The 109,975-nt window shown below is 70.0% G+C and carries 115 protein-coding genes and 1 pseudogene (1 of these 116 cut by a window edge); 57 read left to right on the forward strand and 59 right to left on the reverse strand.

Going from position 1 to position 109,975, the window contains the following annotated elements; all coding sequences use genetic code 11:
* Positions 1–91 precede the first annotated feature (91 nt).
* Entirely contained in the window at positions 92–1,630 is a 1,539-nt protein-coding gene (locus ABZ470_RS20040) for an MFS transporter (RefSeq protein WP_362912783.1), read from the reverse strand.
* Positions 1,631–1,712: 82 nt separating this feature from the next.
* On the opposite strand from ABZ470_RS20040, the gene ABZ470_RS20045 reads away from it, so the two are divergent.
* Positions 1,713–2,270, forward strand: a complete 558-nt coding sequence (locus tag ABZ470_RS20045) for a TetR/AcrR family transcriptional regulator (protein WP_362912785.1) — start codon at positions 1,713–1,715, stop codon at positions 2,268–2,270.
* Positions 2,271–2,676: 406 nt separating this feature from the next.
* Here the strand turns inward: ABZ470_RS20045 and ABZ470_RS20050 are convergent, their stop codons facing one another.
* Together ABZ470_RS20050 and ABZ470_RS20055 are read right to left on the reverse strand one after the other, a co-directional pair.
* Positions 2,677–4,272 carry an alpha/beta hydrolase gene (locus ABZ470_RS20050; protein WP_362912787.1) on the reverse strand — a complete coding sequence of 532 codons (1,596 nt, stop codon included), beginning with the start codon at positions 4,270–4,272 and terminating at the stop codon, positions 2,677–2,679.
* Positions 4,273–4,512: 240 nt separating this feature from the next.
* Positions 4,513–4,767: a hypothetical protein gene (locus ABZ470_RS20055; protein WP_362912789.1), complete on the reverse strand. Its 255-nt coding sequence runs from the start codon at positions 4,765–4,767 to the stop codon at positions 4,513–4,515.
* Positions 4,768–4,878: 111 nt separating this feature from the next.
* Here ABZ470_RS20055 and ABZ470_RS20060 point away from each other — a divergent pair, with 111 nt between their 5' ends.
* Positions 4,879–6,126, forward strand: a complete 1,248-nt coding sequence (locus tag ABZ470_RS20060) for a sensor domain-containing protein (protein ID WP_362912791.1) — start codon at positions 4,879–4,881, stop codon at positions 6,124–6,126.
* Positions 6,114–6,752, forward strand: a complete 639-nt coding sequence (locus ABZ470_RS20065; protein WP_362912793.1) for a response regulator transcription factor — start codon at positions 6,114–6,116, stop codon at positions 6,750–6,752. Before ABZ470_RS20060 ends, ABZ470_RS20065 begins: the two co-directional genes overlap by 13 nt.
* A gap of 24 nt (positions 6,753–6,776) precedes the next feature.
* Here ABZ470_RS20065 and ABZ470_RS20070 read toward each other — a convergent pair whose 3' ends face one another.
* Both ABZ470_RS20070 and ABZ470_RS20075 read right to left on the reverse strand, forming a co-directional pair.
* A complete protein-coding gene (locus ABZ470_RS20070; protein ID WP_362912795.1) occupies positions 6,777–7,778 on the reverse strand; it encodes a hypothetical protein in 1,002 nt (333 codons plus the stop codon).
* Positions 7,775–8,107 carry a helix-turn-helix transcriptional regulator gene (locus ABZ470_RS20075; protein ID WP_352012121.1) on the reverse strand — a complete coding sequence of 111 codons (333 nt, stop codon included), beginning with the start codon at positions 8,105–8,107 and terminating at the stop codon, positions 7,775–7,777. The genes ABZ470_RS20070 and ABZ470_RS20075 overlap by 4 nt, the downstream gene beginning before the upstream one ends.
* A 214-nt stretch (positions 8,108–8,321) precedes the next feature.
* Between ABZ470_RS20075 and ABZ470_RS20080 the strand changes: the two genes are divergently transcribed.
* On the forward strand, positions 8,322–9,245 hold the full coding sequence (locus ABZ470_RS20080; RefSeq protein WP_362912797.1) for an NAD(P)-dependent oxidoreductase: 924 nt from the start codon (positions 8,322–8,324) through the stop codon (positions 9,243–9,245).
* Positions 9,246–9,277: 32 nt separating this feature from the next.
* Here the strand turns inward: ABZ470_RS20080 and rph are convergent, their stop codons facing one another.
* Positions 9,278–11,914: a rifamycin-inactivating phosphotransferase gene (gene rph, locus ABZ470_RS20085; protein WP_362912799.1), complete on the reverse strand. Its 2,637-nt coding sequence runs from the start codon at positions 11,912–11,914 to the stop codon at positions 9,278–9,280.
* 86 nt (positions 11,915–12,000) lie between these two features.
* Here rph and ABZ470_RS20090 point away from each other — a divergent pair, with 86 nt between their 5' ends.
* The 6 genes from ABZ470_RS20090 (at position 12,001) to ABZ470_RS20115 (ending at position 16,055) form a co-directional block, all read left to right on the forward strand.
* Entirely contained in the window at positions 12,001–12,810 is an 810-nt protein-coding gene (locus ABZ470_RS20090; RefSeq protein WP_362912801.1) for an oxidoreductase, read from the forward strand.
* A 55-nt stretch (positions 12,811–12,865) separates the two neighbouring features.
* On the forward strand, positions 12,866–13,423 hold the full coding sequence (locus ABZ470_RS20095) for a TetR/AcrR family transcriptional regulator (protein WP_362785393.1): 558 nt from the start codon (positions 12,866–12,868) through the stop codon (positions 13,421–13,423).
* A gap of 83 nt (positions 13,424–13,506) precedes the next feature.
* Entirely contained in the window at positions 13,507–13,914 is a 408-nt protein-coding gene (locus ABZ470_RS20100) for a hypothetical protein (RefSeq protein WP_362912803.1), read from the forward strand.
* Between the two features lie 141 nt (positions 13,915–14,055).
* Positions 14,056–14,940 carry an RNA polymerase sigma factor SigJ gene (gene sigJ / locus ABZ470_RS20105; protein WP_352012127.1) on the forward strand — a complete coding sequence of 295 codons (885 nt, stop codon included), beginning with the start codon at positions 14,056–14,058 and terminating at the stop codon, positions 14,938–14,940.
* Positions 14,941–14,959: 19 nt separating this feature from the next.
* Complete coding sequence (locus ABZ470_RS20110; protein ID WP_362912805.1) at positions 14,960–15,508, forward strand: hypothetical protein; 549 nt, start codon at positions 14,960–14,962, stop codon at positions 15,506–15,508.
* A 193-nt stretch (positions 15,509–15,701) separates the two neighbouring features.
* Positions 15,702–16,055, forward strand: coding sequence for a hypothetical protein (locus ABZ470_RS20115; RefSeq protein ID WP_362912807.1), 354 nt, complete (start codon positions 15,702–15,704; stop codon positions 16,053–16,055).
* 78 nt (positions 16,056–16,133) lie between these two features.
* Here the strand turns inward: ABZ470_RS20115 and ABZ470_RS20120 are convergent, their stop codons facing one another.
* Entirely contained in the window at positions 16,134–17,729 is a 1,596-nt protein-coding gene (locus ABZ470_RS20120) for a hypothetical protein (protein ID WP_362912809.1), read from the reverse strand.
* A gap of 500 nt (positions 17,730–18,229) precedes the next feature.
* Here ABZ470_RS20120 and ABZ470_RS20125 point away from each other — a divergent pair, with 500 nt between their 5' ends.
* Positions 18,230–19,369: an NAD(P)/FAD-dependent oxidoreductase gene (locus ABZ470_RS20125; protein WP_362912811.1), complete on the forward strand. Its 1,140-nt coding sequence runs from the start codon at positions 18,230–18,232 to the stop codon at positions 19,367–19,369.
* A gap of 166 nt (positions 19,370–19,535) precedes the next feature.
* On the opposite strand, the gene aceE is transcribed toward ABZ470_RS20125, so the two are convergent.
* A complete protein-coding gene (aceE, locus tag ABZ470_RS20130) occupies positions 19,536–21,995 on the reverse strand; it encodes a pyruvate dehydrogenase (acetyl-transferring), homodimeric type (RefSeq protein WP_362912813.1) in 2,460 nt (819 codons plus the stop codon).
* Positions 21,996–22,066: 71 nt separating this feature from the next.
* On the opposite strand from aceE, the gene ABZ470_RS20135 reads away from it, so the two are divergent.
* Positions 22,067–22,666 (forward strand): GntR family transcriptional regulator, encoded by a 600-nt coding sequence (locus tag ABZ470_RS20135; protein ID WP_352012133.1) that lies wholly within the window; start codon positions 22,067–22,069, stop codon positions 22,664–22,666.
* Here the strand turns inward: ABZ470_RS20135 and ABZ470_RS20140 are convergent.
* A complete protein-coding gene (locus ABZ470_RS20140) occupies positions 22,648–22,860 on the reverse strand; it encodes a hypothetical protein (protein ID WP_362912815.1) in 213 nt (70 codons plus the stop codon). The two genes, ABZ470_RS20135 and ABZ470_RS20140, sit on opposite strands and share 19 nt — an antisense overlap.
* A gap of 7 nt (positions 22,861–22,867) precedes the next feature.
* Between ABZ470_RS20140 and ABZ470_RS20145 the strand changes: the two are divergent.
* The 3 genes and pseudogenes from ABZ470_RS20145 to ABZ470_RS20155 form a co-directional block, all read left to right on the forward strand.
* Positions 22,868–23,128 (forward strand): annotated as a pseudogene (locus ABZ470_RS20145) (DUF4158 domain-containing protein); the annotation flags it as partial.
* Between the two features lie 70 nt (positions 23,129–23,198).
* Positions 23,199–23,669: a hypothetical protein gene (locus ABZ470_RS20150; protein WP_362913396.1), complete on the forward strand. Its 471-nt coding sequence runs from the start codon at positions 23,199–23,201 to the stop codon at positions 23,667–23,669.
* Positions 23,670–23,708: 39 nt separating this feature from the next.
* Positions 23,709–24,509: a Tn3 family transposase gene (locus tag ABZ470_RS20155; RefSeq protein ID WP_362912817.1), complete on the forward strand. Its 801-nt coding sequence runs from the start codon at positions 23,709–23,711 to the stop codon at positions 24,507–24,509.
* 22 nt (positions 24,510–24,531) lie between these two features.
* Here ABZ470_RS20155 and ABZ470_RS20160 read toward each other — a convergent pair whose 3' ends face one another.
* The 10 genes from ABZ470_RS20160 to ABZ470_RS20205 all read right to left on the reverse strand — a co-directional run bounded on the left by ABZ470_RS20160 (position 24,532) and on the right by ABZ470_RS20205 (position 32,136).
* Complete coding sequence (locus tag ABZ470_RS20160; protein ID WP_362912819.1) at positions 24,532–24,882, reverse strand: DUF3703 domain-containing protein; 351 nt, start codon at positions 24,880–24,882, stop codon at positions 24,532–24,534.
* Complete coding sequence (locus ABZ470_RS20165) at positions 24,879–25,625, reverse strand: cation transporter (RefSeq protein WP_362912821.1); 747 nt, start codon at positions 25,623–25,625, stop codon at positions 24,879–24,881. The genes ABZ470_RS20160 and ABZ470_RS20165 overlap by 4 nt, the downstream gene beginning before the upstream one ends.
* On the reverse strand, positions 25,622–26,035 hold the full coding sequence (locus ABZ470_RS20170; protein WP_362912823.1) for a metalloregulator ArsR/SmtB family transcription factor: 414 nt from the start codon (positions 26,033–26,035) through the stop codon (positions 25,622–25,624). The genes ABZ470_RS20165 and ABZ470_RS20170 overlap by 4 nt, the downstream gene beginning before the upstream one ends.
* Before the next feature lie 689 nt (positions 26,036–26,724).
* Entirely contained in the window at positions 26,725–28,518 is a 1,794-nt protein-coding gene (locus tag ABZ470_RS20175) for a hemopexin repeat-containing protein (RefSeq protein WP_362912825.1), read from the reverse strand.
* A gap of 422 nt (positions 28,519–28,940) precedes the next feature.
* A complete protein-coding gene (locus tag ABZ470_RS20180; protein WP_362912827.1) occupies positions 28,941–29,273 on the reverse strand; it encodes a YnfA family protein in 333 nt (110 codons plus the stop codon).
* 271 nt (positions 29,274–29,544) lie between these two features.
* Positions 29,545–29,991 carry a MerR family transcriptional regulator gene (locus tag ABZ470_RS20185; protein ID WP_362912829.1) on the reverse strand — a complete coding sequence of 149 codons (447 nt, stop codon included), beginning with the start codon at positions 29,989–29,991 and terminating at the stop codon, positions 29,545–29,547.
* Positions 29,988–30,347 (reverse strand): hypothetical protein, encoded by a 360-nt coding sequence (locus ABZ470_RS20190; protein WP_362912831.1) that lies wholly within the window; start codon positions 30,345–30,347, stop codon positions 29,988–29,990. Before ABZ470_RS20190 ends, ABZ470_RS20185 begins: the two co-directional genes overlap by 4 nt.
* Before the next feature lie 410 nt (positions 30,348–30,757).
* The gene (locus ABZ470_RS20195) at positions 30,758–31,144 is read right to left on the reverse strand and encodes a nuclear transport factor 2 family protein (RefSeq protein WP_362912833.1); all 387 of its coding nucleotides are present in this window, start codon (positions 31,142–31,144) and stop codon (positions 30,758–30,760) included.
* Positions 31,137–31,697, reverse strand: coding sequence for a YceI family protein (locus tag ABZ470_RS20200; protein WP_362912835.1), 561 nt, complete (start codon positions 31,695–31,697; stop codon positions 31,137–31,139). Before ABZ470_RS20200 ends, ABZ470_RS20195 begins: the two co-directional genes overlap by 8 nt.
* 1 nt (position 31,698) lies before the next feature.
* The gene (locus ABZ470_RS20205) at positions 31,699–32,136 is read right to left on the reverse strand and encodes a nuclear transport factor 2 family protein (protein WP_362912837.1); all 438 of its coding nucleotides are present in this window, start codon (positions 32,134–32,136) and stop codon (positions 31,699–31,701) included.
* A gap of 111 nt (positions 32,137–32,247) precedes the next feature.
* On the opposite strand from ABZ470_RS20205, the gene ABZ470_RS20210 reads away from it, so the two are divergent.
* Positions 32,248–32,637, forward strand: a complete 390-nt coding sequence (locus ABZ470_RS20210; protein WP_352012138.1) for a helix-turn-helix domain-containing protein — start codon at positions 32,248–32,250, stop codon at positions 32,635–32,637.
* 219 nt (positions 32,638–32,856) lie between these two features.
* Here the strand turns inward: ABZ470_RS20210 and ABZ470_RS20215 are convergent, their stop codons facing one another.
* Positions 32,857–33,825 carry an Lrp/AsnC family transcriptional regulator gene (locus tag ABZ470_RS20215; RefSeq protein WP_362912839.1) on the reverse strand — a complete coding sequence of 323 codons (969 nt, stop codon included), beginning with the start codon at positions 33,823–33,825 and terminating at the stop codon, positions 32,857–32,859.
* Positions 33,826–33,938: 113 nt separating this feature from the next.
* On the opposite strand from ABZ470_RS20215, the gene ABZ470_RS20220 reads away from it, so the two are divergent.
* Together ABZ470_RS20220 and ABZ470_RS20225 are read left to right on the forward strand one after the other, a co-directional pair.
* Positions 33,939–34,724 carry an inositol monophosphatase gene (locus ABZ470_RS20220; protein WP_362912841.1) on the forward strand — a complete coding sequence of 262 codons (786 nt, stop codon included), beginning with the start codon at positions 33,939–33,941 and terminating at the stop codon, positions 34,722–34,724.
* Between the two features lie 299 nt (positions 34,725–35,023).
* A complete protein-coding gene (locus ABZ470_RS20225) occupies positions 35,024–35,497 on the forward strand; it encodes a hypothetical protein (RefSeq protein ID WP_362912843.1) in 474 nt (157 codons plus the stop codon).
* Between the two features lie 154 nt (positions 35,498–35,651).
* Here the strand turns inward: ABZ470_RS20225 and ABZ470_RS20230 are convergent, their stop codons facing one another.
* Both ABZ470_RS20230 and ABZ470_RS20235 read right to left on the reverse strand, forming a co-directional pair.
* On the reverse strand, positions 35,652–36,905 hold the full coding sequence (locus ABZ470_RS20230) for a DUF418 domain-containing protein (protein WP_362912845.1): 1,254 nt from the start codon (positions 36,903–36,905) through the stop codon (positions 35,652–35,654).
* Positions 36,902–37,336 (reverse strand): polysaccharide deacetylase family protein, encoded by a 435-nt coding sequence (locus ABZ470_RS20235; protein WP_362912847.1) that lies wholly within the window; start codon positions 37,334–37,336, stop codon positions 36,902–36,904. The genes ABZ470_RS20230 and ABZ470_RS20235 overlap by 4 nt, the downstream gene beginning before the upstream one ends.
* 109 nt (positions 37,337–37,445) lie before the next feature.
* On the opposite strand from ABZ470_RS20235, the gene ABZ470_RS20240 reads away from it, so the two are divergent.
* From ABZ470_RS20240 to ABZ470_RS20250, 3 genes are read left to right on the forward strand one after another with little or no spacing between them, the layout of a single operon-like run.
* Complete coding sequence (locus ABZ470_RS20240; protein ID WP_352012144.1) at positions 37,446–38,042, forward strand: hypothetical protein; 597 nt, start codon at positions 37,446–37,448, stop codon at positions 38,040–38,042.
* 31 nt (positions 38,043–38,073) lie between these two features.
* Positions 38,074–38,781: a two-component system response regulator CseB gene (gene cseB, locus ABZ470_RS20245; protein ID WP_352012145.1), complete on the forward strand. Its 708-nt coding sequence runs from the start codon at positions 38,074–38,076 to the stop codon at positions 38,779–38,781.
* A gap of 41 nt (positions 38,782–38,822) precedes the next feature.
* Positions 38,823–40,043: an ATP-binding protein gene (locus tag ABZ470_RS20250; protein ID WP_352012146.1), complete on the forward strand. Its 1,221-nt coding sequence runs from the start codon at positions 38,823–38,825 to the stop codon at positions 40,041–40,043.
* Between the two features lie 135 nt (positions 40,044–40,178).
* Here the strand turns inward: ABZ470_RS20250 and ABZ470_RS20255 are convergent, their stop codons facing one another.
* Entirely contained in the window at positions 40,179–40,985 is an 807-nt protein-coding gene (locus ABZ470_RS20255; protein ID WP_362912850.1) for an alpha/beta fold hydrolase, read from the reverse strand.
* 78 nt (positions 40,986–41,063) lie between these two features.
* Positions 41,064–43,739, reverse strand: a complete 2,676-nt coding sequence (locus ABZ470_RS20260) for an AAA family ATPase (RefSeq protein WP_362912852.1) — start codon at positions 43,737–43,739, stop codon at positions 41,064–41,066.
* A 213-nt stretch (positions 43,740–43,952) separates the two neighbouring features.
* Here ABZ470_RS20260 and ABZ470_RS20265 point away from each other — a divergent pair, with 213 nt between their 5' ends.
* Both ABZ470_RS20265 and rox read left to right on the forward strand, forming a co-directional pair.
* Positions 43,953–44,810: a phosphotransferase gene (locus ABZ470_RS20265; RefSeq protein ID WP_362912854.1), complete on the forward strand. Its 858-nt coding sequence runs from the start codon at positions 43,953–43,955 to the stop codon at positions 44,808–44,810.
* A gap of 451 nt (positions 44,811–45,261) precedes the next feature.
* Positions 45,262–46,686 carry a rifampin monooxygenase gene (rox, locus tag ABZ470_RS20270; RefSeq protein ID WP_362913388.1) on the forward strand — a complete coding sequence of 475 codons (1,425 nt, stop codon included), beginning with the start codon at positions 45,262–45,264 and terminating at the stop codon, positions 46,684–46,686.
* A 36-nt stretch (positions 46,687–46,722) separates the two neighbouring features.
* On the opposite strand, the gene ABZ470_RS20275 is transcribed toward rox, so the two are convergent.
* The gene (locus ABZ470_RS20275; RefSeq protein ID WP_362912856.1) at positions 46,723–47,214 is read right to left on the reverse strand and encodes a TetR family transcriptional regulator; all 492 of its coding nucleotides are present in this window, start codon (positions 47,212–47,214) and stop codon (positions 46,723–46,725) included.
* A gap of 85 nt (positions 47,215–47,299) precedes the next feature.
* On the opposite strand from ABZ470_RS20275, the gene ABZ470_RS20280 reads away from it, so the two are divergent.
* A complete protein-coding gene (locus ABZ470_RS20280; protein WP_362912858.1) occupies positions 47,300–48,373 on the forward strand; it encodes an FAD-dependent monooxygenase in 1,074 nt (357 codons plus the stop codon).
* 26 nt (positions 48,374–48,399) lie between these two features.
* On the opposite strand, the gene ABZ470_RS20285 is transcribed toward ABZ470_RS20280, so the two are convergent.
* A complete protein-coding gene (locus ABZ470_RS20285) occupies positions 48,400–49,002 on the reverse strand; it encodes a TetR family transcriptional regulator (RefSeq protein WP_362912860.1) in 603 nt (200 codons plus the stop codon).
* Between the two features lie 103 nt (positions 49,003–49,105).
* On the opposite strand from ABZ470_RS20285, the gene ABZ470_RS20290 reads away from it, so the two are divergent.
* A complete protein-coding gene (locus tag ABZ470_RS20290; protein ID WP_362912862.1) occupies positions 49,106–50,293 on the forward strand; it encodes an NAD(P)/FAD-dependent oxidoreductase in 1,188 nt (395 codons plus the stop codon).
* A complete protein-coding gene (locus tag ABZ470_RS20295; protein WP_362912864.1) occupies positions 50,290–50,940 on the forward strand; it encodes a DUF3159 domain-containing protein in 651 nt (216 codons plus the stop codon). Before ABZ470_RS20290 ends, ABZ470_RS20295 begins: the two co-directional genes overlap by 4 nt.
* Positions 50,941–51,028: 88 nt before the next feature.
* Here the strand turns inward: ABZ470_RS20295 and ABZ470_RS20300 are convergent, their stop codons facing one another.
* The gene (locus ABZ470_RS20300; RefSeq protein WP_362785251.1) at positions 51,029–51,682 is read right to left on the reverse strand and encodes a TetR/AcrR family transcriptional regulator; all 654 of its coding nucleotides are present in this window, start codon (positions 51,680–51,682) and stop codon (positions 51,029–51,031) included.
* Between the two features lie 108 nt (positions 51,683–51,790).
* Between ABZ470_RS20300 and ABZ470_RS20305 the strand changes: the two genes are divergently transcribed.
* Positions 51,791–52,753: an alpha/beta hydrolase gene (locus ABZ470_RS20305; protein WP_362912866.1), complete on the forward strand. Its 963-nt coding sequence runs from the start codon at positions 51,791–51,793 to the stop codon at positions 52,751–52,753.
* A 22-nt stretch (positions 52,754–52,775) separates the two neighbouring features.
* Here ABZ470_RS20305 and ABZ470_RS20310 read toward each other — a convergent pair whose 3' ends face one another.
* The 4 genes from ABZ470_RS20310 to ABZ470_RS20325 form a co-directional block, all read right to left on the reverse strand.
* The gene (locus ABZ470_RS20310; protein WP_362912868.1) at positions 52,776–53,129 is read right to left on the reverse strand and encodes an FAD-dependent oxidoreductase; all 354 of its coding nucleotides are present in this window, start codon (positions 53,127–53,129) and stop codon (positions 52,776–52,778) included.
* 93 nt (positions 53,130–53,222) lie between these two features.
* On the reverse strand, positions 53,223–53,495 hold the full coding sequence (locus ABZ470_RS20315) for a helix-turn-helix domain-containing protein (RefSeq protein WP_362912870.1): 273 nt from the start codon (positions 53,493–53,495) through the stop codon (positions 53,223–53,225).
* Between the two features lie 75 nt (positions 53,496–53,570).
* Positions 53,571–54,857, reverse strand: coding sequence for a ferric iron reductase (locus tag ABZ470_RS20320; RefSeq protein ID WP_352012160.1), 1,287 nt, complete (start codon positions 54,855–54,857; stop codon positions 53,571–53,573).
* Positions 54,854–56,002 (reverse strand): alanine racemase, encoded by a 1,149-nt coding sequence (locus ABZ470_RS20325; RefSeq protein WP_362912872.1) that lies wholly within the window; start codon positions 56,000–56,002, stop codon positions 54,854–54,856. The genes ABZ470_RS20320 and ABZ470_RS20325 overlap by 4 nt, the downstream gene beginning before the upstream one ends.
* A 406-nt stretch (positions 56,003–56,408) precedes the next feature.
* Between ABZ470_RS20325 and ABZ470_RS20330 the strand changes: the two genes are divergently transcribed.
* On the forward strand, positions 56,409–56,621 hold the full coding sequence (locus ABZ470_RS20330) for a hypothetical protein (protein ID WP_362912874.1): 213 nt from the start codon (positions 56,409–56,411) through the stop codon (positions 56,619–56,621).
* Between the two features lie 84 nt (positions 56,622–56,705).
* Here ABZ470_RS20330 and ABZ470_RS20335 read toward each other — a convergent pair whose 3' ends face one another.
* The gene (locus ABZ470_RS20335; RefSeq protein WP_362912876.1) at positions 56,706–56,945 is read right to left on the reverse strand and encodes a hypothetical protein; all 240 of its coding nucleotides are present in this window, start codon (positions 56,943–56,945) and stop codon (positions 56,706–56,708) included.
* Between ABZ470_RS20335 and ABZ470_RS20340 the strand changes: the two genes are divergently transcribed.
* Positions 56,923–57,507 (forward strand): RICIN domain-containing protein, encoded by a 585-nt coding sequence (locus ABZ470_RS20340; protein ID WP_362912878.1) that lies wholly within the window; start codon positions 56,923–56,925, stop codon positions 57,505–57,507. The genes ABZ470_RS20335 and ABZ470_RS20340 overlap by 23 nt on opposite strands.
* A gap of 475 nt (positions 57,508–57,982) precedes the next feature.
* Complete coding sequence (locus tag ABZ470_RS20345; protein WP_362785272.1) at positions 57,983–58,867, forward strand: esterase-like activity of phytase family protein; 885 nt, start codon at positions 57,983–57,985, stop codon at positions 58,865–58,867.
* A 119-nt stretch (positions 58,868–58,986) separates the two neighbouring features.
* Here the strand turns inward: ABZ470_RS20345 and ABZ470_RS20350 are convergent, their stop codons facing one another.
* From ABZ470_RS20350 to ABZ470_RS20365, 4 genes are read right to left on the reverse strand one after another with little or no spacing between them, the layout of a single operon-like run.
* Positions 58,987–60,279 carry an FAD-dependent monooxygenase gene (locus ABZ470_RS20350; protein ID WP_362912880.1) on the reverse strand — a complete coding sequence of 431 codons (1,293 nt, stop codon included), beginning with the start codon at positions 60,277–60,279 and terminating at the stop codon, positions 58,987–58,989.
* Positions 60,270–60,917, reverse strand: a complete 648-nt coding sequence (locus tag ABZ470_RS20355) for a maleylpyruvate isomerase family mycothiol-dependent enzyme (RefSeq protein ID WP_362912882.1) — start codon at positions 60,915–60,917, stop codon at positions 60,270–60,272. The genes ABZ470_RS20350 and ABZ470_RS20355 overlap by 10 nt, the downstream gene beginning before the upstream one ends.
* Complete coding sequence (locus ABZ470_RS20360; protein ID WP_362912884.1) at positions 60,917–61,750, reverse strand: fumarylacetoacetate hydrolase family protein; 834 nt, start codon at positions 61,748–61,750, stop codon at positions 60,917–60,919. Before ABZ470_RS20360 ends, ABZ470_RS20355 begins: the two co-directional genes overlap by 1 nt.
* Positions 61,747–62,901 carry a cupin domain-containing protein gene (locus ABZ470_RS20365; RefSeq protein WP_352012169.1) on the reverse strand — a complete coding sequence of 385 codons (1,155 nt, stop codon included), beginning with the start codon at positions 62,899–62,901 and terminating at the stop codon, positions 61,747–61,749. Before ABZ470_RS20365 ends, ABZ470_RS20360 begins: the two co-directional genes overlap by 4 nt.
* A gap of 91 nt (positions 62,902–62,992) precedes the next feature.
* Between ABZ470_RS20365 and ABZ470_RS20370 the strand changes: the two genes are divergently transcribed.
* Positions 62,993–63,745, forward strand: coding sequence for an IclR family transcriptional regulator (locus ABZ470_RS20370; RefSeq protein WP_362912886.1), 753 nt, complete (start codon positions 62,993–62,995; stop codon positions 63,743–63,745).
* Between the two features lie 3 nt (positions 63,746–63,748).
* Here ABZ470_RS20370 and ABZ470_RS20375 read toward each other — a convergent pair whose 3' ends face one another.
* Entirely contained in the window at positions 63,749–64,399 is a 651-nt protein-coding gene (locus ABZ470_RS20375) for a TetR/AcrR family transcriptional regulator (RefSeq protein ID WP_352012171.1), read from the reverse strand.
* Between the two features lie 138 nt (positions 64,400–64,537).
* On the opposite strand from ABZ470_RS20375, the gene ABZ470_RS20380 reads away from it, so the two are divergent.
* The 3 genes from ABZ470_RS20380 to ABZ470_RS20390 all read left to right on the forward strand — a co-directional run bounded on the left by ABZ470_RS20380 (position 64,538) and on the right by ABZ470_RS20390 (position 67,936).
* Positions 64,538–66,097 (forward strand): bifunctional 3-(3-hydroxy-phenyl)propionate/3-hydroxycinnamic acid hydroxylase, encoded by a 1,560-nt coding sequence (locus ABZ470_RS20380; RefSeq protein ID WP_362912888.1) that lies wholly within the window; start codon positions 64,538–64,540, stop codon positions 66,095–66,097.
* 61 nt (positions 66,098–66,158) lie between these two features.
* On the forward strand, positions 66,159–67,091 hold the full coding sequence (locus tag ABZ470_RS20385) for a VOC family protein (protein ID WP_362785286.1): 933 nt from the start codon (positions 66,159–66,161) through the stop codon (positions 67,089–67,091).
* Positions 67,091–67,936 carry an alpha/beta hydrolase gene (locus ABZ470_RS20390; RefSeq protein ID WP_352012174.1) on the forward strand — a complete coding sequence of 282 codons (846 nt, stop codon included), beginning with the start codon at positions 67,091–67,093 and terminating at the stop codon, positions 67,934–67,936. Before ABZ470_RS20385 ends, ABZ470_RS20390 begins: the two co-directional genes overlap by 1 nt.
* Positions 67,937–68,047: 111 nt before the next feature.
* Here ABZ470_RS20390 and ABZ470_RS20395 read toward each other — a convergent pair whose 3' ends face one another.
* Together ABZ470_RS20395 and ABZ470_RS20400 are read right to left on the reverse strand one after the other, a co-directional pair.
* Positions 68,048–68,332, reverse strand: coding sequence for a pyridoxamine 5'-phosphate oxidase family protein (locus ABZ470_RS20395; RefSeq protein ID WP_362912890.1), 285 nt, complete (start codon positions 68,330–68,332; stop codon positions 68,048–68,050).
* Between the two features lie 159 nt (positions 68,333–68,491).
* Positions 68,492–69,268: an HAD family hydrolase gene (locus ABZ470_RS20400; protein ID WP_362912892.1), complete on the reverse strand. Its 777-nt coding sequence runs from the start codon at positions 69,266–69,268 to the stop codon at positions 68,492–68,494.
* Between the two features lie 340 nt (positions 69,269–69,608).
* Between ABZ470_RS20400 and ABZ470_RS20405 the strand changes: the two genes are divergently transcribed.
* Positions 69,609–70,148 (forward strand): DUF1062 domain-containing protein, encoded by a 540-nt coding sequence (locus ABZ470_RS20405; RefSeq protein WP_362912894.1) that lies wholly within the window; start codon positions 69,609–69,611, stop codon positions 70,146–70,148.
* A 44-nt stretch (positions 70,149–70,192) separates the two neighbouring features.
* On the opposite strand, the gene ABZ470_RS20410 is transcribed toward ABZ470_RS20405, so the two are convergent.
* From ABZ470_RS20410 to ABZ470_RS20420, 3 genes are read right to left on the reverse strand one after another with little or no spacing between them, the layout of a single operon-like run.
* Entirely contained in the window at positions 70,193–70,858 is a 666-nt protein-coding gene (locus ABZ470_RS20410) for a response regulator transcription factor (RefSeq protein ID WP_362912896.1), read from the reverse strand.
* Complete coding sequence (locus ABZ470_RS20415) at positions 70,855–72,003, reverse strand: sensor histidine kinase (RefSeq protein ID WP_362912898.1); 1,149 nt, start codon at positions 72,001–72,003, stop codon at positions 70,855–70,857. The genes ABZ470_RS20410 and ABZ470_RS20415 overlap by 4 nt, the downstream gene beginning before the upstream one ends.
* Before the next feature lie 19 nt (positions 72,004–72,022).
* Positions 72,023–72,445: a hypothetical protein gene (locus ABZ470_RS20420; protein WP_362912900.1), complete on the reverse strand. Its 423-nt coding sequence runs from the start codon at positions 72,443–72,445 to the stop codon at positions 72,023–72,025.
* Between the two features lie 301 nt (positions 72,446–72,746).
* On the opposite strand from ABZ470_RS20420, the gene ABZ470_RS20425 reads away from it, so the two are divergent.
* On the forward strand, positions 72,747–73,871 hold the full coding sequence (locus ABZ470_RS20425) for a lipase (RefSeq protein WP_362912902.1): 1,125 nt from the start codon (positions 72,747–72,749) through the stop codon (positions 73,869–73,871).
* On the opposite strand, the gene ABZ470_RS20430 is transcribed toward ABZ470_RS20425, so the two are convergent.
* Both ABZ470_RS20430 and ABZ470_RS20435 read right to left on the reverse strand, forming a co-directional pair.
* Positions 73,836–74,552 (reverse strand): response regulator transcription factor, encoded by a 717-nt coding sequence (locus ABZ470_RS20430; RefSeq protein ID WP_362912904.1) that lies wholly within the window; start codon positions 74,550–74,552, stop codon positions 73,836–73,838. The genes ABZ470_RS20425 and ABZ470_RS20430 overlap by 36 nt on opposite strands.
* A complete protein-coding gene (locus ABZ470_RS20435) occupies positions 74,549–75,697 on the reverse strand; it encodes a histidine kinase (RefSeq protein ID WP_362912906.1) in 1,149 nt (382 codons plus the stop codon). Before ABZ470_RS20435 ends, ABZ470_RS20430 begins: the two co-directional genes overlap by 4 nt.
* Before the next feature lie 185 nt (positions 75,698–75,882).
* On the opposite strand from ABZ470_RS20435, the gene ABZ470_RS20440 reads away from it, so the two are divergent.
* The gene (locus ABZ470_RS20440; RefSeq protein ID WP_362912909.1) at positions 75,883–76,395 is read left to right on the forward strand and encodes a GtrA family protein; all 513 of its coding nucleotides are present in this window, start codon (positions 75,883–75,885) and stop codon (positions 76,393–76,395) included.
* A gap of 347 nt (positions 76,396–76,742) precedes the next feature.
* On the opposite strand, the gene ABZ470_RS20445 is transcribed toward ABZ470_RS20440, so the two are convergent.
* From ABZ470_RS20445 to ABZ470_RS20455, 3 genes are all read right to left on the reverse strand, one after another.
* Entirely contained in the window at positions 76,743–77,168 is a 426-nt protein-coding gene (locus tag ABZ470_RS20445) for a nuclear transport factor 2 family protein (RefSeq protein ID WP_362912911.1), read from the reverse strand.
* Between the two features lie 445 nt (positions 77,169–77,613).
* Entirely contained in the window at positions 77,614–78,957 is a 1,344-nt protein-coding gene (locus ABZ470_RS20450; RefSeq protein WP_362912913.1) for an MFS transporter, read from the reverse strand.
* A 333-nt stretch (positions 78,958–79,290) separates the two neighbouring features.
* The gene (locus ABZ470_RS20455; RefSeq protein WP_362912915.1) at positions 79,291–80,040 is read right to left on the reverse strand and encodes a TetR/AcrR family transcriptional regulator C-terminal domain-containing protein; all 750 of its coding nucleotides are present in this window, start codon (positions 80,038–80,040) and stop codon (positions 79,291–79,293) included.
* A gap of 324 nt (positions 80,041–80,364) precedes the next feature.
* Between ABZ470_RS20455 and ABZ470_RS20460 the strand changes: the two genes are divergently transcribed.
* The 6 genes from ABZ470_RS20460 to ABZ470_RS20485 all read left to right on the forward strand — a co-directional run bounded on the left by ABZ470_RS20460 (position 80,365) and on the right by ABZ470_RS20485 (position 86,995).
* On the forward strand, positions 80,365–81,963 hold the full coding sequence (locus ABZ470_RS20460) for an MFS transporter (protein WP_362912917.1): 1,599 nt from the start codon (positions 80,365–80,367) through the stop codon (positions 81,961–81,963).
* A gap of 303 nt (positions 81,964–82,266) precedes the next feature.
* Positions 82,267–82,662, forward strand: coding sequence for a hypothetical protein (locus ABZ470_RS20465; protein ID WP_362912919.1), 396 nt, complete (start codon positions 82,267–82,269; stop codon positions 82,660–82,662).
* A 122-nt stretch (positions 82,663–82,784) separates the two neighbouring features.
* Positions 82,785–83,399 (forward strand): TetR/AcrR family transcriptional regulator, encoded by a 615-nt coding sequence (locus tag ABZ470_RS20470; RefSeq protein ID WP_362912921.1) that lies wholly within the window; start codon positions 82,785–82,787, stop codon positions 83,397–83,399.
* 160 nt (positions 83,400–83,559) lie between these two features.
* A complete protein-coding gene (locus tag ABZ470_RS20475; RefSeq protein ID WP_362912923.1) occupies positions 83,560–84,423 on the forward strand; it encodes an alpha/beta hydrolase in 864 nt (287 codons plus the stop codon).
* 455 nt (positions 84,424–84,878) lie between these two features.
* Positions 84,879–85,514, forward strand: a complete 636-nt coding sequence (locus tag ABZ470_RS20480) for a PadR family transcriptional regulator (protein ID WP_362784937.1) — start codon at positions 84,879–84,881, stop codon at positions 85,512–85,514.
* Positions 85,511–86,995 (forward strand): FAD-dependent monooxygenase, encoded by a 1,485-nt coding sequence (locus tag ABZ470_RS20485; RefSeq protein WP_362912925.1) that lies wholly within the window; start codon positions 85,511–85,513, stop codon positions 86,993–86,995. The genes ABZ470_RS20480 and ABZ470_RS20485 overlap by 4 nt, the downstream gene beginning before the upstream one ends.
* Before the next feature lie 186 nt (positions 86,996–87,181).
* On the opposite strand, the gene ABZ470_RS20490 is transcribed toward ABZ470_RS20485, so the two are convergent.
* Positions 87,182–87,622, reverse strand: a complete 441-nt coding sequence (locus ABZ470_RS20490) for a nitroreductase family deazaflavin-dependent oxidoreductase (RefSeq protein WP_352012194.1) — start codon at positions 87,620–87,622, stop codon at positions 87,182–87,184.
* A gap of 262 nt (positions 87,623–87,884) precedes the next feature.
* Here ABZ470_RS20490 and ABZ470_RS20495 point away from each other — a divergent pair, with 262 nt between their 5' ends.
* Both ABZ470_RS20495 and ABZ470_RS20500 read left to right on the forward strand, forming a co-directional pair.
* Positions 87,885–88,151: a DUF4158 domain-containing protein gene (locus ABZ470_RS20495; RefSeq protein WP_362912926.1), complete on the forward strand. Its 267-nt coding sequence runs from the start codon at positions 87,885–87,887 to the stop codon at positions 88,149–88,151.
* Positions 88,148–88,432 carry a DUF4158 domain-containing protein gene (locus ABZ470_RS20500; RefSeq protein WP_362912927.1) on the forward strand — a complete coding sequence of 95 codons (285 nt, stop codon included), beginning with the start codon at positions 88,148–88,150 and terminating at the stop codon, positions 88,430–88,432. The genes ABZ470_RS20495 and ABZ470_RS20500 overlap by 4 nt, the downstream gene beginning before the upstream one ends.
* A gap of 80 nt (positions 88,433–88,512) precedes the next feature.
* Here the strand turns inward: ABZ470_RS20500 and ABZ470_RS20505 are convergent, their stop codons facing one another.
* Entirely contained in the window at positions 88,513–88,956 is a 444-nt protein-coding gene (locus ABZ470_RS20505) for a MarR family transcriptional regulator (protein WP_362912929.1), read from the reverse strand.
* 89 nt (positions 88,957–89,045) lie between these two features.
* Between ABZ470_RS20505 and ABZ470_RS20510 the strand changes: the two genes are divergently transcribed.
* Positions 89,046–90,077 carry an NADP-dependent oxidoreductase gene (locus ABZ470_RS20510; RefSeq protein ID WP_362912931.1) on the forward strand — a complete coding sequence of 344 codons (1,032 nt, stop codon included), beginning with the start codon at positions 89,046–89,048 and terminating at the stop codon, positions 90,075–90,077.
* Entirely contained in the window at positions 90,074–90,928 is an 855-nt protein-coding gene (locus ABZ470_RS20515) for an NAD-dependent epimerase/dehydratase family protein (protein ID WP_362912933.1), read from the forward strand. Before ABZ470_RS20510 ends, ABZ470_RS20515 begins: the two co-directional genes overlap by 4 nt.
* Positions 90,929–91,045: 117 nt before the next feature.
* On the opposite strand, the gene ABZ470_RS20520 is transcribed toward ABZ470_RS20515, so the two are convergent.
* Entirely contained in the window at positions 91,046–92,002 is a 957-nt protein-coding gene (locus tag ABZ470_RS20520) for an oxidoreductase (protein ID WP_362912935.1), read from the reverse strand.
* A gap of 100 nt (positions 92,003–92,102) precedes the next feature.
* On the opposite strand from ABZ470_RS20520, the gene ABZ470_RS20525 reads away from it, so the two are divergent.
* From ABZ470_RS20525 to ABZ470_RS20550, 6 genes are all read left to right on the forward strand, one after another.
* On the forward strand, positions 92,103–92,732 hold the full coding sequence (locus ABZ470_RS20525) for a TetR/AcrR family transcriptional regulator (protein WP_362912937.1): 630 nt from the start codon (positions 92,103–92,105) through the stop codon (positions 92,730–92,732).
* Between the two features lie 237 nt (positions 92,733–92,969).
* Entirely contained in the window at positions 92,970–93,218 is a 249-nt protein-coding gene (locus ABZ470_RS20530; protein WP_362912939.1) for a hypothetical protein, read from the forward strand.
* A gap of 262 nt (positions 93,219–93,480) precedes the next feature.
* The gene (locus ABZ470_RS20535) at positions 93,481–93,810 is read left to right on the forward strand and encodes a PadR family transcriptional regulator (RefSeq protein ID WP_352012203.1); all 330 of its coding nucleotides are present in this window, start codon (positions 93,481–93,483) and stop codon (positions 93,808–93,810) included.
* Positions 93,807–94,163, forward strand: coding sequence for a DUF1048 domain-containing protein (locus ABZ470_RS20540; protein WP_362912941.1), 357 nt, complete (start codon positions 93,807–93,809; stop codon positions 94,161–94,163). The genes ABZ470_RS20535 and ABZ470_RS20540 overlap by 4 nt, the downstream gene beginning before the upstream one ends.
* 1 nt (position 94,164) lies before the next feature.
* On the forward strand, positions 94,165–94,491 hold the full coding sequence (locus ABZ470_RS20545; RefSeq protein WP_352012205.1) for a DUF1048 domain-containing protein: 327 nt from the start codon (positions 94,165–94,167) through the stop codon (positions 94,489–94,491).
* A gap of 595 nt (positions 94,492–95,086) precedes the next feature.
* Positions 95,087–95,302, forward strand: a complete 216-nt coding sequence (locus tag ABZ470_RS20550; RefSeq protein ID WP_362912943.1) for a hypothetical protein — start codon at positions 95,087–95,089, stop codon at positions 95,300–95,302.
* 346 nt (positions 95,303–95,648) lie between these two features.
* On the opposite strand, the gene ABZ470_RS20555 is transcribed toward ABZ470_RS20550, so the two are convergent.
* Entirely contained in the window at positions 95,649–96,866 is a 1,218-nt protein-coding gene (locus ABZ470_RS20555; RefSeq protein ID WP_362912945.1) for an MFS transporter, read from the reverse strand.
* 99 nt (positions 96,867–96,965) lie between these two features.
* Between ABZ470_RS20555 and ABZ470_RS20560 the strand changes: the two genes are divergently transcribed.
* Positions 96,966–98,051 carry a helix-turn-helix domain-containing protein gene (locus tag ABZ470_RS20560; RefSeq protein ID WP_362912947.1) on the forward strand — a complete coding sequence of 362 codons (1,086 nt, stop codon included), beginning with the start codon at positions 96,966–96,968 and terminating at the stop codon, positions 98,049–98,051.
* 97 nt (positions 98,052–98,148) lie between these two features.
* On the opposite strand, the gene ABZ470_RS20565 is transcribed toward ABZ470_RS20560, so the two are convergent.
* The 3 genes from ABZ470_RS20565 to ABZ470_RS20575 form a co-directional block, all read right to left on the reverse strand.
* Entirely contained in the window at positions 98,149–99,006 is an 858-nt protein-coding gene (locus ABZ470_RS20565) for an aminoglycoside phosphotransferase family protein (protein ID WP_362912949.1), read from the reverse strand.
* Between the two features lie 1,147 nt (positions 99,007–100,153).
* Positions 100,154–100,654, reverse strand: coding sequence for a hypothetical protein (locus ABZ470_RS20570; protein WP_362912951.1), 501 nt, complete (start codon positions 100,652–100,654; stop codon positions 100,154–100,156).
* Between the two features lie 58 nt (positions 100,655–100,712).
* Positions 100,713–101,573, reverse strand: coding sequence for a hypothetical protein (locus ABZ470_RS20575; RefSeq protein ID WP_362912953.1), 861 nt, complete (start codon positions 101,571–101,573; stop codon positions 100,713–100,715).
* Between the two features lie 298 nt (positions 101,574–101,871).
* Here ABZ470_RS20575 and ABZ470_RS20580 point away from each other — a divergent pair, with 298 nt between their 5' ends.
* Complete coding sequence (locus tag ABZ470_RS20580) at positions 101,872–102,081, forward strand: hypothetical protein (RefSeq protein WP_362912955.1); 210 nt, start codon at positions 101,872–101,874, stop codon at positions 102,079–102,081.
* Complete coding sequence (locus tag ABZ470_RS20585) at positions 102,078–103,430, forward strand: serine hydrolase domain-containing protein (RefSeq protein ID WP_362912957.1); 1,353 nt, start codon at positions 102,078–102,080, stop codon at positions 103,428–103,430. Before ABZ470_RS20580 ends, ABZ470_RS20585 begins: the two co-directional genes overlap by 4 nt.
* Before the next feature lie 65 nt (positions 103,431–103,495).
* Here the strand turns inward: ABZ470_RS20585 and ABZ470_RS20590 are convergent, their stop codons facing one another.
* The 3 genes from ABZ470_RS20590 to ABZ470_RS20600 all read right to left on the reverse strand — a co-directional run bounded on the left by ABZ470_RS20590 (position 103,496) and on the right by ABZ470_RS20600 (position 106,927).
* Entirely contained in the window at positions 103,496–104,914 is a 1,419-nt protein-coding gene (locus ABZ470_RS20590; RefSeq protein WP_362912959.1) for an amidase, read from the reverse strand.
* A gap of 434 nt (positions 104,915–105,348) precedes the next feature.
* The gene (locus tag ABZ470_RS20595; protein ID WP_362912961.1) at positions 105,349–105,981 is read right to left on the reverse strand and encodes a LysE family translocator; all 633 of its coding nucleotides are present in this window, start codon (positions 105,979–105,981) and stop codon (positions 105,349–105,351) included.
* Positions 105,982–106,348: 367 nt separating this feature from the next.
* A complete protein-coding gene (locus ABZ470_RS20600; protein ID WP_362912963.1) occupies positions 106,349–106,927 on the reverse strand; it encodes a TetR family transcriptional regulator in 579 nt (192 codons plus the stop codon).
* A 95-nt stretch (positions 106,928–107,022) separates the two neighbouring features.
* Between ABZ470_RS20600 and ABZ470_RS20605 the strand changes: the two genes are divergently transcribed.
* The gene (locus ABZ470_RS20605; RefSeq protein ID WP_362912965.1) at positions 107,023–107,985 is read left to right on the forward strand and encodes a VOC family protein; all 963 of its coding nucleotides are present in this window, start codon (positions 107,023–107,025) and stop codon (positions 107,983–107,985) included.
* A gap of 23 nt (positions 107,986–108,008) precedes the next feature.
* Here the strand turns inward: ABZ470_RS20605 and ABZ470_RS20610 are convergent, their stop codons facing one another.
* Complete coding sequence (locus ABZ470_RS20610) at positions 108,009–109,058, reverse strand: AI-2E family transporter (protein ID WP_352012217.1); 1,050 nt, start codon at positions 109,056–109,058, stop codon at positions 108,009–108,011.
* A 112-nt stretch (positions 109,059–109,170) separates the two neighbouring features.
* Positions 109,171–109,975 carry the 3' portion of an acyl-CoA thioester hydrolase/BAAT C-terminal domain-containing protein gene (locus ABZ470_RS20615; RefSeq protein ID WP_362912968.1) on the reverse strand. Its footprint extends 59 nt past the window's final position, so the window shows 805 of its 864 coding nt (coding positions 60–864); its start codon lies off the right edge, out of view; the stop codon is at positions 109,171–109,173.

Consider the following 109,975-nt stretch of genomic DNA (forward strand, 5'->3'; position numbering starts at 1 on the left):
TCTCAGGGAACTACAGGTGCTGCTGGCCGTCTGGGCAGGCCAGTGCCCGACCTGCCACCAGCGACCGCCCTAACCACCTAACAAAGCACTACTAGTGGTCCGCCTTCACCAGGTCGGCCTGTGCGGAGACTCCGCGCAGCATGATGGCTGCGAAGATCGCCACCCCGGTCAGGATCAGGGCCGCGAGGCCGCCTGTCCACGCGAGTGCCTGGGTGAATGACGTCACCGCGGCGTCGGCGAGCGCCTGTCCGAGCGCACCGGGCAGTTCGGCGGTGAAGGCGAGGGCTGCGGCGAGCGTCTCCTCAGCCGCTGAGAGCACAGTGCCGGGCAGGCCGATGGGCGCATGGGAGGCCAGGCCGGTCCGGTAGAACCCGAGCAGGATGGAGCCGAGAACGGCTGTGCCGAGTGCTGTGCCCACTTCGTAGGCGGTCTCGCTCACGGCTGCGGCTTGCCCGGCGTGCTCCGGGCGCACCGAGCTCATGATGATGTCGTTGGTCAGCGTCAGGCCGACCCCGGCGCCGAGCCCGACCAGGCACAGCGAGATCGCGATCACGAACGGCGGGGTCTGGGGTGTGAGGAACAGCAGCATCCCGAATCCTGCCGCGGTGATGACGCCTCCCGCCGACACGAGGATCGACGCGGGGATCCTCTTGACGAGTGCGGCGGCGAGGAACCCCGCGATCGCGGAGACCGCGGCTTGCGGCAGCATCCAGAGGGCGGACTGAACGGTGGAGAGCCCTGCGATGAGCTGCAGGTGCTGCGTCAGCGCGAAGAGTGCGCCGACCAGGGCGAACACCGACAGCAGGTCGACCACGACCGCGCCGGTGAAGGAGCGGACACGAAACAGCCGGACGTTGATCATCGGGTTCGGGATGCGCAGCTGGCGCACCACGAACAGCACCAGAAGCACGGCGCCGGAGACGAACGTGACGAGCGCCGCCAGTGGCTGCTCTCCCTCGGCGAGGGTCTTGACTCCGTAGACGAGCGTCACCATTCCGGTGAGGGAGAGCGCGATGCTGGGGACGTCGATGCGTCCCGGCATCGGGTTGGCGCTCTCGGGCACGAAGATCGGGGCGAGTGCCAGCAGGATGATCATGACCGGGATGTTCATCAGGAAAGCGGCATGCCAGCTGAAGGCTTCGATGACCCAGCCTCCGACGATCGGGCCCGCCGCGGCGCCCGCGGAACCCATCGCGGCCCACACCGCCATTGCCGTGCGGCGCTGGTTTCGATCGAGGAACATGTTGCGGATGATCGACAACGTCGAGGGCATGATGGTCGCGCCGGCGACCCCGAGCAGCGCTCGGGCGAGGATCAGCATCCACGGCGCACTCGCCAGCGCTCCCAGCACGGACGCCGCCGCGAATCCCACCGCTCCGATCAGCAGGAGCCGACGGCGGCCGATCCGGTCGCCGAGGGACGACATCGTGATCAGGAGGCCCGCGAGCATCAGCGAGTAGATGTCGAGGATCCACAGTTGCTCGGTGCCCGAGGGCTGGAGATCCGTGGTGATCGCGGGCAGCGCGAAGACCAGCACCATGCCGTCGATGGCGATCAGCAGCATCGGCAGTACGAGCACCGCCAGTCCGATCCAGGTGCGAGCTGTCGCCCGCTGTGCGTTCTCGGTCATCTTTCCCTCCCGAGCCAGTTACTTCACCAAACGGTATACTACACCAAGTGGTATACTAACTCTGCGGAGGTGGGGAAGAGACATGGCACGACCGAATGCGCGACCGGCGATGATCGAGGCGGCCCTGCGCGTCGTCGAGGAGCGCGGCATCACCGCGCTCACCCTGGACGCGGTCGCGGCCGAAGCCGGGGTGACCAAGCGCGGGCTGATCTACCACTTCCCGACGAAACACGCGCTGCTCGCCGGGATTCACGAGTTCCTCGCCGACCGCGTCGAGCGGGGGCTGCGCGAGGCGACCGGCAAGGAACCGGAGGAGGCGACGCTCGCCGAACGCACGAGGGGATACGTGCTGGCATGCACCGGAGCCTCCACGCGTCTGGAGACGCGTCTCATCGCCGAGGCGGGCAACGAGCCCGACTGGATGGCTCCCTGGCAGCGGGTCTACGACCGCTGGTTCCCCGGTGACGCGGCGCCGATCGACGAGAGCGACGACGAGGCGATGCGGTGCCTCATGGCGCGCATGGCCGCCGACGGGTTCTGGGGATACGAGAACGCCCTCGGCGCCTCCTTGCCCACCGGGGTCAGGGAGCGGCTTGTCGACGAGATTCTTGCCCTCATTCCTGAGCCGCCAGCGCCCTGAGCGGGTCTGCCCACCGCCTGGGCTCACCTTATGAGCGGTACCGCAACTCGATCTGCCCGGCCTCCTCGCCGACCACCGGCGACGGCCCTGTCCGCCAAGCTCTCGCCGTCGGGCAGGTCATCCGCCGCGGCCAGGGCCACTCGCTGCGCCCGTCGGCCCGTTCACCCTTCACCGCGCCGTGTTGGAGCAAGACGTCAGCCTCATCGAGGGCACCGAACCGCGTCATCAGTGGCAGGCGGTACCGCGGACGACGCCCGCCGCTGACAAGAACTCGACGTCGGCTCCTCGGCGACCCGGCGCCCAGCAGTGGCTTCCGCTCGCATCCTGCTTTGAGGGCCTCGGGAACGATTGACAAGCTGACCTGGCATCAGCCGGTCCGCGACGAGGCATCGGGCCGGTTGCGTCGTCACCCTGCCGTAGTGGCGTCCTTGACGCAGGTGACGTCGCCACCGGGCAGGACGCCGTCGATCAGGTAGCGCTCGACGGTGGTGTTGACGCAGGAGTTGCCGGCGCCGAGGTAGGTGGCGTGGCGATAGGCGCCGCGCAGGGTGACCATGCGGGAGCCGGTAAGCGCCCGGTGCATGGCCTGCTGGCCGAGGTAGGGGGATCCTGGGTCGCCGTCGTTGCCGACGACCAGCACCGGGACACCGTTGCGGACCTTGGTTGGCGCCTCCACCGGAGCGGCGGGCCAGAAGGCGCACGGGGTGATGTTGCGGATCAACGGCCCGTACAGCGGTTCGTCGGCGCGGTGGGCCTGGATGTCGCGGAAGTAGGTCTCCGGGTCGCGGGAGGCGGCCCGGTCGGCGCAGATGATCGGGGCCTGGGCGTCGAGCGCGCCCGTCCCGGTGAACAGGCTGTCGAGGGACGCCTTCAGCGACGGCGGGGCGGTGACCACGGTGCCGCGGGTGGCGTCGGCCAGCGCCCGCACCTGGGTGGCGAAGTCGGCGTAGGCCTTTTCACCGTCCTCGTAGAGAGGCCCGAAGAGCAGGTAGGGGATGTGGTGAGAGTCGACCCGGTACCCACCGATCCGCAGCGGACGCCGGGCGGCGGCCCGGTTGACGTGGTTGACGGTGGCCAGGACCTCGGTGGTGGTGTCGCCCAGGCCGTGCTCCTTGTCGTGCGCGGCGGCCCAGGCGGCCCAGTTTCTCAGCGCGGCGGTGATGGCCGGCCCGTTCCCCGACAGCAGGCCGGGGCCGTAGGTGTCGGGGTTGACCGCGCTGTCCAGCACGATCCGGTCGGCTCTCGCACCGAACATCTGCGTGTAGACCGCCCCCAGGTAGGTGCCGTAGGAGTATCCGAGATAGGACAGTTTCGGCTCACCGAGGGCGGCGCGGATCACGTCCATGTCGCGGGCGGTGTTCCGGGTGGAGGCGTACGGCAGCACGTCGCGGTTGCCCCGGGCACACTTGGCCGCCAGTTCCTTCATCAGGGCCGCGCTCTCGTTGAAGGTGCGGCGGTTCGGACCGGCCGAACGCAGGAAGACGTCGGTCTTCCATCCGCAGCGGATCGGTGTGCTGCGGCCCGTGAAGCGCGGGTCCATTCCGATCAGGTCGTAGCGGGAGGTGAGGGCGGGTGACCACTGCGCGAGGGACGCCACCAGGTCCAGTCCGGGTCCTCCGGGGCCGCCAGGGTTGGTCAGCAGAACGCCGCGCCGTCCGGCGGGGTCGGTGGCCTTGATCCGGGAGATCGCCACCGAGATGGTCCGCCCGCCGGGCCTGCGGTAGTCCAGTGGGACGGTGACCTCGGTGCACTGAGCGCCCGCCGCGTCCAGGCTCGCGCCGGCCCTGTCATCCGGTCCTGTCTTACAACCATGCCAGTCGAGCCTTTGATGGTGGAAGCGGATCGGCCTGTCGGTTCCCGCGGGGGTTTCCGCGACCGCCGGGGCGGCGGCCAGGCCGAGGGCGCCCAGTGCGACGGCGGCCGCGGTGGCCAAGGCCGGCAGGCCGTGCCTCCTGGCAGGACCGGACGTGACCGGCGGGGATGGAACGGTGGAGTGCGACATGGATCTGTCTCCCTGCTTGATGACCGGTTTGCGGTGTTATCGAGCATGGTGCCGAGATGATCCGTGATCGACCCTGCTGAATGGATTCGTGAAGGTATGGCCAGCCCTACCGTCACGCCGCAGGAAACTCGCCGAGAACCCGTGACGGTGACGAGCCGACCGGCACGGGAAGGCGAACGAGGTCTCGTCGGGCGACCGGGTCACCGTACTTCTCGGAGACGCCGCCGAAGGTGACACCGCTCATGAACGGCGCCGGGCGTAGTGGTGGACGATCAAGGCCGCGATGGAGCCGCCGGAGATGATCCCGGCGACCAGGCCGACGCCCTCGCCGACGCCGCCGATGCTGTTGCCGACGCTGTTGACGACGGCGCACACGGTGAAACCGGTCCACAGGAGCACGCGGAGCACGGTGCCGTCGCGCGGTGGCTCGGGCCGGCGGAAGGGGGCGGACGGCCGAGGCCGGTCGGCAGGTGTGACGCGGCAGGGGTCATTCATACTGATCACCCTAGAAATTGGCTCTGCCTGGGGAAATGCCGTAATCTGCCAGGCCGATGGTAGTGCAGGGTGGAATGAAACGGTCCTCCGCCTCAGCTTAGGGTGGGGGAGATGAGCAGGGACGCCTTCGAGGCTTTGGAGCGCCTGGCGGGAGGTCTCGGCACCGCGATCCTCGCCTTCCTGGTCCTCGTGTCCTGGATCATGGTCGCCGCGGCCTGCCTCGTGGGGGTGGGTCTGCTGATGATCCCGCCGATGCTGGCACTGACCAGGGCGGTGGCCGAACGGGAACGCGGCCGGCTCAACCGCTGGGGGCTGGAGGTCGTCACCCCCTATCCGCAGCAGGACACCGCGACGGGCTGGACGGCCAGGATCCGCGCCGCCCGCCGCGACCCGGCGACCTTCCGCGATCTGGGCTGGGTGGCCGCGCATGCCACGCTGGGGCTGGCGCTCGGCCTTGTCGCCGTCCTGATGCCGACGATGACCTTGCGGGATGCGACGTCCCCGTTCTGGTGGGGCCTGATGCCGCCGGAGGGCCGGATCACCAGCTACGAGCTGCCGATCACCACGTTTCCGGCCGCGCTGGCAGCCGCGCTGGCGGCCGTGGTCGTCCAGGTGATCGCCGTCATGCTCGCCCCGCGGATGGCCAGGTTGCAGGCGTTGCCCGGGGTGCGGCTCCTGCGCCCGCATCCGTCGATCGACCTGTCGCGGCAGGTCGCCCGGCTCACCGCGACGCGCGCGGGCGCCCTGCGGGCACATGCGGCCGAACTGCGCAGGATCGAGCGGGCGCTGCACGACGGCGCGCAGAACCGGCTGGTCGCCGTCGTGGTGACGGTCGCCGTGGCCAAGCGGGCGCTGGCCAGGGAGGCGGCTCGGACAGGCCTGGCACTCGACGGGCCGCGGGAGGCGCTCGATGAGGCGCAAAGTGCCGCCGAGCAGGCCGTGGCCGAACTGCGCGGGGTCGTCCGCGGCATCCTGCCCCCTGTCCTGGAGGACAGGGGGCTGTCCGGGGCGCTGAGCGCCCTGGCGGCGGGCAGCGCGATCCCGTGCGCCTTGACCGCCGACGACCTGGGGCGGCTGCCGCTGTCGGTGGAGACCACCGCCTACTTCGTCGTCGCCGAAGCGCTGACCAACGTGGCGAAACACAGCGGCGCGCGGAGAGCCCTGGTCGAGGTGCGCCGTGACGGCGGCCTGCTACGCGTGGTGGTGAGCGACGACGGCAAGGGCGGAGCCTCTGAGGCCGACGGCACCGGGCTGGAGGGTATCCGCCGCCGGGTCGAGGCACACGACGGAACCATCATGCTGACCAGCCCGCGGGGCGGGCCGACAACCATCGAAGTGGAGCTGCCGTGCGGATCGTGATCGCCGAGGATGACGCGCTGCTGCGCCGGGGCCTGGTGCTGCTGCTGACCGGCGAGGGATTCGAGGTGGTGGCCGCGGCCTCCGAACCTGAGGGGTTCCTGGCCGCGGTGGCCGAGCACCGGCCCGATGTGGCAGTGGTGGACGTGCGCATGCCGCCCACCCACACCGACGAGGGGATCAGGGCCGCCGTCGAGGCCCGGCGGCTGAACCCCGGCCTGGCGGTGCTGGTCCTGTCGGCCTACGTCGAGCAGGCCTTCGCCACGAACCTGCTGGCCGAGGGGACCCGCGGGGTGGGATACCTCCTCAAGGAGCGCGTGGGCAAGGTGGAGGAGTTCCTGGACGCCCTGCACCGGGTGGCCGCGGGCGGGACGGCGATGGACCCCGAGGTGATCGCCCAGCTGTTCACCCGCCGCCGCGACCCGATGGAACGGCTGACCGCACGCGAACGCGAGGTGCTGGCCCTCATGGCCGAAGGGCTGGGCAACACCGCCATCGCCCAGCGTCTGGTGGTGACCGACGGCGGCGTGCAGAAACACATCCGCAGCATCTTCGCCAAGCTCGACCTCGCCCCGACCGACCAGGTCGACCGCAGGGTCGCCGCGGTCCTGCGCTATCTGGAAAGCTGAACGCCACCCGGCTTCTCCGGGACGTCAGGGCCGTCTTGGCTTGTTCAGGTCATCGTTCGGCGGCTCTCCGGCTGACTCGTCCCGCCGTTTCACCTCTATGCCCCAGCGCTTGCGGAGCCACTCCACCCCGGCGTAGAAGCCGGCGACACCCGGCAGGGTGAACAGGGCGGAGCCCCACCCCTGGGAGAGATGCACGTTGATCACGCCGAAGGCCAGCGGCGGGCCGAGCAGGCTCCAGGTGAGCCAGTCCGAGGCGAGCACCCAGCACGCGATCCGGCGTAGCCGATGGAACCGTGGCCGGTCCGGCCTCAGGAGGGCCTCGCGGAGTTGCCACACGCGGCCGAACTGCCGGAGGGCGTAGACGACCTGCACGGTCCTGGTGGACTTCAGCTCTGCCAGGTCGTACAGCTCGGCGTTGAACTCCTCGGCGTAGCGGTCCCGGCGTACGGCCGGGAGCAACTTCATCATGAGGCTCACCATGTGTTCCGCCGACCGGGATATGGGGACGGCCTTCTTCTCCGCCACGACCGGCTCCGCCGGCGACGCCTGCGCACTGAGCCTTTCGAGGTGCTCGGAGATCTCCACGGCCCTCTGCCCCATGGCGTCCAGGTGGTCGGCGAGGATCCGGGCGCGAGCGCGGGTGCGGGCGTAGTCGAGGTCGAGCTCGTAGGTGGGGATGCGGTCGAGGTCGAAGCCGAGGGCGTGGGTGCGTTCGAGCGCGTGGTGAAGGGCGTGGGCGAGGTCGCGGGCCTGGTGGGAGCCGCGCTGGAAGTCCAGCGTGTAGGTACGGACGAAGGTGAGGGTGTGGTCCAGCCTGCGAGCGAGGGTCAGGGCGCGGTCCAGGTCGATGACGTTGGTGCGGCTGAAGCTTCGATCTTCGAAGGAGTGGAGGTAAACGGGGCCGGAAGCGAGGAGCTGGGCCTGGTCGAGGGCGTGGACGAGAGCCCGGTCGAGGGCGAGGGCGAGGTGGCGCTCGATGACGAACCTGCTGGGGTTGGCGATGGAACCCTGGGGGAGGTCGCTCAACTTCCGCCGCCCAGCCGTGGGCTCAGGCCACGCAGCGTGCCGATCCTGGTGTGCGCCTGGGCGAGCGCGAGGCGGGCGTTCTCGGCGCCGTCGGGGGTGAGCCGGTAGTAGCGGCGGCGAGGCCGGGCCGCCTCGTGGGGGTTGACGTCCTCGAAGCGTGACTCCAGCCAGCCGATGCCCTCGAAGCGGGCGAGGATGGGATGGATGGTGCCGCTGGCCAGGCCGGAGGCGGCGCAGACCTCCAGTCCGTACATCTCCCGCGTGGGGTCGTCGAGGAAGGCGCGTAGCACGAGCTGGGTCGGGATGGTCATCCTGGGAGGCTTACCCATGCTCTAACTCTAGCTAGGGTGCGGGCGAAGAGGTAGTGGTGGTGATCCACGCCGTGAACCTGTCTGTCACAACGGCGCCGACCGTCTCGTCCTTGTGATGTGTTCAACCAAGACAGGAGGTCGTCATGGCACAGGCCGTCACGGGAAATGTGCTCCGCACGCCGGTCTTCGGCGTCTGGACGTGGAGTTGGCCGCAGGCGTGGGAGCAGGTGCGATGAGGGTGCTGCTCGCAGGCGCGACCGGTGCGATCGGGTTGCCGCTGTTGTCGGCGCTGGCCGGGTCGGGGCACGAGGTGATCGCGCTCATCCGTCATCCGGCCAAGCGGCGGCTCGTCGTGGATCGCGGCGCGTTCCCGGTGATCGCGGATGTGATGGATCGTGACGGGTTGCTGCGCGCGGTCGAAGGGCACCGGGCCGACGTGGTCATGCACCAGGCCACGGCGCTGCGGAAACCCGGACTCAGGCTGCGCCCCGACGACCCCACCATCGCCCTCCGCGACAGGGGCACCGCGCACCTCCTTGAGGCATCGCGGGTGGTGGGCGCGCGTCGCTTCGTCACCCAGTCACTGATCACCGGGTACGGCTACCGCGATCACGGCACCAGGGTCCTGACCGAGAACGACGTCTTCGGGCTGCGCGTCGGCAACGTGGGCGACCTGGTGACGGACTCCAGCGTGGCGACCGAACGGCAGGTGTTCGACGCGGAGGGCATTGAGGGCATCGCCCTGCGGTACGGGATGTTCTACGGCAGGAACGCGTTCAGCGACATGTTCGCGGACCTGATGCGCAGGCGGGCTCCCGTACTCCCGCGAGGGAGGACGGGGACCACCTCCTTCGTCCACGTGGAGGACGCGGCGGCGGCCACGGTCGCGGCCATGGAACACGGCGGCGCGGGGGAGGCGTACAACATCGTGGACGACCGGCCGATGAGCTGGCGCGACTTCCTGAGCACGGTCGCCCGCGCGCACGGCACGCCTCGTCCCGTCGTGACGCCGAGATGGTTGGTCAGGCTGGCCGTGCCGTACCTGGGCTGCCTGCTGATCGACACCACGATGCGGGTCTCGCACGCCAAGGCCACCCGCGACCTGGGCTGGACCCCGGTGCACCGGAGCGTGTCCGACGGGTTGAAGGTTCGCTGAGAACACGCCGGGGCGGGGCCGCCCCGGCGATCTCAGAGGATCTCGACGTACCCTTCGGCGCCGTTCACCCGGATGCGCTGGCCGTCCTTGATCCGCCGGGTGGCGTCCTCCACGCCGACGACCGCGGGCAGCCCGTACTCGCGGGCCACCACGGCGCCGTGCGTCATCACCCCGCCGACCTCCATGACGACTCCCTTGACCGAGACGAACAGCGGCGACCAGCTCGGATCGGTGAAGACGGTGACGAGGATGTCGCCGTCCTCAAGGTCGGCCTCGGCCATGCTGCGGATGACCCGCGCCCGGCCCTCCACGACTCCCGACGAAACGGCGATGCCCGCCAGCGCCCCCTCCGGCAGGGCGCCCGGCTCGTACACGCCGGAGATCACCTCGCCCTCTGAGGTGATCACCCGCGGCGGAGTCAGCCTCTGGTAGGTCTCGTGTTCCTCCCGCCGCCGCGTGATGACCGAGTAGTCCAGTTCGCCGGTGTTGACCACCTTCCTGAACTCATCGATGGACAGGAAGTACACGTCCTCGGGCTCCTTGACGACCCCGCGTGCGACCAGCCCGGCGGCCTCCTTCATCAGCGCCCGCTTGTAGATCTCGTACCGCAGAAGGAGCGCGTGCTTGGAGTACTCGCGGTAGCCGATGAAGTGGCGGATCAGGCTCATCTTCCTGGCCGCCCTCCTGGCCTTGCCCGCGCCGCCGGGCAGCTCGCGGAGACGGGCGAGCAGGTCGTTCATGGCGCGTTCGGCCTCGGCGCGGCCCTGTTCGGCCTTGCGGCGGCGTTCCCCGGGCGGGAAGTTCCTGATGTCGCTGAGGATGAGCGGCACGAGCAGCGTCGGGTCCTCGCTCCACCGGGTCCTGGTGAGGTCGATGTCACCGGCGCAGTGCATCCCGTACGTGTCCAGGTAGCCGCGGACGGCGTCACCCACGGCCGCCCCGCCCGCGCACGCGGCCAGCCCCTCGTAGAAGGTGTCGCACCGGGCGGTCTCCAGGTAGCGCAGCACGTCGGGATGCTCGCGGACGGCGTCGGCGACGTCGAGCAGGTCGAGCCCCATGGCGGCCACGACGTTGTGGTCGGCGGACTGGGCGATCGCGTCGGCGGCGTTCTTCTCACCCAGCCAGGTCTCCATGTGCTTGTTGACCCAGTTCACCGACTGGATGCCGAGGAAGGCCGCCGCCACGCTGCGCGGGTCGAAGGTGAGCTCGGCGAGCACGTCGTGGTCGTCGATGATGCAGGCGAACAGTTCGTCGCCCGACTTGCCGGCGATCTCGCTCCGCAGCCGCTCCACCGTCGCCTCGGTGCGCGCGATCAGGTCCGGCACGACGCCGGGGTCGTCCTCGCGGGCGAGCCTGAGATAGTGACGCACGATCGGCAGCACGCCGCCCTCGCCGAAGTCCAGCATCGAGGTCTTGCCGCGCGCCAGCCCGGCGGCGAACTCCTTGCGCCTCAGCACGGCCCGCAGCGCGTTGGCCATCAGCACGTCGACCTGGTCGAGACTCTTGAGCGTGGCGGGTCTGGCCCAGACCGAGGTGAGCTCGGCCGAGACGTCCTTGTAGAAGCGGTTGCCTGCCACGGCGCCCGCCGTACGGCCCAGCTTGTCGTGCAGGAGCGAGAAGAACGACAGGCCCAGTGGGGCGAAGGCGTCGGTCATCATCTGCCGGTGCCCGTAGGAGACGTACACGTGGTTCTTGCCGTCGTGCGCTGGCGGCACGGGATAGAGCGTGGTGATGGGGCGGCTCTGCAGGATGTGGAACGCGCCGTCGTACAGCGCCCACTCGATGTCCTGGGGGCGGCCGAAGTGCGCCTCGATCTCCCGCCCCAGTCTCTCCAGCAGCAGGATCTGCTCGTCGCCGAGTTTCTGCGCGGTCTGCCGCGCGGGCTCGACGGGAAGCTCCTCGGTGCCGCCCGACGGCAGAGCGCGCAGCTCCTTCGTCTGGGCGGCGATCTTCCTGTCGATGATCCGCCCCGCCCTGACCCGGTAGTTGTCGGCGTTGACCAGCCCGGAGACGAAAGCCTCACCGAGGCCGAACCCGGCGTCGATGGAGACCACCGTGCGGTTGGCCGAGACCGGGTCGGCGGTGAACAGGATGCCCGACGCCTCGGGGAAGACCATCTGCTGGACGACCACGGAAAGTCGTACGGCGCGATGGTCGAAGCCGTTCTGGATGCGGTAGGCCACCGCCCGGTCGGTGAACAGCGACGCCCAGCACCGCCGCACGCTGTCGATCACCGCCTCGGTGCCCCGTACGTTGAGGTACGTGTCCTGCTGGCCCGCGAAGGAGCTGGACGGCAGGTCCTCGGCGGTGGCGCTGGACCTGACCGCGCAGGCCACGTCCGCGCCGCCCATGTCGCCGAGGTTGCGCTCGATGTCGCGCCGGATCTCGTCGGGCACGGTCAGGCCCTCGACGGCGGCGCGCAGCCGGGCGCAGGCGGCGGCGATGCCCGCCCGGTCGTCGGCCCGCAGCCCGGCCAGCCCGCCGATCAGCGCGCTGACCGACGCGTCGCGTTCCACGACCTGCTCGTACGCGTCGGTGGTGACGCAGAAGCCGCGCGGCACGCGGACGCCCCGGATCGCGGACAGCTCGCCGAGGTTGGCCCCCTTCCCGCCGACCAGGGGCAGTCGTGTCTCATCGATGTCGTGGAGCCCGAGCACATAGGCACTCATGGCGGATCCTGTCTCTCACCCGATGTTTCAATACAGTACAGTACTGTATTGAAATCAGGGGTCGCCGACAGGGGAAGGACGCCACCTTGACTCCCAAGATCTGCCTGGTCACCGGTGCCTCGTCCGGCATCGGCCGCGCCACCGCACTGGAGCTGCGCCGGGCCGGCCACATCGTGTACGGCGCCGCCCGCCGGGTGGACCGGATGGCGGAACTGCGTCAGGCGGGCGGTTACGCTCTGGCGATGGACGTCACCAGGGAGGACGATCTGGGCCGCGTCGTGGACGCCGTCCTGGACGAGCAGCACCGGATCGACGTGCTGGTCAACAACGCCGGAGCCGGTCTGCACGGCGCCGTCGAGGACGTGCCCGTCGAACGGGCCCGTCACCTGTTCGAGGTCAACCTCTTCGGCCCGGCCCGGCTCACCCAGCTCGTCCTGCCGCACATGCGTGAACGGCGCTCAGGCATGATCGTCAACGTCTCCTCGATCGCCGGTGAGATCTCGCTGCCGCTCGTCGCCTGGTACCACGCCTCCAAGCACGCCCTGGAGACCTACTCCGACTCGCTGCGCCAGGAGTGCCGGTCCTTCGGCGTCCACGTGGTGGTCGTACAGCCGGGCATCATCAGGACGGAGTTCGAACAGGACACGCCACGCGAGTTACGCGAGACCTCCGGTCACGGGGCCTACGGCGCGCTGGCCGAGTCGATGGCGAGCCGGGCCGAGGGCAACACCAGGGGTTCCGCCCCCGCCGTGGTCGCCAGGACCATCAGGAGCGCCGTCGAATCACCCAGGCCGAAACCGCGCTACCCGGTCGGCTACCTGGCCAGGACACTCCTGGCCCTGAACCGGATCCTGCCCGACCGCGCGTTCGACGCGCTGGTCACCAAGGCCGGATAGCGCCGCCGTGACACGACCTCGACGACTCCCACCGGGGCGGCCGCGCAGCCAGGAGGTGGACGCGGCGGTTCTCGCGGCGGCTCTCGACCTCTTCATCGAACGCGGCGCGGGCGGAACCAGCATCGAGCAGGTCGCCCAGCGCGCCGGCGTCACGCGGGCCACCATCTACCGGCGGTTCCCCGACAAGACGGCCCTGCTGATCCAGGCCATCGAGTCGGTGCACCACGATCACGACCCCGGCGCCCTCGACTGGCCCGACATCGAGCACATGCTCGGCAACTGGGCGACCTACCTGAGCAACCCGCGCAACCGGCGCATGCTGCGGCGGCTGTACGGCGCCGTGGACGACCACCCCGAACTGCTGCGCGCGTACCGCGACTCCCACGGCGGACGGCGCGCGGCGGCCGAGCACGCCGCGCTGAGCCGCTCGCGTGAGCGCGGGCAGCTTCCCGGCGACTGCGACCTGAACGCCGTCCAGCAGCTGCTCAACGGCGCGGTGCTGCACCACCTGGGTTCCTACCCGGCCACCGAGAGCGCCGACGCCGTCAAGGCCTACTTCGTGACCATCCTGCGGCAGGTCGGCTACCGGGAAGGCGCAGACGCCGTCGGCTGACCGGCGAGGCGGGATGATCCGTGTCACACACCGCCCTGGGCGCTCGTCCTATCACCAGAGCGAGCACAGGAAAGGGACACAACATGACGAACGGCTACAGCAGGCAGGCCAGGACCTTCGTCCAGGTGGCCGTGGTGGTCGGCGCGCTGACGATGCTGGTCTTCGGCGTGTGGATGCGCATCGACCCGGCGGGCTTCGCGGTCTTCGCCCGGTTCCCCAATCACGTGCACTTCCTGCACGACGCCGGGGTCTTCCAGATCGGCATCGGACTGATGATGCTGAGCGCGCTGGTGTGGCATGACGTGCTGTCGATCGTGCTGGTCGGGTTCTTCGTCGCCAACACGCTGCACGCGGTGAACCACGCGGCCGACCTGGACCTTGGCGGCAGTCCGGACAACTGGTGGCAACTCGGCCTCGTCTCACTGCTGACGCTGGCCGGTCTCGTGGTGCACCGTAGGCAGCTCAGCCGCCGGACACGGGCCCACGCGTAGCCGGGTCAGGACCGGTCCGCTCCGGTGGAACTCGACCTTGAGGACACCGGGAACGGCCGTGTCGACTGAGATGTCACACGGCCGGCGACGGGTTCGTCCTATGTGGGAAAGACAGACAACCGGGGGAGTCGGGGGACGGAAGTGGCGGACGACATCGTGGACGAGCGGACGACGGTCTTCGCCGCGAACCGCAACCTGCTGTTCGCGGCGGCGTACGACATTCTCGGCAGCGTCACCGACGCCGAGGACGTCGTGCAGGACACGTGGCTGAGCTGGGAGAGGGTCGACCACGCGGCGATCGAGCATCCGCGCGCGTACCTGATGCGCATCGTCGTGCACCGGGCGGTCGACCAGCTCCGCAAGGCGCGCAGGCTGCGCGAGGACTACATCGGCCCGTGGCTGCCGGAACCGCTGTGGACCGAGGAGGGCGCCGACGGCCGGGAGGAACGCCGCGACGGTGTCGCGCTTGGTCTGCTGGTCGTTCTGGAGACGCTGTCGCCGCTCGAACGGGCCGCGTTCGTTCTCAGGGAGGCCTTCGCCTACGAGTACGACGAGATCGCCGGAATTCTCGACAGGACGCCCACCGCGGTGCGTCAGCTCGTGCACCGGGCGCGGGGGCACGTCCACGCGCGGCGACCCCGCTTCACCGCCGACCGGCGCGACGCCCAGGTGGCGGCGGAGCGGTTCGTGAACGCGGCCGTCGGAGGCAGTGTGACCGATCTCCTCGACGTACTGGCGCCCGAGGTCACGCTGTGGAACGACGGAGGTGGCCGGGTCCGCGCCGCGTTGCGGCCGGTGCACGGCGCCGGCAAGGTGGCCCGCCTGCTGGCCGCCGTCGGGCCCCGCTATGCGGGGTGCGAGGTCCGCTGGGCGTTCCCCGGCGGCACGCCGACCGCCCTGATCGTCGCCGGTGACCGGCCGGTCGCGGTCGTCACCGTCGAGGCGGACTCCTCCGGAGGCCGGGTACGCGCCATCTACGGCATGGCGAACCCGGAAAAGCTTGCTCACCTGTCGCAGCACAACTGACGAACGAAGGGACATGCGAATGCCGAAGGTCCTGGAAGACTTCATCCCGCAGCCGCTGGGCTCCGAACGCCACGAGTTGCACATCCGGCAGCGGCCGGAAACGGTCTGGACCGCGTTGAACACGCTGTCGCCCGGTGAGCTTCCGCTGGTGCGGCTGCTCATGAGCGTCCGCTCGCTCTCGGCGACAGGGGCGAACGAGGCGCCGACGATGATCGGCACGATGCTCAGCCGGGGCTGGTTCGAGCTGGCCAGCGAGTCGCAGCGGTATGTCGTGCTCGGCTCGATCAGTCAGTTCTGGCGTCTGCGGTCGGCGGAGTTCCGCCGCAGTTGCCCGGCCGGGCAGTTCCGCGACTATGACGTGCCCGGCTTCGCCAAGTCGGCGTCCGTCTTCGAGCTGATCCCGACTGAGCATGGCACCCTGCTCCGCACCGAGACGCGGGTCACCGCCGGGTCGGTGGACACCCGGCGCAGGATGCTGGCCTACTGGCGGCTCATCCGGCCCTTCAGCGGGGTCATCCGCCGCGTCATGCTGCACGCCATCGCCAGGAAGGCGGCCTCCTACGGCTGATCGTCGTGGGCGTCCGCGGCGGACCGCCGCCCGTGGCGCTGTGGGGTGCCCGCGCCTCGCAGGCGGCGACCTTCGGCTCCGACCACGACGGGAAACCGGGCCCGTTCCGGGAGCGGACCCGGAGGAACAGGCGCACACTGAACTTGCTCAGGACTTTTCCGTTCCGTCCGCAGATGGAAACCCGAGGAGGATCATGTCCGGCAAAATCCGGACCGCCGCCCTGGCGGTCGCCGTGTCCCTCACCATCGTCCCCGCCGGCGCGACCACGGCCTTCGCCGCCGCCAAGCCCAACCTTCGTGCCTGCTACGACGGTAACTGCAAGATCTCCATCACCAGGAAGGTCTCGTTCCGGATCGACCCCGGCTTCGGCATCACCAAGCTGACCCTGTCCTTCAACGCCGGCGGCGTCCATGTGAAGTCCAGCGGGCCGGGTGTGAGCGGCTCGGCGTACTTCAGCGGAAGCGGCTCGGTCACGGTCAACGGCATCACTGTCCAGGCCCTCTCGCTGTCCAGCAGAAAGGCGGTGCTGCGGCTGACGACGAGCTGAGCCGAAGCGGTCACGGCCCTCGCGCCTCATCTCGTGCGGGTCTGCCCGTCCCTTGTGACGAAGGCAGGCGCGGCGAGGTCAGTCGCGCGGACGGTGGACGACCTTGTCCGTCGAGCGACCGGGATGGACGACGAGCAGGTGCTCCTCCAGCGGCGCTTCGGGGTCGTTCTCGTCCCACGGCAGCGTGCGGGCGTAGATTCGCAGGCGGTAGTGGCCCGGGCCGGCGACGGCCAGGTCCGGCAGCGGCCTGGCCGCACCGCCATCGCCGCCCTCGGGGTACGTCGGCACGACCAGGCGGCCGCTGCGGCTGGCGATGCCCACCTCGACCACCTGGTCCCAGCCGGTGAGCCGGAGCGGCGGGGCGCGGTCGAACGCCTTGACCGTCAAGCACATCGCCGCGTCCCCTCTGGTCACGATGGCGGCGCTGCTGCCCACGACGTCGACGAAGCCGTCCTCGACGGCGTCGAAGATGTCGGCGACCTCGTCGCCGTCGCCGTAGATGTCCCCGGGACCGCCTGCGCTGTCGTCACGGTCGTCGAAGACGGCGTAGCCGCCGCCTTCGGGCAGCATGTACGCGGCCGTGCCCTGCCGTCTGGCCCGCGTCCCGGGCCACGGGTCGTCGCACCGGGCGTTGGCCTCGGCCTTCCACCTGGCCTCCTGCAGGTCACGCTCTGCCTGACGGCGGTGCGCATCGGCGGTCTGCCGGGCGACGATGCCGGGGCACAGGTACTCCAGAGCCGCGGCCAGCTCGATGGCGTCCGCCGTACCACCGGCCCGCTCGTGCAGCGCGTTCCGTTCCCGGTCGCCGGGCAGCGCGCACAGCTGAGCGCCGTGGGCGAGGACGCGCTGGTCGGCCAGCCGTTCGGGGAACATCGCGTTCGCCGCGAAGGTCTCGTTCCTGGCCAGGCAGAGGAACGACCGCCGCCGCTCCTCGGGCCCGAGGGCGGTCGCGGGCCGGAGCCGGTCGCGGCAGCCCTCGTCCGCGGCCGTGTAGGTGAGCCGGGCGTCCTCCTCGGCGCCGACGACCGCAGCCGGCAGCGCGAGCACGAAGGCGGCGGCGATCAGCCGCGGCGTCCGGCCGGTTCCCGGCACCGGGACGCCCTGTCCGGGCGCGGCGAGCTCGTGCGCGGTGCGCGCCGCCCACACGACGAGCAGCCCGTCGAGCGCGTGCACCGCGAGCGACAGGCCGTCGAACGCCACCCGTCCGATCTGGAGCAGCGAGTAGACCTGCGGGACCAGCAGGGCGGCCCAGCCGATGCCGACCGTGACGGCGCTGAACCGTCTGTCGCGTCTCTGCCCGGCGATGATCATCACCTTGCAGCCGAGGGCCGCCATCGCCACCAGGAACGACGCCGTCAACGGGATCTCGGCGAACGGCCGCAGCGCCGCGGCCAGCACCCCGGTCAGACCGAGCCCGAGGGCGATGACCCGGAACCGGGCCGACACCCCGGCCAGGGCCCGCACCAGCAGGAACATGGTGGCGGCCCACACGGCCCAGCGCGCGACGTACTCCGCGACGCCGGACACCTCGTCGAGGAGTTCCCAGAGCAGCAGGTCGCCGGCCACGTCCGTGTAGAGCAGGCGCCGCAGCCACACCACATCACGCGGCAGCGCCCCGGCACGTGGCAAGGCCGGGCCGCGCAGGATCTGCCACAGCGCCCACGCGTTGAGCACGCCGATCGCCGCGGGCAGGAGCCGCGCCCCGTCGTCCCACGGCCGGAGACTCGCCGTCGCGACGACGGCGAACCACCGCCCGCCGTCGTACCCGGCGGCGACGGCGGCGGTCAGGTAGAGCGCGACGGCGACGGCGGCCGGACGCCCGAAGCGGTGGCGGGCGACGGCGGCCCGGAGTAAGGCTACGATGCGGATGATCTTATTGGACCGCCCAGGTCGGTCGGCCCCGGTGAAACCGGACGGCGGCCACCCGTCGGTGCGACAACCCCGACGCCGGGATACACGGCCCGAGCACGGTGCGCGGCTCCGCGGGCCGTTCCTGAGGCAGATCAAGAACGGCTGGCGAGATCCCGTCTGGTCGCCTGATCGGGCGGGATCTCCTCGTTTCCGAGGGCCTGGGAACGCTCCATGGTCTTGAGTATGGCCACGGTGTGGAGGTATGGGGCAGGTAGCGTGCAAACCAGCGTATGGATGAGGCACTGCCCCTACCGTCACAAGGCATGCAGACAGTGGATGTACTGGTCGTGGGTGCGGGGCTGGCCGGTCTGAGCACGGCCCGCCTGCTCGCGGGACGGGGCCTGAGCGTGATGGTGGTCGACCGTCGCAGGTCGCTGTCGACGGGCGTCCGCACGACAGGGATCTTCGTGCGCCGCACCCTCGACGACTTCGACGTGCCGGATCGTCTGCTCGGGCCAGGTGTCCGGGACGTGCTGCTGTATCCGCCGTCGCGGCGGGCACCGATCCGGCTCACCAGCGACCGGGACGAGTACCGCGTGGCCGACATGGCGGCCGTCTACGAACACGCGCGCCGCGCGGCGGAGTCGGCCGGGGCACGAGTCCTTCTGGGCGTACGGTATGTCGGCACGACGATGGGGCTCGTACGGTTCACGGGCGCGGAACCGGTGACGACCCGGTTCGTCGTCGGCGCGGACGGCGCCCGCTCCCGGGTGGCCCGTGACCTCGGTCTTGATGTCAACCGGCGCTTCCTCGTCGGCGCCGAGATCGTCCACCCGATCGCGTCGGCCACGACCACCCCGGCGTTCCACTGCGTGCTGGACCCGCGGATCGCCCCGGGGTACCTGGGGTGGGTCATCGACGACGGCCGACACGCGCATGTCGGCGTCGCGGGATATCCGAACGCGATGCGCACCGGCATCCGCCACCTGCTGGACGCCTTCGCCGCGGACGCGCCCGGCGGCACACCGCCGGCCGGGCCGGTTGAGCGCCGAGGTGGTCCGATCCCGGTCGGCGGTGTGCTGCGACGGTTGGCGTGCCCCGCCGGGCTGCTCGTCGGAGACGCGGCGGGCGCGGTTTCGCCGCTGACGGCCGGTGGGCTGGACCCCTGTCTCCGCATGTCCGAGCTGGCCGCTGCGGTCATCGCCGGGTACCTGCGTACCGGCGACCAGCGTGTGCTGAGCCGGTACGACGGAGACGCTTTGCGGACCCGGTTCCGCGGCCGGCTGCTGCTGCGCCGCGTGTTCGCCGGTATTCGATCCCCTGTCGCGGCGGAGGCGGCGGTGACCGCGCTACGCGGTCGTGCCGGCCGCGCCCTGGCGGCACGGATCCTGTTCGGCGACGGTTCGTTTCCCGAAGTCGACCCACGTCTCGCGGACCTGGCGACCGGCCGCCCTCACCGGTGACACCGGCGTCTCGCGCGTAGGACTTCGGGCGCCCCTCGACCGGGTCGGCCAGAAGGTCCCTGAAGGTCCCTGGAGATCACGGCCAGGCACCGCCCCGCTCCGCGTACGGCGGAACGGGGCGACACCCCCGGACGGCTCGGCCGCAGCGGTGGCGAAGCCGGGCCGGTCATCTCCGGCCGGTCTCCTCGACGGACTTGAGTACGGCGTCGGCGATCGAACGTGGGTCGACGCCGAAGTGCTCGCGTACGGACTCCCGGGTGCCGGAGAGTCCGAACCCGTCGGTGCCGAGGGAGGTCCACGGCCGGTCGATCCACGGGCTGATCTGATCCGGCACGGCGCGCATCCAGTCACTGACCGCGATCACCGGACCCTCGGTCCCGGCCAGGGCCTGCCGGAGGTAGGGCACCCCGGTGGAGGTCATCGCGTCGCGGCGCAGTTCGCTCCACGAGGTGACCGACCAGACGTCGACGCCCACGCCGTACTCCTCCTGGAGCAGCCGTTGCGCGGCCAGCGCCCAGTGGATCGCCGTGCCGCTGGCGAGCAGATGGGCCTGGCCGCCGCCGGAGGAGTAGCGGTAGATGCCCCTGAGGATTCCCTCGCGCACGCCTTCGGGCATCGCGGGCTGGGGGAGCGGCTCGTTGTAGAGGGTGAGGTAGTAGAAGACGTCCTCGCCGTCGGGCCCGTACATGCGCCGGAGCCCTTCGCGCACGATCTCCGCGACCTCGTAGCCGAAGGCGGGGTCGTAGGCCAGACACGCGGGGTTGGCGGAGGCGAGCAACTGGGAGTGCCCGTCGGCGTGCTGCAGTCCTTCGCCGGTCATCGTGGTCCGTCCCGCGGTGGCGCCGATCAGGAACCCACGGCCGAGCTGGTCGGCCAGCGCCCACATCTGGTCGCCGGTCCGCTGCCAGCCGAACATCGAGTAGAAGATGTAGAACGGGATCATGGCCTCGCCGTGGGTGGCGTAGCTGGAGGCGGCGGCCGTGAACGACGCCATCGATCCGGCCTCGGTGATGCCCTCGATCAGGAGCTGGCCGTCGACCGCCTCCTGGTAGGACAGCAGCAGGTCCCGGTCGACCGACTCGTAGCGCTGGCCCAGCGGCGAGTAGATCTTGGCGGTGGGGAACAGCGACTCCATGCCGAAGGTCCTGGCCTCGTCGGGCACGATGGGCACCCAGCGGCGCCCGGTCTCCGGCTCCTTCATGAGGTCCTTGACCAGGCGGACGAAGGCCATCGTGGTGGCCACCGGCTGCTTGGACCCCTTCTCCAGGGACTGGAACGGCCGCTCGGCCGGCGCAGGCAGCGGCTGGTGGGAGACGGTTCGGTTGGGGATGGGCCCGCCCAGGGAGCGGCGGCGCTCGGCCACGTAGCGGACCTCGGGCGAGTCGGGCCCGGGGTACAGGTACGGCGGCAGGTCCGCGTCGAGCGCCTCGTCCGGCACCGGCAGCCCGAGCCGGTCACGTAGCGCGCGGAACTCGTCCCGGGTGAGTTTCTTCATCTGGTGGTTGGCGTTGCGCGCCTCCACGCCGGCCCCGAGCGTCCACCCCTTGACGGTCTGCACGAGGATCACCGTCGGCGCGCCGCGGTGGTCGAGGGCCCGGCGGTAGGCGGCGTGCACCTTGCGCGGCTCGTGGCCGGCCCGCGAGCCGCCGACGATGCGCCGCAGGTCCTCGTCGGAGTACGGCACGTCCAGCCCGTGGAACAGGTGTTGCCTGATGTAGGCCCCGGTCGAGGTGGCGAAGGTCTGGAACTGCCCGTCCGGCATCTCGCCCAGGCGGGACACCAGTTCGTCGGAACCGAGCAGCCCGTCCCATTCGGCGCCCCACAGCGCCTTGACGACGTGCCAGCCCGCGCCCCTGAAGACGCCTTCGAGTTCCTGCACGATGCGGGTGTTGCCGCGCACCGGCCCGTCGAGCCGCTGCAGGTTGCAGTTGATCACGAAGGTCAGGTTGTCCAGCCCTTCGCGGGCGGCCAGGGTGATGGCCGCCGTGGACTCCGGCTCGTCCATCTCGCCGTCGCCGAGGAAGGCCCATACGTGGCTGAGCGAGGTGTCCTTGATGCCGCGGTTGTGCAGGTAGCGGTTGAACCTGGCCTGGTAGATCGCGTTGAGTGGCCCAAGGCCCATGGACACCGTGGGGAACTGCCAGAATCCGCGCATGCTCCGCGGATGCGGGTACGACGGCAGCCCGCCCTCGGGTTCGCGCCGGAACAGGTCGAGCTGGCCCTCGGTCAGCCGTCCCTCCAGGAACGCGCGGGCGTAGATGCCCGGGGACGCGTGGCCCTGGAAGTAGACCTGGTCATGGCCGCCGTGGAAGAAGTGGTTGAACCCGACCTCGTACAGCCAGGCGGCCGAGGCGTAGGTGGCCAGGTGGCCCCCGAGACCGAGCCGGCTACCCCTGGTGATCATCGCCGCCGCGTTCCACCGGTCGTAGGCCGCGATCCGCTCCTCCAGTTCGAGGTCACCGGGGTAGCCGGGCTCCTCCGACGTCGGCACGGTGTTGATGTACCGGCTGCTCGTGGCCAGCCGCTTCAGCAGGTATTCGGCCCGTTCGGGGCCTGCCGCCCGGCGGACCGCCTCCAGCGACTCCAGCCATTCCGCGGTCTCCTGCGGGTCAATGTCCTTCTCCATACCACCATTAAACACCCTATGATCGATCATAGGATGTTTCCATCCGTCATTATGGGACTGTGAAACCTGTCATGCGACTCCCGCTTCGTGATCAGATCCGGCAGGCCGTACTCGACGGCCTGATCAGCGGTCGGTGGGAGCCCGGCGACCGCGTCGTGGAACGGCACATGGCGGCGGAGCTGGGCGTCAGTCAGGCTCCGGTTCGTGAGGCGCTGCGCGAGCTGGAGGCGCTCCGGCTCATCGAGTCGTCGCCGCACAAGGGCGCGCGGGTCCGCCGGATCACCGCGACCGACCTGCGCGAGATCTACGAGGTGCGGGCGGGCCTGGAGGAGACGGCCGTGCGGCTGCGGCACCCGTCCGTCGAGGCGCTGCGGGTCCACCACGCCGGCCTGCGACAGGCCGCGGCCGCCTCCTCCGTGGCCGACCAGGTACGCCACGGCGTCGCGTTCCACCGCGAGATCGTCAAGGCCTCGGGCAACGACGTGCTCCTGGCGGTGTGGGAGTCACTCGGCATCGAGGTGTGGACGCACCTGTCGATACGGCTGTTCCGGATGCGGCTCTGCGAGAACACCGCCGACCACGAGCCGCTCATGGCGGCGTTCGAGCGCGGGGACCCCGACGCGGGGGCTCTGCTTCGCGACCACATCCTCGGCTACGCCCCGCTCAACTGAGCGCACCCGGTCTCCACGCCGGGCACGGCCGCCACGCTCTCCACGGCCCGGCGGACCCGCTTCCGCCAGGCCAGGCCGCCGATGGCGGTGAACACCCCGAGCGCCCGCTCCAGGCTTCTGGCCGCGGCCACCGGCAGCTGGAACAGCTCCCGCCGCAGGCTCCAGTGGGTGGGGTGGGCGGTGCAGTGGGGCACCGTGCGGATGCTCGGCACCTTCCTGGCCGAAGATCCCCTGGATGTACCGGGACAGGTGCTGGAGTTCATCGCCGAGCGGCTCGGCATCGACCCGGCGTGCGCGATCGAGTACCTGACCCGGCCGAAGACCGCCTACGAGCACGCCTGGGAGATTCGGGATCTGCTGGAGCCGGCGGAGTTCTCCAAACGCGAGCAGGAGGTCCGCGACTACTTGGCGGCCCGGGTGTGGTCGACGATCGAGGGACCACGGGCGCTGTTCGACCGGGCCGTGGTGCACATGCTGCGCGAGGGCATTCTGCTGCCCGCCGGGATCATCACGCTGACCCGGCTGAAGCGAGGTGCGCCGGGCCGAGCACGCCCGGTTGTATCGCACGCTGGCCGAGCGCGCCGGTCCGCAGCTGCGGGCGCGGCTGGCCGAACTGTTGCAGGTGCCTGCCGATCGGCGGGTCTCGGAGCTGGAGCGGCTGCGCACCGCGCCGACGCGGGCCTCGGGCCGGGTGATGGTGGCGGAGTTGCATCGGGTGGCCGAGATCGGCGGGCTGGGGGCCGGGGCGGTGGTCACCGAGCCTGTGCCGGCGGTGAAGCTGACCGCGCTGGCCCGTTACGGCCTGGCCTCCAAGGCGCCGACGCTGCGGGATCTGGAAGGCGATCGGCAGGCGGCCACGCTGCTGGCCACCGTGCGGCATCTGGAGACTTCCTCAGTTGATGATGCCCTGTCGGCCCCGGAGGCGACGTGGTGCCGGTGCAGAATCTGCACACCGGCCACAATCCCGTCTATTTCGGCCGTCAGCGCGACGCGACCTGGCTGAACGTGGTGAATGACCAGGTGATGGGCGTCGGGCGGGCTGGTGGTGCCGGGCACGCTGCGCGACTCGCTGTTCATCCTGGACGCCATCCACAACCTCGATGGCGGGCCCAAGCCGGAGACGGTGGTCACCGACACCGCCAGCTACTCCGACATCGTCTCGGGCCTGTTCGCGATCTGCGGCTACCAGTTCTCCCCGCGCATCGCCGATCTGGCCGACACCCGGTTGTGGCGTACCGACACCCGCGCCGTCTACGGGCCGCTGGAGCACATGTCCCGCCATGTCGTGCGGCTGGACAAGATCCGCGCGCACTGGGGCGACATGTTGCGGGTGGCCGGGTCGCTGACGATGGGCACGGTGCGCGCCTACGACCTGATCCGGATGTTGTCGGCTGATGGTCGCACCACCGGCCTGGGCGAGGCGTTCGCCCACTACGGCCGGATTTCCAAGACGCTGCATCTGCTGCAGTTCATCGCCGACGAAGGCTACCGGCGGATGATCGGCACCCAGCTGAACGTGCAGGAGGCCCGCCACCGGCTGGCCCGGAAGATCGCCTTCGGCAATCGGGGCCAGCTGCGCCAGCGCTACCGCGAAGGTCTGGAGGACCAGCTGGGCAGCCTGGGTCTGGCGTTGAACGCGGTCATCTGGTGGAACGGCCTGTATCTGGACGCGGCCGTCAAGCACCTGCGCGAGCAGGGATTTCCGGTCACCGATGAGATGTGCGCGCGATTGTCGCCGATCCAGTACGACCACATCAATTTCCTGGGCCGCTACGCCTTCTCGCGCGCCGATGTGGCCGGGGGTTTGCGTCCCTTCCATGAAGGGACGCACCACAGCGGCTGAAGCCCGGGGTGAGGCATCTGGTTCAGGCGGCCCGCAGCAGGGCGGCTAGATCGGCGGGCACGGGCATGGGCTGGGTGAGGCTGACGCGGGCCCGGCCGGTGTTGCCCTCGGGATAGCGGCCCAGCGCGGAGCCGGGCGCCGCGACGATGATCCGCACCACCTGGCCGAACGCTTCGCGGCGGTCACGCTGGCGTACCGCGAGGGCGAACATGGCGATGTGGTTGGCGGTGTGCGGCCAGGACCAGGGCTGGGAGATGATGTGCGCGCGCTCCAGGTGCCGCCAGCGTGCCTGCGGCTCGGTGGCGGTGCGGGCGGCGCGCATCTCGTCGCGGTAGGCGGCCCGCACCGGTGCGGGCATCGGGCGGCCGATCATCGCTTGTCCTGCTGCGTGCTGGTCTGCGCCGGTGAGCAGCAACCGTCTGAGCAGCCGTCAGCCGCGGAGGCGGTGCCGGTCACAGCGTCCCCGGAGAGGGTGGCCGCCGGGACGGCACAGCAGGTGTCGCCGCGCCAGGCTTGGTTACCTTCCTTGACCGCGACGGCGGCGATGACCAGGGCGGCGATCGGGTCGGCCCAGGACCAGCCGAAGGCGCTGTTGAGCGCCAGGCCGGCCAGCAGTACGCCGGACAGGTAGGTGCACAGCAGGGTCTGCTTGGAGTCGGCGACCGCGGAGGCGGAGCCGAGTTCGCGGCCGGCGCGGCGTTGCGCCGCCGACAGGAACGGCATGATCAGCAGGGAGAGGGCGGCCAGGATCAGGCCGGGTGTGGAGTGTTCGGCCTCGCCGGTACCGAGCAGGGCGCGCGCGGCGTCGAAGGTGACGTAGGCGGCCAGTGCGAAGAAGCTGATCGCGATGACGCGCAGCGCGGTCTTCTCCCGGCGTTCGTGGTCGGTGGCGGAGAACTGCCAGGCCACGGCGGCGGCAGAGGCCACCTCGACGATGGAGTCCAGGCCGAAGCCGATCAGTGCGGCGGAGGAGGCGATGGTGCCGGCGGTGAGGGCCACCGCCGCTTCGATCACGTTGTAGGTGATGGTCGCCGCGACCAGCAGCCGGATACGGCGTTGCAGCGCCGTGCGCCGGGCCGGGGAGGGGCTGAGTCCGGGCAGGTTGATCGCGCTCATGCCATCACCTCGCCGGTGGACTGCACGCCGTCCGGGCGAGTGGCGCTAGGAACGGCGCCGGGGGCGGGGCAGAGCATCACGGCGTGGCCGGTGACGGCCAGCAGCTGCTCGGCGGAGGCGAGCAGGTCCATCAGTTCGGGCCGGGTCAGGCTGTAGAAGGACTGGCGGCCTTCGGCGCGGTAGTCGATCAGGTCGCAGTCGCGCAGGCAGGCCAGGTGCTTGGAGACGGTGGACTGGGCCAGGCCGAGCTCGGCGACCAGGTCCACCACGCGGGCCTCGCCGCGGGCCAGGCGGGCCACGATGCGCAGCCGGTTCTCATCGGCCAGGGAGTGGAACAGTGCGGCCGCCGGGGGGACGCCGACGGCGATGTCGGCGCTGACGCAGGAGCCAGCATCACTATCAATCGCCATATGGCGATGATATCCCGATATCGTTATGTCATGACAAGAACAGAGTGTTATCCGTCTTATGTGATCTTGCGGGGTGGACCTCGGCGACACCGCCATCACGGCCGAAGCGCGCCATGGAGGGGGCAGACCAAGTAAGCCGGAAAGGGCTGATAGCCGTTCCGATGGTTGAGAGCTGATCTCAGTGCTGGTCTTCCGGTAGTGGGAGCCCGGTGTCATCTCTCGGCTCCAGCATTGGTTCGGGGTGAACGCCGGACGGCCCGTGAAGCGGCCCTGTTATCTGTGGCAAGAGAGACGCGGTGCCCGCCGTGGTGCATCTGTCGGCGGGCCTGCGCGTCTTCGGCGCGATGCTGCTCAGGTGCGGGTCACGAAACGCCGCCTCTGCCGGGGCACGCCCTGATCGGCCAGGAGGACCTGGTAGCTGTCCGAGGCTTCTTGGCCACGGTCACGACCTTGGCGGGGTCGCCGGGGAAGAACATGCCGTCCTCGGCCCTCCACGAGGCCCCGCCCGCCCGCGTCCCTTGTACCGGCACCGTGCCGATGGCGCGGGAGAGGGCCGTCGTTGAAGCTGTTGCCGTTGCTCCGGCGGGTTCCCGGACCGCCTGCCGGGCCGGCGCTGTCGTGCCGGTGTGCCGGGCACCGCTCGTCCAGGCCGTGGGGTCTGGGCGAGCGGCAGGTGAGCAGCGGCTGGGCTAGAAGGGCATGGCCTGGATGCGTATGTAGCGGTCGCCCTTGAAGAGGTAGATCTCGCTGCTGCTGCCGGGAACCTGGCAGGCGGCCGACAGGCCAGAGGCGAAGACGGTGCCAGCCACGGCGGGGAGGGCCTCGGAAATAGCCATGGGGCCGCGGACGATCCTTTCGTCGCTGACGTCGTAGTGGACGAACTGATCGCCCTTGAACAGATAGACCCAGGAAAGGAACCAGGACTCGCAGGCCGCGTCGATGTCGCTGGTGAAGATGGTGCCCTTCAGACCGGGCCAGCTCGTGGCGATGTCCTTGACGCCGGTGTGCTCGTCGTCGCGGACGTCGTAGCGGACGTACTGACTGCCGCGGAAGAGGTAGACCTCACGGTCCGCGAGGGGCACGGGGCAGGCGGCGCCGATGCCGCTGGTGAAGGCGGTGCCGTTCAGGCCGTCCCAGTTGTCTTTGACGAGCGAGGGACCGACGACGATGCTTTCGGTGTCCAGGTCGTATCTCACGTACTCGTCTCTTTTGAAGAAGTAGATCTCACCGTCGACGTCGGGGACGGTGCAGGCGGCTCCCAGGTCGCGGGTGAAGATGGTGCCGTACAGGCCGCGCCAGCCGGTGGCGATGTACGAGCCGTCGCCGGAGGGCGGGCTGCCGGGATCGCCGCCGGTGTAGCGGACCCGCAGACCGAAGTGGCCCATGCCGTAGGGGTCGCGGTTGAACTCCCAGCGCATCCGGTGATCGCTGCTGGAGTGGTAGAGGGCGGCCAGGTCCGCTCGCCCGAAGGCGAAGCCCCGGCTGAGCACCAGGTCGTCTTCGTTGACGAGATGCTCCCAGATGTCCGTGATCAGGCTCAGGCCCGCATACACGTAGCCGAACAGCTCCATGTTGGGCAGGAGGCTGAGGAACAGGTCGTTCCATTTGAGCTCGTCCACGATCCGGCGCAGCGCCTCGCCGAGCGCCTTGTACCACTCGGCGTTGGAGTCGTCGGCCTCCCACAGGGTGATCATGGCCGAGCCGCAGCCGTTCAGGCGGGTGTCGAAGAAGACCTTCTCTCCGTAGATGGGGAACTCTTTGTTCTCGGTGACCGACCCGGTCTCGTTGGTGCGCAGGCTGCGCCCGTAGCCGGTGGCGGCGGCCGCGACCGTCCAGTAGATCTCGTCCCTGCCGCCGCCCTGGTCGCCGACCGCTTTGTGGCAGTAGAACGTGTCCAGCTCCAGCTTGGCGTGGAACGACTCCCCCGACCTGGCGGCTGTGTCGTCGTCGGGGCCGGCGAAGCCGGTCACGCCGAAGCCGTACTCGGCCATCGCCGCGGTGAACTCCTCGGTGTCGAGGACCTGGCCGTCAGCCAGGTGTTTGCGGTCCACCATGGCCAGGTTCGGCATCTCGGCCATCAGCGGGAGCATCTCGGCGAAGGCGGCCTTGTAGGACTGCTCGTCAAAGCCGTCGCGCAGCGGGCGGGAGCTGACGGCCTGGGGCACGGCCTGCGCCGAGCGTCCGCCGGACAGCTGCTGGTGGTAGATGCGGCCCAGGCCGTGCAGGTAGTCGGTGCCCAGTACCCGCTCCAGCGGCGCCAGCACCGAACGCTCCAGGTCGGTCAGTTCCAGTCCTTGGTCGGCGCGGGCCGCGGCGTGCAGCAGCACGCCGGTCATCAGGTTCACCGGGCCGCGCTTGTACAGCCGCTGCGCCTTCGCCTCCTGGGCCTGCTGCAGGCCCTGCCCGGACAGCAGCACCTGCCAGCGCTCCAGGTGCTGGGCGCACTCCTCGGCGGTGAACGCCGCCATTCCGACCTCGCTCATGGTGGTCCCTTCGTCGCGTTGTGTCCGGAGCCTGGGGTGCGGCCGCAAGGGGGCGCCGCGTGCTGTGGGCCTGTTTCGCAGGAGAGTGCGCAGGCTTGCCAGCATCCGTTCGTAACGTAACAGATCATGATCGAAAAGTAATCGAATGAGTGGGTTACTCCCCGGCCACTACGGCCGAGTCCGGGATTGAGCAATAGCGGAACAGCGGCGAGCCGTACCCGTTGGTGACCGAGTTGACCGGACAGAGCGGTAATTCTGTCCGGTTTCCGAGGCTGCGTTTGACCAGGTCAGCACGGTGAGATAGGCCAAGCCAGCAGCCCGGCCGCGTGCGCCGGACAGGAACCATCATCCGGCGGCGCGCTCGATCCTGGCCTCGGGCGCGGCCGCGCAGGGCGAGACCAGCTCAGCCCCCGACAGGGCGATCATCCACGTGGCGCGTACATGATCACCAAGACGCCGGCCAGGCAGACCAGCGCGCCGATGACATCCCAGCGATCGGGCCGGAACCCGTCGACGACCATTCCCCAGGCCAGCGATCCGGCGACGAACACGCCGCCGTAGGCGGCCAGGATCCGGCCGAAGTTCGCATCCGGCTGCAGCGTGGCGACGAACCCGTACAACCCCAGGGCGATGACGCCGGCGCCGATCCAGGCCAGGCCGCGCTGCTCGCGCACGCCTTGCCAGATCAGCCATGCCCCGCCGATCTCGGCGAGCGCGGCCACGGCAAACAGCAGCAGGGAACGGACGATCGTCATGGCAGGTAGTACAGCGCATCGCGGCAGCCGGCCCTTCGCCGGGCCGCCGCCGGGGCTGGTGCGGCGGGGCGGGCGTTCAGCATCCGCAGCTGTTCTTGCCGCAGCCACAGCTTCCCGCCGCGGCGGCGCGCGAGGGCGGCGGCGACTTTGCTGCGCAGCGGTGGCCCACCGCCGTCCGTGTCCGGCTCGCCCGGCCGCCGGCCGGGAGCCGACAGGGGCACCGAGACAGGCTCGGCGGGTACGCGGTGGTCATGACGGGTGCCCACGGCGGTCAGTTCTCCTCAAGGGAACGGCTTTCGGCCAGGTCGGCGAAGGGCAGCGGGCAGTCGGAGCAGGTGCAGTGGGTCAGGCTGTCGCATCCGGCGCTCACCACCGCGGCGAGCGCGCGCCGGATGGTGGTCAGGTCGGCGATCCGCGCATCCACCTCGGCGATCTTTTCCTGGGCGCGCTCGCGCAGGGCCGGCGTGGGGTGGCCGCGTCGGCCGGTGTCGATCAGCTCGGCCACCTCCTGCAGGGTGAAGCCGAGCCGCTGGGCGGCTTTGATCACGGTCAGCAGGGTGACGGTCTCGGGTGGGTAGGTGCGGTGCCCGCCGGGGCTGCGCGCCGGTTCGGCGATCAGGCCGCGGCGTTCGTAGTAGCGCAGGGTCTGCAGGTTGACCCCGGCCTGCTCGGCCACCTGCCCGCTGCGCAGGTAGGGCCCGTCGAGGTCCTGCCTCACACCGGCCGTCCCGCTACGGCCGCCGCGGCGGCGCGCTCCTGCAACGCGTCCAGCACCTCGACGTGCTCGGGCGGCACCGTCACCTCCAGCGCCAGGCTGCCGTCGGCGATGGTGAGGGCGAAGGTGAAAAACGAACAGCAGCCGTTCTCCCGTGCCGTCAGCTCGGCGGCCCGGGCGGCGTTGCCGGGGCCGAAGACGAGCTCCAGGCGCAGCCGGGTGTGCTCCGGCCGTGCCACGTCTTGCACGGCTTCAGCGAACAAGGCGTCGAACTCGGCCACGCGCAGCGGCTGCTCGGCGGTGGGCAGGGTGCAGGCGGACGGAGCCCATCCCAGGTCAGGGGCGACGTTCTGTGTCATACCTCGACGGTAAACCTGTACCTAGGTACCGAATGCAAGCCCCTGATGGCGTAGCGCCAAAATCCGTCCGATCCTCCCCGAAGGCCGGTACTTCGGGTACACGGGCAGCGGGCCCGACCCCGACAAGACCGTCAAGGGCCACACCTTCCACGACCGTGCGATGTCCTCGGCCGACCGCAGGAACTCCGGCTGCGGCGACAGCTTGAACGGGCAGACCTCCCCGACCACGGCGGCCACCCACTCCGGCATGTGCGTGGACATCCCCAGCGGCAACAGCTACAACGGCGGTGCCCCGCCCCTCGTCTCCCGTGGGAGAGGCGAGGGGCGGGGCACCGCTCCTCAGCATCGGCTTCTCTCGAAGGCCGGTCTCGTCGGCGGCCTGTCAGGTCCGGGAGTGATCGAGGACCTTCTCAGGAGGCGAGGGCGTCGCGCAGCGGGAGGGGGTTGAAGTACTCCCGCCACAGGACGACCTTGCCGTCGCTGACCTCCAGCACGGCGGCGTAACGCTGGTGGTAGGCATGCCCGTTCGAGGCGACCCGTCCGGTCGAACGGTACTCCGCGAAGTAGCGGCCCGACGTCGCGGCGGCCGTCACCTCGATGTCGCGCAGGGTGAACTCGGCGTAGAAGCCGCCGAGGAACCGGCTGAGCAGGTCGGTCATGGCCTGCCTGCCCTCGACCACGGTGACCTGCTCGCCGAAGGGCATCTCGAAGACCATGTCCTCGGCCAGCAGTTCCGCCATGGCGGGCACGTCCCGCCGCGCCTCGGCCTCCAGCAGGGATGTCACGACGTCAGACATGTGAGTCCTCCAAGATCGCCTCGATGTTCAGGAACACGTGGACCGTGTCGCCGACGACGGGGCCACCGGCACGCATGAGCCCCATCGTCTCCGCGACGCCGAACGCCGCCCGGCTGAACCGTGCCCGGCCCAGGAATCCGGCCCGGCGATGGCCGAGGGGGTCATCGGTGACACCGCCGTAGGTGAGCCGCAGCTCCACGGGCAGGGTGGTCGCCTTCACGGTGAGGTCGCCGCCGATCACGTAGTCCGTGCCGCTACCCCGCACGGTGGAGGAACGGTAGGTGATCTGCGGGTAGGTCCCGGCGTCGAGGAACTTCCCACCTCGAAGGTGCAGGTCGCGTTCGGGGTGGTTGGTGTCGATCGAGCCGGCGGCGAGGGTGGCGGTCACCCCGGTCGCGGACAGGTCCCGCCCGACGGTGACATGGCCGTCGAAGCGGTTGAACCGGCCGGTGATCCGGCTGACCAGCATGTGGCCGACGGCGAAGGTGACGCTGGAGTTGGCCGGGTCGATCAGCCAGATACCGGGCTCGGGAACGGTGGCTGGATGTGTCATGTCAGGACACCGCCTCGTCGGTGAGGCCGAAGACCTCCTGGGTGCCGAGCATCACGTAGAGCCGTTCGTCGAAGCGGCTGAAGCGCCAGCCGTCCGGCGTGCGGACCGCGGTGGCCTCGAAGCCGGCGAGGGATTCCTCGAAGAGGTCGCCTTCGCCGACGTGGTACGCCCGGACCCGTGCCGAGGCCTCCGCGGTGTCGCCCTGAACGTCGGCGGTGTAGTTGCCCAGCATGTGGTGGGTCCTCAGGGTGCGCCCGACCAGGTCGCTGATGTAGGCGATCACCTCGGCGCGGCCGGACACCTGGTAGGCGCCGAACCAGTCGGTGGTCACGTCCTCGGTGAACAGCCGCTCCAGCAGGGTCCACTCCCGGTGGTCGAGGGCGTCGGCGTAGCGATCGAAGAGGGCGAAGATCTGCTCGCGGTCGGTCATTCCGGTCATGGTGCTGTCTCCTTCCGCGGGGCCGTGCGGCCCCGTCGGAGGCGGCAACCCGGTGCGGAACAGGACGATTCCAAAATCGAACCAGGCACTATTTTCTGCTATAGGTTACTTATGACAACCAACCTGCTAGATGAGGTGCAGCGGGCTGACTCGGTCGCGCGCCAGATCATCGATCGGATCGGCGACAAGTGGACCTTGCTGGTCATCTCGGCGCTGGGTGAGGGCGTGCTGCGCTTCTCACACCTGCGGCAGCGGGTGGAGGGAATCAATCAGCGCATGCTCACGCAGACCCTGCGGGGCCTGGAACGGGACGGGATCGTCACCCGCTCGGTCTATCCCACGGCGCCCCCGCGCGTGGACTACGAGCTGACCGACGCCGGAGTCGAACTGCTCACCCTGGTGACCGGCATCTGCGCCTGGACGCGCCGCCACCTCGACACGATCGAGACGGCGCGCCACGCCTACGACACACGCGCCGCCGGCCCTCCTCAGCCGCTCTAGCGCCGCGTTCCCGTGCGCCACGGGGTGTTCCCGGCCGTCGTCGAAGCGGCGACGCCCGGAGTTCCCGCGGCGGTCAGGAGTGGCACGCGCTCAAGGAAGCACACCCGCCGGCCTCGGCCCAGCGAGAGTTTCACCCGTTTCTCAAGCCACTTCGCGCGGGCACGCGAAGAAGCCCGAAGGTGAGTCTCCGGTGTGCTCACCAGAGCCTTTGCCCGCGCGTCAGTCGCCGCTCCGCTGTACGGACCAAGGGCCTGCGCCCATCGGCTTGACGGTTCTGGCGATGACGACGGTCTCCGCGCGCGTGATGCCCAGCGGCCCGAGGACGTCGGTGGTGAAGGCGTACAGCGCGTGCAGGTCGGGGCAGTAGAGCGCGACCACGAGATTGGTGGGGCCGGTGGTGGCGGCCACGGCGTGGGTGTGAGGGTGGGTGGCCAGCGTCTGCCCGGCCGTACGGAGCCGGGCCGGCGGGACTTCGAGCCACAGGTTGGCGTCGACGGCCAGCCCCAGCAGGCGCGGATCGACGGTGACGTGCGTACGAAGCATGCCGCCGTCCGTGAGGTGGCGCAGGCGTCGCCGGACGGTGCTTTCCGAGGCGCCGGTGCGGTGGGCCAGAGCGGCGTGGGAGAGCCGGGCGTCCTCGGCGAGCAGGCCGAGCAACCGCTCGTCAAGGAGATCAGGTGTGTGCGAGGCCATGCCAGGAGAGGGCTGGGCCAGGGCGGCGACCTGGCCGGGTGTGAGAACGTCGGCCCGCCAGCCGGCAGCGTCGGCGAAAGTGTGCAGAACACTGTGCGCGGTGGTGGAGGTGATGGCGCCTGTGGCGGGCAGCTGGCGGAAAAGCAGCCGATCACGATCGCCGGGGTCGGCGACGACCAGAACGTCGATCTCCTCGCCGCCCATCACGATGTCGACGGATCCGACGTCGGGGCGCCTGGCGAAGGACGCGGCGATGGTGTCGACCTTGCCGCGCAGGACCCGCACCCGCAGCAGCGTGGCACCGATGCTCTGTTCGGCCGTGATCGTCCGCACGACGGTGATGCCACCCTCGCGCATACGCGTGAGGCGGCGGGTGACCGTACGGGCCGAGACGCCCAGGACGGTCGCGATACGGAAGATCTCCGCCCGTCCGTCAACCTGGAGGGCCCCGATGATGCGCCGATCCAGGTCATCGAGGGTGATGCCGGAATCCACCGTAGAAACATGCTTCATGTCTGATATCCGCCGTCTGGACAGGTTCCTGGGCCGCCTTGCCGCGCTTCGACAGTACTTCTGGGGTCAAGGACACCGTCGAGGGAGGCAGGACAATGAGTTATCGGGAACTGCTGCCGCAGGTCATCGGGATCGCGCGGCAGGTGGGCGCCTATGTGCAGGAGCACCGCCCCGCCGCGGTCGGGGCGAGTGTGGCCTCGGTCATGGAGGCGTTCGGCACGGTCGACGGGCCCGCGGGGGAGTTCCTGCGCGAACGCCTCGGCGCCCTGCGGCCGCAGAGCGCTTGGAGTCCCGACGAGATCGGCACGGTGGTGGCCGATCACGGCGAGACATGGGTGTGCGACGCGGTGGACGGCGCCGTCCAGTTCCTGCAGGGGCTGCCCCACTGGGGCGTGACGATCACCCTGATCGCCGGCGGTGAGCCCGTGCTGGCAGTGCTGTGGGCGCCCCAGCTGGACGCTCTCTACACCGCGGTCAAGGGTGGTGGAGCCCACCTCAACGGGCGCAGGGTCAGGACCTCGGCCAAACGGCTCTCCGCGGCACTGGCCTGCACCAGCCAGCCCCCTTACAACCTGGAGCCGGAGCGCGCGGGCGCATCGCTGACGGCCATGCTGCGTCACACCCTGGCCGTACGCAACCTCGGCCCGACCGCCCTCCAGGTCGCCCAGGTCGGCTCCGGACACGTGGACGTCTTCTGGGAGTACGGCCACGACGCCAACAACCTGCTGCCAGGTTCCCTGATCGCCCGGGAAGGTGGAGCGCTCGTCACCGACGCCGACGGCGACCCGTGGACTCCGGCCTCGTCCACCTTCGTCGCCGCCGCCCCCATCCTGCACTCCGACGTCCTGAACGTCCTGCGCGGTCACCGGGGGAGCTGCTGAGCTTGATCGACCCACCCCTTCGCCCTTGGCCGTGGCTTCGGGAGTCCTGGGCCGTCACCGACGGTGGATCTCCACGTGGGCGGGGCGCCCTTCGCCGGCGCTCTGCCGACGGCCGGCGGCCGAAGGAGGTGGGCCCGTCCGGTTCGGGCCTACGGAAAGGGCGCTGCCGGGCCTGTGACGCATTTTCTGGGCGAAAGGTTGGTTTGTCCGGCTATGTGATGACTCACTGCGCAAGGCCCCTTATTCCGAGGCGACTGCATGGCAAGATGATCTTTGGTTACCCCGAACGGAGAGAAGAAATGCGCAAGACATCGGCTGTCACGACTCTGGCTGCCGTGGCGGCGTTCCTGTTCGTCGCCTCCCCTTCACCCGCCCTCGCCGCGCCCTCGGCACCGGCCCTGGCCGCCGCATCGGGCCTGAAGACGGTGTACGGCTGGGCGAAGCGGTCCGGCGACTCCGCCATGATCGTCACGCCGTACCGGGCGCACCGCGAGGGCACGGGCGGCGACTGGTATCTCGGCAAGCGCGCCGGTGACCCCGTCAGGATCGACTACACCGAGGGTCTGGACTACCGCCAGATCAACAAGAAGTGCGGCTACGGCCCGTCGCCGTACAAGAGCCGCAACACCCGCAGCACGTCCGCGACGGGCACCGTGAAGTGCGACCCCGGCCACCTCTACCTGCGGCTTCGTGAGGGACGTACCCCGGTGAAGGTCGTCTACGACCCCGCAGGCCCGATGGCGGTCAAGGTCTACGAACTGGTCGGTCCGTAACCGCGTCCGGCATGCCACAGGCCCGCACGCGGGCCGGACATGGACGTGCCGCCCCTGCCCGGCATCCGATGCCGGGCAGGGGCGGCACGTTCGGCCGTGTCGACACGGCCCGCAACCAGCTGACGGTGCTGATCGGCGCCTCCGCCGGTCGGGCCTATGCGCGTGCCCGGTGGCCTGTGCCGCGGACCGGTACGGCCAGCACGGTCACGCGGTGGACCAGCCATTCCAGCGGCCCGCGCCGGAACCGGCGCAGCCACAGCGGGGAGAAGACCAACGCGAAGACAGCCATGCCCGCGAACAGGGCGAAGCCGTACGGTGGGTCACCCGCCACCCGCTCGATGAAGACCTGGTGGGCGGCGTACCACGTCAGCGCCAGGCTTCCGACGGCGGTCAGCGGCAGCAGCGCCCGCCGCCACCCGGGTCGCTCCAGCAGCGTGAGGAAGGCGGCCAGCAGCAGCAGGCCGACCCCGGTCATCATCGGTGCCATCGGAACGCTCAGCGCGTACAGCTGGTGCGGCGGCAGGGTCAGCACCGAGCTCCACGGCTGCAGCATCGGCCCGCCGGTGGACTCCATCATCGCCGCCAGCGCACGCTCGGCGCCCAGCGGGCCGAGCGCGAACCACGAGATCAGCCAGCAGAGGGCGGCCAGCGACGAGCCGAAAAGAACCATTCGCCGACGTACGGCGCGGCTGCGCAGGTCCAGCCGACCGATGGCCAGCCCGGCCAGCAGCAGCGGGATCGCGTACGGCGTCTGGAAGCCACCGCCCAGCAGCAACTGGTGGAGCTTGGCGAGCCAGTCCTGCGGGTGGATCAGCAGCGTCAGGCCGAAAGCGGGCTCGGCGCCGGTGTTCATCGGGGAGATGGCCCAGGTGCCGCCGTAGTTCAGCACGACGAAGCAGAAGACGGGCAGCACGGCGCCGAGGACACCGGCCGCGGCCAGCAGCGTGCCCGGCCGTAGCCGCACCAGCGGCATCAGGATCAACAGCCACACGGCGTAGAACTCAAGGATGGACAGGTTCAGGCCGGACAACTGGTCCACGCACAGGCTGACCAGCAACAACATGGCCGCGCGGATCGCAAGCCGTTTCCTGGCCACCTTCAGCCGATCGCCGTCCAGCGGTTCGGCTCCACCGGTCATCAGCGCCACCGAGATGCCGGCCATCAGCACGAACAGGCTCATCGACCGGCCGGAGACGGTGTGCTCGATCCAGTCGAGCACGGCCGGTTTGTCCCGCATCGGAGCCGGGCTCAGCCATCCGGTCGGGCTGACGTGCATGTAGACCATGCCCATGATGGCCAGCGCCCGTACGGCGTCCAAGCCCAGCAACCGCCCCCGCGGGGGCTGGGATCGGACCACCGGCGGAGCGGCCACCGGGGCGTCGTACGGAACGTGCGCGGGATGGTTCATTTCAGGTAGTCCTCCAAGAGCGCGGGCGTCAGCCCGTCTTTCCTCGCCTGCCCGATGAATGTTTCGATGTCTTCTTTGTATTCATCACGGAAATGCATGAGAACGATGTCGCCCGGAACGAGACGGTCACCGGCGGCGAATTCGATATGGCCTTTGGCGATTTCCGCGCTCCAGTGCACCAGGTGTTTGACGCCGCATTCGGCGGCGACCTGCACGGTGGTGGCGTCGAAGCTGCCGTACGGCGGCCGCAGCAAGGCGGGGCGGCGGCCGAAGACCTTTTCGAACCGGTCGGAGGCCGCGCAGATCTCCTTGTGCTGAAGAGCGCGCGGCCTGCCCGCCAGATCCGGGTGGCCGACGGTGTGGTTCTCGACCGCCGCGCCGGTGAGAACGGTCCGCCTCCGATGCTTTCCCGGCCCTTTTCCGTGTTCCATGGCCGCCACCGTAGGGGCCGCCTCCGTAGGTTTATTTCAGCTTTTCCATCGGCCGCCCAGAGGTAATCCATAGGTTCTGTAACAATGCGTGGACGGTATTATCGGCGGCATGTCGCTGAAAAAACGGTTCACCGCCGCGGGAGCCGTGCTGTTCGGTCTCGTGGTGGCAGGAACGGTCTCCCTGGCCGGGTGCGGGATCGATCCTCGGGTGCGTCTGGAGCACCCGGCCGGGCAGGAGACCGGGCGGAGCACGTCCTCCACGGCGCCGGCGCAGACCGCGGTCGCCGTCCCCTCCGACCTCGACGGTCTGCGGGTGCTGCGGGAGGATCCGCGCCTGGGCACGAAGACCACCTCCGCGATCAGACGCTGCGAGGGCGGCCGGTTTCCGGTCTACTCCGAGGAGATCTCCCTGTCCGGTCAGTCGGAAGGCGTCCACCTGATGGCCGTCACCGTCTACACCTGTCCCGGCCGCAGCTGCGGGTACGAGGGGACCCGCGGCACCTACGTCTACCGCCTCGAACAGGGCAGGCCGGGTGAACGGGTCTACGCCCATCAGGGCGCGGGCAGCCGCGTGGAGGTCCGCGACGCGGCCCTGGTCCTGATCCGGCCGGACTACCTTCCGGGCGACGACGCCTCCTGCCCGACCACCACCCGGGCGACACCGCTGCGCTGGAACGGCCGCACGCTCGTTCTCGACGGCGCGTGAGACGACGCGAAAGGACGAGGGCAGGATTTCCATGGACGCCGCCGAGACCCCGCATGTGCTGTTCGTCGAGGACGACGAGGTGATCCGGGAGGTGACCCAGCTGACCTTGGAACGCGACGGTTTCACGGTCACCACCGCCGCCGACGGGCCGGCCGGGCTGGAGGCCTTTCGCGCCCGCACTCCCGATGTCGCGCTGCTGGATGTGATGCTGCCCGGGATGAACGGGGTGAGCCTGTGCCGGCGCATCCGCGCCGAGAGCCTCGTCCCGGTGATCATGCTGTCGGCCCGGGACGACGCCGTCGACGTGGTCGTCGGTCTGGAGGCCGGAGCCGACGACTACGTGACCAAGCCCTTCGACGGCTCGGTGCTGCTGGCCCGCATTCGCGCGGTGCTGCGCCGCAGCGGGCGCAACGGCGCGGCCGGTGCGGACACCGGGCAGCGTGCCCGTCAGCTGCGCTTCGGTGATGTCGACATCGACGTCGACGGCGTACGGGTGCTGCGCGGCGGCAGGCCGGTGGCGCTCACCCCGACCGAGATGCGGCTGCTGCTGCGTTTCGCCGAGTCCCCCGGCACGGTGCTCAGCAGGGACGTGCTGCTGGAGAGCGTCTGGGACTACGCCTACGGCGGCGATTCGCGCCTGGCCGACATCCATGTGCAGCGCCTGCGCAACAAGATCGGCGCCGACCGCATCGAGACCGTGCGCGGGTTCGGCTACAAACTGCGCGCGGAGAACGAGTGAGGTCCTGGCCGAGATCTCGGCGTACGGCGGGAGCGCGGCGGATGAGCCTGCGCTGGAAGATCAGCGCCGCCGTCGCCGTGGTCAGCGTCCTGGTCGCGGTGGCGCTGAGCCTCAGCGTCCATCTCGCCTACGCCCGCAGGCAGGCCGACGACGCCCACCGCCTGCAGGCCGAACGCATCCGCCTGCTGCTGCGCGAGTACCACCGAGGTGGCCAGACGGTCTTCGGCAGCCGGCTGGACGACCCGGCCGTGCCGGCGGACCTGCGCGCGGCGGCGCGGGACGGGGCCGTCGCCACCGCGCTGCGCCGGACCCGCGAGGGCACCTTCGTCTGGGCGGCGGCCGGGACCGGCGGTCACGTCCTGTCACTGCGCTCGGACTACGGCCCCAGCCTTGCGGACCTGGCCGCGCTGGACCGGGTCCTGGTCCTGGGCTCGGCCGGGGCCGGTGTCGGCGGCACCCTGGCCGGGATCGCCGTCGGCGCGCGCCTGTCACGCCGGCTGCGGCGGGCCGCGGCCGCCGCCCGCCACGTCAGCGCGGGCGATCCCACCGTCCGGGTCGGCGCGGAGATCGGCGGCCGCTCCCATGACGAGGCCGCCGAACTCGCCCACGCCGTCGACGCCATGGCCGAGGCCCTGCAGGGCCGTCTGGAGGCCGAACGCCGGGTCACCGCCGACATCGCCCACGAGTTGCGCACCCCGCTCACCGGCCTGACCACCGCCGCCGAGCTCCTGCCGCCGGGACGGATGACCGACATCGTCCAGGACCGGGTCAAGGCGCTGCGCGCCCTCACCGAGGACGTGCTGGAGGTGGCCCGCCTGGACACCGCCACCGAACGCCCCGCCCTGTCCGACGTCGCCCTTGGCGATTTCGTCACGCGCCGGGCGACCGCCTTCGTCCCCGACGCGCAGGTGCGCGTCCGCACCGGCACCGTGGTCGCCACCGACCCGCGCCGCCTGGAGCGCATCCTGGCGAACCTGCTCACCAACGCCACCCGGTACGGCCGGCCGCCGATCACCGTGGTCGTGGACGGCCTCCGCGTCACCGTCCATGACCACGGTCCCGGCTTCCCCGACCATCTGCTGCGCGACGGGCCGATGCGTTTCCGCAAAGGCGGCGACCCGGCCGCCGCGGGCCACGGGCTGGGTCTGACCATCGCCGCGGGCCAGGCCGCCGTGCTGGGTGCCCGTCTCACCTTCACCAACCCTCCCGAAGGCGGCGCGCTGGCCACGCTCGACCTGCCCGTGGCCTCCGACGTTCCATGACGCGGCCTGCTCAAGGCGGTTTCAAACAGGTCGACACGGCACGCGGCGGGCATCCGCCCCATGAACACCGTGTGAGGGGCGGCCCCTGACCGACCTCCGCGCCTTCGCCGGACGCGGTTTCCGCCTGAGCCGCGCTCACCGCCCGGCCGTGTGTGCGAGGACGGCGGCGGCCAGCTCCTCGTGCACCTCCGGCGGCAGCGTGTGCCCCATGCCCTCGATGATCATCAGCCGCGCCCCGGGGACGCGTTCGGCGATGATCGCGCTGTGGCCCGGCTTGGCCGGCTCGCAGCTGCCCTCGATGACCAGGGTGGGCGCCTCCACCCGGTGCAGCACGCCCTCCGGCTCGAAGTCCGGCTTGGCCATGGCGGCCAGCCGGTGGTTGGCCACGGCCGACAGGTCGCGGGCACGGTCGTAGATCCGCTCCTGCAGCCGGCGCGCCGCGTCCTCGTCGAACGGCAGCTCGTCGCCGTGCAGCAGGCGCTGTTCGGCGATCATGCCGTCGATCGTCGCGCGCCTGCCCTCCGGCGGCGGGCCGGCGATCAGCGCGCGGTAGAAGTCCACGAACGCCGGCGTCGGCTCCGGCAGGCTGCCCTCGGGCTGCGGCTGTCCCATCAGGGCCCGCATGATCACCTCGCCCTCCCTGCCGCCGAGCGGCGAGGAGCCGATGACGGTCAGCGAACGCACCCGCTCCGGGCGTTCCACGGCGACGTACTGGCCGAGCAGGCCGCCCGCCGAGTGACACACCAGGTGGGCGCTGTCCAGCCCGTGGGCGTCCATCACGCGGTAGACATCGTCCTTGATGTCGTTCCACGTGTACGGGTGGGCCGCGAAGTCGACGGTGCCCGACATGCCGGTGTCCCGGTGGTCGTACCGGATCACTCGGCGGCCTCCTGCGGTCAGCCGGCCGACGAACTCGTCCGGCCACAGGATGGCCTGCGACATCGAACCCATGATCAATAGGATCGGCGCATCCGTCTCGGCGCCGAACTCTTCACTCCAGATGGTGACGTTTTGCATGCCTCAAAGCATGCCGTCGCCGGCTACGGGCGCCTTCTGTAGAACTACTAGCCGCGCCAGATCCGTACGGGAGCCGATGCCCAGTTTGGGATAGATCTTGTACAGGTGGTACTCGACCGTACGCGGACTCAGGAACAGCTGGGCGGCGATCTGCTTGCTCGACAGACCGTCGGCGACCAGGCCCGCGATGCGCAGCTCCTGTGGGGTCAGCGCGTCCAGCAGAGACGCGGGGGCCGCGTGCGACTCACCCGCCGCGCGCAGTTCCTCCTGCGCGCGCCGCGCCCACGGCCTGGCCCCCGCCCGCTCGAACGTCTCCCATGCCGTACGCAGGTGCGCCCGCGCCTCACCCGGCCGTTGCGCGCGGCGTAGCCGTTCGCCGAGCAGCAGGGACGTCCTCGCCGCCTCGAAGGGGTTGGTGTGCAGCTTCAGCGCTTCGAGGAAGGCCTTCTCGGAGGAGCAGGCGAGGCCGCGGCAGCGGGCCAGCAGCGCGCGTGACTCGGGCGTCGCCGCGTTCGCCGACCATCGTTCGTACGCCTCCAGCGCCGCCCGCGCGCCCGCCTCGTCACCCGCGCCCACGGCCGCCTCCACCCGGTCGGGGGTCGTGCGCCACACCACGGTCGGGTGCCCGCCGCCCGGCCCCGCCGACGCGATGGCCGTGAAACGGTCGTGCGCGGAGGCGTACCGGCCGAGGCACAGGTCGAGCAGCGCCCGTGCGTACGCGGCCACCCCGATCCGCAGCCCCACCCGGTGCGGGACGGCGATCGCCAGCGCCTCCCGCGCCTGCCGCTCGCAGGCCTCCTCCTCGCCGCGCAGCGCGGCCAGCACCGCCAGGTTGGCGAGATGGGCGGCCACCGTGTTGGCGTATCCGGCCTCCCGGGCCAGCTCCAGGCCCTCCTCCGAGACGGCCTGGCTGCGCGCGAGCTGCCCGGCGATGCGCTCGGCGGTCGCCACGAACTCCAGCACCACCGGCAGCTGCCCGGCCATCCCCGACACTCTGGCCACCCGCCCCGCGCGGCCCGCCAGCTCGTTGGCCAGATCCGGCTCGCCCAGGTAACTGGCCGCGGCCGACGCCCACAGCCATCCCGCCGCGTCCTCCAGCTCGCCCGTCCTGGCCAGCGCCCGCCGCAGCAAGACCGGTCCGGAGGCGTCACCGTCCACGGTCAGGCCGATCCCGGCCACGACGTCCCGCAGGAACCCCTCCGGGTGCGCCGCCGCCCGCCTGCCGAGCTCGACGACCGCGCCCATGTCGCCGACGTACGAGGCCGCCTCCGAGGCGTCGGCCAGCATGCCCAGGCCGTCGCCCACCGCGAGGATCCGTACGGCTTCGGCGGCGTTGCCCGAGTTGAGCTCGAACCTGCCCCTGAGCCGGGCGATCTCCATGGCCAGGGTGGCGTCGGCACCCGCGCGTTCGCGGGCCTCGGCCAGCAGGGACTCCGCCTGTCCCGGACGGCCGCCGAGCCAGGCCGCGACGGCGGCGTCCTTCAGCCGTACGGCTCGGGTGTGCGGTCCGGGCGTCAGCTCGGCGGCCTTGGCCAGGGCGGTCGCGGCGGCGGCGTACCCGCCCCGGTCGCGTGCCCGTTCGGCGGCCTGTTCCAGTTCGGCGGCGACCCTCTCGTCCTGGCCCAGCGCGGCCCTCGCCAGATGCCAGGCCCGCCGGTCGCCCGTGGCCGACTCCGCGAGGACGGCATGCACCCGCCGCACGTCAGCTCCTTGGGCTGCCTCGTGGACCGCCGAGCGTATGAGCGGATGCCTGAACCGCACCCCGTCGCCCGCCGTCTCGACCAGCCCCGCCGTCTCCAGCTCGCCCAACGCGACCCGCCCGGGTTCGGAGCCGGGCCGGGGGAGCAGGCCGGCGGCGGCGCGCAGGACGAGGGACAGGTCGGTCTCGACGGCGGCGACCAGCGCGACCAGCCGGGCATCGGGGGACAGACCGGCCACGAGGTCGCCGAACAGCCGGGAGCCGCCCGGCAACGGATCGGGCAGTGGCTCACGGCCGGTGAGCTGCGCGGGCGTCAACCGGGCGGCGATCTCGCCCAACGCGAGCGGGTTGGCGCCGGTCAGCGTGACGAGTTCGCGCCTCACCGGCGCGGGCATCTCCCCGTGACGCGTCTCCAGCAACTCGTCCGCGGCCGCCTCCGGCAACCCTCGTACGTCCACCGCCACCGTCACCCCCTTGACCGGCGCGTCACCGCGTACGGCGAGCAGCATGGCGACGCGTTCGGTCCCGAGCCGCCGGGCGGCGAACAGCAGCGCGTCGGCCGAGGCGCGGTCGACCCACTGGAAGTCGTCGACCACGCAGATGAGCCCGTCCGGCGCGGCGGCCTCGGCCAGCAGAGACAGCACTCCGGCCCCCACCAGGAACCGGTCACCCGCGCCCCCCGCCGCCATGCCCAGCGCGGCGCGCACGGCGTCGCGCTGCGGCTCGGGCAACGCGTCGAGCGACCCGGTCACCGGCCACAGCACCTGGTGCAACGCCGCGAACGCCAAATCGGACTCCGACTCGACGCCCGTGGTGCGCAACACCCGCATCGACCCGCCCCGCGCCGCCGCCGCGTCGAGCAGCGCGGTCTTCCCCGTCCCCGCCTCCCCCCGCAACACCACGGCGCCGCCGCGTCCCTCACGCGCCCCCGCGATCACCTCGTCAAGCGCACCGATCTCCACCGATCTCCCAAAAAGCACATCCCCACCCTAGGAGCCCTCCCGGAGAGGTCGATCGCGTCCGTTGGGCGCTCTGAGGCGGCAAAGCTGTGAGCGAGCGACCGCCGTCGGCCCCGTTGGGTCGGCTTGGGGGCCTTCCAGTGACTTCCCAGCCCTGCGGACAGCGGGCTGCCTGACCTGGTCCGCTTCGGTGGGTCGCGTTTCGAACGCGGCATCGGTCGTCGGCGAGGAAAGATGGGCGTGGTGAGCGACCAGGTGTCCGGCGAGCTGCTGGAGATAGCCGAGGCCCTTCTCCCCGGAACCTCGCTGAAGGCGGCGCGGTTCTTTCGCGGCGGGGTCCACGACGTCGTCCTGCTTCCGGGGGTCGCGGCGGTGCGGGTCAGCAGGCTGCCGTCCGGGGCACAGGCCCTGCCACGGCGGACCGAGGCGCTGCGGGCGATCGCGGCGGCCGGTCTGCCGTTCGCGGTGCCCGAGCCGCTGACGCAGGTGACGATGTTCGGAGCTCGCGCCGCGGTCGCCGTCTCCTGGATCGACGGTTCCGGACTGCCTGATGGAGTGGGCGATCCGGTGAGGATCGGCGAGCTTCTCCGGGCTCTACGGGAGTTCGCCGTCACCCCGCGGCTGCGCGCCGTACTGGGTGCGCCGCGCACCTTCACCGGCGGCCATCACTGGGCCGACATCCTGGCCGAAGAGGTCATCCCGCGCCTGCCCGGCAGGTGGCGCGAGGAAGGCCGGCGGCGCCTGGAGGACGCCCTGGCCCTGGAGGAGGTCCCAGACTGTCTTGTCCACGGCGATCTCGGCGCGGACAACGTCCACTGGAGCGGCGACGGCACGCTGATCGGAGTTCTGGACTGGGATCGGGCTCATCTGTTCGACCCGGCGGTCGACGCCGCCACCATGGGATGGCTGCATGGCTGGGACAATCTTCGCAAGGCCATCGACGGCGCCACCTACCGGCGTGCCCGGGTCTGGGACCGGACGTTCGGGGTGACCCATCTTGTCGCGGCGCTGGACGGCAGGGCGCCGGCGAACGCCGACAGCTACGCGCGGCACATCGTCGCATGGTTGGAGGCAGATGCCTCGAACGGGTGAACTCCCCGACGGGGCGGCCGGGCCCACGAAGGGTGTACGAGTTCTCGCCGATGACAGGCATGCGCCGGGAAACGGTGATGGCCATCGCGTGACCTTCGGGTGGCGAAGACCGAGTTAGGAGGGTCGGCCGGACCGCTGTACGGCCTGGTTCAGCGCCGTGATCACGTGGCGGAAAAAGGAGTGGGCGGGATCGCATCGGACTGGTAGCTTGCAGCTGACCGTGACACCGCCGAGGAGGTGAGACCCATGAACGCTGTATCGATGTGGGTGCTCCCCCTTCCCGTCACGGCCGGGCGATTGACGTAGGTGTCGCCGGGAGCGCCTCGCCAAAAAGGCACTCCCGGAAGGCAACACCATGGACTTTTCGCAGGTCACCGCTGGGCTGTCGTCGAACGACACAGTCGAGCGCGACTTCACCCCGGCAGCCCCGGGCGCCGATCACGCGCCTCTCGTGTTCGACGTGATCATCGCCGGGTGCGGGCCGACCGGCGCGACGCTGGCCGCGGAACTGCGGCTGCACGATGTGCGGGTGCTCGTCCTTGAGAAGGAGACCGAGCCCAAGTCGTTCGTCCGCATAGTCGGTCTGCACGCCCGCAGTCTTGAGCTGATGGCGATGCGCGGACTGCTGGACCGCGTCCTCGAACACGGAAGGCGGCGTCCGGCCGGTGGTTTCTTCGCCGCCATCCCCAAACCCGCGCCCGAGAACCTGGACTCCGCGCACGCCTATCTGCTGGGCATCCCGCAGCCGGTCATCGAACGTCTCCTCGAAGAACACGCCATCGAGCTGGGCGCTCAGGTCCGGCGTGGCTGGACGGTGACCGGTTTCGAGCAGGACGACGAGGGCGTGACCGTCGAGCTGGCCGACGGGCGACGGCTGCGTTCGCGCTATCTCGTCGGCTGTGACGGCGGGCGCAGTACGGTGCGCAAACTGCTCGGCGTCGGCTTCCCCGGCGAGCCCTCGCGGGCCGAGACGTTGATGGGCGAGATGGAAGTGGGTACGCCGCAGGAGGAGATCGCCGCCAGGACGGCCGAGGTCCGCGAGAGCCATCAGCGATTCTGGCTGCGGCCCTTCGGGGGAGGGGTCTACAGCGTTCTGGTCCCCGCCGAGGGAGTCGGTGACCGCGCGGAACCGCCCACCCTCGAAGATTTCAAACAGCGGTTGCGCGCCGTCGCCGGAACGGACTTCGGCGTGCACTCCCCGCGCTGGTTGTCCCGCTTCGGGGACGCCACCCGGCTGGCCGAGCGTTATCGGGTCGGGCGGGTGCTGCTGGCCGGTGACGCGGCGCACATCCATCCACCCATCGGCGGACAGGGCCTGAACCTTGGCGTCCAGGACGCGTTCAACCTCGGCTGGAAACTGGCCGCGCAGATCCGCGGCTGGGCCCCGGAAACACTGCTGGACACCTACCAGGCCGAACGGCACCCCGTCGCCGAGGACGTGTTGGACAACACCCGCGCGCAGACGGAGCTGCTGTCCACCGAACCGGGCCCGCAGGCCGTGCGCAGGCTGCTCACCGAACTGATGGACTTCGACGAGGTGAACCGCCACCTGATCGAGAAGATCACCGCGATCGGCGTCCGCTACGACTTCGGCGCGGGCCCCGACCTGCTTGGCCGCCACCTGCGTGACATCGAGGTGAAGCAGGGCCGCCTCTACGATCTGCTGCGTCACGGCCGCGGCCTGCTGCTGGACCGCACCGAACGCCTGACCGCGGGCGGCTGGTCGGACCGGGTCGACCACCTCGCGGATCCCACCGCGGCGCTCGATGTTCCGTGCGTTCTGCTACGTCCCGACGGCCACGTCGCCTGGGTCGGCGACGACCAGCGGGATCTGGACGACCACCTCTCCCGCTGGTTCGGCAGGCCCGCCGACTGATTTCGTCTGAGCGGTCACCTTCGGGACCGAGCCGGATCAGGTTTCGGTGGTGAGCGACCGGAGTTCGGCGATCACGTCCGCGCCTGAGGGAGCGTGGTCCGGATCAAGCAGCCATTGCATCATCAGACCGGTCAGCAGGGCGAGGGGGACCGAGCCGCCGAGTCCCTCTCGCCCCTCCCGCTGCCCTCTGGCGAGGTGTTCGCGCACCTCCGGTGACCGCTCCGCCTGCACCACGGCCTCAAGCTGCGCCACCCACAACGCCCGGTGGGTGGTGAAGCTGTCGATCAGGGCCTGCCAGTGTCGCTCCGGCTCGTCCGAAGAGGTGCGGTGGGCGAGTTCGTCGCTGAGTTCGTCGACCGCCTCCACCAGGGCCTGGGTGAGCAGCGCGTCCTTGGAGCCGAAGTGGTAGCCGATGGCGGCATGACTCACTCCGGCGGCTGAGGCGATGTCCCGGACGGTCGTGTGAGCCCAGCCGCGTTCGATCAGGCACCGCTTGGCCCCGGCCAGCAGATCCTCTCGGTTTCCCATGCGGTGCAGCATAGCCGATGATTTGACCGTTCGGTCTATCCAAATGGATTGACCAAGTGGACAAATCGGCTTACCGTCATGCCCCATGACCAAGACGAAAGTTCTGATCTCCGGTGCGAGTGTTGCCGGGCCCGCCCTCGCCTTCTTCCTGAACCGCGACGGATACGAGGTGAGCGTGGTCGAGCGCGCCCCCGAGCTTCGTGACAGCGGATACGCGGTGGACTTCCGCGGCGAGGCGTTCGACGTGTTGGAGGACCTGGGCGTCCTCGCCGAGATGCGTGGGCACGACACGAAGATGCGCGGCACCACCTTGCTGGACGACAAGGGTGTGGAGACCGGACGGCTGCCCGCCGAGGCGTTCGCCGGTGAACTGGAGGTGCCGAAGCAGGAACTGACCCGGATCCTTCACCGCATCACCGCCGACGACGTGACCTACGTGTTCGACGACTCGATCAGCGCGCTGACCCAGCACGGGTCGGGCGTCACGGTCGAGTTCGAGCGCGGAGCCGCCCGGGAGTTCGACATGGTGATCGGAGCCGACGGCGTCCACTCCAAGGTGCGGCAACTGGCCTTCGGCCCGCACGCCGGGGCGCTACGCCACCTGGGCCTGTCCGGAGCCGGTTTCAGCACCGCCAACCACCTCGGCCTGGAGCGTGGCGGCCTGCTGCAGCAAGGCCGTGGCGCGGCCCTCTACCTGTTCGGTTCCGGCGTGCCGGACCGCCTTACTGTCAGCTTCTCCTTCGCCACCGCCTCACCCGCACTGGACCGACGCGGCCGAGACGAGCAGGAGAACGCGGTGCGGGCGGCCTTCGCCGGCTTCGGTGGGCAGGCGCCCCGGCTGCTGGAGGCGATGAGCGAAGCCGACGACTTCTACTTCTCCTCGGCCTGCCAGGTCCATCTGGACCGCTGGTCGTGCGGCCGGATCGCCCTGGTCGGCGACGCGGGCTACTGCGCCGCCCCGACCAGCGGCATGGGCACCTCACAGGCGCTGATCGGCGCCCGGGCGCTCGCCGGAAACCTCGCCTTGGCGGCAGGGGACCACACGGCCGCCTTCGCCGCCTACGAGGAAGAGCTACGGCCCTACGTCACCGGGAACCAGGCCGCGGGCCGCCAGGCCGCGACGATGTTCGGCGGTGACGCCGGCCTGACCGGCTCATAGGAGGTGGAGAACATGGTGAGCGGCGTTCACCACGCCGTCTCCTGTCGTCCGGTGAGGCAGTGCTGTACGACCGGACCGAACCGGGCCACCAGCTCATCGGTGGACGCGGAGGCGATCGGCTCGATCCGCATGATGTAACGCGCCACCGCGAGGCCCAGAACCTGGACGTTCACCATCCCCGCCCGTAGCGCGGCGTCCGGTGTGCCGAGCATCGCCACGAGCCGGCCGGTGATCTCCCGGTCGATGAACTCGCGGAGCAGCGCTTCCGACGCCTCATGGGTGGGGGCCGACCGGGTGAGCATCACGAGCGGCGTGCGGTCGGATTTATCCAGGTTCTCCAAGAGCGTCCGGATGATGCGCTCACCGATGCCGTCGAGACCGCCGGCGAACATCGACTCGATGGCCGACGTCAGGTGGGCGGGCATCTCGGTGACCGCGGCGAACAGGCCCTGCTTGGTGCCGAAGAAGTAGAACACCATGGCCGGGTCCACCCCCGCCTCGGCCGCGACCGCGCGCACCGTCGTGCCGCCGTAGCCGTTCTCGCGGAACAGCGTGCGGCCGGCCTCCAGGATCTGCTGCCTGCTCTGCTCACCGGATCGCCAGCGTCCGGGACGACTGTGTTCTGTCATGGCGGGAAGATCCTATCGGACATTTCTTCACCAGTCGATGATGTTTCTTCCCCGACGCGGGGTACGCTGAACTTCATCAACCGATGAAGAAAGGTGGGACGGAATGCGGGTGATCGTTGTCGGTGCCGGACTTGGCGGGTTGACGCTTGCCCACGGGTTACGCCAGGCGGGCGTCGACGTCGTGGTGTACGAGAGGGACGGGCCGCAGGGGCGCCCACAGGGCGTCAGCCTGCATTTCGACGACAGGGGAACCGCCGCGCTACGCGCGTGCCTGCCGCCGCGGCACGTCGCGATGGCGGAGGCGACCATGGGCGGTCCGCGCGAGCGGAGGCTGTTCCTGTCCGACGTGGACGGGGAACTCAAGGTCGTGCGCACCCAGCCGCTCGCCGGTACCGCGGGACCGGTGCGGCCCGGCCGGCAGGCGCACCGGCCGCTGCTACGGGCGGTGTTGCTGACCGGACTGGAGGAAACGGTGCGGTTCGGGGCGCGGTTCACACGGTTCGAGCAGCGGGCCGACGGCACCGTCCGGGTGTGGTTCGCCGATGGCGGCACCGACACGGCGGACGTGCTGGTCGGCGCGGACGGCATCGGTTCCGCGGTCCGGCGCCAGTACCTGCCGCACGTGCGGGTGGCCGATGCGGGAAAGCGCATGGTGATGGGCGCGACACCGCTGCGGGCCGTGGCCGGTACCGGGCTGCCCGAGCTGATCGGCCACAGCGCCACCAGTGCGCGCTCGCACGGCACGATGATGGCGATGGGCGCGTTGCGGTTCACCTGGCCACCGGCCGCCGCGCGGGAGAAGTGGCTGCCCGCCCTGGACCACCGCGCCGTCGCCGAAGCCGAGGACTACGTGATGTGGACGCTGTCCGTCACGCGGGAACGGCTCGGTTCCACCGGCTCACCGGCCGACGCGTGGCACCGGGCCAGGGGACTGGCCGTCGGCATGCACCAGACGTTGCGGCTGGTCGTCGACCAAGCATGGCCGGACCTCACCGTCGCGCTGCGGATCGGGCTAATCCCGCCGACGCCGGCATGGCCGGCCACTCCGGTGACGCTCATCGGCGACGCCATCCACGTGGCACCGGGTTTCGGGGGCAACCTGGCGATGCGGGACGCCCGCCGCCTGCGTGACGAACTGGTCCAGGCCGCCCGGGGAAAGCGGGACCTGCGCGCCGCGATCGGCGCCTACGAGGACGCGACGCGCCGCGACAACCTCTCCGCTCCCGGCGCGGCGGCCGGAACCGGCCCGGGAGCCCGGCAGCGGACCGGCGCCACGGAGCCGAGCGCATGAACCTCACCATGCTGACGCGGAGGTCGCTGTCCTTGTTCGCCGCGGTGGGTGGCTGGCGCACGCTCGCGGAGGCCGTCGCGTCTCGTGCGCTGTTCCTGGTCGCCTATCTGACGAGCGGTCGCGTATCGGCCTCCGCGCTGATCGCGGTCGTCGGCGTGCTCGCCTTCGCGGTGGCCCGGGTGTGGACCGACAGGAAGTACTGGCAGGCAGCCGGTGGGCTGCTCGTGGTGGGGGTCTCCGCGTTGCTTGCGGGGAGCACCGGGCGCGGGGTCGACTTCTACCTTGTGGGCGTGCTGACCAGTGCGGTCGGCGGGGCCGTGTTCCTGGTGTCCGTGCTGGTGCGGTGGCCGGTGGTCGGGCTGGTGCTGGGGGCGGCGCGTGACGATCGGTTCGGCTGGCGGCGGGATCGCGCGAGGCGGCGGCGCTACCAGAGGTGCACGGCGATCTTCCTGGCGAAGTTCGCCCTCGGCACGGCGTTGATGGTGCCTCTGTACCTGGCCGGGCAGGTGGTCGCGCTCGGGATCGCCAGCACGCTGCTGACCACGCCCGCGACGGGCGTCTGCGCCTATCTCAGCTGGCGCATCCTCCGCGCCGAGACGGACCCCGCAGGACCGGGCCCCGCCGTGACGACGCCGAGCCCCGGCTGACGGCCGCATCCGGTCCAACCGGTGCGCCGGCTCTGCGACCGCCGTGTTTCGAACGGAGCGTGGTGACGCGGCACCACCGGGAGGCGTGTCAGGGGATCGCGGCCTCGATCCGGGCGAGGTGGGCGGCGAGGATCTCATCGAACGCGGCCCGGCGGTCGGCTCCGAGGGGGCGGATCTCGCGGGCGAAGTGGGCCAGGGCGGGGAAGCGGTCGGGGTCGGCCCCGAGGACCGCGACGCGGAACTGCTCCATGCCCTGTTCGTACTCGTCCGGGGTGAGGGTGCCGATTCCGGCCTCGGAGACGATCAGTGCGGAGAGGAGGATCACGAGCCGGTGGTAGCGGGAGGGAATCTCCTCATCGGGCAGGCCAGAGGTCCGCAAAGCCTGCAGTGCCTCCTCCATGACCAGCCGGGAACCGGCGCCGCCGGATCCGTAGCGTCCCCAGACCGCGGCGAGCTGGGGGTGCCGGCCGAAGGCCTCTCTCAGGCGCAGGGCTGTCGCGGTGATGCGCTGCCTCCAGTCACCCTCGGGGCGGTAGCCGTCCATCGCGGCCACCAGGATCCGGTCGGCGACCGCGCGCAGAAGCTCGGTCTTGTTGCGGAAGTGCCGGTAGAGGCTGGAGGAGTCGGTCCCGAGCGTCGCGGCGAGCCTGCGAACGCTGAACGACTCGGCGTCGTCCGTGCGCAGCAGTTCCGCCGCCGTGTCCAGGATTTCCTCCGTCGACCAACGCCTTCGGCCTGTCATCTCGCCCCTCTCGTCCGCGCCCGGCCCAGCATATCTTATGCACTTGCCGATGCACGCACCGCGTGCATAATGGAGGCGTCTACTGGCTGGAAGAAGAGAGAAGGCGAGATGAGCGAGACCACTGCCGTCAGACGGCCGCCGGAGCCGGACTTCTCCACGATGACGGTCAAGCAACTGATCGACTACCGCACTGCGGAGAACCGCTGGCGGGCCTCCGGCGCGGCACGGGCGATCCTCGGGGAGCCGGACCCCGGAGCCGCCGTCGGATGGCAGGACATCGCGCTGCCGGGCCGCGACCTTCCGGTTCGGGTGTACCGGCCGGTGTCTCCTGCCGGCGGCGAAACCACCGCCAGGACCGGCCTGCCCCTCGTGGTCCACGTGCACGGAGGCGGTTTTGTGGGCACAGCGGCGCAGTGCGACTGGACCAACAGCCACCTCGCCGCCCGGTTGCCCGCGCTCGTCGTCTCCGTCGAACACCGCCTCGTCGCCCCGGGCAGCCCCCTCGCCAACGCCGCCGACGACGGCTGGGACGTCCTGCGGCACATTGTGGAAAACGCCGCACGGTGGGGCATCGATCCAACGCGTACGGCCGTCGCCGGCGAGAGCTTCGGCGCGCTGGTCAGCGCCCTGACGGCCGTCCGGGCCCGGGACGCGGGCCTGCGGCTCCGGGCGCAGGTGCTGGTCAACCCCGTGGTCGAGGTGACCGAGACGATGTGCGACTACCCCTCCGTGGCTGAGTACGCCTACAGCCCGACCCCTGCCCTGCCGCTCCTGCGGTTCCTGCGACGGCTCGCCGTCCCGCCGGGAACCGACGCCCGCGCGTTCTCACCGCTGTACGCCGATGATCTGAGCGGGCTCGCCCCCGCGCTGCTCGTGGTGCCGACCAAGGACGCGGTCGCCGATCACGGCCGCCGCTACGCCGGGCGACTGCGGGCGGCCGGGACGTCCGTACGGCTCACCGAGTATCCGCAGGCGCGGCACGCCTTCCTCACCCTGCCAGGGGTGGAACCGCAGGCCGAGGTCGCCCAGGCGGAGATCTTCGAGTTCCTCCGCGCGGCTCTGGCGGGGTGACGGGACGGCGACGCGAACCATCTCAGCGGCGTCTGCGGCCCTCCAGGCCCCTGGCGACCAGTGCGGCGTCTTCGCCCACCCAGCCCAGCAGGGAAACGGTGGTGCCGAGCCGGACCGGCAGCTCGAAGTGGGCCGCGTACGCCCGCAGGTAGTCGGCCACCTCGTCCTTGCCCGGATAGCGGTCGGCGCCGGGCATGGGCAGGCCGGGCAGCGCGCTCAGGGAGACGGGGGTGAACAGGCGCAAAGAGTCCCAGCGGCGCCGCCAGGACTCGCCCAGCCGCGGGTGGGCCTCCAGCAGCAGCACGTCATGTCCGGCCATGCGCAGTTCGCGGCCTGCCGCGAGCCCCGCCTGTCCGGCGCCGATCACGAGAATCACGAAACCAAGCCTGGCCGAGAGAGTGGCGGCGGGGCTTGAACGATCCTGCTACCGGGTTCGTCCGTGGTGCTCCGTCCTTCGGGCCGGAGAGCGTCAAGGCACCCATCGCACCCCGGTCGTCAGGGTGGAGGGTGCCTGGCCCATCATCCGGCGGACCACCCTGGTCAGGTGGGCGGAGTCCGCGAACCCCGCCGTGTGCGCGGCCTCGGTGAGCAGGGCGCCGTCCGCCAGCGACGACATCGCCGCCCGTAGCCGCGTCCGCAGCACGTAGGGCCGGAACGGCAGCCCCAGCTCGCCGGTGAACAGGTGGGACAGCCTGCCGCCGGACAGGTGCACGGCGAGGGCGGGGCGGTCGGAGCTCTCCACGCCCCGGACAATACAGTCGATACTGAATCAAGCTAATAGTTTATTCAGTCACGACTGAACAGTAGGTGTGGCCCTTCAAGTGGGCGATCCGGGCCGCCAGCGGGGGCTCGCACCGGTGTCGCGCAGGGACCACTGCCCGTCGGGGTGCAGTTCGTCGTCGTAGTAGAAGACGGTGGAGGGCAGGCCGAGGGTCGGGCCATCGTGCGCGACGAAGGCCTCGCAGGCCGCCTGCCGCAGCCGGTGGGGGTCCACGGCGAAGGTGTCGGTGGCGACCTGGACCAGGCGCTCCAGCGCGTGGTGGGCCATGAAGCTGTCGTAGGCGAGGCTGAAGACGTGCGCCGCGGGGTGCCGTACGTCGCGGGAGATGATGTTGACCGGTGGCAGCGGACGCGTCAGGCCCTGCCGAAGGCGGATGGCCGGGTCGACGTTGATGGCGCAGTCCCGGTAGAAGACGGCCGTGCGCCGCCCGTCGAGGTCGTAGCCGAACAGGGTGTTCTGGCCGTGCATCTCCAGGGCGCATCCGGTGCGCGTGGCGGCGCGGGTCCACAGGGCGACCATGGGTGCCACCACGCGGCGGACCAGCCACTGTGTCGGGTCTTCGCCGCTACGGGAGATGAGCTGCGTCAGCACGGCGGGGTGCCGAGGCTGGAGGATGTCGCGGCCGTACAGGGCGAACAGCGGCACCGTGTACCGCAGGGGCGAGGCGAGGATGTCAGCGGTTGCGGAGTTCCCGCCGGGCGGTCCGACGGCGGTGCCCGTGCGCGGGCCCGCCTCGCGGACGAGGAAGCCCCAGGCGTCGCGCGGCCGGTGTCCCAGGACTCCGCCCGCCACCTCGCAGAGCACGGGGAGCTCGTTGCGGGTCAGTTCCGCGGCCGTCCACAGTTCAAGGGTGATGATCGGTTGCCGCAGGCGGCGGGTGAAGCGTGACAGCCGTTTGGGGTAGTGCAGTTTGACGAAGTGCGGCTCGGTGGACGCGCCGCCGACGCGTTCGACGAACACGGTGCGGGCGTTCGCGGAGGGCACGACGGTCAGCTCGGGGCCGCGTCGCAGGCGACGCAGTGTCCGGCGTTCGGGAAGGTCCGGATAGGCGAGCGTCTCCGGATGGACGGGCAGCAGGAATTCGTCCGCGTCGCCGTACAGGCCGCTCACCTTGCTCGGCAGGTCTCCGGCCAGGAACGTGCCCATCTCGGGCGGCACCCGGAAGGTGGGCACCTGGAAGCGTGGCAGTCCCCGTTGCGGGTGGTAGCGGTCGCCGATGTCCAGGTGCGCCGAGTAGGCGCTGTAGTCACGGGTGCCGCCGCCCAGGTATCGCTCCGCGTACTGCCAGGTCTGCTGCGGGTCTCCGGACTCGTCGATGATCACGATGCGCCTTCCCGGTCGAGGTAGTGAAAGGTGGGTTCGGGATGCATGAGGAACTGGTGGTGGGACAGGTTCCAGGCGTAGGCGCCGGCCAGACCGAAGACGATCAGATCGCCGGGGCTCAGCCCGGTGACGGACACGTCCCGGGCGAAGACGTCCTTGGGGGTGCAGAGCTGGCCGACCAGGGTGATCGTGCCGCTGTAGACGGGTGTCCGGCCGGTGGGGCGGATGACGGTGAACGGCTGGTCGTGCCCTCTGGCGACCGGGGTGCGCAGGTGCTGGGTGCCGCCGCGCAGCACCGCGAAACATTGTCCGTGGCTGGTCTTGATGTCCAGGACATCGGTGACGTACCAGCCTTGGTAGGCGGACAGTGAGCGTCCGGGCTCGATGCGCAGCGGCCCGGGGGAGCGCAGGGCCGCCAGGGCGGCACCGTAGGCCGCCCAGTCGAAACGACTGTCCGGATCGGCGTAGTCGACCAGCATCCCCCCGCCGAGATCGATCTCGGGATGCTCGACGCCCGGCAGGTGCCGGTTCAGCCAGGACGAGGCCCAGGTGACGACGTAGGCGGCCACCTCGGCCATGGCGGGGGCGGGCAGGCCCCACGCCAGGTGGCTGTGGATGCCGCGCACGCGGATCCGGGGAGCCGCGCGCAGGATCGGCAGGCACGCCTCCAGCGTGGGCTCGTCCATGCCGAAGGGTGTGGCGGTCGTGGTCTGCCCGTTCACGGCGGGCGGACGCAGATTGGCCCGCAACAGGATGTCCACCGGCCGCCCTCGGGCGATCCGGGCGATTCTGGTGAGTTCGCCGGGGCTCTCCACGTGCACCCGTTCGACGCCGAGTTCGAGCGCGAGCCTCAGGTCGGCGTCGGTCTTGCCGGGACCGCTGAAGGCGACCCATGCCTGCGGCAGAAGCTTTCGCACGAAGGCCAGCTCACCGCCCGAGGCCACCTCGAACCCGTCAACGAAGGGTGCGAGGGCGCGCAGAACCCGTGCGTCGGGGTTGGCCTTGACGGCGTACAACACCTGAGCGGCGCCGTTCACGGCGCCGATGACCACGCCGGCGTGGCGGCGAAGACCGTCCAGATCGTAGATGTACGCGGGCAGCATGCCGGCTGCCGCGAGTCGCAGAGCCTTCTCCTGCGGGAGCATCGCACCTCCAAGGTCGGGTTTCGCGCATGGCTGTGACACGGCACCTCAGGGCGGGTCACGTCGAGGGGACGTCGTTTTCCGTGACGACCGAAGTCCCCGGTGAGGGGCTCAGCCCATCCCGTTCCGGCAGGCGGGGACGGGCTTGGCGCGGGCAGGCGTACGGGCGAGGCCGCGTTCAGGGCTTCGGCCTTGTGACACCGGGCCGGGGGAGCGGGTCAGGGGGAGAGACGGGGTCGTGGCGGTGACCGGCAGAGCGCGTCGTGAGGGCATGGAACTCCAACCGTGGTCACGCAAGGTGTGAGGATAAATACGAAAGGTAGTTGTTTGTGATCAGAGGTGTACTACCGGCGCGGTGACATTGATCTTTCGCCCGGAGTCCGGGCGTTGAGAAGCATCGTGCCAAGTCTTGATCGCGGCTGGGAGGGCGCTGACGGCCTGGAAATTCCTGGCGCTGTTTTTCGCCTTTCCGGCCAGTGCCGCGGCGAGCCGTAATACGGCCCCGGAATCGCTCATCCCATTTCGTCCGGCGCTCGGTGAAAATTCGGTGGGTGAACGCCATCGCCGTCCGCGGCACGCCTGTTTAACATTGGTGTCGGCGAAAAGCGAATGCGGCACCTGAGAAATCGGAGGCGTGCCGAGCGTCGCGAATCACCGATCACCCCTACGCCGGGTTCATCCTCCTGATCACCAGAGCCGACCACGCTCAACCGCCGAAGGGAGCGGCCCATTTTCCGGCATGGCCGTTACCGGTGCCGGAGACCACCGAAACCGTGTCACGACAGGACCACGGTGAACCCGCCCGCGCGGCCCTCATTGTCCAGACCAGACGAGGAGAAATCATGAGATTTTCCCGTGCCAGGATCGGCTTTCTGTCGCGAAAAGGCAGAAGGCCGACCTCGTTGAATCCCGGGGAGAGGCGGTTGACGTTCAGCGCCCTGGTCATGGCGCTGGTCCTGGTGGCCGTGTCCTTCGCGGCGGGCACGTCCACGCCGGCGTACGCGGAAACGCGTTACGCGGAGATCGTGAACCGGATCAGCGGACTGCGCGCCGACGTGATGTGGGCGTCCACCAATCCGAGGCAGGGCGTCTTCCTGTGGCCGGACAATGCCAGCCACTCGCAGGAGTTCGAGTTCCTCGACAGCGGAAACGGATACTTCCGCATAAAGGCCCGTCACTCCGGTCAGTGCCTGCAACTCTTGGACGGTGACCCCCGGGAGGGTGTGTCCATCGTTCAGGACACCTACTGCGAGTCCGGGTACGCGCCGGCCGAGTGGCGAACCGATTACATCATCCCGCCGCACGAGCCCTGCGTGTGCTTTCCCGAGACCTACATGATCATCAGGAACCGCGCGAACGGCAGGTGCCTGGACGCCTCCTCCAGCGGTATACCCGGCCAGCAGGCACGCCTGCAGGCATGGAGCTGCATCAGGACAGGTACGGAAGGGAACCGCTGGAACCAGGTGTGGGGCTTCCAGTACCCCGGGGGCAACCCTCCGGTCCGCTGAGGCCGTCACGTCGGGGGCTCCGCCCGCCGCCGTCCGGGCGGCCCTTCGAACGGCGGCGGGCGGGGCGGGAGACGTCCCCTCGGGGTTGCGGGGCAAGCCCACCGGGAACGTCGGCGTTGCCTCACGCTGCGGACGGCGTGACGACGTATGCGATTCATTCGGCATTCATGCCGAATGATCAGAATTTTGTCGTTTATGCCTGTTCCGGCTGCTGCCGGCAGCCGTTCGCTCGTTGAAAGGCAGTTCGCCTGTGAATGGCAGTACCTTTCGGACCCCCCGCCCGTTATCCGGCCGACCGGCCCGCGGAATCCTGGTCGCCGGCGCGATGGCGCTCGGCATGATGGCCACACCGACGATCGCCAACGCGACATCCGTCGCGCCCGTCACACAAGTCGAAGAAGCCACAAAAGCCACAGAAAACGGGGTCGCCCCGGCCAGTTCCCTGGCATCGGTCGCCTGGCCGGGCGGTTCCTCGGTGTCCACCGCCGACGGGTCGAACGTTTTCGGTGAGGACCTCAGCGGCCTCCACCAGACCGGCGGGGTGCTGTGGGGCGCGCAGAACAGCGGCAGGCTGTGGCGCCTGGTCCCGAACGGCTCCGGCGGCTGGAAGCCCGACACCACCGGCGGCTGGACCTCCGGCAAGGCGCTTCGCTTCCCCGGCGGCTCCGGCGCCCCCGACAGCGAGGGCGTCACCGTCACCGGCTCCGGTGCGGCCGGAGGGGTGTTCGTCTCCAGCGAGCGCAACGGTTCCGGCAGCAGCAGGCTCTCCGTCCTGCGCTACGACGTCTCCGGCAGCGGCACGACGCTGACCGCGACCAAGGAGTGGAACCTCACCGCGAGCCTGCCGTCCGTGGGCTCCAACCTCGGCTTCGAGGGCGTCACCTGGATCCCCGACGGCTACCTCACCGGCGCCGGGTTCAAGGACGCCTCGACCGGCGCGGCCTACGACCCCGGCGGCTACGGCGCCCACACCGGAGGTGTTTTCTTCCTCGGCGTCGAAGGCACCGGCATGATCCACGGCTACGTCCTTGAGGACTCCGGGGCCTTCACCCGGATCTCCTCGACCAGCAGCGGCATGGCCGGTGTCATGGAACTGCAGTGGGAACCGCAGGCCCTCCGGTTGTGGGCCGTCTGCGACGACAACTGCGGCGGCCAGCACCGCACCCTGAAGGTCGACGCCTCAGGGGCCTTCGCCGTCACCGCCGTCCACGACCGGCCCACCGGCATGCCCGACTACAACAACGAGGGCTTCTCCCTCGCCGGAGCCGACGAATGCGTCAACGGGTCCAAGCCCGTCTACTGGGCCGACGACGACAACGACGGCGGCCACGCCATCCGTAGGGGCACCGTCACCTGCTGACCGGCCATGGAGAACACGTTCCCGGGCGACCCGGCGCCAACGTGTCCGGTGCCGCCGGTCGTCGCCCGGGGCGGTACCGCCCGCCTCGGGCGGAAGCGAAGCGGTCAAAAGTGGCACGGTCAGAGCGGCACGGTGTCCAGGGGGATCGGCTGGAACATCTCCGGTTCGTCCTCGGGGACCAGCGCCGTGGGGCCGTAGATCCAGTCGACGAACGAGTAGTCGTAGACGTCACGGCCACGCAGGAGGGCGTTGCGCCGCAGCCTCAGGACGCCTTCGAGGTGCCACAGCTCGCCCCACGCCCGGGCGGTGGTGACGACGCGGCGGCAGTGCTCGGGCCGTACGGCCTCATAGGCGGCGAGTGCCGCGTCCCAGTCGACGCCGGAGCCGTCACCGGTCCGCCGCGCGCGCTGGGCGGCGACGTGCTCCCCGAGCACCCAGCCGTCCTCGATCGCCATGATCGCGCCCTGCGCCATGTACTGCAGGGGCGGGTGCGCCGCGTCACCGAGCAGCGCGATCCGGCCGGTCACCCAGGTCATGATCGGGTCACGGTCGTACATCCGCCACCACCGGTCGCGCCACATCAGCGGCAGCCCCTTCCGGACCCGCTCGCAGGTTCCCGCGAACGCCGCGTCCAGCTCGTCCGGTGTTCCCCAGTCGTCCTCACCGGCCAGCGCCTTCGGCGACTCGAACACGGCGACCTGGTTGAACATCTCGCCGCCCCGCAGCGGATACTGGACGAAGTGGCAGCGGGGGCCGACGTACACGACGACGTCCTTGTCGTGGATGCCGTTGTCGGCGACCTTCTCGAACGGCACGGCGCCGCGGTAGGCGACGTACGCCGAACTCACCGGCTCGTCCTTGACCAGCAGTTCGCGGGCGACCGAGTGCAGCCCGTCCGCGGCGATCACCACCTCCGCCTCGTCGGCGCCGCCGTCGGCGAAACGGACCCGGGCGCCACCGGCGACGTTCTCGTACGACGTGCAGTGGGCGTCGGTCAGGAGCTCCACACCCGCCCGCTCACAGGCGCGGAGCAGGATCCCGTGCAGGTCGCTGCGGTGGATCACCAGGTAGGGGTAGCCGTAACGGCGCTCCAGGTCGCGCAGGTCCAGCCGGGTCAGGTCGTCGTCGTCCACGGCGTCCTTCATGACCATGGCCTCGGGCAGCACGCCGAGGGCGGCCGCCTCCTCCAGCAGCCCGTAGCGGTCCAGGATGCGGGTGCAGTTCGGCGCCAGCTGGAGGCCCGCGCCGACCTCGCCGAACACCGACGACCGCTCGTGCACCCTGACCCGCAGCCCCTGACGGGTCAGGGCGAGCGCCGCGGACAGGCCGCCGATGCCGCCTCCGACGACGATCACGTCGGCACGGGTTGAGGGGAAGACGCCCATGGGATCGGTCCTTCTCGTCACAGCCACGGAGGCAGGGTCGGTGGGAGGCCGCCGCCGACGGCGGTCACCCCGGTCGTGGGACGTCCGGCCAGGTAGGCGGTGACGTCGGCCAGGGACCCTTCGACGCCGGGCACCGCGTCGAGACCCCGCTTGGCGAGGACGTCCTCCCGCAGCGCCAGCAGGAAGCCGTCGGGAAGGTCGGCGAAGGTGAGCCCGGTGGCGAGGTCCACGGCGTGCACCATGACCTCCCGGCTGCGCATCCACGGGACCTCGCTCGCCGGCACGGTACGGCCCTGCGCGGTCACCACCTGGGTCCGCCACGCCTCGTCGGGCAGCGCCTCCATCGCGGTGGCCAGGGTCGCGGCCGACTCCGTGAACCACCGTGACAGTTCGCCGGCGCCCAGCCGGGAACCCCGCTCGATCCCCTCGGCGCGTTCCTGCGGGGAGCCGTACATCGGGGTCCTCTCGCCGGTGCGCGCCCAGTGGATCAGGTTGCCGACCGCCTCGGCGTTCGCGGCCAGGTGCGCCACGAGGTGCTTGCGCGTCCAGCCGGGCAGGGCCGAGGCGGCGCCGTACTCCTCCTCGGACAGGCCGGTGATCGCCGACACGCACAGCCGGGTCCCCGTCTCGGCCCACGCGAGTGTGGTGGCGAGGTCGCGTGCCATCACGCGCCTTCGGGGACGACGCGGTTCTCAAGGCGGCCGAGACCCTCGATCTCGGTCACGACCAGCTCGCCGCCCTTCAGGAAGACCGGTGGCCTGCGGGCGTGACCGACCCCGCCGGGGGTGCCGGTCGCGATCACGTCGCCCGGGTTGAGGCGCACCATCGTCGAGACGTAACGGATCAGGTGGACCGGGTCGAAGAGCAGGTCGCCGGTGTTGTCGGACTGCGTCACCTGACCGTCGACCTCGCAGCGGATGTCGAGCGCCGGCCGCGGGCCGGTCTCGTCGGCGGTGACGAGGAACGGGCCGATCGGGGTGGTCGAGTCCCAGTTCTTGCCCTGCAGCCACTCCCGGGTCCGGAACTGCCAGTCACGGCACGTGATGTCGTTGAGCACGGTGAACCCCGCGATCGCGGCGACCGCCTGCTCCTCGTCCGCCCGGCGTACCTGCCGGCCGACGACGACGGCGAGTTCGGCCTCCCAGTCGAACTGCTCGGTCTCCTCGGGGCGCCGGATGTCGTCGGTGGCGCCGATGAGGGTGTCGGTGAACTTGGAGAAGAGGGTCGGGTACTCCGGGAGGTCGCGGCCCATCTCCTTGATGTGGTTCTGGTAGTTCAACCCGACGCAGATGACCTTGCCGGGCCGGGGCACGACCGGGGCGAGGTCGGCTCCGGCGAGCGGGTGCCGGGTGCCGTCGGCCGTCGCGGCGGTCGCGAGACCGCCGGGCGCGGCCAGCACGGCGCCGACGTCGGGCAGGCCCACCTCGACGAGCTGGTCGCCCTCGACGCGGACGGCGGCGGTGCGCTGGTCACCCAGGCGGATGGTGGCGAGCTTCATCGGCTGTCCCTTTCGGTGTGGCTGCGAAACAGGTTGAGCTTGGTGAAGATCGGGGCGTCGCCGAACTGGAACAGGTCGAGCGCGCCCGAGTCGGAGTCGGACGCCGACGCCTCCGAGCGGATCGACAGCGGCTGCCAGGACGGGACGACGAAGAGATCTCCGCGGGTCACCGTCCAGGTCCGGTCGCCGACGGTGACCCGGCCGGACCCGTCGAAGACCTGGTAGACCGACGAGCCGGTCTCCCGGTACGGCGCGGTCTCCGTGCCGGTGGTGATCCGGTGGAACTGCGCCCGGATCGTCGGCAGCACGTCGTCGGCGGTGGTCGGGTTGGTGTAGCGGACCAGGGCGTGACCCGGCTCGACCGTGGCCGGGTGGCCCTCCCGCTCCAGCGTGAGCTGGCCGGTCAGCGCGGCGTCGGTGTCGGTCCAGCGATAACGCAGAAGGGGTGTGCCCTCGCGGCGGCCGAGCTGTGAGACCGGTGCCAGGCCGGGGTGCCCCCAGAGCCGCTCGGCGCGGGAACGATCGGGGGTGGCGTGCTCCTCCTCGGTGAGGGTGTCCCGGCCGAAGTCGAAGAACTGCCCCTCGATGCCGTACTGGAACGGGATGTCGAGCCCGTCGATCCAGGCCATCGGCGTACTCGCCGAGTTGTGGTGGGCGTGCCAGTGCAGACCGGGCTGGGGGAGGAAGTCGCCCCGGCGCATCGGCACCGGGTCGCGCTCGACCACGGTCCACACTCCCTCGCCCTCGACGACGAAGCGGAAGGCGTTCTGGGTGTGCCGGTGCTCGGGCGCGTCCTCGCCCGGCATGAGGTACTGGATCGCGGCCCACAGGGTCGGGGTCGCGTAGGGCTTGCCGCCCAGGCCCGGGTTGGCCAGCGCGATCGCGCGGCGCTCGCCGCCGCGGCCGACGGGGACCAGGTTCCCGGAACGGCCGGCGAGTTCGAGCAGTTCGCTCCAGTTCCAGCGGTGCGGCCGGGCCTTGGAACGCGGGTGCCGCGGCATCAGGTCGCCGATCTCCGTCCACAGCGGGACGAGCAGCGCCTTCTCGAACCCGCGGTAGAGGTCTTCGAGTTCGGGGCTGACGGGAGGCTGGTCGGGCCGGTCCTCAGCGGTGACGCTGACCGGCGACGTGATGGCGTGCGCGTCGGACATGGTCCTGACTATCTGCTGACGCGACGGATCAGGAACAGAGGATTCTGCACAGCAGAACAGGCTGTGCCAGGATCGGACCATGGTGAAGCCGATGAAGACTCCGCCGGCCTACGCCTCGAACAGCGTCGACCACGCCCTCAGGCTCGCGCAGATCCTCCAGCTCGATGGGGCGATCACGGTCTCCGCGGCGGCCGAACGGCTGGGCGTCGCCCGTTCCACGGCCCACCGGCTGCTGACCGCGCTGGTCTACCGCGACTTCGCGGTGCAGGACGAGGACCGGACCTACCGGGTGGGCCCCATCCTCGCCCTCGCCGAGCGTGCCCAGTCCGACGTCGGCACGCTCCGGGCGGCGGCCCTCGGGCCGATGCGGGCCCTGGTCGACCGGATCGACGAGACCGTGAACCTCAGCATCCGCACCGGCAGGAACGTCCGGTTCATCGCCTCGGTCGAGTGCGCCCAGGCCCTGCGGGTGGGCAGCCGCGAGGGCATGGTCTTCCCCGCCCACCAGGCGACCGGCGGCCTGGTGGCGCTGGCGGCGCTCCCGGACGAGGAACTCGTGACCCTGTACGCCGCCGACGACCGGCACGACTCCGCCGAGGAACTGCCCGACCTGACGAGGCTTCGCCGTGAGCTCCGGTCCGTACGGCTCAGCGGTGTCGTGCTCAACCTTGAACGCACCGAGCGGGGCGTGACCGCGATGGGGTGCGCGGTGAGGGATCGCTCCGGTGCGACCGTCGCGGCGCTGTCGATCTCGATGCCCAGCGTCCGTTACTCGCCGGAGCAGGTCAAGCCGCTCACCGCCGCCCTCACGGCCGCCGCCGACGCGATCACGCGCGCCCTCTGAGGCTCAGTGGCGGGCGATCAGTGCCTCGCCGATCGCCGTCATGGCGTCGGCGAGCTGCTCCATGAACTCCGAGATCGGCTTGCCGTCCTCCGACTGGAGCGAGACGAACGCGCCGTCGAATCCGGCCATGCCGAAGTGGGCGAGGGCGTCCGCGACCGTGTTCGCGGCCTCCTCGCCCTCGCTCAGGAACGAGGAGCGGATCATGTGCCGCATGTAGTCGCGGCCCTCGTCGCGGACCGCGATCACGGTTCGCAGCGCCTCCGGAGCCTCGGCCGCCTCGTTGCTCATGACCAGCACCAGCAGCAGGCGCAGGAACGCCTCCCGGTGCTCGAAGACCTCACCGGTCCTGCGCAGGTACCACCCGAGGCGCTCGCGCGGGGTGCCGCCCTCCGGCGGGTTGCGGTGGGCCTCGCGCATGGCGTCGAAGTAGTCGCTCGCCCCCTGGGACATGACGGCCGACAGCAGCCCCGCCTTGGACTCGAAGTGGTGGTAGAAGGCGCTCCTCGGCAGGCCCGTCTCCTTGATGAGGGTCGACATCGACGTGCCCGCGTAGCCGCGCACGGACATCACCCGGGCGGTCGCGTCGAGGATCTCCTGGCGTGACCGTCGGCCTCGGCGGTTCCCGGTCTGCGCCTTCGGCGCGGGCTTGTCCACTCGCCGAATTCTAGGGACTCGGAGGGCGGCTCTTGACACATCGCCGCTGGTCATTGTTACCCTCCTCACTATCGTACCGACCGATCGGTCCAAAACTGCCGCGCCGAGCACACGCGGCCAGGACAACGGAGTCAGCGCATGACCGAGAGCTACGACGCGGATGTCGCGATCATCGGATACGGCCCGACCGGTGTGATCGCCGCACTCACCCTCGCCAGGTACGGAGTCTCCGCCGTCGCCCTCGAACGGGACAGGGACATCTACCCCCGAGCCCGGGCCGTGACCGTCAACGACTGGACGATGCGGATCTTCCAGGATCTCGGCATCGACGAGCGGATCGAGAAGAAGATCGACCCCCAGCGGGCCCTGCGCTGGGTGACCTACGACGGCACGGAGATCATGCGGGTCGAGCACCCGCCCTCGACGCTGGGCCGCAAGCCGCGCTTCTACAACATCTACCAGCCGACGATGGAGACCGAACTGCGCGCCGCCGCGCTGGAGTACGGCGACCGCATCACCGTCCACTACGGCGCCGAGGTCACCGGGATCGACCAGCACGACGACGGCGTCACCGTCACCTCGACGGACACCGCGACCGGTGAGACCCGCACCGTCCGCGCCCGGTACGCGATCGGCGCCGACGGCGGCAGCAGCACGACCCGGGACGAGGTGGGCTGCCGGCTGCTGGGCGACACCAACGACGTCACATGGGTGGTCATCGACTGCCGCGTCAAGCGGTGGTGGCCCGACCGCGACTTCCTGACCTTCTGGTCCGACAAGGAACGCCCGGTCGTCGACATCGCGCTGTCCGCGGGCAACCACCGCTGGGAGATCCCGCTCAAGCCCGACGAGTCCCCGGCGGACTACCCGACCAGCGCCGAGGTGTGGCCGCTGCTCCAGGCGCTCGGCGTCACGGAGGAGGACGTCGAGATCCACCAGCACGCCTTCTACCGGCACCACACCCGGATGGCCGACACCTGGCGCCGGGGCCGGGTCTTCCTGGCCGGCGACGCGGCCCACCTGATGCCGCCGTGGGCGGGCGCCGGAATGCAGACCGGAATGCGCGACGCCCACAACCTGTGCTGGAAACTCGCCCGCGTGATCAAAGGCGAGCTGTCCGAGAGCTGGCTGGAGACCTACGAGGCGGAACGGCGTCCGAACGCCGCCTTCTACACCGGCCTCGCGGTCCAGCTCGGACGGGTCATCAAGCAGGAGCTGTCCGAACAGGAGCAGGCCGCGATGAACGCGGTGCCCCAGGACACGGTCACCCCGTTCGAGCCACCGCTCATCGCCCCGCCGGTGCTTGAGGGCGGCTGGATCAGGGGCCCGCTGGGCGATGCCAGCATCGTCGGCCGGATGGTCCCGCAGCCGATCACCGGCGACGCGATCGGCCGGATGGTGCGCCTGGACGACCTCCTCGGCGACGGCTTCGTGCTGCTCGGCGGCGACGTCGATCCCTCGACCCTGCTGACGGCGGAGGAGAAGGCGGGCTGGGACGCGCTCGGCGCGCGCTACGTCGCGGTGCGGCCGAAGACGGCGTACACGCAGGGGCCGGACGAACTGGTCGACCTGGACGAGGTCCTGCTGCCGTGGCTGCGCAGGTACGGCGCCCGCGCCGTGGCGCTGCGCCCCGACAGGTTCGTCGCCGCGTCCGACGTCGGCGGCCTCGCCGTACCCGCCCTCGCCATGCCCGCCTGAGACCGGCCGGCCGGCCACCGGCCTGAGAAATCTGAGAAGCCTGAGAAGAAGGAGAAGAGAGATGCCCCGAGTCAAGGAGCTCGGTTACGTCGTCTACGAGGTCAGCGACCTCGCCGACTGGGAGCACTTCGGCGTCGAGCTGCTGGGCATGCCGATCGGCGAGAGAACCGGCACCGGGTTCACCCTGCGCACCGACGAGAAGGCCCACCGCTGGATCGTCACCGAGGGCCCCGCCGACGACCTGGTGGCCACGGGCTACGAGGTCGTCGACGCGGCCGAGCTCGACGCGCTGGTCGAGAAGGTGCGCGCGGCCGGGATCGAGGTCGCCGAGGGCGACCCCGCCCTCGCCGCCGCCCGTAAGGTGGAGCGGATCTTCGTCACCGCGGACCCGATGGGCAACCGCATCGAGCTGGTCACCGGCCTGGCCGAGGCCGGCACTCCGTTCGAGTCCGCCAAGCTGCTCGGCGGCTTCGTGACGGGCGCGGGCGGCGCGGGCCACCAGGTCCTCCTGGCGCACGACGTCCCACGGGAGACCTACCTGGGCTTCTACATCGACCTGCTCGGATTCAAGGTCAGCGACATCATCGTCGAGGAGGTGACCCCGGGTGTGGTCGCCGACCTGATCTTCCTGCACTGCAACGGCCGCCACCACACCGTGGCCTTCGGTGACCTGCCGTCGCCGAAGAGGACCCACCACTTCATGGTCGAGGTGACCGACATCCGCGACGTCGGCAGGGCCTACGACCGGTGCATGGACGCCAAGCAGCCGTTCGAGATGACACTCGGCATGCACCCGAACGACCACATGTTCAGCTTCTACGTCTTCACGCCCTCGGGCTTCAGCGTCGAGTACGGCTGGGGCGGGCTGATCATCGACGACGAGACGTGGGAGGTCAGGACGCTCGACAAGCTGCACAGCTGGGGTCACCGCCCCTCGGCCGTCGTCGCCGAACTGCTCGCCGCCGCACCCGCACCGAACGGAGAAGACCACTGATGGCCCTCGACCCCAAGGACATCGCCCGCACGGTCCAGACGAACGACTGGAAGCTCCGCTACTACGAGGCGGGCTCCGGCCACCCGGTCGTCCTGCTGCACGGCAGCGGGCCGGGCGCGACCGGGTGGAGCAACTTCGCGGGCAACATCGAGGCGCTGGCCGAGCACTTCCACGTGTACGCCGTCGACATGCCCGGCTGGGGCGAGTCGGACCCCGCGACCGTCGACCGGCTCGACCATGTGGAGGCGGTGATCCAGTTCCTGGACGCCCTCGGCATCGAGAAGGCCGCGTTCGTCGGCAACTCGATGGGCGGTCAGACCTCGCTGCGTCTGGCCACCGAGCACCCGGACCGGATCTCGCACCTGGTCACCATGGGCCCGCCGGTCGGCCGGATGCCGACGCTCTTCGGTGCCGGCGGCGGCCCCTCCGAAGGCCTCAAGGTGCTGATCGAGGCCTACCACGACGCGAGCCCAGAGAACATGCGCAGGCTCGTCGAGATCATGGTCTACGACAAGGCCCGCTTCGCCACCCCCGAGTTGTGCCAGGCGCGTTCGGACGCCGCGCTCGCCCGTCCGGACCATCTGCGCAACTACGTGGACGGCCTGCCGAAGGGCGCGCCGCTGCCGAAGTGGGTCAAGCCGGAAGCGCTGCCGGCGATCCAGGTGCCGACCCTGCTCATCCACGGCCGCGACGACCGCGTCGTCTCGTTCGAGACCTCGCTGTACCTGCTGGCGAACATCCCGAACAGCAGGCTGGTGCTGCTCAACCACTGCGGGCACTGGGCGATGATCGAGCACGCCGACGAGTTCAACCGGCTGGTCGTCGACTTCGTCGCGAACAACTGACCCGACCGGCGGGGCCGACCGGCCCCGCGCGGTTGAGCCGTACGACCGGGCTGCCGGTGCGGGAGCGCCCCGGCAGTGCTTGAGTTCTCCTCGCTGTGGGCGGGGCCGTTCTCAGGCGTTCTCGCGCTCGGCCCGTCCGCGGATCAGCAGGATCTTGGGCGGGTGCACCTCGGTGTCGATCGTCAGGGCGACCATCGGGTTCTCGCGCAGGGCCGGAGGCTTCGGGGCGTTCTCCGTGGTGCACATGACGATCTCCGAGCCGTTCCAGGTGAACGCGATCGGAATGTTCCTGGGCGTGCCGTCCTTGGCCACGTACGCCAGCCGGGCCACGTGACGGGCCGGCAGCTCCCGGCTGATCGGCCGGTCCAGAATCTCGGTGATCTCGTTCGCTCTCATGGCCGTTCCTTCAAGGTCGTCGTCGTGTTCCGCCCCGGGGACGGAGCCGCCGGAGCGTTCTCGACGTCCGTCGGCTCCGAGTTTCGGATTATTTCCGGCAACCACCGCCGGACCCGGCGGTCGTCTCTTCCCACGGAGCCCCGGGGATGAGCTGATCGATCATGCCGGTGGGGTTGTCACGCCGCTCGAAGACCTGTGCCGACGCGTCTCCTCCGTGAGCGACAGGCGGCCGGGGAGATCGGTGAGACGTTCGACGCGGAGCACGGTCTCGTCCGCCGCCGGTGACGGTCCACCGGTGACGAAGTCGACGCCGCGGTCCAGCCAGACACCGGTGAGCCCGGCGAGGACGGCCGCGCGCACGTCGCTTTCCAGCATGTCGCCCACGTTGACCGCCCGCGCCGGGTCCGTTCCCATCCACCGGCAGGCGGCGGCGTAGGCGGCGGGCTTGGCCGTACCGAGTTCGGTCGGGGTCAGGACGGCCTCGAAGTACTCCAGGAGGCCGAAGCGGGCGAGCTTGGCGCGCTGCTGTCCGGGGTCGCCGTTGGTGAGGACGGCCAGGCGCGGTCCGTGGGGGAGTCGTTTCAGGGTCTCCAGGCATGGCCGGACGTCGGGATAGCTCCGCCAGGACTCCTCGAACGCGGTGAGGTAGCGCTCGGTGATCCAGGCGTCCAGAAGAGCGGGGTCCTCCGGAACCGGCTCGCCGAGCATGGGCAGGAAGGAGCGGACCCTGCGCCGGTGGTGTTCGGCGAAGGAACACTGACCGGCCAGGTACTCCCGCATGTGGCGTCCCTCCAGCGTCCACCATGACGTCACCAGCTCCTCCGGCGGAGCCGTCGCGTTGGGCGCGGCCCGGATGACCTGGCCGATCGTTTCCAGGACCGCGCTTCGGTGATCCACCAGGGTGCCGTCCAGGTCGAAGAAAATCACATCCGCCATGGCAGGATCATCCCTTGGCGCCCGTCCCCGGCACGCGGGGGGTGGAGCCGTCCGGCGGCTTCACCCAAGGGTCCGGCGAGCCGACACCGTCGGAAAACCGCTTGAGGCCTCCTGCCGCGTTCCCGTAGCTTGCCCCAAGCACCGTCGTCGTGAGGACAGAGGACAAGACCGCGTGACCCCGCCTGCTCTTTGACCTGACACGTTTCTTCGCTCACCTGTAGCCGACGCTCTCGTCGGTTCCGCCGGGCTGCCTCGCGCGCCCGGTTCTGCGGCGTTTGAGGCCGCGCGCAATCGGCCTCGTGTCAGGTCTAGAGAGATCATGTCTTCACAACCTCATATCGTGCTGCCCTGGGTCGTCCGTCGGACCAGGCTTCCTCTGCTGTCGTTGCGGTGCGTGGACTGCCGGTCGGAGTCGGCCACCACCGGCGAGGGCAGGTTCCGCGTCAACGCCAACGGCAAACTGCTGGACGTGTGGCTGCTGGTCCGCTGCGTGTCCTGCGACCGGACGAGCAAACTCACCGTGCACGAGCGGGCGCCGGTCAGATCCCTCGATCCGGCCCAACTCGACGGCTATCTCGTCAACGATCCGGGACTGGTGGCGTCCAGACTGCTGGACCCGCTGTTCGCCCAGCGCAACCACTTCACCCTCGACTGGACGGGGGCCTGGCGGCTGGAGACCCCGTCGGCATGGCTCGACGAGGCGTGGCCGGTCCAGGTGGAGGTCACCTTCGACGATCCGGTGCCGGTGCGTCCGGAACGGCTCATCGCGCGGGGGCTCGGCCTCAGCAGGAACGAGGTGTTGCGCCGGATCAAGTGCGACGTCTCGCTGCGCCGTACGACGAGCACCGGATTCACCTTCACCGTGATGGCTGAGAACTAGAGGTGGTGAGGCCACCCGGCCTCACCACCTCCTCGGAGTCGTCGTCACGCGCCGGGCCGTACGAGGCCGCTCTCGTAGGCCAGGATGACCAGCTGGACCCTGTCGCGCACGTTCAGTTTGGCGATGGCCCTGGTGATGTGGGTCTTGGCGGTGAACGGGCTGATGACGAGGCGCTCGGCGATCTCGTTGTTGGAGAGTCCGAGCGCCACGAGCTTGACCGTCTCCAGTTCCCGGGAGGTGAGGGCGGCCATTCGCCGCCCCGCGTCAGGCGTGAAGTCCTGCCGATGGGCGAACCGCTCGACGACACGGCGGGTGACGCCCGGCGACAGGAGCGCGTCCCCACCGGCGACGGCGGCGACCGCCCGGCGGAGTTCCGCGGGCTCGACCTCCTTGGTGAGGAAGCCGCTGGCTCCGGCGCGCAGGGCGGCGAAGACGTGTTCGTCGGTGTCGAACGTGGTGAGGATGATGACGCGGCAGCCCAGGATGGCCGGGTCGGTGACGATGCGGCGCGTGGCGGTGATCCCGTCGGTGCCCGGCATGCGGATGTCCATGAGAACCACGTCAGGGCGGGTGCTCACGGTCAGCCGTACGGCTTCGTCGCCGTCCTGGGCCTCGCCGACGACGGTGATGTCCCGGGAGCGGGCCAGCAGGCTGCGGAAGCCGGCCCGTACGAGCGCCTGGTCGTCGGCGAGGAGGACCTTGATCGTCATGCCATCGAGCCTGCCACAGGGATGTCGGCCCGTACGGCGAAGCCGCCACCGGGGACGGGGCCCGCGGTGAACTCGCCCCCGAGCGCGCTCACCCGTTCGCGCATGCCGGCCAGGCCGTGGCCCTCGGTGACATCGGCGCCACCCGGGACGCCGCGGCCGTCGTCGATGATCTCGACGGTGATCGAGTGCGGCCGGTAGCCGATCGTCACCTCGGCCTTGCTCGCCTCCCCGTGCTTGAGCGTGTTGGCCAGGGACTCCTGAACGACGCGGTAGACGGCGATGGCGGGAGTGGCGGAGACGGCCGCGCGGTCGCCGCGCTCATCGAGGATCACCTCAAGCCCGGCGGCGCGGATGTCCGCGATGAGAGCGTCCAGGGAGGCCAGGTCCGCCTGGGGCGCGATGTCGGCCGGGCTGTCACGCAGGGTCGCGATGAGCGAGCGAAGGTCGCTCATCGCCCGGTTCCTGACGTCCTTCGCCAGGCGTAGCGCGGCGGCGGCCTCGGCCGGGTCCTCCTGGAGGGCGTCGGCGGCGACGTTGAGCTGCACCCCGACGACGGCCAGGGTGTGCGCGATGATGTCGTGTACCTCGTGCGAGACGTGCAGCCGTTCCTCGGCGGCGCGGGCACGGTTGTCGGATTCGCGCAACCGCTCACGCCAGCGCGTCGTGGCGGCGTAGGTGAGGCCGGCGGCGATGAGGATCGCCAGGAGCAGTCCTTCCCCCACGACGTGGGTCAGGTAGTGGGTCGGGTTCCTGTCCAGGACCCAGCGGGCGTCGACAGAGGAGTAGACCAGTTGGGCCAGGCCGATGACGGGCACCCAGCGCACACGTGGTGTGGTGGCCACGGTGAAGTAGGCGACCGCGACCGGCCAGATCCAACCGGGGGGAGACCAGTGTCCGGTGAGGTGGTAGACGAAGACACCGCCGATCGACAACAGCAGCACGGTCATCGGCCAGCGGCGTCTTACCAGCAGGAGCGCTCCGAGAAACAGACCGAGGGGGATCTGGCCCTGCCAGGGGCTGTGCACCCCGGTGGCGAGGGCCACGGCGACGAAGAAGACCAGGGTGAGGACGGCGAGCGTGATGTCGATGATCCGGGCGAAGTGCCGGACAGGAGTGGGTTCGCGCCGTGCGAACGACTCGGCCATGCGGAGGCCCCGGATCCGATCAGACGTGGGTGACCAGGAGGGTCACGCCCGCCTCACCGCCGCAGTCGACGAAGACAGGGCCGACACCGTTACCGATCTTGGAGGAGAGGGTCGCCTTCGCCACGAATCCCTTCGGGTCGTCCTTCACGATGCGGATGTTCTGCAGCACCGGGTTCTTCAAGTCGATCCCGGCGATCACTGCCTTGAGCCCCTTGCCGCCGCCGCAGTGGCCGGTGATCGTCACCTCCTGGCCCCGCTCGGTGGTGGGGTTGGGGCTGACCTGAACCACGGCCCTGGCTCCCTTCGGCGGCTTCGGCGCGGCCGTCGCAGCGGTGGCCTCACCGGCCGTGCCGGTCTGGGCGCCGGCCGGTGCCCAGGCCGATCCCAGCAGACCGGCCGTCAGGCTCAGCCCGGCGATCGCCGTCATCATTCGCTTGTTCATGGTGATTCCTCCAGCTTTCGTGTCGTTGTTTCGAGGGGAAACGTTAGGCCGGGCAGTGGCGGGAGCGCGTCGTCCGTCGATCGTCACCTGATCTTGCACCGTTCGCCGTACGCGTTACTCCAAAGGGAGTAGGCATCGGTGACCCGCGCCCCGAATCCGCAGGTCCGCCGCTGACGGCCGGTTCCGGTCGCGAGCGTCATCCCTGAAAACGATCTCCGTCGAGCGCTACCTTCCTGGGTTGAGCCGGAGGTCCTCCTCACGCCAGAGGCGGCAGCCGTACACGACTGACACCGTGAACAGGGTGAAACGTGTACTCATCATCACCGCCATGGCCCTCACGCTGGCCGGATGCGGCTCCACCCCACCGCAACGCCTGACGATCCCGAAGCCGACGGGCCCGCATCCGGTGGGGACCGTCTCGGTCCACCTGGTCGATCAGTCCCGTTCGGATCCCTGGAAGGGCTCCGGCAGGAAGCGGGAGCTGATGGTCAGCCTGTGGTACCCGGCCCGGGACACGCAGGCCCACCCGATCGCCCCCTGGATGCCGAAGGCGGCGGCGGAGCAGTACCTGAAGATGAACGACCTGGAGCCGGGTTCGTTGCTGATGGACAGAACCGACGGCCACGAGGGCGCGCCCGCCGACACGAGCCTGGGCGAACTGCCGGTCGTCCTGTACTCGCCGGGCGCCAACGCCTCGCGCGCGTACGGGACCGGCGTCGTCGAGGAACTGGCCAGCCGGGGATACGCGGTGGTCACCGTCGATCACCCCTATGACGCGGCGGTGGTGGAGTTCCCCGGCGGCCGGGTTGAGACGGGTGACGAGGTGAGCGACTTCGCCAAGGCGGTCGACATCCGGGTGGCCGACGTGCGGTTCGTCCTGGACAGCCTGCCCTCCCTGGAGGAGAAACTGCCCGGTCGTGACGGGAAGCCGCTCTTCGACCTCGCGCGCATCGGAATGTTCGGGCACTCGCTCGGTGGCGCTGCTACCTCCTCCGCCATGTACGCCGACCCCCGGATCAAGGCCGGGCTCGGCCTGGACGGTGCCATCCTCGGCAAGGTCGCGCAGTCCGGTCTCGACCGGCCGTACATGGTGGTCGACACCAACGGGAAGGGCGGCATGGCGACCAATCCGACGCTGCGCACCTTCTGGGACGGGCTGCGGGGCTGGCGGCTCAACGTGACCCTCAAGGGTGCGGCCCACAACTCCTTCGGCGACGACGTCCTGCTCATCCCCATGTCGGCCAAGCCGCTGGGGCTGGGCAAGGAACAGCTTGAGGAGGTCGTCGGCACGATCCCGGCCGAGCGGGCGCTGGCCTTCCAGCGCGCCTACCCGCTGGCCTTCTTCGAGCAGAACCTGCGCGGCCGTCCGCAGGCGTTGCTGCGGGGCCCGTCAGCCGCCTTCCCCGAGGTCTCCTACCGCCGCTGACGGCGCCTGCCCGCCGGCCGTGACCAGGCCGCCCTCGTAGGCGGCGATGACGAGCTGCGCCCGGTCGTGCGCGGCGAGCTTGGCCAGCAGGCTGCGGATATGGGTCTTGACCGTCGCCTGCCCGATGCCGAGCCGCTCGGCGATCTGCGGGTTGGTCAGTCCCTGAGCCACCAGCAGGAGCACCTCCCGCTCCCGGGCGGACAGCTGGGTCAACCCCGCCGCGAGCCGGGCCGGAATCCCGGTGAACCCGCGCCGGGCGAACTCCCCGATCAGTCGCGTGGTGACCGACGGGGCCAGCAACGCCTGTCCTTCCCCCACGACGCGCAGCGCCTCCAGCAGGTCGCCCGGCCGGGTGTCCTTCAGCAGGAATCCGCTGGCTCCGGCCCGCAACGCCCCGTAGACGTACTCGTCGAGATCGAACGTGGTCAGCATCACCACCCGCGTCGCGGCGGTCACCGGGTCGGTCCGGATCAGCTCGGTGGCCTTGATCCCATCGAGGCCGGGCATGCGGACGTCCATGAGCACCAGATCGGGCCGCAGGCCGCGGGCCAGCTCCACGGCCTGCTCTCCGGTCCCGGCCTCGCCGACGGTCTCCAGGTCGGGGGCGGTGTCGATCAGCCTGCGCAGCCCCGCGCGCAGCAACGCCTGGTCCTCGGCGACCAGCACTGTGAACGTGCTCATCTCTCGTCCTTCCCGGAACCGCCCGGCGACAGCAGCCTTGCGCGGACGGCGAAGCCGCCTCCGGGCTCCGGCCCCGCCGAGAACGTTCCGCCGTACAGGGTCACCCGCTCCTCCAGCCCGGCCAGCCCGTGGCCCTCCTCCCGCGGCGCGCCCCCGCGGCCGTCGTCGACGACCTCGACCACCAGCTCATGCTCCGCCCGGGTGCCGACGGCCACCCGGCATCGGGCCGGTCCGGCGTGTTTGAGCACGTTGGTCAGCGACTCCTGCACGAGGCGATAGACGACGAGGGCCTCCTCGTCGCCGAGCGCGAGGCCGGGCTCGACGTCGAGTTCCACCCGTACGTCACCGGCCGGGATCGCCGCGACCAGCTCGCGCAACGAGTCCAACGTGTACGGCGGGCCGTCCCGGTCTGCTGAGTCGTCGCGGAGCAGACCGAGGAGCCTGCGCAGGTCCGCCAGCGCCTTCCGACTGGTCTCCTCGATGATCGACAGGGCCTCGCTCGCCTCTTCTGGGTGCGTGGCGGCGATGTGGTTGGCGATGCCGGCCCGCAGGGAGATCAGCCCCATGCTGTGGGCGACGACGTCGTGCACGTCACGAGCCATGCGCAGCCGTTCCGCCGTGGCCGCGGCCTGCGCCGACCGTGCGACGGCCTGCGCGGCGTACGCGCGCTGCTCTCGTACGGCAAGCCCGATCGTCCACGCCAGGCCGAGCGTCAGCCAGGCGAATCCGCACGCCGACGCGGCCTCTGCCCATGAGAGCGAGCCGATCGCGGAGCCGGCGGCGGTCACCGCCAGCGCGGCCACCAGCGCCGCCACCGCCGTCCGGCGCGCCTCCAGCAGCGCCACCGCGTGCAGCGCGACCGCCAAGGGCACGAACGGCTCCTCCCACCCGGTGAACGGCGCGAACACCGCCGCCACCAGGACCAGGACGCAGACCGTCACCGGCCATCGGCGCCGGACCGCCAGTGGCAGGCAGGCCAGCGCGATCACCGGCACGGCCGCGTACGTCGGCACTCGGGCGGACTCCGGCACCAGCACCGCCGACGCCGAGAACCCGGCGGCCAGGGCGAAGGCCGCGAACACGTCGACGGCGACCCAGTGTCCCGGTCGCAGCCTGCGCGCGATCAAGGGACGCCGTTCGGCCATGCGCCCACCCTAGAGGGACGGGCCTCACCAGGCACCACGGCGCCGTGTCAAAGCTCATGATCACGCGGCTTCGCCGTCGGGTACGGTTCCAGCCGGGCAAATCGTGTTCGTCAAACTTGTCATGGAACGTCTGACTGGTGAGAAGATCGGGGGTGCTCCGAATAGCAAAAGCGGTACTCGCAAGGTTGCCGGAACCGCTGCACGCGCTTGCGCTGAAGCACCGCGAACTACTGAAGTTCACAGCGGTCGGTGGGACGGCGTTCCTCGTGGACAACGCGATGTTCTATGGGCTGAAGCTGACCGTTCTGGAACCGAAGCCCGTGACCGCGAAGATCATCGCAGTGCTCGTGGCGACGATCGTGTCCTACGTGCTGAACCGCGAATGGTCGTTCCGGGCCAGGGGCGGTCGCGAGCGCCGTCACGAGGCGGCGCTGTTCTTCCTGGTCAGCGGGATCGGCCTGGTGCTCAACTCCGCACCGCTGTGGGTCTCGCGGTACGCGTTCGGCATGGAGACGCCGGATGTGAGCCTGGTGGCCCAGGAGATCGCCGACTTCGTGAGCGCGCAGGTCGTCGGCACGCTGATCGCCATGGTCTTCCGCTTCTGGGCGTTCCGGAAGTGGGTCTTCCCCGAGGAGAGGATCCGGCCCGGCCGCGTGCGGCTGGCCCCCGCTTCCGATGCCACGGACAAGGCGGCCTGACGGCGGCGAATCCAGAAGCCGGCCCTCAAGGGGCCCCGCAAGCTGCGTCGGCGATTCCCTGGGCTCCTTCAGGGGTCATCCCTGGAGGGGGTGGGTTCTTCACCTTCGATTTCACCACCGGCCGCCGGGTGCGGCAGGACGACAAGGTCGTTCACATCACCCCGCCCGGCGGCCGACCGTCGAGAGCGCACCTCCTGTCGTATCCGGACCTGTCGTATCCGGACCGCGAAGGAACGCTTCACCCCGCACCCAGAACGGTGCCGCCCGCGACCCACAGCGGGCGGCACCGTTCCCCTTCCGGGAGGCCGGCTCAGCATCCAGACGTGCCCTGACCGGGAACGGCTCGGTCAGCCGCGCTTGGCGGACGGCCAGCCGTGACCCCAGCCGCCCTGGACCATGGTCTGGAACGCCCACCCGTTCTCCGCCCGCACCAGCAGGTCGACGTAGTGCATGCGGTGCTCCTGGCCTTCGATCGTCATCGTCGCCTCGGTCTCCACGACCACCAGGTTCGGGGTGAGAAAGCGCGGGGTGCGCGTCGAACGCAGGTCAAGCCCGGCGGTGCCGCCGCCCATGGACTCCTTCATCGCCTCGACATACTCGGCTCGCGTCCACTGGCGGACGCTCGCGTAGCCGCCCGGCGTGTCGGTGGCCACGTTCATCGGGAAGACCGCCAGGTCAGCCAGTTGCTCGATGGAGCCCCGCTCAGCAAGCGCATCGTAGTCGGCGAACCATTCCTCGACGCTCTTCAGTTCTTCGGCACTCGGCTGGTACATGCTGCTCCTCCTTGTAACGTACGTCGTACCGTACACCATACGGAGCACTGGTTCTCACATAGGGGTGCCACCGGAAAACACAGAAGAAGGATCGGACCGAACTTTGGCGGCAGCAGGTGACGACCTGATGGAAAGCACCTCTGTCTGAAACTCACCGGCACCGAACCGGACGGCGAGCAACTGACGCTGTTCGGCACCGACGATCAGGACACGCCCAGAGGCGATGGGGATGGTACGGCGGACGCCGCAGCCTGATCCACCGATGACCGGCTCGCAGCCCACATCGCCGCCCTGAGCTGAGCTTCTTTCCGATCGCTTAATCGTTGATCTGGGCATGCCCTTGACTGACGCGCAGCGGGCGCGGATCGAGCCACTGTTCCCGAGTCGAACACATGGCCGCGCCGCCACGCCGCTGCCTGACGGCAGAGCGTGGCGGCGCGGTCTCCTACTCGGTCTGCGGCCGCACCTCCGTGATGGCCGAGGAACGGCTAACGACCACGGCACCGACGGCCAGTCCAAAGATGGCGAGGACCGCTGCGATCAGGAACGGGTCTGCGGCGTGCACGGCGGGGGCGAACCCGATGCCCACGTAGACTGCTACGCCGCTTGCCCCGCCGAGCTGGTCGGCTGCTCGCTGGACGCCGGAGGCGATCCCGGCGTCCTCGTCGGTCGTTCCGCTGACCGCGATGTACTGCAGCCCCACCAGCCCGAAGCCCATCCCGGCGGCGATCAGCAGCATCGCCGGAAGCAGCCACGTCGCCCCGGCACCCAGGGCTGCCACAAGCGCGATCACCGTCATCGCGCCCGCAGCGGCTCCGAGACCTGCCAGCACGCACGCGCGTGCTCCCCAACGGCCCAGCTGCCTCGGCACGAGAACCGAGGCAGCGATCAGCGCAACAGCCAGCGGGAGCATCGTGAGGCCGGCTCCCAGCGGACCGATTCCGAGACGGTTCTGCAGGTAGAACGTGAACAGCAGGAATGAGGTCGACAACGCCCCGCTGAGCAGCATCGTTGTCAGGTTCGCCCCCACCCGGGCACGGTTGGCGAAGAAGGCCGGCGGCACCAGCGGGTTCGAGGACCGCAGCTCGACCCGCACGAACCCGGCGGCGGCCAGCACCGCACCTGCCAGCGCTGCCAGGCTCACCCACGGGCTCGTTCCGGATTCTCCTGCTTCGACCGCGGCGTAGGTGAACAACAGCGGGCACACAGTCAGCAGGAGCGCGCCCGGCAGGTCCAGCCGGGCCCGTTTACGTGAAGCGGGACGGTCGGCCTTGACGAGCACGAGCGCGGCCATGATCACGACCAGGACGAACGGCACCGAGATCAGGAAGATCCAGCGCCAACCCAGACGGGCGGTGATGATTCCGGAGAGGGCGAATCCCAGCACCAGACCGCAGCTGGCGACTGCGGCCCACACGCTCAGGGCCCGCGACCGGCGTGGGCCCTCGGGGAACATCAGCACGATGGTGACCATCGCCGCCGGCAGTGCGATAGCCTCGCCGGCCCCCTGGAAGAGGCGCGCGGCCACCAGGACCGCGAACGAGGGGGCCAGCCCCGCCAGCAGCGATGCCGCACCGAACAGGGTCGTGCCGACCAGCAGCGTGCGGCGGCGGCCTAGCAGGTCGCTGAGGCGACCGCCGAGCATGAGCAGCCCGCCGCCGGTGATGGTGTAGCCGACCACTATCCAGGTCAGCGACTGGCCGTCGGCGCCGAGATCCGCGCCGATTGAGGGCAGCGCGATGTTGACCACGGTCACGTCGACCGCGATGAAGAACTGCAGCATGGCCATCGCGCACAGTACGAGCCATGCGCGTGCGGGAGACGGGCTTTGCCCGCGGGAAGAAGTAGTGCCTGAAAGCATCGAGTGCTCCGTCGCTCTGAAGAGTTTCCGAGCAGCACAAACGGCCGCTCCGGACTGATCACGAAGCGACTGGACGTTCCAGGATGGGTGGTGCTGAGAGTCGAACGTCCCGCCGCTAGCGGGACGTCCTGGTCACTGCCGCACAAGCGGCCGAGCACGATGCGCCTGACATGCTGATCAGACTAGCAGCAGCGCCTGTCACCCCCCGGCGCGTCAGGATCACCTGTCCGCGCGACCTCTAAGCCGAGTCCACTGGGCTGTTTAGCGTGACTTCTCGTTCCGATGGTCGCCAGGCCTCGAATCGATGCCCCGTCTGGCCAGATCGGCCGCGATGCCGTCCAGGATGCCGGCAAGTCCTGAGGCGAACAGGGCGTCGAGGTCCCAGGGAGTGGCGCCTGCGCGCATCGCGCGGGCGAGCCGGGGATATGCCCCGGGTGCGAAAAGCGGATTCTGTGTCTCATTCGAGGCCTTCGCCCCCTGGGTTGGGGCGATTCGCGACTGCCGTTCCGCCTCCATGTCGCTGACGTAGGTCAGCGCCACGCCCTGCACGTACGAGGCGAACATGAACATGTACCGGAAAGCCTCGGCGGGTTCGAGGTCGAGTCCGTCGAACGCGGAGAAAGCGCTTTCACTGTCCGCCGCGAGAGCCGGGCTGAAGTACGCGCGGGTTGTCACCATGACTCTCGGCAGGATCCACGGGTGGCGGTGGTACAGGTCCCAGTCACGGTATGCGGCGCGTTCGAGGCCGTGACGCCAGTCCCGCGGCGCCGAGTCGGGCAGGGGCACATCGGCCATCGCGGCCTCCACCATCAGGGCCACCAGGTCGTCCTTGGACGCCACGTGCCGGTACAAGGACATGGTGCCGGTGCCGAGGTCCATGGCGACCCGGCGCATCGACAGCGCGTCGAGTCCCTCCGCGTCCGCGATGACGATCCCGGCTCGCACGATGCGTTCAACGGTGAGATGCGGCGCGCCGTCGTTGTCGTCCGGGGTGCCGGCCGGTGCTTCCACTCTGCGAGCCCGGTACGCCTTCGCCTGGCACGCGCGGGAGCAGTAGAGCCTCGGCCGGCCCCGATCGGCGGGTTCCAGCGACTTTCCGCATGACGCGCATGCCGGTTGCACCGACATCACCACACTCCTTTTCGTCACACGCTACGGGTTGTGTCGAAATCCTAGACCATCGAGGACTACAGCGCGTGGTGCAGGCAAACCAGCAGCTCAAAAAGATGTTTACGAATTCAACGTTCATGCGTATCGTGTACGCTCCAGTGCGTACAAAGTACCCACCGGGGCGATTTGCCCCGACCTGGCCAACGCGACTCAGGAACCGAGGAAATGACTGAAGTAGACAGAACAGCCGGAGCCAGGGAGTGGGTCGGGCTCGCGGTCCTGGTATTGCCCTGCGTGCTGGCGTCCATGGATATGTCCGTCATGTTCGTCGCGCTCCCGTCCCTGACGGCCGACCTCAAGCCGAGCAGCTCCGAACTGTTGTGGATCATGGATGCTTACGGCTTCCTCCTCGCCGGCCTGCTCATCACGATGGGTACGCTCGGTGACCGGATCGGACGGCGGCGGGTGCTGCTGGCGGGCGCCGCGGCCTTCGGCGCCGCCTCCGTTCTGGCGGCCTACTCGACCGGCTCCGGGTCGCTCATCGCGGCCCGCGCGCTCCTGGGCATCGCCGGATCCACGCTGGCGCCGTCCACACTTTCCCTGATCCGCAACATGTTCCACGACGCCAAACAGCGGGCTGCCGCGGTCGGTGTCTGGACGGCGGGCTTCGCGGGCGGCGCCGTACTCGGCCCGATCATCGGCGGACTGCTGCTGGAGCACTTCTGGTGGGGGTCGGTCTTCCTGATCAACGTGCCGGTGATGGTCCTGCTCCTGGCCCTCGGCCCGCTGCTGCTCCCCGAATATCGCGACCCCAGGCCGGGCCGTTTCGACCTGCTCGGCGCCGCCCTGTCCCTTCTGGCCGTACTCGGCGTCATCTACGGCGTCAAACTGCTGGCGGAGCGCGGTCTTGAGTGGGTTCCCCTGTTGTACTGCGCCGCCGGACTCGCCGTAGGGGCGGCCTTCGTCCACCGTCAGCGCGTGACCGCGAACCCCATGATCGACCTTGCGCTGTTCCGCACACGCCGGTTCAACGTACCCTTGCTCATCGGCGCGCTGGCGACATTCGGGCTGGTCGGCTTCTCCCTGTTCAACTGGCAGTTCATGCAGCTCGTTCTGGGCATGGGACCGTTCGAGTCGGCTCTGTGGTCCCTGCCCACCTTCCTCGTGATGCCGCTGGGCATCGCACTGGCCACCGCGGTCGCGCCCCGCATCGGTAAACCCAACGTGATCGCCGCCGGGCTGCTCGTGGCAGCCGCCGGCTACGCCATGCTGACCCTGATCCAAGCCGGTTCGGGAATCGTCTACCTCGTCAGCGGCCTGACAATCGTCGCGATCGGCATCGGCGGAGTCTCCGCCGTGGTCACCGAGGTGATCCTGTCCGCCGCACCACCGGAGCGGGCCGGAGCGGCCTCCGCCACGGCCGAGACCTCGGCCGAGTTCGGCGGGGCGCTGGGCATCGCGATCCTGGGCAGCGTCGGCACCGCCGTCTACCGTTCGGAACTGGCGGCCAAGGCTCCTGACACCCTCACGCCCAAGGAACTGGAGGCCGCGCGGAGCACCCTCGGCGGTGCCGTCGACACAGCCGCGACCCTTCCGGAGGGCACCGCCGAAATGCTGCGCAGCGTGGCGTTCGACGCTTTCGCCCAGGAGATGCGAATCGCCTCGGTGGTCTGCGTCGTTCTGATGACGGGCGCGGCCGTCCTCATCGCCCTCCTGCTCCGCACCGCACACACCCGGCCCGGACCCGAGGCCCCGGAATCCGCAGCAGGACACAACGGCCGGGACCAAGCAGGTGACCTGGACTTCACGGCGACCCCATCGTGAGCAGGGGTCTCGCAGGCCGTACCGGCGCCCGCCCGGCTGCCCGGGCCCTGGCGCCCAGGGGATCCGTAGCACTCGCGGAAAATCGGGCGGGTACGAACCTGATCTGATGCGCTGTACGCGTTACCGGCGCCGTGCCGCCGGGTCTCGGTTGTTCCGCCGGCGGGCCAGGGCCTTGGGGGACAGGCGACCGAGGTACGCCCGAAGTGGGCCAGGAGGGTGGAGGTGCTGGCGCTGTCCTCGGCAGCGTGAGTGAGGGCGGAGCGGCGTGGCCGGTGAGGTGTCCAGGGCCCGCCAGGGCAGCCGGTGGTGCGATCGAGTGGGTGTACTGGAACAGCGCACCGCCCACCTGCCGCCCCGGCTACTCCGGCTTCCGGATGGCAGGACCCGCACGAAACGACCGGTGTTCCTGTCCGAGCGTCGCCCGCCCGCCGCCCGGCCGACATCTGCCCGTACACCGGGCGCGCCCGCCTCGGCTACGACCGCGCCCGTGTCCTGCTGGGCGAGTACGCCGGGTTCGATCTGCACCAGCTGCGCCACAGCGCCGCCACCCACCTCGGCGAGACTGAAGTGCCGCTGCAGCTCATCATGGGCAAGACCCGGCGCAAGAACCCCCGCACCGCAATCCGCTACGTCAAACCCGAACCTGAGGCCATCGTCACGGCCACCGAGGTCCTCGCGCCCCGTCGCCGTACCCACTGACCAGCTGAGTGGACGTGGTGGGCGCTCACCTCTCTGCGGTCGCGGACGAGAAGCGGTGTGCCTGGTTAGCCCTTATCCAATATGTTAACCGTGGTTCCCGTTTCTTTCAGAGAGGTACGTACGTGGCCGAGTCCGACGAGCTGGAGTCCCTCATCTCGCAGGGGCGCAAACATGGGGTGCGCAAGCGGGTCATCCTGTTGCAGGCGGCCCGGCTCTTCGTGGAGCGTGGTTACGCCGACACCGGGATCGACGACATCGGGGCCGCGGTGGGCATCTCCGGACCCGCGGTCTACCGGCACTTCCCCGGCAAGCAGGCCATCCTTCTCGCCCTGATCGAGTTGTCGCTGGAACGCCTTCAGGAGGGGACGCAAGCCGCGCTGGCCAACCGGGACCGGGACCCGCGGGAGGCGCTGATCGCCCTGGTGGACTGGTTCTCCCGGTCGTCCGTCGAGAACCGGAGCCTGACTCTGATCATGCAGGCCGAGCTGCTGTGGCTGCCGGAGCAGGATCGGCGGCGGCTCAACCGCCAGATGCGGCAGATACGTGAGGAGTGGGTCGGGCTGCTGATCGAGGTACGGCCGGAGCTGTCGGACCTCGCGGCGCGGATCGCCGTCACCTCCGTCATGGGGATGGTGACGGCGGTGCTCGCCGCCCGGCTGAGCGACGACATCCGGGCGCTGGGCGTGCACCTGCGGGCCCAGATGCTCGCCGTCCTGCATGCGCCGGTTGGACTGTGACGGCTCTGGATCAAGCAAAAAGTTAACGTGTATATACTTTTTGCTTTGGGAGGGTGCTGTGGGAGCGGACTCGGCGCACGGTCCGTGAGCGCTCGTCCTCGTACGGGATGTCGTAGCGCCGGTCGTCGCCACTGGTGCGAGCCAGAACGAGGGGCAGAACATGATGGAACGCATCGTCGAGGCCAACGGAATCCGTCTGTGGTGCGAGACGTTCGGCGACTCGGCCGACCCCGCACTGCTGCTCGTGATGGGGCTCGGCGCCCGAGGTGCCACCTGGCCCGACGAGCTCTGCCGCCTTCTCCAGGAGGGAGGCCGGTACGTCATCCGCTACGACAACCGGGACACCGGGCTGTCCGGCCGCGTGGATTACGAGGCCAACCCATACACCATGGTCGACCTCGCCCAGGACGCCGTCGGTCTGCTCGACGGCTTGGGCATCGCCACGGCGGATGTGGTCGGCGCGTCGATGGGCGGCATGATCGCCCAGGAGATCGCACTCGAACACGCTGACCGGCTGCGCAGCCTGACCGTCATCATGTCGAGCGCCGAGCCCCTCGACCCCGCGACCAACACCTTCCGGGGCACGGTACGCGATCCACGACTGGCCGCCTGGGACGCCGAACAGATCGCCAATCCGCCCAGCACCCGGGAGGAGCACGTCGAGTCGCACCTCAAACTGGCACGCATTCTCGCCGGACAGTTGACGCCGTTCGACGAGGCGGCCACGCGCGTGATCATCGAGCGGGAGATCGAGAACGCCACCGATGCGGGCCACGCCTCGAAGAACCACATCCTCGCGGCCTTCGCCTCCCGCGACCGTTCCGGGCTTGTCGGCTCGATCACCGCTCCGACTCTGGTGATTCACGGCTCGGACGATCCCATGGCGCCCTTCGCTCACGGCCAGGCCCTGGCGGCGGCGATTCCCGGCAGCGAGTTCCTGCCCATCGAGGGAATGGGGCACGGGTTCCCGCTGCCGGTGATTCCTCGGATCTCCGCCGCGATCCTCCGGCACACCGGGCGATAGCCGACAACCGTCGATCGCGGGGAGCCGACCGCGTACGGCAGGTCGTGCGTTCTCGACGTTCCACGCCCGCACTGCTCGGTACCGCGCTCCGCAGTTCGAGTTCGCCAGGCGCCCGCCCGATCTGATCACGGAAGCCCAGCGGTTGCCGGGCGCGCTCCTGGAGCGCGGCGGGGAGCCCCTCGACTGGTGGCGTCGCACACACGGGAGGCAGCGGGGCCGCCTCGTGGGTTCGCAGGGCCTGGCGCCCGGGTGCGGTCGGCTGGGCCAGCGCACGTTCGGAGGCGGGGAAACCGCAGTTCGCCCACGAGCGGGAACCCGTTGACGCCGGATTCCGTTCCACATCTCTCTGACTCCCGGTCCGTGTTCGCCGCCGCCCTGCGCGCGAATCCGCAGGGCTTGCCTCTGATAGTCGATACCGTATAGTCGGTTCCTACTATTAGAGATCGGTGATGAAGATGACGAAGCGGAAGGTCTCCAACACCCTGGCGCTGGCCGTGCTGGGCCTGCTCCAGGAACAGCCAATGCACCCGTACGAGATGGCGGCCACCCTGCGGGAGCGGCACAAGGACAGCAGCTTCAAGGTCAACTCCGGGTCCCTGTACGACACGGTCGAGGCGTTGGTCCGGCATGACTGGATCGAACCGGTGGAGACGGCGCGCGATGGCAGGCGGCCGGAGCGAACCGTGTACGCGACAACCGAGCTGGGCCAAAGCGAATTCGTGCGCTGGATCGACGAGCTTCTGCGTATGCCCGTCGCGGAATACCCGAAGTTCATGGCCGCGGTGTCCTACCTCGGCGCTCTCGGTCCGGACAGGGCGGCGGAGGCACTGGCCGAACGGGCGGGGCATCTGGCCCAACGGATCGAGGAGACGAACACGGTGCTGGCCGACACGGTCGGCTCCGGCAAGGTCCCCCGCTTGTTCATGATCGAAACCGAGTGCGCACTGCACGCCTGGGAGGCCGAACTGGCCTGGACGCGGCGGACCATCGCCGAGATCCGCGACGGCAGCCTGTTCTGGCCCAAGGTCGAACAAACCGAACAGGGATGGACCTGGTCCGCCCCCACGTCCCCGGAAGGAACCACCCGATGACCGAGGTGCTGATCGTCGGAGCCGGCCCGGCCGGACTGTTACTCGCGAGCGAACTCCGGCTCGCCGGCGTCGACACGGTCGTCGTCGAACGCCACGCGCAACGGCCGGACTTCTGCCGGGGCTTCAACCTCAACGCCCGCGCCCTGGACCTGCTGGCGCGGCGCGGCCTCGCCGAGAGGTTCATCAGCGAGGGCTGGCAAGTGCCGCACGCCGCGTTCTCCGGCCTGCCGGTGACGCTCGCCCTCCCCGGTACGCACACCGACCACCCGTACTCGCTGGGCATCCCGCAGACCCGGGTCGAGGAGATACTAGAGGCGCACGCCCTCGACCTGGGAGCCGACATCCGGCGCGGACACGAACTGCGCGTGCTGGAACAGGATTCCGAATCCGTCACCGCCACCGTCACCACCGGCGACCGCGAGTACCGCGTCCGGGCCGCGTATCTGGTCGGCTGCGACGGCGGCCGCAGCACCGTCCGCAAACAGGCCGGCATCGACTTCCCCGGTACCGCGGCGACCCGCTTCTTCCTGCTCGGCGACGTCGAGCTCGCCGACTCCGAGGCATTGCCGTTCGGCGCGACCACCGGCCCTGACGGATCCGTGTTCGTCATCCCCCGCCCCGGCTACGTCAGGATCATCACCTCCGACCGGCAACCACCTGCGGACAAAGACACCCCGGTCACCCTGGACCTGCTCCAAACCGCCGTGGACGACGCGCTCGGCCGCCATGTCGGGCTACGCGCCGCACGCTGGCTGACCCGGTTCGGCAACGCGGCCCGGCAGGCGTCCGAGTACGTCCGAGGCAGGGTCATCCTGGCCGGAGACGCCGCACACATCCACCCGCCGGCCGGGGCGATCGGCGTCAACGTCGCCCTGGACGACGCGTTCAACCTCGGCTGGAAACTCGCCGCCACCGTGCGCGGCACCGCCCCGACGCACCTGCTCGCCAGCTACCACGCCGAACGCCACACCGCCGGTGCGCACGTGCTGGCCAACACGCGAGCCCAGGTGCTGCTCGGCGACTCCGACGACCGGCTCGCCCCGATCACCGACCTCCTCACCCGCCTCGCCCGCCACCCTGCGGGCAACCGCGCTCTCACCGAGACCATCACCGGGCTGGACACCCGCTACGAGATGCGCCCCGACTCCGGCCATCCCTGGCTGGGCCGCCTGGCGCCCGACCTCGCCCTGACCACAGGCGACGGCCGTACACGCCTGGCCGAGTTGCTCACCTCGGGACGCGGTGCGCTGCTCGACCTGACCGGAGCGGGCACCATCCGTGATTCGGCCGCAGGATGGGCAGACCGAGTGGACATCGTCACCGCGACCTGCCCCGACCATCCCGAACTCGCGGCCGTCCTCCTGCGGCCGGACGGGCACACCGCCTGGCTGCGCGCCGCCGGTCACGACCACGCCGACGGGCTCCACCAGGCACTGCAACACTGGTACGGCCCGGCCGCACAATCGGGTCGTTGTCGGTGATGACGCCCTTGCCCCAGAGCACCCCCTCGGGGAGGCCATACCGTACGCTACGGTGCGATATGGCCTTCGTCGTTGAGGTGCGGCGTCGACCAGGCGGTGTCTGGAACATGATGTCGCTGTAGCACTCCGAAAGCGCCTTGGTCTCAAGTCATTCGTGGCTTCGACGCGGCGCGGGAGGCCGTTTCGTCATTCTTTCCGGGGTATAAGGCGGAAGATGCGGATTTCCCGGCCTGATCTTTCGGCGTAGGCCTCATAACCCGACCAATGGCGCGTCATGAGACCCCAGGCGTGAGAGCGCGCTTGCTCGTCTATGACGGGCTCGGCGTCGACCGTGAAAGACCGGCCCTTCATCAGTACCGTTGCCGTGGGGTGAGCCATCAGGTTGGCTGACCAGGACGGATGGTTCCGCTGCCCGAAATTGGTGCCGACGATGATCAGCGCATCTTGGTCCCGGACGTAGACCAGCGGGCTGGAACGGGCTCTGCCGCTACGGCGTCCGACCGTCGTCAGAACAAGGGAGTTGTCGACCCGTCCGATCAGCGCCCAGCGTCCTTTGCTGACCTTCTGTACCCATCGGTCGATGTTGGCCAGGCGGCGCCAGACCAACGTTGGCCAAGAGAAACCCATCTGACCTACCAAAGAATTCGAGGAGAGGGACACAGCCGTTCGGGAGACCGATGTAAGTCTGCGGTCTCCGCGGGGCCGCTGCCGTTGCCGCTGGAATCGGAGAAAGTGGCGCGCGGGCCGGCTTCAGCCGGTGAACCGGACAACGAGATCACCTCTCAAACAGGAAGAGGACACTTAGCACTCTTAACGCAATGAGCTGGGGCGGCGCCAGCGGATCAGAGCACAACCGAGGCCGAGGAAGGCCTCGTGGATGTCAGCGCGGGTGCTGTACGTGTTCTTCACGCCGTCGCCGGAGGAGGTGGCCTGGGCCGAACAGCGCACCGGCAGCTCCGAGTCGTGCTTCGCGCTGGTGCCGGCGTTGAAGTGCTTTCAGAAGATGGCGCGCTTCCCGTCCCCGGACGAGATCCCCGACGTGGTGATCGACCACGTTCGGCGCTGCCTGGAGTTGACCGAGAACATCTGGCCGGACCACGGGTCCTCCCCGAGAGCGAAGGCGCATCGCAAGCTGGTGGCCAGCGTCAGGGTGTGAAGTACGACGCGGGCCAGGCCCGGGCGATCGCCGCGACGGCGGTCCGGAAGGCGGCCCAGGCCAAGAACAACCCGGCGGATCTGGTCAACGTGGCGATCGAGGAGTTACTCCGGCTCCGGCTGGAACTGCTCGGGTACACGACGCTGGAGGACCTGGCCACCAGCATCCGCGCCGAGGCGAACGCCACCGTCTTCGCCACGATCCTGCAGCGGTCGGGCCCCGATAGAGGGTCTGCTCGTCGTCGGTCCGTACGGCAAGTCGACGTTCAACCGGCATGGTGACGATGCCCGAGGCATCGCCCATGTGGAACCGCTCCATCGCGCCTCCTGCCAGGTCGGACCGCTTACCACGCCCCGAAGGGTCAGCTGTTCGGCTCCCGTGTTCCGTTGAGGGCCTTGCGGAGCAGGGTGGCCAGTTGGTCTTGTTCGCGGGCGCTGAGGTTGGCGGTGGCGGACCGGGCGAACTCGAAGGACTCCTCAAAGGCGGCGTAGAGGGCGGCTCCATCGGGGGTCCTGACAATCTGCCGGGAGCGGCCGTCGCCGGGGTGAGGTCGACGGTGGACGAGATCGCGAGCCTCAAGCCTGCTGATGATCTGGGTGATATTGGACGCGTCGCAGTTGAGTTCGTCGGCCAGTTCCCGCATCCCGATCTGCCGGGTGAGCCGCCCGAGCACACAGGCCTGCGCCACGCTCAGCCCGTGCTCCAGGGCGGCGGTTTCGTATGCGCGGTCGTAGGCATCGACGAAGTCGAACATCGCCCGTTCGGCATCGGTCGACGCGGCGACGGGCCCCGAAGGTGCAGCCATGGAGCCGATTCTACCAAGAACTTGATGGACTCAAGTATATGTGCCAAGGTAGATACTTGATTGACTCAAGTATCTACGGGGGCATTCTGATGATGGTCACCAGCAAGGGACGGGCCCGGGAGTGGCACCTGGCGCGACGGCCGCAAGGGCAGGTGTCGGCCGACGACTTCGCGCTGGTCGAAACCGAGATTCCCGAATTACGGCCCGGTCAGGTCCTGGTTCGTAACACGCACTTGTCGGTGGACCCGTACATGCGTGGCCGGATGGACGACCGCCCGTCCTACATCCCGCCATTCCCGCTGAGGGCGTCACTGGAGGGAGGAGCGATCGGCGTGGTCGTCGAGTCCCGTGCGGACGGTGTCAAGCCGGGCCAGGTGGTTGAGCACTTCCTGGGCCTGCGCGAGGCCACCGTGATCGATGCGGCCGGGGTCGTACCCATCGACACCGACGATCTGCCCGCCGAAACCTATCTCGGCGTGCTCGGTGCGACGGGCCTGACCGCATGGCTGGGCATCACCCAAGTGGCGTCGGTGCGACCCGGCGACACGGTGTTCGTCACGGGAGCGGCCGGGGCAGTCGGGAGCATCGCCGGTCAGATCGCCCGGCTGCGGGGAGCCAAGCAGGTGATCGGCAGCGCGGGATCGCCCGCCAAGGTGCGCCATCTGGTCGATGACCTCGGTTTCGACACCGCCTTCGACTACAACGACGGTGCGGCTGGTGAGCACCTTGCACAGGCCGCCCCGGACGGCATCGACGTGGTCTTCGACAACGTTGGCGGCGCCCAGTTGGAGGCCGCGATCGACCATCTCCGGGTCGGTGCCCGGCTGGCCCTGTGCGGGATGGCCAGCCAGTACGACGGCCGGGAGCCATACGGCCTGCGGAACCTCTACCAGTTGGTCACCAAGCGGGTGACCGCGCGCGGCTTCCTGGTCACCGACCATCAGGACCAGATGCCCGCCTTCCGCGCCGAGGTGGGTTCCCGGGTACGCTCGGGCGAGATCGTCCACCGGCAGACGGTGGTGGACGGCATCGAACGGATGCCCGAAGCCCTGCTGGGCCTGCTGCGCAGTGGGGCGCCCACGATCGGTAAGGCCGTCGTCCGGCTCCAGGAGCAGGCGTGATCCGCACGGTGCTGGTGACTGGAGCCCGAGGCAAGACAGGACGCGAGGTGGCCGCCCGGCTGCGCCGCTTCGGGATCCTCGTCCACGCTGGGTCGTCGCAGCCCGCCAGGACGTCAGACACCAGAACCGATCCGGTCCGTTTCGACTGGCACGACCGGACGACCTGGCGCGAGGCGGCCGCAGCCGTGGACGCGATCTACCTGATGCGCCCCGACTATCCCACCGCCCCCGAACTCGTCGCCGATCTGGTCGAGGTGAACCCGGACGCGCATGTCGTCCTGCTGTCCGAGCAGGGAGCCGAAACCCTCTCGCCGGACCACTGGGCGCGCCGGGTCGAGGACGCGGTCGTCACTCGGGCCGCTTCCTGGACCCTGCTCCGTCCGTCCTGGTTCCACCAGGTCCTGACCGACTCTCGGTTCTACCGCGACGCCATCCGGGACGACCGTGTCCTGAGCCTGCCCTCGGGCGGTGCCCCGATCGCGTGGGTGGACGCACGCGACATCGCCGACGTCGCTGTGGCCGCGCTCCGCGCGCCGGAGGATCACCACGGCCGAGCGCACACGATCACCGGTCCGGACCCGGTTCCCGTCGCGAACGTCGCGCAGGAGCTCTCCGCGCGTCTCGGCCACCGGATCCGCGCCGAGGACCCGTCCCCGCGGGAAACCCTCGACGGCCTCGACCCCTGGATGGCGGGCATCCTCGACGACCTCTACCACCGCGTCCGACACGGCGGTTTCAGCCAGCTCTCCCCAGCCGTGAAGCAGATCACCGGGCACGAGCCCATATCAATAGGCGAGTTCATCAACGCCCACCTCGACCAATGGAGGAGAAGCCCGATGTCGGCCCCGTAGCCGCGTACCGGCCGGGCCGGTGATCCGTCAGGGTGCCGGGCCTGCGTGAGCTCGAACAAGCCCAAGGGCCCGGCGCGGATCTATGGGCATGGTTCCTCAGCTCGTGGGCGATGAACGCTAGTGCAGGCCAGCCGCCGTACGCGCCGGTAAGGCGTAGGTGACTCCGGTCAGGCGTTCGGACAGTTGCCACAGGTGTGTGGCCGTATCGGTGTCGCGGATGGCGCGTTCGCGGGTGCGGCGTACGGGCTCGCCGCGCAGTTGCAGTGGCCCGTCGGGAACGATGTAGCTGCCGCCGGACAGGTCCGGTACCGTCGCCGCGTACAGCGAGGTCTTCGCCCCTTCCGGCGTCGGGCGGAAGGCCGCGCGCACCACCAGGCGCGTGAGGGTCACGTACAGTCGTCCTCTGTCGCTGTTGGCGCCGCCGGTGAGCACGTTGGTGCGGGTGAGCCCGGGGGCGACGGCCATGCTGCGCAGCCGCAGCCCGGCGGCGTCGGCCCGGCGCTGCAACTCCATGGCGAAGTAGAGGTTGGCCCGCTTGGACTGCACGTAGGCGAACGCCGTGCGATATCTGCGCTCGGCGTTGAGGTTGCGCAGGTCGAAGCGGGCGAAGCGCTGGCCTTCGCTGCTGACGGTTATCACCCGCGGGTCGGGCGCGGCGAGCAGGTGCGGCAGCAGTAGGCCGGTCAGGGCGAAGGTGCCCAGATGGTTGACGCCGAACTGCGACTCGAACCCGTCGGCGGTCCGGGCATACGGCACCATCGCCACCCCGGCGTTATTCACCAGCAGATCGAGCCGTCCACGGTCCCACCCGGCGGCGAACTCACGGATGGAGGCCAGGCTGCCCAGGTCCACCCGGCGCAGTTCCAGGCGGGCGCCAGGCACCTCGCCTTGCATGCGGGTCAGCGCGAGCCGGCCCCGTTCGGGGTCGCGGCAGGCCAGGGCGACCTGCGCGCCGTGGCGGGCCAGTTCGCGGGCGGTGATGTAGCCGATACCGCTGTTGGCTCCGGTCAACACCACGACACGACCGGTCTGGTCGGGGATGTCGTCGAAGGTCCAGGCGGGAGGGCTGTGCATGATGTGCCACCTCAGAGGAATGGGACCAACACATCGCAACTCCAAGTTGCGATAAATTGATCCTGCCATTCGCCTTCGAATATCGCAACTTGGAGTTGCAATGCGGTCTGGTCAATCCCCTGCCCGGCCGGTCGGCCGCGGCGCCAAAGTACGCGTCGCCGTCCACGCCGCCACCCTCGCCGAGCTCGTCGACAAGGGCTACGCCGCGTTGACCGTCGAGAACGTCGCCCAGCGCGCCGGGGTCCACAAGACGACGGTGTACCGCCGGTGGAAAGATCGCGAGAGCCTGCTCATCGACGCTCTGGCCGAACACATGGCGACGGACATCCCCGTACCCGACACCGGCGCGATCGAGACTGACCTGCGGGCGCTGGCGCGCTCGATCGTCCAGGCGTTCACCAGCCCGGCCGGGCAGGCCATCCTGGCCGCCATGTTCACGGGGGCGGCCCACCTTCCGGAGATCGCCGCAGCCCGCCGGCAAGTGTTCGACGACCGGCTGGCCAGGGCTGAGCCGGTACTGAGACGTGCCATCGAGCGCGGCCAGCTTCCCGGGGACACCGATCCCGCCGAGGTGCTGAAGACCCTGGCCGCGCCGATCTACCTGCGCCTGCTCATCACCGCCGAACCCGTCGACGAGACGACCGCCGACCAGGCGGTGCGCGTCACGCTCGCCGCCGTGCGCGCGGGCGCCCTACGGCCGGGGCGCGACGATGAGCCGGTCGGCGAGTGAGGACGCCGGTCTGGTGCGGTTGCGGCCACCGCCCGTCTCCCTCGGCGCCGGCAGACCTTCGGCAGCGCCCTTCGGCAGCGCCCTTCGGCAAGGCCTTGATGAACCTGCCTCAGCTCGTAGCCGAGCTCGGCCTGATCGCCGTCGCAGACCATCAGCGAACGGCCCTTGTTGAGCTTGTCGTACACCGTGGCCGCAAACGAGGCAGGAGCGGGGTGATGGGCGTTTGCGGCGATCACGGTGGAGGTACCCGCCGGCAACGGCACCGGCCACCTCACCTCGGACTTCAACAAGGTCAAGCCCAATGGCAGGTACGGCCCGCGGTCGGGCGCTCCATCGTCGGTGAGCGTCCAGCGACAGGGCTCCAACGCCTTCCAGGCCACCGCCACTGACGGCACAACACGTTTCGCCCCCAGCGCCGGGCCGGCCGTGCTGAAGGTGGCCGAGAAGGGTCGCCGGGGTCCTGGCGTCCGTCGCCGTACCCACTGATCACCTGAGTGGCGACTGGCCGGAACTGTGGGAGTCCGGGCCATCGCGGAGCACTGACGGGCAAAGAAACCCCAGGTCACTACCGCCAATTCCCACACCCAGCCTTCTCGGGGGCCTACCCGTTTCCCCGGCACCCAGCGTTGGACGGCCGCCCACCCGCCCTTGCGCGCTCGCGTTCCCAGCTACTCGGTGTTGCTGAATAGCGGTACTCGGTGCTACTTTGTACCGGTAGTCAGTAGCACCGAGTAGCCGAAGGGGGTCCATGGACAAGCAGATGACGGAGATGCTCAAAGGCACACTTGAGGGCTGCGTGCTAGAGATCATCGGTGGCGAGGAGGCCTACGGGTACGCCATCACGCGCCGGCTGAACGAACTCGGCTTCGCCGACGTCGTCGAGGGGACGGTGTACACCATCCTGCTGCGGTTGGAGCGGAACGAGCTCGTCCAGGTGACGAAACGGCCCTCCGAGGTCGGTCCGCCGCGCAAGTTCTACACGCTCAACGACGCCGGACGCGAGGAACTCGCGAAGTTCTGGGCGAGATGGCAATACGTCTCATCACGTATCAACAGCCTCAAGGAGGGCCGGAGATGAACTTCTGGGAAACCGTCACAGGCAGCGATCTCACCCGGGAATGGAAGGCGTTCGAAGCCCGGGCCAAGGCCCTGCCGGACGACCACCGGGCGGCGTGGGAGCAGATCAAAGGGCAGCTGTTCCCCTACGGAAGCTTCACCGGCCGCAACCTGACACCGATCTTCGACGCCGCGCTGGGGCTGCTGGAGGAGACGGCGGCGGACGGGCAGAGTGCCCAGGAGGTGCTCGGCGACGACATCGCAGGCTTCTGCGCGGCGCTGACCGGCGGGGAAGAGGCCCGCACCTATCGCGACCGGTGGCGCGAGCAGTTGAACGGGAACGTCGCAAGAAAACTGAGCCGGCTGGGAGGCTGACGTGGGAATCCAAGACATCATCGAGGGCAAGAAGCAGTGGCGGGCGCACACGGCACGCGTCAAGGCGCTCCCGCCCGACTACCAGATCGTCTACAAGGAGATGCAGAAGTACCTGTTCAAAGTCGGGCCGGTCGATCTGCCCGACGGGCCCCTGCTCCCCGGGATCGTCGACTTCTTCGAGGAAGGCGCCGCCGCGGGCAAGGGGGTCCTGGAGCTCATCGGCAGTGACGTCGCCGCGTTCTGCGACGACCTGATCAAGGGCTCTCCCACCTACGCGGAGATCTACCAGGAATCCATCAGCGGGGAGGCCGGCGCGACCGAGAAGTAGTCCGCTCGCCCAGCGTCGGCGGAGTTCTCCGGCCGATGAACCGCCCCCTGACCACCACACCGGCAGTCCTTTTGTCACTGCGCGCGCCAAGCCGCGCCAGTCCTCCCGCCGATCGCCGGCAGCCGCCCGCTCGCGCCTCCCATGAATGGCCGACCCACCACTAAGCAGCCGGAACGCCAAGATCCTAACGATCAGCGATCAAGCCCCCGGCCCGTTTCTGCCGTATTTCGGGGGCACCCCAGGCCGGGCACCAGAGAGAAGGGTCCCGGCCTTGCCGGGACAGCCCGTGCGCCGCCCGTACGGTGACGGTCCCCGATCTGACTCCCGCGCCCCGGTACCGCCCGCGGGGCAGGAGAGTGCCGACTCGACCTTTACCGCAGTTGAGGTTCAAGGATGGGCACAGGCGACGATCCGCCGAGAGCAGGGCAAGGAGGCCTGATCTCCCCAATGATCCGCTGCCCGGCCGCACCACCACGTAGCCTCTGAGCAGGCGGTTACACCGCCGGATGCCACCGCCGCGCTGAGCGACCTGGCCAGCCCGGTCTACCCGCCCGGTACCCCCGAGCACGTCGCCTACCACCTGACGGTGCAGGACGTGGACCGCCATGCCGACGCGGCGACGGCCCACGGCGCGCACCTGGTCCTGGCCCCCTTCGACGCCGACGACCAGGGGCGGATCGCGACGCTGATCGACCCGGTAGGAGCGGCCTTCTCCCTGTGGCAACCAGCCGGGCGGTACGGCTGGAGGTTCGCCCCGCGAACGACGTCGGCGCCACAGCGCATGGTCCTGTCCTGCTCCGAATCCGCGTAGACCGAGGCCGGGCCGTGTTCTTCACTGTTCGGTAGCAGGGTCCTGAACGCTCCCGTCACACCGATCGAGGTGAAGGCACCTAGAGACTCCATCGCCCGGCGCTCCTGCTCCCAGGCATCGTCTTGGTTCTCGGCGTAGACGAGGTGGTCGAGCAGTGGCAGCAGAGCCGTCTCCCCGCCGAACATCCCGGGACGGCGAAGCGCCGAATTGAGCCGGTCAGTCAGGTAGTCGCGAATCTCGGCGGCGGAACGTGGCCCGGAGGGAGCGATCATCACGCCATCTTCACCTAAGCCTTGACGCGCTTCCGAGGCGGTCGCCGGGCTCACGAGCCTGCTCGTTCCCGGCGTCAGCGATCGCTGAGCCGCGTTCCTTGATCCTTCTCGGTGGCGACGGCGGAGGCGGAAAGGAGCGTCGCGGCGGCGAGGCCGCCCCAGAGGGCGGCCGAGCCTCGGGTGGCGAGAGCGGTGATGACCGCCGGAGAGACCGCGAGGCCGAAGCCCGTGGAGAGCTGGAAACGGGCGAGGGCCCGTCCCAGGAGATGGGCCGGAGCGAGGGCGGTGACGAGCGCGGTGGCGCTACCGGCGTAGATGATCTCGCCGATGGTGCAGACCACGGACACCGTGGCGACCGCCGGGGCGCCCCAGCCGCTTCCCAGTGAGGTGGCCGCGAGAAAGCCGAGGTAGGACGCGGCGAGTACCGCACCGGCGAGAGCCAGTACGGTCCGGCGGGAGAAGCGGGACATCAGGACGGTGACCGGAACCTGCAGGGTGACCACCAGCACCGTGTTCGCCACGAAGATGGCCGCCGACCACACCGAGGACGCGTGCAGCTGCGTCACCAGGATCAGGGGGAGTGCGATTTCGGGGACGTTGAGGCAGAAGACGTAGATCACGTTGGCGGCCAGCAGCGCGCGCATTCGAGGCGCGGGCTCACCGACCCCGTCCACGGCCGGAGGGGTGGCCGGATACGTGCGCAGGTGAACCGACCATGCCAGGGCGGCCGCGGCGAGATAGGCGAGCCCGGTGACGGCTGCCAGCGCCTGCAGTGCGGCGGTGCCGCCCGCCAGGCATGCGGTGGCGAGGAGGGCGCCCACGCCCAGGCCGGCGTTGCGCAGGGCGCGGCCTCCCGCGAGAGCGGCGTCACGTTCGCGGCCGTGGGCGACCGTGGCCACGAGGGCCGCGTGGGCAGCCGGCCATGCCTGGTTGCCGATGCCGAGGAAGAGCGCCGCCGTCGCGAACAGCCAGACGTGCCCCGCCGGGGCGGCCAGCAGTAACACCACGCCCAGCACCCGCACCAGCATCGACGCCGCCACGACCGTGCTGCGGGCGCCCCGGTCAAGCCACCGGCCGACCACGGGCATGCACACCAGGCCCACGACGACACCGGCCGTCATGGCGATTCCGGTGACCGGCGCGGACAGCCTCAGCACCGTCACCCCGTAGAGCAGCAGAAAGGGCCGTAGCAAGCCGGTGCCGAGCGCGTCCACGACCAGGGCGACGGCATAGCGGGGGCCTCCGGAGGCACGGACGAGGGCGCGCGGCTGAAACTCGGTGGTGGTTGCCATGGCGTCAACGATGTGCTCGGCCGCCGGGCGGGCTACGTCGGTTGACGAACACCGTCAACCGACGCGGTCGTCGGCCGTCCGACCAGCGATGATGAGGAGATGACGTTGAGGATCGACATCGGCGGCCTGCCGTCCGGGCGGCTGCGGTTCGCTGTCTCCCCGCTGGCCGAGCTGACCGCGATGCTGCACGTGCTGGCCGAACCCGGGCACCACCCGCAACTCTCCGGCTGGGCCGGGGACGTCTGGGCCGGGCTGCGGCCGGAGCTGGCCGAGCGGCTCAGGGAGGCGGAGTTCCTCTGGCGATCCTCACGAGCCGACTTTCTGGTTCCCGCCTGTCCCCGGCCCACCCTCGCCGAGGAACTGGACGATGTGGACCAGATCGACGATGAAACCTATGTCACCGCCGCGCTCATCACCACGTGCGGCAGCAACCGGGTCCACTTCTCCGCACCGTCGCCGCTCGCGGACGCGACGGCGCGCGAGCGGGCCCTCAACCTGGCCCAGGCCCGCGGCGCGACCCAGGAGGCCTTCGCGGAACGGCTGCTCGCGGACCCGGCCGCCGTGCGGGCGCGGGTGCGCCACACCCTCGAACAGTGCGCCGAAGCCTTCTTCGACGCCGCCTGGACGAGCGTCGCCGTACAGCTCGCCACCGACCTGCGCCTGAAGAACGACCTGCTGAAGCGCCAGGGCATCGGGGCGGCGCTCGCATCGGTCTCCGGCGCCGTGACCCTGACACCGGACGGCGACTGCATCATCGTGGACAAGCTGCAGGACAACGCGACCGCCGCCCACGGCACCGGGGTCACCTTCCTCCCCAGCGTCTTCGGCCGCCCGCACCTGGTGGTGGTCCACGCGCCCGGGTGGCAGCCGGTGGTGCAGTACCCCGTGGCCGAGGCGAGTCCGTCGGAGCCGGTGTCGCTGGAAACGGTGACGCTCCGGCTGGAGGCACTCGCGCATCCGGTACGGCTGCGGCTGCTGCGCACTCTCGCCCGTGGTCCGCACACCACCGGTGAGCTGGCCCACGCCTGGGAACTCTCACCCCCGGAGGTTTCCCGCCACCTCGCTGTCCTGCGCCGCGCGGGTCTGCTCACGGCCCGGCGACACGGTCGTTACGTCCGTTACACCGTCAACCTGCCCGATCTGACGGCGCTGGGCGCCGATCTGCTGACGGCCGTACTGCGCTGAGCCGACGCCTCGTAGGCCGTGGAGCGGCCGATCTTGAGGGTGCGGGCGGCCTGACCGAGACGCCGTCGTCGACCGGACGGCGCAGGCGGGGCGCCGCTCAGTGACCGCCACCGGCGGCGTGCTCCCGGCGGTCGAGGTCGGCCTGCATCTGGGCGAGCCACTCCCGGCCCCTTCTGCGCCCGTCGGGGAGCTGGTCGTCGCGGTCCCAACGCCAGGAGACCGCGAGGGCGAGGCTGAGGATCCGGCAGTCGGCGAGCAGCCCGGAGTCGGCGCCTGGGTAGTGCGCGGCGACGTCCTCCGGGGCATGCGCGAGGTCGAACTCGACGGGCCCGCGGCAGGCCGTCTCCAGGTCGATGAAGAGCAACCCGTCCGCGGTGGCGAGCAGGTTGCCGGGGTGCGGCTCGCCGTGCAGGAGCTGTTGCCGCGTGCCGCGGTCCAGGATCGCGCGGCTGATTCCGTGGAGGGTGCCGGTCAGCAGGGCGCGTTCCGCGGCGCCGAGGTCCGGGCTGGCGGCAGGGTCCTCGACCACCCGGAGCGCGTCGGCGACGCGGTCAGTGAAGTGTGGTGCGGCGAAGTCGACGCGGCGCAGGCCGGCGTGCAGCCGGGCCAGGGCGTCGGCGTAGGCGGCGGGCGGGTGCTTCTCGGGTGCGGCGGTGGGCTCGTGGTAGGTCCAGAGGGTGACGGCGAAGCCGTCGCGGACATGGACGCGGGGCTCGGCTCTCGGATCGAGCCCCGCCACCGGGCTGCCGGTCCCGGCGAGGCGCCGGGCGATCTCGACCTCGGAGTCGAGGCGGTGCGCGAGGGGCGCGACCCGGGCGAGCATGCCGCTGGGCCGCAGCAGGACGACGATCCGGTTCGAGTTGTGCAGCACAGCGGCGTCGTCGGCGCCCAGACCGTATTCGGCGGCCGTGTCGACGGCCGCGGCCACCGCCCGCGGGATCTCGGTGTCCTTCACGTGTTCGGTGCCCCTCCCTGCTGGAGTCGATGTATGCGGCGCAGGCCCTTGGCCCGGCCGGACGTCTGATGCGTCGTGACCAGGTCAGCGTGGCCGGACATAGCGGATCCCGGGGCCGTGGTCGTCCCGCGCCGTCAGGGACCGGTCAAGGAGAGCACTCGCGTCCGGATAGCCCCGAAGCAGCGCCGTACCGCAGCCGTCGCCGTTGGGTCGGCAGTCGGCCACAGTGAGAGCGAATGTGAGCGCGTTGGCCTGCTCGGGAGGGCGCGCAGCAGCGGGAAGGGGTCGAAGCGGCGGGCGTCGCGGGTTCGTCCGGTGGATGGCCAGCGTTGCACCGGCACCCGCGTGCGGTCGACTGCTCCTGGAGAAGTGCGAGGGCCCGCCGGTCACGTCTGTATGCAACACCACCCGGCCGGTTCCGCGCATTCGGTTTATCGCCGGTGTCGGCGGAGGGCCTGGGTGTCGACCCCCTGGGAACGTAGTGGGCCTCCCCTCATCCCACGGCGTGCGTTCCGGAGAACAAGGGAGTGGACCATGCGCGCCGGGAGTTCCCGGAAGCCGCCGCTGATGACCGTTCCCTGAGTCGAAGAAGGGACAGCCGACCGGAGTGTTCCCGCACGTCACCGGTACGTGAATCCATCTACTTCGCGACTCGGCACACCTTCATGACTACCGGGTCATGACGAAGGGCGTTGAGGATCGATGTGCGACGAACGACCTTGACGTCGGCCTGCCGGAAGCCGAGGTTGTCCTGGCGTGGACGTGGCGGCCGAGGGGCGCTTGAACGGGTTCCGAGCGCGAGGCTCTCGTCACGGTGATGTCGCATGTGTCCGATGGCCGTGGGTGTCCTGCCCAGAAGTGCCTTGGGCGGGGTCACTCATGGCTGTGCGCGCCAGGCTCGCGCCTTTGACAGGGCACGAGCCTGGCTTTGCTCAAGGTCCTGGCCGGGAGTCCAGCTCGGCGCTCACCCGTCGGCGCCGGGATGGAAGTCGTCCTTCATCGGGGTGCCCTGCCGCTGTGGGGCCGGTGGCCGTCACCCATCGGGCGAGGGCCGTGACGACGTGGGCGGATTCGGAAACGGCTCGCGTGAGCGTCACCGGATTGTTCAGCGTGGGAGCCGCCATCCGATGGCGGCGTCGCTCGCCCGTTACAGGCCGATCCAGCTGTTGGCCGAGCAGGCGCTGCGGGTGACCCACCGATGCGAGGAGATCTGACGAGCCATGGGGCCCTTGGTGTTGCCGTTGGAGTCGACGAACCTGAACTTGCTCAGGTCGGACTCCCAGTCGCCCACGCCCAGGCATCGGTACCCGGCGGCGTAGTCGTAGTTCTCGTAGTCGTACAGGGCGACGACCTCGTACTTCCCAGGTATGCCGGTGTTGAGGACGGACATGGCGTTGTTGCCGGCACTGTCGCGGAACCCACCCGAGTTGTCGGCCCAGTTGGGGTCGTCACCCGAGTCGTAGCCGATTTCGCCCCCGTAGCAGAAGGTGTCCGCGTAGGCGTTGATATCGCCGTCCTGCCCGTAGATTTTCTTCATCGTGAGGCAGTGCGACTCCATGGCGGTACCGGCCGCCGAGGAGGGGGAGGACACGGGAACTACGGCGACCGCCAGACCCACGGCTACAGCCGCGAGACGGATCTTGCGCATGGTTCTCTCCTTCGTGAGCCCTGGTTGAAGGGCGATCCGCGACCTTGCGCCGCGGAGGTCAGGGGGTGGAGTGGTTGATCTCTTTCGCACGCTCAAGTGCCTCGCGCAGCAGCCGGGCATGGGTTCGGAGACCGGCCGCGTTTGGGCCCTCCACCTTGGGCCGGTACTCGGCTTGCAGCGCACGCAAGGTCGAGGTGAGCGAGGTGGCGCGTGCGCAGGTGGCCTCCGCCACCGCCAGCTTCACCTCGACGGCATGAGCCTGGGCGGGAGCCAGCCCTTTGGTCAGGCCGGGAAGAGCCGCCCGGATCTCCATTGGCGTGGTGTAGGTGTGGCCTTTCCCACGCAGGCATCGCGACCATGAGGACAGGGCCGTGGTGAAGCGCGCGTCCTTGGTGATCGCCCGCATGTACAGCGGCGCGATGTTGGAGGCGAGCGCGTCCAGGGGAAACCATCGCTCACGGTCGCCGTAGAGCTTTTCGTTGCTCGACAGCTGACACCCACCGAGGGCGTTGTTGATCGTTCCTCCGTCGGGCAGGTGCGCGGTGAGCACTTTGACGTCGTCGCCGCCGCCCATGGCGAGGGTGTACCGGGCTCGACGGGCCGCGGGCAGGCTGTCGCGGTAGGCGAGGTTGGGGTCGTCTCGCTTTTCCCGCATGACCTCCTGCTGATCGAGCCCCCCGTACCCGTGCTCACGCGCCCAGTCCGGATCGTCCAGGACGAGGCCGAACCCCCGCGACGGCTCCCACATCTTCGGCACCCAGTACCAGAAGCCCTGCTCACGCATGCAGTCGCGGATGAGCAGGAGTTCCGCGCGTTTCAGGACCACGTAGTCGGTCTGGGTGAGCGGAGCGGGCGGCGCGCTGGGGCCGGTGGCGCAACCGGCGAGCGACCCCAGGATCAGAGCGTGGCCTGCGATCACCGCTACGGCCCGTCCACGCCCCGTGAAGAGCATTCTCCTGCCCCGTTCTGCTCGGAATCCATGTCGATGCGGTACCTGCCGTCGCTCCTCTGGTGAGAAGCCCTGCCCTGTGACCGCTGGAGACGGTCCCGGGTGACGGCAGGCAGGGCTCAGTCTGGGCGGCTGGTGAATTGTCTGAAATCCCGATTCGCCACCGAAACAAAACATGGTCACCTCGACGAGGCTGGCATTATGCCCGTTTTGTCGCATTTAGGAGGATGTAAAAGTCGTCCGGGACTCCATGGTTCCGGTCGGCCCCATGAGCCGGCCCGGACCGCGTGAGGCGATCACCGAACCGGCGGCGGTCGCCGGGCTGACCGTCACCGGCATCGAGAGGACGGCGGGCGATCCCGGTCTCCGCGGGACCTCGCTCACACGCGAAAGGCACCGAGGACAGAGCGGGGCGCTCCCGTTCCCCTCGCCGCCCGGCGCCGCGGAGAAGGGCTTGCGAGTACGGTCCTCGATATGACGCTTCTTCCGGATCTTCAGGGATGGATCGACCGGGCCGCCGAGCGGCATGGAGTACCGGGAGCCGCGGTGGCCGTCGGGATGGGGGATCAGCTGGCCGAGGCGGCCACCGGAGTGGTCAATCTGGACACCGGGGTTGAGGCCACCGTCGACAGCCTGTTCCAGATCGGGTCGGTCACCAAGACCTGGACAGGCGCCCTGGTGATGCAACTCGCCGGGGAAGGGCTGGTCGACCTCGATGAGCCGGTCCGAAGGTACCTTCCCGAGTTCGGGGTGCTGGACGCCGCCGCCTCGGAGAGCATCACCGTGCGGCAACTGCTGTCGCACACCGGTGGGTTCGACGGGGACCTGTTCGAGGACACCGGACGCGGGGAGGACGCGGTTGCCAAGTTCGTCGCGTTCATGCGTGGCAACGCCCGGCAGGTCAGCGGGCCGGGGGAGCTGTTCTCGTACTGCAACGCCGGTTACTGCGCCCTCGGCGCCCTCGTCGCCAAGCTGCGCGGGCGCACGTGGGAGGCCGCCATGCGGGAGCTGCTGATCGATCCTCTCGGAGCGCGGCACATGGCGCTCTACGCCGAGGAGGCGATCATGTTCCGGGCCGCGGTCGGGCACGTCGGCGAGCCGCTGCGGGTGTCACCCCGGCGGCAGCTGCCGCAGTCGAACGCGCCGGCCGGGTCCACGCCGAGCGCCGCGCCGCGCGACCTCGTGCGGTTCGGGCTGATGCTGCTGGCCGACGGCGTGGCGGCCGACGGGACACGGGTGCTGCCCCCGGGAACCTTCGCCGAGATGCGCAGGCCACAGGTCACACTGCCGCGGCTGGGGGAGCGATACCCGGCCGCCTGGGGCCTCGGGCTGATGCTCTTCGACTGGGACGGCGAGCCCGTGGTCGGCCACGACGGCAGCACCCCGGGGCAGTCAGCGATCTGGCGCATCGTGCCCGGCCGAGGCCTGGTGCTCGCCGTCCACGCGAACGGCGGCCACACCTCGGCCTTCATCGACGAGGTGCTGGCGGAGATCCTCTCGGCCACCGCCGGGATCCGCCTGCCGTCGCGGGTGCTGCCGCCGGACACCCCGGTGCCGTTCCTGCCGGAGGCCTGCACCGGCAGGTACTCCGCGCCGTCGGTCACCTACGAGGTGAGGGCCGATGCCGACGGGCTGGAGATCACCGACATCCCGCACGGCCTCGCGGCGCAGTTCGGGGAGAGCGGCACGACCGCCCGCTACGTCCACGCCGGCGACAACCGCTTCGTCGGCGTCGAGCCGGACGGAGGGCTGCACCCGTTGATCTCCTTCCTCCAGGACGGGCGCTTCCTCTACAACCTGCGTGCCGTGCCACGGGTCACGAGCTAGAGCTCGGATCGTCCCTGCGACGCCGGCCTGGGTCACGGGCGGCCCTCGTACGGCGGCCACGACTGTCAGCGCCTTCCGATGGAGAACCGGGGGGTCCGGCGGTTCCGGGGCATCGCCTGCTCCAGCTGGTGCGCGATGCGCAACAGCAGGTCCTCACGGCCGTAGGGCGCGATGATCTGCACCCCGATCGGCAGCCCGTCGTCGCTCTGACCGAGCGGCAGGCTGATCGCAGGCTGTCCGGAGACGTTGAAGACCATGGTGAACGGGCCGTAGTCGAAGATCGATCGCAGCCAGCTCGTCAGGGTGTGGTCGGGGTCGTCGTAGCGAAGGGTGCCGTGACGGGCTGGAAGCCCGCCCAACGTGGGCGTGACGAGCAGGTCGTGTTCGGTGAAGAAGGCGCCCACCGATCGGGTCACCCGGTTCTGCGCGCCGAAGGCGGCCATCATGTCCAGCGCGCTGTAATCCTTCGCGACTTCCAGAAGCCGTCTGGAGACCGCTTCCATCTTGGCCGGGTCAGGGCTGCGCGGGGCCAGGAGCAGCGTGGAGGCGATCGCCACGGATGTCGCCGTCGCGCAGTGCAGGACGTCGTCCCAGTCGAGGGCCGGGCGGGCGTCGGTGACGGCGTGTCCCATCTCCTCCAGTGTCCGGCCGACCAGGAGCGTCGCCGTCGCCACCTGGGGATCCACCCGGGCCCCCGACCAGGCGGCCGTGGTCACCGCCACCCGCAGCGGCCCCGGTTCCGCTCCCAGGACGTCGGCGTACCGGCCCCGTGGCGGTGGCGCGGTGTACTTGTCGCCGACGCCGGGCCCCTGAACGGCGTCCAGCAGGTGAGCGGCGTCGCGGACGGTCCGGGTCAGCCCGAACTCGTAGACCATCCCGAGCATCGCCTCTCCCATGTCGGGTCCGCACGGGACACGGCCTCTGCTCGGTTTGAGGCCGACGAGGCCGCAGCAGGCGGCCGGGATCCTGATGGACCCCGCTCCGTCACCGCCGTGGGCCACGGGTACGGCACCGGCCGCGACCAGGGCCGCAGCGCCACCGCTCGAACCGCCGACGCCCCGCTCCAGGTTCCACGGATTGCGCGTCGGCCCGTACCTGACGGACTCCGTGGCGAAGCTGATCGCCATCTCCGGCACGGTGGTCAGGCCCAGGGTGACCAGGCCCGCGGCCCGGAAACGGGTCATCAGGTCGCTGTCGTGCCGGGCGACGACGCCCCGCAGGGCCCGGCTCCCCATGGAGAACGGGATTCCCCGAGCCACCGGCCCGTGGTCCTTGATGAGAAACGGGACCCCGGCGAGGGGCCCGGTCCCGTCATGTTCGAGCGCCGGGGTGAACAGCGGCAGCGCCAGGCCGTTCACCTGGTCGTTCGCCACGACCAGGGCCTCGCGCGCCGCGGTCTCCACCTCTTCGGCGGTGACCTCTCCCGCCCTGATCAGTTTCCGGAGCCCGATCGCGTCGTACCGCGCGTACTCGTGAAGTTCCATAAGACTCAGTCCCTCTTGGCGTCCTGGACGCCCACATCGATCACAGGAGGGTTCCGTGTCGCCGGAACCCTCGTCGCTCACATGGGTCGGCGGCGCGTCCGGCGAACCGAACGGCTGCGACGACGGGCAGCGTCGACGGGGTGGCGGCCTCAACCGGGCCGTCACCTGTCGGTGATCGAGGTGTTTCTACGCTCGGGACATCAAGGGAGAGCCTCGCAGAGCCCGGCTTTCGGCATCAACTGAAATATCCCGACTCCGCAGGCGTCGGCCCGCGGGTTGGCGCCGTGTGTCCGGGCCCGCCGCCGGACCCGGTCGCACGGCCAAAGCCTCCTCATCCGCGGTCCGCGGCCTGTCTCACGGCCCGGGCGCTGAGCATCGGCTACGCGCCGGTGGCCAAGGCGGGCACACCGGCGTTCGCTCCGGCCGCGGAAGGGTCAGTTCGGAGCAGACGCGAGAGTCACGCCCAAGCCGATGAACAGGGTCCCGGTCGCGGCGTCGAGACGGCGGCGCACCACCTGCCGGTCGCGCAGCCAGCCGCCGATCCGCCCCGCCAGCACGCCGACCGTCGCGTCGGCCAGGAACTCCAAGGTGATCAGGATCGCGCCCAGGATGGCGAACTGCAGCCAGACGGGCCCCGCCCCGGGGTCGATGAACTGGGGCAGGAAGGCGACCATGAAGGTGAACGTCTGCGGGTTGGCCATGGAGGACACCACACCGTTGAGGAAGGCACGCCGACCGGTCATACCGCTGCCGGTCCGATCGTCGGCCTGGCCCTTCCTGAGGTTGCGGAGCATCTGGACGCCGAGGTAGATCAGGTACGCGGCGCCGCCGAGCCGTAGCGCCGTGAACACGACGGGAAGCGTCGTCAGCAGGACGGAGAGCCCGGCCGCCGCCGCGGCGATGTACAACGCGTCCCCCGTGACCACGCCGAGCGTGGCCAGCAGCCCGGCGCGGGCGCCACCCCGCACACCGCAGCCCAGCACGAACAACATGTCCGGGCCCGGGGTGATCAGCGCGACGACGGTGGTCACCGTGAACACGGCGAGCAGGTGTGAATCAATCGGCATTCAGATCATCCTGTCATTCTGGTCGAACACCTTGAGCATGTGTGGATCGCGGCGGACGTCATGTTGTGCGCGACCTGGCCGTCCGTAACCGTGAAAACCTGCGGTGCGTACAGCCGGGCGCTGGCGCGTAGGGGAGGGCACGGACTGTTCGTGGCGGTCAGCGACCGATCCGTCCCGTACATGCCGGACCTCCGGCGTATGAACGGCCGGGGGCACGGCGCCGCGTTCGCCGAGGAAGGTCCTGAACACTTCCGCGGGCAACGGCGCGACGGATCGTCCGGGTGCGACCGAAGGCGCTGCGCGCCGCGGGAGGCCGTGGCGGTGGCCGATGCCGAAAGCCCCGAGCGCCCGGCCTAGGGCATCCGGTTCACAGGGTCAGGCCCGACTCCAGATGTGCCAGCGCCGTGTCGATCTCGGCCGGGCCGTCAAGGCCGGAATTCCGCGCCCACTGCACCCAGGCCATCGCCACCACGCCGAAGGCGGCACCGACCGCGTTCCGGATCCGCGGATCGTCCCCGGCGCATCCGGCCTTCTCCGCCACGATGGAGCAGACTTCGCCGATCAGGTGAGGACTTCTCCGCAGGTTGGCCACCAGCAGTTCGGGCACGGTGGCCGCGAACACCTCCCTCGCGTGCCCCGCGGCGATCTCCTCGGCGGACAGGGCGGCGAACGCCGTGCGGAACGCGCCGCGTAGCACGGTGACCGGAGCACCTGGCGGTTGGGAGGCCAGCGCCTCGACGAGAGGGGGGAAGCGGTCGAGCGTGACCAGGTCCTCCTTCGTCGGGAAGTAGCGGAAGAAGGTGGCCGGGGAGATCTCGGCCGCTTCGGCTATCTGCTCGACGGTGGTGACGGTGTAGCCACGCTCCCGGAAGAGCCTGAACGCCTCACGCAGGATCGTCTCCCTGGTTCTGGCCTTCTTACGTTCGCGCAGTCCGATCTCAGCCACGTAGAAGATTCTATCGCGCTCACAAATGATGGTGTACTCTCAAAAAAGATTTGACTATCAAAATGTTCGGACCGGAAGACCCGGAGGTGCCCGCCATGGGCCATGACATCAACGGCCTGCACCACGTCGGCCACATCGTGCACGACCTGGACCAGGCGATGGAGCGCTACCGGCGGCTCGGCTTCGCCGTGGCCGCCCCCGCCTACCCGGTCATGCCGGCCACGCCGGGAGGCCCCGCGGAGCCGTTCGGGGTGGCCAACACCCACGTGTACTTCCCACGTGGTTTCGTCGAGCTGGTGGCCGTCATCGACGGCACCGGCCGCATGCCCGGCGACGCGCGCGCCATCCCCTTGCGGGTGCCCGAGGACAGGGTGGCGGGGCTGAGGGCCGCCATCCGGGCCACCGCCGACGGCATCGCGTCCCTGCTGCAGCGCTTCCAGGGCGTGCACATCGTGATCGCCGACACACCCGACATCGACCACGTGGCCGCGCGACTGGCGGCAGACGGTGTCAGCCACGGTGGCGTCCACGACATCCAGCGGCCCGTCGAGACCCCCACGGGGACCAGCATGGAACCCGCCCGCTACCTGGAGGTCTCCGACCTCCGGCTGTCACCGGGACGCGTGCCGGAAGGCAGGCTCGGGTTCGCCCAGAACGTGTCGGCCGAGACTCCCCAGGACCAGCGGCACATCGGCCACCCCAACGGCGCGACCGGGCTGGTCGAGTGCGTGCTGTGTGTGGCCGAAACGGCGCTGCCCGAGGTGGAGCGCCGCTACGAAGGCTACTTCGGCCGGGCGCGACACGGTCGGGTAACGCGTTTCGACCGGGCGAACGTCACCGTCGTGCCCGCATCGGCGCTCGCCGACCTGCTGCCCGGTGAGCGACCGGCGGCCCTGCCCGCGTTCGTCGCCTACGCGGTGGCCGTACGCGACCTCTCCGTCACCGAAAAGCTCCTGTCCGACAACGACATCCCGGTCGTCCGGACCGGCCCTGAGGAGATGTTCGTGCCCGCCGACGCCGCGCTGGGCGTCGCGATCGTCTTCCGTCAGGACGGCTGACGCCGGCCCCGCCGAGAACTCCGTCAGCGGGGCTTCTCGCCCGAACGCTCGTCGTGCCCCGTGACGAAGGGGGAGGCCCAGGCGGTCGTGGGGTCGGCGTCCAGCAGTACGGCACGGGCGAAGGAACTGAGCGGCACCGCCAGAACCGCCCCGAGGGCTCCCAGAGCCCAGGTCCACACCAGGAGGGAGAGCATGGTCACGGTGGTGGACAGGCGGGCCGACCGCCCCGCGTACTTCGGTTGGACGACCGACTGGATCAGGAAGTTCAGCACGCAGTAGGCCGCGATCACCCACAGCATCGTGGCCACCCCGGAGTCCAGCAACGCCAGCACGGCCGGGGGAGCCAGCCCGATGATGAAACCGACGTTGGGGATGTAGTTCGTGATGAACGACAGAAGGCCCCACAGCAGCGGCAACGGCACACCGAGCAGTGCCAGGACCGCCGTGTCGAGCAACGCCACGATCAGTCCGAAGACCGTGCAGACCATCAGGTAGGCACAGGTGTCACGGGCGAATCCCCGCAACGCGGTCACCAGGCCGGGGCGTTCGGTCGTGAGAGCACCCGTCGCCCGCTGCAGGACGGCCGCGTCCAGGCTCATGCCGTACAGGACCAGGACGGTGATCAGCACCGCCGAGACCGTCCCGGTGAGACCGGACAGCAGGCTCTGCGCCGCCTGGACGAGGCGGTCGGGGTCGACGCCGCTCAGCGCCTTCCTGATCTGGGACCGGTCGACGCCGATGTCGTGCAGGACCCTGCCCGCGGACGACAGCAGACGCCGGTACTGGTCGGCGTACTGCGGGACGAGGCCGGCGAATCTGGCCGCGGCGACCACCACGGCTCCGCCGAGGGCGCACAGCACGAGCAGGATGACCGTGAGGGGGACGAAGGCCGCCGCCCATCCCTTCAGCCTGTCACGCAGCGGGCTCACGGCGATCGTCAGGGTGAGCGCCAGGAACGCCGGGGCGATCACCGCGCTGAGCTGTCTGACTCCCCACAGCACTATCACCGCCGCCGCGCAGGACGTGAGAGTGCGGAATCCGACGGACGACGACGCGGGGTTTCTCACCGGCATGCCGTGACGTTATGTGATCGTCCCCGGCGCTTCCGGACGGCAACACACCCCTTGGCCGATCGCATACCGTACGCCCCGGAACCGGTTGGGTGCCCCGCCTTCACCGTCGGCCTCAGCGAACGGCCGCGAGCACGTACGGCCAGGCGGCGGCCCCCAGTGCCGCGTCGGCCTCGGACGTGCCGCCGTGGTCGAAGTGGATGGACGGGGGCGGTGCCACCTCACCGGGAAAGACGACCCGGTGGCCGGCGTCGTCACGCGTGACGAGCACCACATCGCGCCCGGCCGCCAAGCGCCGGGCCTCCAGTTCACGCGCGAAACGCAGGGACGGCCACATCCGGTCGGCGCCACCGGCGATCAGCACCAGGTCCGCACTGATCCTCTCCACCGGGATGGCCGCGGCGGGCACCAGGTCCGCATGGGTGGCGAGGCTGCGTTCGTACGAGCCGAGCAGGGCGACCGGTGTGCCTTCGGGTTCCGCCGGTGTCCAGGAGTCGTCATAGGGGACGAAAGGCAGCGGTCGTCCCCGCCAGGTCCAGCTTGAGCGGAGCGGACGGTTCCTGCCATCGGTCCCCGGGCCGACGTTGGCCCAGATGACGGACGACGGAGCAAGCGCGATCACGGCGTCGGCGCAGTCCGAGAGGGCGGACACGAGTAGCGCCGCCTCGGCGCCCTTGGAGAGCCCGAGGACGCTGACGCGTCCGGCACCGCGTTCGCGCAGCAGTTCGGCCGCGGCGACAAAAGTCTCCAGTGGAAGCTCACAGATGCCGGGAGGCTGCCCCGGTCCGCCGAACCACCGGATCGACATCGCCGTCACACCGGCACGGGCGAAGAGCCTGCACCGCTCGCGCTCGACACGGCCGCTCGACCCGGACAGCACGAGGACACCCGCACCACTGCTGTCCGCCGACGATGCGGCT

The sequence above is a fragment of the Streptosporangium sp. NPDC020072 genome (assembly GCF_040631445.1).
Classification (GTDB): Bacteria; Actinomycetota; Actinomycetes; order Streptosporangiales; family Streptosporangiaceae; genus Streptosporangium.

Excerpts from the sequence above, each read along its gene's own strand:
- ABZ470_RS20040 (WP_362912783.1), bottom strand. The coding sequence starts at position 1,630 with ATGACCGAGAACGCACAGCGGGCGACAGCTCGCACCTGGATCGGACTG.
- ABZ470_RS20045 (WP_362912785.1), top strand. The coding sequence starts at position 1,713 with ATGGCACGACCGAATGCGCGACCGGCGATGATCGAGGCGGCCCTGCGC.
- ABZ470_RS20050 (WP_362912787.1), bottom strand. The coding sequence starts at position 4,272 with ATGTCGCACTCCACCGTTCCATCCCCGCCGGTCACGTCCGGTCCTGCC.
- ABZ470_RS20055 (WP_362912789.1), bottom strand. The coding sequence starts at position 4,767 with ATGAATGACCCCTGCCGCGTCACACCTGCCGACCGGCCTCGGCCGTCC.
- ABZ470_RS20060 (WP_362912791.1), top strand. The coding sequence starts at position 4,879 with ATGAGCAGGGACGCCTTCGAGGCTTTGGAGCGCCTGGCGGGAGGTCTC.
- ABZ470_RS20075 (WP_352012121.1), bottom strand. The coding sequence starts at position 8,107 with ATGGGTAAGCCTCCCAGGATGACCATCCCGACCCAGCTCGTGCTACGC.
- ABZ470_RS20080 (WP_362912797.1), top strand. The coding sequence starts at position 8,322 with ATGAGGGTGCTGCTCGCAGGCGCGACCGGTGCGATCGGGTTGCCGCTG.
- rph (WP_362912799.1), bottom strand. The coding sequence starts at position 11,914 with ATGAGTGCCTATGTGCTCGGGCTCCACGACATCGATGAGACACGACTG.
- ABZ470_RS20100 (WP_362912803.1), top strand. The coding sequence starts at position 13,507 with ATGACGAACGGCTACAGCAGGCAGGCCAGGACCTTCGTCCAGGTGGCC.
- ABZ470_RS20110 (WP_362912805.1), top strand. The coding sequence starts at position 14,960 with ATGCCGAAGGTCCTGGAAGACTTCATCCCGCAGCCGCTGGGCTCCGAA.
- ABZ470_RS20115 (WP_362912807.1), top strand. The coding sequence starts at position 15,702 with ATGTCCGGCAAAATCCGGACCGCCGCCCTGGCGGTCGCCGTGTCCCTC.
- ABZ470_RS20125 (WP_362912811.1), top strand. The coding sequence starts at position 18,230 with ATGCAGACAGTGGATGTACTGGTCGTGGGTGCGGGGCTGGCCGGTCTG.
- aceE (WP_362912813.1), bottom strand. The coding sequence starts at position 21,995 with ATGGAGAAGGACATTGACCCGCAGGAGACCGCGGAATGGCTGGAGTCG.
- ABZ470_RS20135 (WP_352012133.1), top strand. The coding sequence starts at position 22,067 with ATGCGACTCCCGCTTCGTGATCAGATCCGGCAGGCCGTACTCGACGGC.
- ABZ470_RS20160 (WP_362912819.1), bottom strand. The coding sequence starts at position 24,882 with ATGATCGGCCGCCCGATGCCCGCACCGGTGCGGGCCGCCTACCGCGAC.
- ABZ470_RS20165 (WP_362912821.1), bottom strand. The coding sequence starts at position 25,625 with ATGAGCGCGATCAACCTGCCCGGACTCAGCCCCTCCCCGGCCCGGCGC.
- ABZ470_RS20170 (WP_362912823.1), bottom strand. The coding sequence starts at position 26,035 with ATGGCGATTGATAGTGATGCTGGCTCCTGCGTCAGCGCCGACATCGCC.
- ABZ470_RS20175 (WP_362912825.1), bottom strand. The coding sequence starts at position 28,518 with ATGAGCGAGGTCGGAATGGCGGCGTTCACCGCCGAGGAGTGCGCCCAG.
- ABZ470_RS20180 (WP_362912827.1), bottom strand. The coding sequence starts at position 29,273 with ATGACGATCGTCCGTTCCCTGCTGCTGTTTGCCGTGGCCGCGCTCGCC.
- ABZ470_RS20190 (WP_362912831.1), bottom strand. The coding sequence starts at position 30,347 with ATGACACAGAACGTCGCCCCTGACCTGGGATGGGCTCCGTCCGCCTGC.
- ABZ470_RS20195 (WP_362912833.1), bottom strand. The coding sequence starts at position 31,144 with ATGTCTGACGTCGTGACATCCCTGCTGGAGGCCGAGGCGCGGCGGGAC.
- ABZ470_RS20200 (WP_362912835.1), bottom strand. The coding sequence starts at position 31,697 with ATGACACATCCAGCCACCGTTCCCGAGCCCGGTATCTGGCTGATCGAC.
- ABZ470_RS20205 (WP_362912837.1), bottom strand. The coding sequence starts at position 32,136 with ATGACCGGAATGACCGACCGCGAGCAGATCTTCGCCCTCTTCGATCGC.
- ABZ470_RS20210 (WP_352012138.1), top strand. The coding sequence starts at position 32,248 with ATGACAACCAACCTGCTAGATGAGGTGCAGCGGGCTGACTCGGTCGCG.
- ABZ470_RS20220 (WP_362912841.1), top strand. The coding sequence starts at position 33,939 with ATGAGTTATCGGGAACTGCTGCCGCAGGTCATCGGGATCGCGCGGCAG.
- ABZ470_RS20225 (WP_362912843.1), top strand. The coding sequence starts at position 35,024 with ATGCGCAAGACATCGGCTGTCACGACTCTGGCTGCCGTGGCGGCGTTC.
- ABZ470_RS20230 (WP_362912845.1), bottom strand. The coding sequence starts at position 36,905 with ATGAACCATCCCGCGCACGTTCCGTACGACGCCCCGGTGGCCGCTCCG.
- ABZ470_RS20235 (WP_362912847.1), bottom strand. The coding sequence starts at position 37,336 with ATGGAACACGGAAAAGGGCCGGGAAAGCATCGGAGGCGGACCGTTCTC.
- ABZ470_RS20240 (WP_352012144.1), top strand. The coding sequence starts at position 37,446 with ATGTCGCTGAAAAAACGGTTCACCGCCGCGGGAGCCGTGCTGTTCGGT.
- cseB (WP_352012145.1), top strand. The coding sequence starts at position 38,074 with ATGGACGCCGCCGAGACCCCGCATGTGCTGTTCGTCGAGGACGACGAG.
- ABZ470_RS20250 (WP_352012146.1), top strand. The coding sequence starts at position 38,823 with ATGAGCCTGCGCTGGAAGATCAGCGCCGCCGTCGCCGTGGTCAGCGTC.
- ABZ470_RS20255 (WP_362912850.1), bottom strand. The coding sequence starts at position 40,985 with ATGTCGCAGGCCATCCTGTGGCCGGACGAGTTCGTCGGCCGGCTGACC.
- ABZ470_RS20265 (WP_362912854.1), top strand. The coding sequence starts at position 43,953 with ATGGGCGTGGTGAGCGACCAGGTGTCCGGCGAGCTGCTGGAGATAGCC.
- ABZ470_RS20275 (WP_362912856.1), bottom strand. The coding sequence starts at position 47,214 with ATGGGAAACCGAGAGGATCTGCTGGCCGGGGCCAAGCGGTGCCTGATC.
- ABZ470_RS20280 (WP_362912858.1), top strand. The coding sequence starts at position 47,300 with ATGACCAAGACGAAAGTTCTGATCTCCGGTGCGAGTGTTGCCGGGCCC.
- ABZ470_RS20285 (WP_362912860.1), bottom strand. The coding sequence starts at position 49,002 with ATGACAGAACACAGTCGTCCCGGACGCTGGCGATCCGGTGAGCAGAGC.
- ABZ470_RS20290 (WP_362912862.1), top strand. The coding sequence starts at position 49,106 with ATGCGGGTGATCGTTGTCGGTGCCGGACTTGGCGGGTTGACGCTTGCC.
- ABZ470_RS20295 (WP_362912864.1), top strand. The coding sequence starts at position 50,290 with ATGAACCTCACCATGCTGACGCGGAGGTCGCTGTCCTTGTTCGCCGCG.
- ABZ470_RS20300 (WP_362785251.1), bottom strand. The coding sequence starts at position 51,682 with ATGACAGGCCGAAGGCGTTGGTCGACGGAGGAAATCCTGGACACGGCG.
- ABZ470_RS20305 (WP_362912866.1), top strand. The coding sequence starts at position 51,791 with ATGAGCGAGACCACTGCCGTCAGACGGCCGCCGGAGCCGGACTTCTCC.
- ABZ470_RS20325 (WP_362912872.1), bottom strand. The coding sequence starts at position 56,002 with ATGCTCCCGCAGGAGAAGGCTCTGCGACTCGCGGCAGCCGGCATGCTG.
- ABZ470_RS20335 (WP_362912876.1), bottom strand. The coding sequence starts at position 56,945 with ATGACCAGGGCGCTGAACGTCAACCGCCTCTCCCCGGGATTCAACGAG.
- ABZ470_RS20355 (WP_362912882.1), bottom strand. The coding sequence starts at position 60,917 with ATGGCACGCGACCTCGCCACCACACTCGCGTGGGCCGAGACGGGGACC.
- ABZ470_RS20360 (WP_362912884.1), bottom strand. The coding sequence starts at position 61,750 with ATGAAGCTCGCCACCATCCGCCTGGGTGACCAGCGCACCGCCGCCGTC.
- ABZ470_RS20365 (WP_352012169.1), bottom strand. The coding sequence starts at position 62,901 with ATGTCCGACGCGCACGCCATCACGTCGCCGGTCAGCGTCACCGCTGAG.
- ABZ470_RS20370 (WP_362912886.1), top strand. The coding sequence starts at position 62,993 with ATGAAGACTCCGCCGGCCTACGCCTCGAACAGCGTCGACCACGCCCTC.
- ABZ470_RS20380 (WP_362912888.1), top strand. The coding sequence starts at position 64,538 with ATGACCGAGAGCTACGACGCGGATGTCGCGATCATCGGATACGGCCCG.
- ABZ470_RS20385 (WP_362785286.1), top strand. The coding sequence starts at position 66,159 with ATGCCCCGAGTCAAGGAGCTCGGTTACGTCGTCTACGAGGTCAGCGAC.
- ABZ470_RS20390 (WP_352012174.1), top strand. The coding sequence starts at position 67,091 with ATGGCCCTCGACCCCAAGGACATCGCCCGCACGGTCCAGACGAACGAC.
- ABZ470_RS20395 (WP_362912890.1), bottom strand. The coding sequence starts at position 68,332 with ATGAGAGCGAACGAGATCACCGAGATTCTGGACCGGCCGATCAGCCGG.
- ABZ470_RS20400 (WP_362912892.1), bottom strand. The coding sequence starts at position 69,268 with ATGGCGGATGTGATTTTCTTCGACCTGGACGGCACCCTGGTGGATCAC.
- ABZ470_RS20410 (WP_362912896.1), bottom strand. The coding sequence starts at position 70,858 with ATGACGATCAAGGTCCTCCTCGCCGACGACCAGGCGCTCGTACGGGCC.
- ABZ470_RS20415 (WP_362912898.1), bottom strand. The coding sequence starts at position 72,003 with ATGGCCGAGTCGTTCGCACGGCGCGAACCCACTCCTGTCCGGCACTTC.
- ABZ470_RS20420 (WP_362912900.1), bottom strand. The coding sequence starts at position 72,445 with ATGAACAAGCGAATGATGACGGCGATCGCCGGGCTGAGCCTGACGGCC.
- ABZ470_RS20430 (WP_362912904.1), bottom strand. The coding sequence starts at position 74,552 with ATGAGCACGTTCACAGTGCTGGTCGCCGAGGACCAGGCGTTGCTGCGC.
- ABZ470_RS20435 (WP_362912906.1), bottom strand. The coding sequence starts at position 75,697 with ATGGCCGAACGGCGTCCCTTGATCGCGCGCAGGCTGCGACCGGGACAC.
- ABZ470_RS20445 (WP_362912911.1), bottom strand. The coding sequence starts at position 77,168 with ATGTACCAGCCGAGTGCCGAAGAACTGAAGAGCGTCGAGGAATGGTTC.
- ABZ470_RS20450 (WP_362912913.1), bottom strand. The coding sequence starts at position 78,957 with ATGGCCATGCTGCAGTTCTTCATCGCGGTCGACGTGACCGTGGTCAAC.
- ABZ470_RS20460 (WP_362912917.1), top strand. The coding sequence starts at position 80,365 with ATGACTGAAGTAGACAGAACAGCCGGAGCCAGGGAGTGGGTCGGGCTC.
- ABZ470_RS20475 (WP_362912923.1), top strand. The coding sequence starts at position 83,560 with ATGATGGAACGCATCGTCGAGGCCAACGGAATCCGTCTGTGGTGCGAG.
- ABZ470_RS20480 (WP_362784937.1), top strand. The coding sequence starts at position 84,879 with ATGACGAAGCGGAAGGTCTCCAACACCCTGGCGCTGGCCGTGCTGGGC.
- ABZ470_RS20485 (WP_362912925.1), top strand. The coding sequence starts at position 85,511 with ATGACCGAGGTGCTGATCGTCGGAGCCGGCCCGGCCGGACTGTTACTC.
- ABZ470_RS20490 (WP_352012194.1), bottom strand. The coding sequence starts at position 87,622 with ATGGGTTTCTCTTGGCCAACGTTGGTCTGGCGCCGCCTGGCCAACATC.
- ABZ470_RS20505 (WP_362912929.1), bottom strand. The coding sequence starts at position 88,956 with ATGGCTGCACCTTCGGGGCCCGTCGCCGCGTCGACCGATGCCGAACGG.
- ABZ470_RS20510 (WP_362912931.1), top strand. The coding sequence starts at position 89,046 with ATGATGGTCACCAGCAAGGGACGGGCCCGGGAGTGGCACCTGGCGCGA.
- ABZ470_RS20520 (WP_362912935.1), bottom strand. The coding sequence starts at position 92,002 with ATGCACAGCCCTCCCGCCTGGACCTTCGACGACATCCCCGACCAGACC.
- ABZ470_RS20525 (WP_362912937.1), top strand. The coding sequence starts at position 92,103 with ATGCGGTCTGGTCAATCCCCTGCCCGGCCGGTCGGCCGCGGCGCCAAA.
- ABZ470_RS20535 (WP_352012203.1), top strand. The coding sequence starts at position 93,481 with ATGGACAAGCAGATGACGGAGATGCTCAAAGGCACACTTGAGGGCTGC.
- ABZ470_RS20540 (WP_362912941.1), top strand. The coding sequence starts at position 93,807 with ATGAACTTCTGGGAAACCGTCACAGGCAGCGATCTCACCCGGGAATGG.
- ABZ470_RS20555 (WP_362912945.1), bottom strand. The coding sequence starts at position 96,866 with ATGGCAACCACCACCGAGTTTCAGCCGCGCGCCCTCGTCCGTGCCTCC.
- ABZ470_RS20560 (WP_362912947.1), top strand. The coding sequence starts at position 96,966 with ATGACGTTGAGGATCGACATCGGCGGCCTGCCGTCCGGGCGGCTGCGG.
- ABZ470_RS20570 (WP_362912951.1), bottom strand. The coding sequence starts at position 100,654 with ATGCGCAAGATCCGTCTCGCGGCTGTAGCCGTGGGTCTGGCGGTCGCC.
- ABZ470_RS20580 (WP_362912955.1), top strand. The coding sequence starts at position 101,872 with ATGAGCCGGCCCGGACCGCGTGAGGCGATCACCGAACCGGCGGCGGTC.
- ABZ470_RS20585 (WP_362912957.1), top strand. The coding sequence starts at position 102,078 with ATGACGCTTCTTCCGGATCTTCAGGGATGGATCGACCGGGCCGCCGAG.
- ABZ470_RS20590 (WP_362912959.1), bottom strand. The coding sequence starts at position 104,914 with ATGGAACTTCACGAGTACGCGCGGTACGACGCGATCGGGCTCCGGAAA.
- ABZ470_RS20595 (WP_362912961.1), bottom strand. The coding sequence starts at position 105,981 with ATGCCGATTGATTCACACCTGCTCGCCGTGTTCACGGTGACCACCGTC.
- ABZ470_RS20605 (WP_362912965.1), top strand. The coding sequence starts at position 107,023 with ATGGGCCATGACATCAACGGCCTGCACCACGTCGGCCACATCGTGCAC.
- ABZ470_RS20610 (WP_352012217.1), bottom strand. The coding sequence starts at position 109,058 with ATGCCGGTGAGAAACCCCGCGTCGTCGTCCGTCGGATTCCGCACTCTC.